Below are 115,027 nucleotides of genomic sequence, written 5' to 3'. Positions count from 1 at the left end.
GCTGGCGCCGCGGCCGCTGAGGTTCGCGGGCGGCGGGCTGTCCGCCGTCGCGGTGGTCGGCACGCCGGCTTGCGCGCAAGCGCCGAGCCCGCCCAGCACAGCGGCCGCACCCAGGGCCCCCGCCGCACCGAGCCCGCCGAGCAGCCGCCGCCGGGGCAGCGTGGCCGGGTCTGCGGCCACGTCCGCTGGTGCCGGTGCCGGCGCCGGCGCCGTGGCGCAAGGTGCCGGCCGTCGTGCGGCCGCGGCGGGGCGCGCACGCACGGCCGCGCCCTCAGCGGCCGGACTCGACCTGCTGCTTGAGCGCAGCCAGGCCGGACTTGTAGACGCCGGTGATGGCGGCCACCGCGGCCTCGTCGTTCTGGTCCGGCGGCGGGTCGTTGTTCGGGAAGCCGCGGTAGAAGGCGCCGCGCCACTCGACGATGGCCCGAGCGTCGCCGTCGGGCTTGACCGTCATCGTGCTGGTGTAGTTGGTCACCGGCAGCGCGCCGCCGTTCTTTGCCCGGTAGCTCAGACGCATGCGGGCCTCGTCCCAGGCCTCCAACGTCTCCTCCAGCGCGCCACCCCCCTTGAGCTGGATCGAGCGCACCGAGCCCACGGTGTTGCCGGCCGATGCCGGGCTGTCGGCCACGGCCGGGTGCCAGGTCTTCAGCCCGTCGAAGTCCTTGATGCGGGCCCAGACCTGGGCGGCCGGGGCGTTGATCGTGATCTCCTCGGTCACCTTCTGGCGGGTCGGGCCGTGGGCGGCGGCCGGGCCGGCGAGCAGGCCGGCGCCGGCGGCTGCCAGCAGCAGGCCCAGCCAGGTGCGGCGCCGCGGTGGCACGCCAGCTGAACGGGGCGGGTGGGCCGGCTGGACCGGGTGGGCGCCATGGTCAGGGTCGTGGCAAGCCCGGTCGGTGCGGTCGGCCAGATCGTCAGGAGCGCTGCAGGGGGGGCGTCGTGTCGTCATCGTCATCAGCAGGTAGCCGCCGCGGCCGGGCAGGCCGCAGCGGTCGGTGGGTCGGCCCGCGGCGGGCGGGCCTCGGGAACCAGGGGAGCGTCCGGTCGCGCGGCGATGAAGGCGCCGAAGCCGCGGCTGTTGCGGCCGGTGGCCACCCGCTGGCGCGGCGCGCCGCTGCGGGCGTCCAGCACGCTGACGCGCTCGTCCATCCATTCGACGACGTGCACCGCATCGCCCCAGGCGGCGATGCCCTCCGGATAGCCGAAGCCGTCCAGCCGCCGCAGCGGCTGCAGGCGCTGCACGTCGAACACGCTGACGCTGTCGTCGTGCTGGTTGGTCACGTAGAGCAGGCGGCCGTCATCGGCCAGCGCGGCACCGTAGGGCGCGCGGCCGGTGGGCAGGGTGGCGATGACCTCGCGCCGCGTGGTGTCGATGACGCTCAGGTCGTCGCTCTCGACATTCAGCACGTACAGGCGCGGGCGCTGCGGATCGCGCAGCAGCGCGAACGGGTGGCGGCCGACGGCCACGCGCGCCAGCACCCGGCCCTGGGCGGCATCGATCAGGGCGACGCGGTCGTCGTCGCGCTCGCTGACCCAGGCGGTGGCGCCCGCGTCGGCGGCGACACCGGCCGGCGCGCGGCCCAGCGGGGTCAGGTGCGGCGGCTCGGCGGGGCGGTCCAGGTCATGGCTGCGCAGCTGGCGGCCGTACCAGTCGACCACGTGCAGCCAGCGGCCGTCGGCGCTGGCATCCAGGCCCAGCGGGCCCTGGCCGCCCGGCCACAGCGCCAGGCGCTGGCGGCTGCGCATGTCGATCTCGGCCAGCCGGCCGTCGTCCGGGCAGCTGACCCAGACCCGCTCGCGGGCGGCCACCGCCACCACGCCGGCCGGCGCGCGGCAGGCCGGCACGCGGGCGATCTCGCGCACCGGCTCGCCCGGCGTCAGCGCCAGCACCGAGACGTCGTCACTGCCCTGGTTGGTGACCCAGGCGAGGGCGGGGGGCGCCGGCTGGGCGGCGGCCGGGCCCGTTGGCATCAGGGCCAGGACCCAGGCCAGGGCCATCAGCGGGGTCATCGCCGGGGCCGGCACCAGGGTCCGCATCAGGGCCCGTACCAGGGCCTGCACCCGGGCGAGGAAGGCGACCGCCGCGTCCAGGCGTCGTGCGAGCGTTCCGCGCGGCGCACGGCCGGCCCTGCCACACGCCGGAGGGCTGCCAGACGTGTCGCTGTGCCCGCTGGGCGCGGGGTGGGCGGGTAGGCAGGCCGAGGCTCGGTCAGACCCTCGTCTTGGCCCCGCCACGTCGCAGCGCCCTGGCCGGAGCCACGCGGGCCACGGTCCGCGGCATGGCCATGGCCATGCGGCGGTCACTGGGCGGTACGGCTCGGGCATCCGGATCAGGATCGGATGAAGCAGCCCTGCTTGGCGCGGGCGATGCGATCGCGCAGCTGGCGGGCGTGCGGGCCGACGGCCTCGTTGTCGCGCAGCACCGAGCCACGCTCGCCGCCGATGGTCAGTGCGTTGGCCTCGGTGCTCAGCGTCGTGTAGTCCTCGAAGCTCAGCTCGCGCGCGATGGTGTCGATCGCGCACGAGCACTTGTTGACCATCTCGAAGTACGGCCCGCGATGGTCCTGCATGCACTGCTGGACGAAGACCACGCGGTCGGCGGTCGGGTAGGGCGTGGCGGTGGCGGTCTCGGCCCGCGTGGCCGATTCAGCCGGTGCGCCCGGTGCGCCCGCGCAGGCCGACAGCACCAGCGTGGCGACCATGGCGGCCACCCGCAGCGCGAGGCCCTGCGGCCATCGCGCGGACTTCATGCGGATGCGGGTGGATCGGCGGGCGAGGGTGGGGGCGATGGACGGCTTCACGGCTGTTCGGGCTTCCGGGCGGACGGGGGCGGACGGGCGATGGACGACGGGAGGACGGCCGGACTTCGGTGCCGGGTGGATGGGCCGGACACAGGCTCAGGGCGTGGTCGCCGGCAGCTCCAGGCCCTGCAGCCACAGCTCGGTCGTCGCCAGCGGTGTGGTCGTGCCGGCTTCGATCACCTGGGTGCGCACGCCGGCCAGGCGGCCCGGCAGGCCGGCCGCGCGCCAGAAGGTGTAGCGCTTGTCGGCCAGCTTGCCGTAGCGTGCGCGCAGCGGGTCGTCGGCATAGGGCGTGATCGTCACCGCCACGCCGGCCAGCGGGCGGCCCTGCCAGCGCAGCGTCACCGGCTGCAGCGCCGGGCCTTCGGCCAGCGCCATGCGGATGCGCTTGCGGAAGTAGTTGGCCTTGCCGCCGGTGGCCCGTTCCATCTCGCGGATGTCGTACTCGAGAAAGCCCAGCAGCACGGGGTTGGCCTCGGGCAGGTCGATGTCGGGCAGCTTGACCGTGCGCTCACCGCTGAGAAAGCGCACCTGGGCCGCACAGCAGGCCTGGTCGGCGCGGGGGCTCAGCGTCAGCCGCGCGTCGTCGTCGAAGGGGCTGTCGAGCGTGCCGCTGCGCCGCATCCGGTAGTCCAGCGCAGTGCCGGCCTTCAGCCCACCCAGCGAGGGTTCGAGGAACAGCGCCCGCTCGGCCGGCGTGATCTCCTGCGACGGGGCGGCCTGCGCGCAGGCCGGCGACAGGCCTGCGGCCACGATCAGCCAGCCGGCGGTCAGCAGGGCCCGCAGTGGATGGCTCAGTGGTCGGGGGGGCTGCACGGGGTGAGGCACGGGGCGTGGAGCGGGGTGTGGCGGCCGGGACGACGCGGTCTGGCCGTGGGTGAGGTCTCGGCCGTGCGCGTCGGCCCGTCCATCGACGAGGACGCTCATGGCCGGGCCTGGGCCAGCGGTGCCGACAGTGGCAGCAGCGGCACCTGGTAGTCGCGCAGCACGGCCTCGATCTCGCCGCGCCGGCTGTCGATCAGGCCCTCGATCTGCTGCTTCCAGTCACGCTCGCCGTGACGCACGCCCATGGCCATCTCGAAGTCGAGCTTGACCCCCGGCTCGGAGGCCATCGGCAGCACGCGCAGCTGCGGCTCCTTCACGCGATGGGCGAAGTAGCCGCCGATCGGACCCCAGACGATGGCCAGGTCGATCCGGCCGGCCACCAGATCGCGCTCGATGATCTCGCCCGGGTACTGCTGCGGGTCGGGGCTGAGCATGTTGTAGGGCACGCCGTTGTCGACCAGGCCGTGGCGCACCAGCCACTGCGAGGCCGGTGAGCGGTCATAGACGCCGATGCGCAGCGCCTTGAGCGTGGCCGGTGGCAGGGCCAGCAGGTCCTCGGGCGTGCGCACGCCGTCGAGTCCGGCGCGCCCGGGCGCGAACACCATCGCGTGCGTCGAGCGGTAGTAGGGCCGGGTGACGGCGACCTGGTCGAAGCCCACCGGCACGCCCAGCACCACGTCGCAGGGATAGTCCGCACCCGGCAGCTTGTAGCGCAGGGTGTTGCGGATGAAGGCCATCCGGTTGGGGAAGGTGTAGTAGGTGACCGGCAGGCCGAGCGCGCGGCCGAAGATCTCGGCGATGCGGTTCTCGATGCCCTGGCCGTCGACCGAGGAGAACGGCAGGTTGTTCGGATCCATGCACACGCGCAGCGCACTGCGCGCCTCGGCCGGCGCGGCCGCCGGCTGCGCGCCGGCCGCCGTCACCAGGCCCGCACCGAGCATCAGCCCGAGTGCCGCGGCGAGGACGGTGTGGATGCGGTGGCGCGGGCCACCGGCGCTGCGCGGTGTGGTCATCGGATCGGTTCGACCTTGGAGCGGGTGATCGCGCCGTCGGAGCGACCCTTGAGGTAGGCGTAGAGGCTGTCGATGTTGTCCATCACCTGCTTGCTGGTGCCGAAGCTCTGCATGCCCTTGTCGAGGCGGCCATCGCGCACGGTCTTGACGAACTCGTCCTTGCTCATCGCCTTCAGGCTGCTGATCAGGCTGGGGCCGACCATGCCCTCCTGGTTCGCGCCGTGGCAGCGGTCGCAGGCGGCGGCGCGCCAGGTGCGGAAGCCGGTCATCGTGTCGGCATCGACCTTGTAGCCGTCGACGACGGTGTACAGCGGCTTGTCCTGGGCCTGCACCGCCGTCGGCAGCAGCGACAGCAACGTGCATCCTGAGGAGACGAGGGCGAGGGCCGCGAGACGGCCAGGGTTCAACCAACGGACATGCATGATGGGACCTGGAAATGCCGCGTGATGCGGATGGGGAGTCGGATGGACGCGGTGCGCGGCGCACCGCGTCCCCGGTTCAGGCGGCGGGACCGCTGCTGCAGTCACCGCCGCGGGACGTCGAGGACGTCAGTTGGGCAGGGCGAACACCGTCAGCGAGCCACCGAGTTCGGTGTACTTGCTCAGCTCACGGTAGCCACCGACGGCGCCCAGGCCGTCCTGGTCCTTCTCCAGACCGGCGGCCATGCCGATGCCGGCCCAGCCACCGATGCCCGAGAACACGCCCAGGTACTGCTTGCCCTTGTGCTCGTAGGTGAAGACGTTGCCGATGATCCCGGACGGCGTCTTGAACTTGAACAGCTCCTTCTTGATGTCGTTCTTGTCGACGCACTTCAGGTAGCCCTCGAGCGTGCCGTAGCAGCTGATGCCGCCCGCGGTGTTGAGCGCGCCGGACCAGACCGAGAACTTCTCGGACTTGCTCTGCACGATCTTGCCGCTGCCTGCGTCCCAGGTGATGTAGTTGCCCATGCCGCCGTGGCTGTTGGGCGCCGGGTACATCGACAGCGTCGCGCCCACGTACGGCTGGCCGGCCGTGTACTCGACCTTGAACGGCTCGTAGTCCATGCAGACGTGGTTGGTCGGCACGTAGAACAGCTTGGTCTCGGGGTCGAACGAGGCCGGCTGCTGGTCCTTCGAGCCCAGCGCCGCCGGGCAGATGCCCTTGGTGTTGACGTCGGCGCCGTTCTGCGCGGTCGAGTACTTGGAGACCACCTGCGGGCGGCCGCTCTTCATGTCGACGTGCGTGGCCCAGTTGACGGCCGGGTCGTACTTCTCGGCCACCAGCAGCGCGCCGTTGGTGCGGTCCAGCGTGTAGGCGAAGCCGTTGCGGTCGAAGTGCACCAGGGCCTTGGTCGGCTTGCCCTTGACCGGGATGTCGGCCAGGATCATCTCGTTGATGCCGTCGAAGTCCCACTCGTCGAACGGCGTCATCTGGTAGACCCAGTTGACCTTGCCGCTGTCGACGTCACGCGACCAGATCGACATCGTCCACTTGTTGTCGCCCGGGCGCTGCGACGGGTTCCAGGTGCTGGGATTGCCGGTGCCGTAGAACACCGCGTTCAGCGCCTTGTCGTAGCTGTACCAGCCCCAGGTGGTGCCGCCGCCGATCTTCCACTGGTCGCCCTGCCAGGTCTTGAGCGACGAGTCCGGGCCCACCGGGGTGACCTTGCCGTCGGCCCAGGTGGTGGTCTTCTGCGGGTCGATCAGGATCTCGCTGTCGGGGCCGACCGAGTAGCCCTTCCAGGCCTGCTTGCCGGTGTTGATGTCGTAGGCGGCCAGGAAGCCGCGCACGCCCCACTCGCCGCCGGAGATGCCGGTGATGACCTTGTCCTTGAAGACGTGCGGCGCGTTGGTGTTGACCGCGCCCAGCTTCGGGTCGCCGTTCTTGACGTCCCACAGCTTGTTGCCGGTCTTCGCGTCGAGCGCGACCAGCATCGAGTCGGCCTGCTGCAGGAAGATCTTGCCCTCGGCATAGGCCAGGCCGCGGTTGACCGTGTCGCAGCACATCTGCGGGATCACCTGCGGATCCTGCTTGGGCTCGTATTTCCACTTGATGGTCTGCGTCTCGAGGTCGATCGCGAACACCTTGTTCGGGAACGGCGAGTGCAGGTACATCGTGCCGTCGATGACCAGCGGCGAGCCCTCGTGGCCGCGCAGCACGCCGGTGGAGAAGGTCCACGCGACCTGCATCTTGCCGACGTTGGACTTGTTGATCTGCTTGAGCGTGCTGTAGCGCTGGTTGTACATGTCACCCGCCTGGGAGGCCCAGTTCTTCGGGTTCGACATGAGCTTCTCGAGGTCGGCATTGGCCAGGGCCAGACCGGGCAGCGCCACCAGGGTGGCGGCCACGAGCGTGGACATGCGTCCGTTCCTACGGCTCTTCAATGTCATGGTGTCTCCTTGCTCCACGAGCGGGTCAAAACCGTCATGGCGGGGAACCGCCCCCGCCATCCGCCTGACGCGACCTAAACCGCAAACTCCATGCCCAGGTCCGGCGTGCGAGATGGCCCTTGGATGTCCCTGCCGGCCATGTCGCGGTGCCAGTGTGACGGCAGTCCGAGGAGACCTGACGAACGATCAGGGTAAGCCCCGTGTCCTCGGCGCCTAGGGAAACTCCGGAAGATCCGAGCCTCGGCACCGGGCCGTGCCGCAAGCGCGTGAGGGGCCTGTACCAGCCTCGTTCTGCCACTTTTGGCGCAAAGTGTGCCAAGCCCCACACAGCCCGCGCGGCGGGTGCCGCAGGCCTGCGCCGGCCGCTGACGCGGGACTGACGCCCGTCGCGTGGCAGCCATCACGGTCGCCGGAAGAGACCCGGGCTGCAGGTCGGTGCCCGGCGGCCGAAAACCGCCTGGATGGGTCCTGTGCGCAGCGGCCTGTCCGCGGCGGCGGACCTTCGGATCCGCTGCCGCTCGCAGCGGCCGGCCCAGCCGGCGTGGACGCCGCGCTCGGCGCAAGGGCGGCATGGCGGTTTTTTCGGAGCAGACGGACATGGTCGATTTCCTGCGGCGCTTCAGCCAGTGCAACCGGGTGATGAGCGGCTTCGCGCTGATGTCGGCGGCCCTGGCCGCCTGTGCGGTCTGGGCCTGGTGGTGTCTGTCGGCGGTGCCGGGCAGCGAGGGCGCGGCGCGCTGGACGCTCGGCCTCGGCCTGGTCGGGGCGGCGCTGGGTCTGGCGGGCGGTTGGGCCGTGCGCGCGTCGATCAAGGCCCCGGTCGAGGACACCGTGCATGCCGTGATCCGCATCGCGGGCGGCGATCTGGCCACCCGGGTCGATTCGGGCGGGCGTGACGAACTGTCCTGGTTGCGGGCCGAGGTCAACGGCATGCGCAAGAAGCTGCGCGATCTGGTGGCGCAGGCCCGTGAGAGCGTGGACAGCGTCAACGCCGCTTCCAGCGAGATCGCGCGGGGCAACCAGGACCTGTCGGCCCGCACCGAGGACCAGGCGAGCGCCCTGGCCCAGACCAGCAGCTCGATGAATCAGCTGGCCGACACCGTGCGCCGCAACGCCCTGGCCGCCGAACAGGCACGCACCGAGATCGCCCAGACGCGCGAGGTCGCCGGGCGCGGCGGCCAGATCATGGGCTCGGTGGTGCAGCGCATGGCCGACATCCATGCCAGCGCGCGCCGCATCAGCGAGATCATCGGCGTGATCGACGGCATCGCCTTCCAGACCAACATCCTGGCGTTGAACGCGGCGGTCGAGGCGGCACGGGCGGGCGAGCACGGGCGTGGCTTCGCCGTCGTCGCCAGCGAGGTGCGGGCGCTGGCCCAGCGCAGTGCGACAGCGGCGCGCGAGATCAAGGGCCTGATCAGCGAGTCCGGCAGCACGGTGGACGACGGCTCGCGTCTGGTCGGCGAGGCCGGGCAGACGATGGACGAGATCCTGGAGCGGATCGCCCGCGCGTCGACCCTGGTCAGCGAGATGGCCGATGCCGGCACCGAGCAGCGCGACGGCATCGAGCAGTCCCACCGCGCGATCGACCAGATCGATTCGGCCACGCAGCGCAATGCCGCGCTGGTCGAGCAGGTGGCGGCGGCGGCGGCCCAGCTTCACGAGCAGTCGCAGCGGCTGCATGGCGCGATGGCCCGGTTCCAGGTCTGAGGGCGGGTGAACGCGACCGTCGTGGACGTCGTGTACCGCGCCGTGCACCCGGTCGTGCACCCGGCCGTGTGCCTTGGCGCGCGCGCACGTCGCGGCCGGTGCTCGCCGGATCCCGGGCGGCGGCGCCGGCCCTGACCTCGGCGGCGCTGAGCGCGCATCGCTCAGCGCTCACGGCTCACCGTTCACCGTTCACCGTTCACCGTTCACCGTTCAGAAGAGGATCACCTCGCTGCGCACGTCCCGGCCGTTGAGCCAGATGCGCATGCGCTCGGCGTCGGCCAGTGAGCTGAACGGCCACCAGGTGGCGCGCCAGCGGCCGTCGGGCTGGGCGATGACCTCGACGTGATCGGGCCGCGGGGGCGGCATGCGGGCTGCGGCACGGCGCAGCGCGTCGGCGTCGCGCTCGGCCATCAGGCGTTCGTCCACCGGGGCGGTGATGACGGCGAACACCTGCTGTTCCTCGGCCGGCGGCGGCGGTTCGCCGCGCAGGCGTGCGGCCAGTTCGCGTGCCTGCTGTTTGTCCTCGGCGCTCAGGCGCGGGCGGATCTCGGGCCGGATGTCCCGTTCGCGGGCCAGCACGCGGCTGCGGGCGGCACGCGCATCCTCCATCGCGGCCGAGGCCGGCGGCGCCAGCACGGTGGTGGGCACGTCGGCCGCGGCCGATGGCGGCGCTGCAGGCCTCGACGGGCCGGCCTCGGCGGTTCTGCTCCCCGTGCCGGCCTCGGCGGCTTCTGCCGGCACGGGCGGGGCCGTGTGGGCGGGGGCCGCGGCTCCGGTCCGGGGGGCGGATGCCGGCCGGCTGGCGGCTGCGGCAGGGCTGCCGGACGCGGCATGGGCTTCGGCCTCGGCCGGTGCCTCCGCTGCAGGATCCGCCGTGGCGTGGGCCGCCGCATCCGCTCCGGCGTCGGAGGCCGGGGCCGATGCCGGGGCCGAGGCCCGGGCGGCCGGGACCGCAGCCGGTGCCGAGGCGGACGCCGGGGCGTGCAGATCCGCGACGGCCTGCGTGTGGGCCCGGTGCTGCCACCAGCGCCATCCGGCCCAGGCACTGCCGCTGGCCAGGGTCAGGCCCAGCGCCAGGGCGAGCGCGACGCGGCGCGGGTGCAGTGCACGCGGGCCCAGAATCTGGCCGTCAGCGCCGATGAAGACCCGCAGCCGACGGTCGCCGACGCCGATGCCGGCCGTCATCAGGTGCAGGTTCTGCGGGTGGACGGCGCCTGTGTGCCGTGCGCCGGCGCTCAGCGCCGCTTCGGGTTCGAGCTGGCGGCGCGGCCAGGTCGATGGCGCCAGCGGGCCGTCGCTGCCGTGCAAGGCCGCCCAGCGGGCGATGGCCGCGGGCGTCAGCGGCCAGGCGAAGTCCTCGCGGAAGGCCGGCTTCAGGCCGGCCGCGCGACGGCGCCGGGCCCAGGCCCGGGCCCAGCGGGCCTTCAGCCGCGCCAGCCAGGCCTGCAGGCCGCGGCCGTGCGGGCCGGCTCCGGGCGCCGTGGCCGCCGCCGTGCCCCGGCGGGCCGCGGCGGAGGGATGGAAGAAATCGCTGTCGGGCGCATCGGCCGCATCGAGCTGGTCAGGCCCGTCGGCCGCCGGCATGGCCTGTGGGGCGGCCGTCGTCCGCGCAGCGGCCGCGGCCTGCGCGTCGTCCGCCAGGGGATCGACGGGCGTGCCGTCCGGCGCCACGCCATCCAGTCGGGCCCGCCAGCCGCCATGGGCCGGGCCGTCGCCGAGCGCGGCGGCCAGACGCCCGGGCGCGGCAGCGGATGCGGGGGTGTCGTCGGGCGCATGGCCGTCGCCCTGCGGTCGTCCCGGGCCGGTCTGGCTTGCCGCGCGTTGGTCGAGCGCGGCCGCCAGGGACGGGGTGCTCGTGGCCTGCGCGGTGTCGGGTGAGGCCGCGTCCTGTGCCGCGGCGGTGTCCGCCGCGGTGACCGCCGCGGTCGACGGGCCGGCGGTCGCGCGCTCGGCCAGACCGCCGGACGGCCGTGCGCCGTCGGGGCCGCTGGCCGGGTCGAGGGCCGGACGGGGCGTGGGATCGGTGGTGGGGTTGGCGGCGAGGTCGGGGTCGAGGCCGAGGTCGGAGGAGGCCTCGTTCGCGGGATCGCCCGGGGGGGTGCGGGCCGGCGGGATCTGCGCGTTCGGCGCTGCCGTGGCCGCATCGTCGGCCGTGGCGGGCGCGGCGTCGGGGGGCGCGGCGTCGGGGGGCGGATCGGTGGCTGCGGTGGTCGCGGTGGCTGCGGTGGCGGTGTCAGCTTCCGCCGGGGAGATGTCAGGGGCCGCGGCTGCTGGCTCGTCGGGATCCGGGGTCGTGGGGGCCGCTGGCGTGGCGCTGGCGGCGGCCTGTTCGGCGAGGGCTGCCGCCCAGGGGTCTTCCTCGGCGGGTGGCTGCTCTGCGGTGGTGGGGGCGTCGGTGGACGGAACGGTGGCGGGGTCGGTGGTCGCGTCGGCGGTGGGTGGCTCGGCGGAGGAGGGAGCGTCCGCAGCCGCAGCCGCGCTCGCATCCGTACCCGCATCCGCAGCCGCGCTCGTATCCGCAGCACCCGCCGCATCCGCTGGCCCGATGCTGGCGGCGGCCTGCTCGGCGAGGGCGGCGGCCCAGGGGTCATCGTCGTCGGCGGCCTCGGTGGCGGCCGCCGTGTCAGCCTCCACGGCGGCTTCCGTGGCCGTGTCCGCCGCCGAGTCCGCGCCGGCCTCGGCAGCGCCCTCCGCCGCGGCCGGAGGGGGATCGTCGGCCGGGCCTGCGCCGGTGGCCGGGGCGTCGGCCAGGTCGATGTCGTCGGCCCCGGGCGGGCGCCAGGCGGCCGTGTCCGAGCCCGAGCCCGAGCCCGAGCCCGTGTCCGTGTCCGTGTCCGTGTCCGTGTCCGTGTCCGCGCCGGCGGCCCCGGGCGGCGCACCGGGCGTGCCCGACACGTCGTCCGGTGTCCGGTCCTCCGGCGCCCGGTCGGCCGGTGTGGCGTCATCCCGGTCCAGGTCGGGCCTGGGCCCCGCCGGGTCGATCCCGTCGCGTGAGGGGGAGGCGAAGGCCGAGCCGAAGGCGGCGGCCATCTGGCGGCTCAGTTCGTCGTCGGGCAGTTCCGGAATGTCGTGCGCCGAGCGTGGAATCGGCGGCGGACCGTCGGCGTGGGGGTCGTCGGCCAGCTGCTCGTTGGCGGCCACCGTGACGGCGCCGGCCGGCGATCCGGCGGCGGGCCCGGCCACGGAGGCGGGGGCGGCGGTATCGGCCGCGGCCGGGGCCGGGGCCGGGGCCGGTTGCCGGCCCATGAAGGGCAGCACCACCTCACCCAGGCTGTGCACCTGCTCGCGCGAGACGCGCAGGGCCAGGGGGTGGCTGTTGTGCCAAGCCACCACCCGGTCGATCAGCGAGTCGCGATCCGGCGCATCCATATGGCCACCGATTCTCGGCAACCGGCCCGCGCGCCAAGGGCGGATCAGCGGGGCGGTGACCGCTCAATCCTGTGCGGAGCGCTCGACGGCGGCCGTGCACGCCGGCGGCCCGGCACACGACCCGATACACGATCCGGTACGGCCAGGCCTTGCCCGATACGGCCCGTACGGCCGGCCACGGCGGGCCCTCACATGCCCGAATAGGTGGGCCCACCACCGCCTTCAGGACTGACCCAGGTGATGTTCTGGGAGGGGTCCTTGATGTCGCAGGTCTTGCAGTGGACGCAGTTCTGGGCGTTGATCTGCAGGCGCTGTGCGCCGGGGGTGGGCGCGGCGGTGTCGGGCACGAACTCGTAGACGCCGGCCGGGCAGTAACGGGCCTCGGGTCCGGCGTAGGTGGCGAGGTTGACGCGCACGGGCACCGAGGGGTCGGTCAGCAGCAGGTGGGCCGGCTGGTGCTCGGAGTGGTTGGTGCCCGACAGGAAGACCGAGGACAGCTTGTCGAAGGTGAGCACGCCGTCGGGCTTCGGATAGTCGATCCGGCGGCACTGGGCGGCGGGCTTGAGGGCCTCGTGGTCGCGGGTGGTGCGTGGCAGGGTCCACGGGGGCGTGTCGATGCCGAGTCTGGGCAGCAGCACCTGCTCGATGCCGAAGCCGATCTTGCCGATCAGCGGGCCCTTCTTGAACCACTGCTTGAAGTTGTTGTCGCGCTTGAGCTCGGCGTGCAGCGTGCTGGCGGCGAAGGCCTCGGGGTAGGCGCTGAGTTCGTCATGGGCGCGGCCGGCGGCCAGGGCGTCGACGAGGGCGTCGGCGCAGAGCATGCCGCTCTGGATGGCGGCATGGCTGCCCTTGATGCGGGCGGCGTTGAGGAAGCCGGCATCGCAGCCGAGCAGGGCGCCGCCGGGGAAGACGAGCTTGGGCAGGCTGTGGAGGCCGCCGTTGTTGATGGCGCGAGCGCCATAACTCAGGCGTTTGCCGCCCTGGATGTGCTGACGCACGGCATGATGGGTCTTCCAGCGCTGCATCTCGTCGAAGGGACTGAGCCAGGGGTTCTGGTAGTCGAGGCCGATGACGAAGCCGAGGGTGACGAGGTTGCCGTCGAGGTGGTAGAGGAAGCCGCCGCCGAAGGTCTGGTCGTCCATCGGCCAGCCGGCGGTATGCACGACGAGGCCGGGCCGGGCCTGCGCGGCGGGCACCTCCCAGAGCTCCTTGATGCCGATGGCGAAGCTCTGCGGCTCGCGGCCTTCGTCGAGCCTGTAGCGGGCGATGAGCTCCTTGCCGAGGTGGCCACGGGCGCCCTCGGCGAAGAGGGTGTACTTGCCGCGCAGCTCCATGCCGAGCTGGAAGTCGGGGCCGGGCTGGCCGTCCTTGCCCAGGCCCATGTGGCCGGTGGCCACGCCGGTGACGCGGCCCTGGTCGTCGTACAGCACGTCCGCGGCGGCGAAGCCGGGGAAGACCTCGACGCCGAGGCCTTCAGCTTGCTCGGCGAGCCACTTGACGAGGTGGCCGAGGCGCACGACGAAGTTGCCGTGGTTGTCGAAGCAGCGGGGCATGGCCCAGGCCGGGGTGGCGGCGGTGCCGTCGCCTTCGGCGAGGAAGAGGACCTGGTCGGCGGTGACGGGTTGGTGGAGCGGTGCGCCGCGCTCTTTCCAGTCGGGGAAGAGCTCGGTGAGGGGGCCCGGGTCCATGACGGCGCCGGAGAGGGTGTGGGCGCCGGGCTCGGCGGCCTTCTCGAGGACGACGACGGAGAGCTCGGCGCCGGACTCGGCGGCACGCTGCTTGAGGCGGATGGCGGCGGCGAGGCCGGCGGGGCCACCGCCGACGATGACCACGTCGTAGTCCATGGCCTCGCGCGGGCCGTGTTGTTCGAGCAGCGTCTCGGGCGTGCGCATGGGGTCGGTCTCCTGATGTTCGATGTGAGGAAAAAGGGGGCGGCGGCGGGGCCGTGGCATGAGGCCCGTCGGACGGCGGCCCGGTGTGGCCGTCCCGGCATCACCGGCCGCACTGTCAGCGGCCGTGCCCGGCACTCATTGCCAGCTGACGTGCGGCGTGAACAGATAACCGGCGCCGTAGACGGTCTTGATCACCGTCGGCCGCGTCGCGTCGGGCTCCAGCCGGCGGCGCAGGCGCGAGATGCGCACGTCGATGCTGCGGTCCTGCGGCGGCAGATCACGGCTGCCGACCAGCTGCTCGCGGGTCAGGATCTGGTGCGGGCGCTCGACGAAGACGCGCAGCACCTGCGATTCGGCCGTGCCCAGCAGCTGCTCCTCGCCGTCCGGGCTGCGCAGCAGATTGGCCGCCAGGTCGAACTGCCAGCCGAGAAAGCCGGCCACGCGGCGCTGGCCCGGATCGCTGCCCGGCGCGCTGCGCCGGCGCAGGATGCTGCGCACGCGGGCCACCAGCTCGCGCGGCTCGAAGGGCTTGGCCATGTAGTCGTCGCTGCCCAGCTCCAGGCCCATCACGCGGTCGGCCATGTGGCTGCGCACCGACAGGATCAGCAGCCCGGTGTTGCTGATCGCGCGGATCTGGCGCACCAGCTCCAGCCCCTCGATGTCGGGCAGGCCGAGGTCGACGATGCACAGGTCCGGCCGCTCATGGGCCAGGCGCCGCAGCATCACCGTGCCCTGGGTCCAGGCGCGGGTCGCATAACCGTATTCCTGCAGCGTCAGCTCCAGCAGGCGGGTGATCTCGGCATCGTCGTCGACGATGAAGACCAGCGGGGCGCCGTCGGCGGCGGAAGGTGGGCTGGCGGGGGCGGCAGGGTACGTCATCGCGATGCTTCGTCGACCGCGGCCGGCGGGCCGGCGGCGGCCAGCGCGCGGGCGAGCTGGGCCTGGGTGAAGGGCTTGAGCAGCAGCGGGGCGGGGGGCTCGCTGCCGTGGCTGCTGTGGCTGCCATGGGCGCTGTCGGCATGGCCACGCGTGGCCGGGGGGGCGTCCTCCGGGCGTTCAGGCCGCTCCGGGACATGGCCGCTCATCAGCAGCACGCGGGGCACCTGGTGCAGCGTGCGGGCCTCGCGCGCCAGCGTGCGGCCGTCGATGCCGCCGGGCATCACCACATCGCTCAGCAGCAGGCCGATGCCGGGGGTGTGGCAGAGGATGGCCCGCGCCTCGGCGCCGTCGGCGGCCTCCAGCACGGCCCAGCCCAGGTCCAGCAGGTGGCGGCGCACGACCTCGCGCACGCTGTCCTCGTCCTCGACCAGCAGGGCCAGGCCGCAGCCGCCATCGGCGCCGGCCGGGGTGCCGGGCCCAGGCCGGCCGCCGGTGCTCATCGCCTCATCGCCCGGCGGGGCCGGATCATCGAAGGCGGCTTCGGGCGGTGGTGCGTCGCAGGCCGGCAGCCACAGGTGGACGGCGGTGCCCAGCCCGGGCTGGCTGTCGATCTCGATCGCGCCGCGCGACTGCCGCACGAAGCCGTAGACCATGGCCAGACCGAGACCGCTGCCACGCCCCGGCGGCTTGGTGGTGAAGAAGGGCTCGTAGACTCGGCGCAGCGTGGCCGCGTCCATGCCGCAGCCGTCGTCGCGCACGGTCAGGCGCACGCAGCGCACCGGCTGGCCCTCGGCCGGCGGGCTCAGGCCGAGCGCACCGGCCGCCGCGGCGTCCAGCCGGCGCGCCTCGGTGCGCACCTGCACCCGGCCCGTGCCCAGGACGGCCACCGCGTCGCGCGCGTTCAGCAGCAGGTTCAGCAGCGCGTTCTCCAGCTCGCTGGCGTCCAGCCAGGCCCACAGCGGCTGGCGGCCGACCTGCAGATCCAGCTCCAGCGTCTCGGGCAGCGTGCGGGTGACGATGCGGGTCACGCTGGCCACCACCTGGGCGACGTCGACCGCGCCGGGCTTGAGCGGCTGGCGGCGGGCGAAGCTCAGCAGCCGGCGCAGCAGGTCCACCCCGCGGCCGGCGGCCTGCAGCGCGGGCTCGGCGTACTCGCGCACCTCGGGGATGTCGCCGCGTTCGCGCAGCAGCCGCCCCAGGTTGCCGACGACCACCGTCAGCAGGTTGTTGAAGTCGTGCGCCAGGCCGCCGGTCAGCTGGCCGAGCGCCTCCATCTGCTGCGCCTTGAGCAGCAGCTCCTGGGCGCGCAGCTGCTCGGTGATGTCGAAGGTCAGCTCGAAGCAGCCGGCGATCTGGCCGTCGTCGGCCACGTCGGGCACGAGCGAGGTGCGCACCCGCACCACGCTGCCGTCGAGGCGGGTGATGTCGTACTCGAAGGTGACGGCCTCGCCGGCGAAGGCGCGCGAGACCTGCGGCCGGATGGCGGCGAAGGTTTCCTCGCCGAGGAAGCCGCGTGCGCTGATGGCCGCCGGCCGGTCCAGATCCAGCCCGAACCAGTCGCGGTAGCCGCGGTTGGCGTAGCGGTAGCGGCGCTGGTGGTCGACATAGGCGACCAGGGCGGGGATCGAGTCGGTGATCAGGCGCAGCTGTTCCTCGCGCCGGCGCAGCTCGGCGGTGCGCTCGGCGACGCGGCGTTCGAGCTCGGCCGCGTGCGCCTGCAGCAGGGCATCGGCGGCGCTGGCGCTGGCTGTGTGGGGTGCGGTGGCCGGCGCGGACGTGGTCGTGGGGGTGGGCGGAGGCACGGCCGGGCCGGCCGCCGGATCGCCGGTCGGGCGGGCGTTCACGGGGGCGTGCAGGGGCGAAGGCAGGGGCGGAGCGGGGGCGGGCCGGTTCACGCGGCGGATTCTAGGGAGGGGCCCCGGTGCGCCGAGGAGACGCAAACATTCGTCACATTGGCTGGCGTGTGGTGCAAAGGTCCTCGCCGAAGCTTCGCCCCGATCGAGGATCACGGCATCCGACGCTCGGGGTTTGCCCTGGGTCGTGGCCGGATCCTCACCCGATGACAGACGATGGGCATGCGCCCCGGGGCCGGTCGTCGCTGCACGGCCGGCCGGCTCTGGCGGCCGCGTGCCGTGGCCGTCAGGATGCACGTCGACGGCTCCCGCCCCTCGTCGCCCGGATCACAGGAGACCGCAGATGACCCGCACCAGCCCCTACGACATCGGCCTCGACCGCAACGCGGCCAACCACGTGGCCCTGTCGCCGCTGAGCTTTCTCGAACGTGCCGCCGCGGTGTATCCGCAGCGCGTGGCGCTCGTGCACGGCGCGCTGCGCCAGACCTGGGCCCAGACCTTCGCGCGCTGCCGCCGGCTGGCCTCGGCGCTGAAGGCGCGCGGCATCGGCCGCGGCGACACGGTGGCGGCCATGCTGCCCAACGTGCCGGCCATGTTCGAGGCGCATTTCGGCGTGCCGGCCACCGGCGCCGTGCTCAACACGCTGAACACGCGGCTGGACTTCGAGGCCATCGCCTTCATGCTGCAGCACGGCGAGGCCAAGGTGCTGCTGACCGACCGCGAGTTCGCCGCCACCGTGGCCAAGGCCCTGGCCCACATCGACGCGAAGCACCGGCCGCTGGTCATCGAGGTCGAGGACGAACTGGCGCCGGCCGGCCAGCGCCTGGGCGAGATCAGCTACGAGGACTTCCTGGCCGCAGGCGATCCGGCCGCGCCCTGGACGCTGCCGACCGACGAGTGGGACGCGATCGCGCTGAACTACACCTCGGGCACCACCGGCAATCCGAAGGGAGTGGTCACCCACCACCGCGGCGCCTACCTGAACGCGGCCTCCAACGCGATCGGCTGGCAGCTGCCGCACCACCCGGTCTATCTGTGGACGCTGCCGATGTTCCACTGCAACGGCTGGTGCTTCCCGTGGACGCTGGCGCTGGTGGCCGGCACCAGCGTGTGCCTGCGCCGCGTCGATCCGGCGCTGATCTTCGGCCTGATGCGCGAGCACCGCGTCACCCATCTGTGCGGCGCGCCCATCGTCTACAGCCTGCTGATCCACGCGCCGCAGAGCGTGCGCGAGGGCATCGACTGGCCGCTGCAGGGCCTGATCGCCGGCGCCGCGCCGCCGGCCGCCGTCATCGAGGGCTGTGAATCCATCGGCATCGACATCACCCATGTCTACGGCCTGACCGAGGTCTACGGCCCGGCATCGGTGTGTGCCAAACAGCCGGAATGGGCGTCCCTGCCGCTGGCCGAGCGGGCCACGCTCAACGGCCGCCAGGGCGTCACCGGGCCGCTGCAGCAGGCGGTCACCGTGCTGGACCAGGACACCGGCGCGCCGGTGCCGGCCGACGGCATGACGATGGGCGAGATCTGCTTCCGCGGCAACATCGTGATGAAGGGCTACCTCAAGAACATCACGGCCACCGAGGAGGCCTTCGCCGACGGCTGGTTCCACACCGGCGACCTGGCGGTGATGCAGCCCGACGGCTACATCAAGATCCGCGACCGTAGCAAGGACATCATCATCTCCGGCGGCGAGAACATCTCCTCGATCGAGGTCGAGGACGTGCTGCACCGCCATCCGGCCGTGATGTGCGCGGCCGTGGTCGCCATGCCCGACGAGAAGTGGGGCGAGGTGCCGTGCGCCTTCGTCGAGCTCAAGCCCGGTGCGACGCTGGAGGCGCAGGTCCTGATCGATTTCTGTCGCGATCAGCTGGCCCGCTTCAAGGTGCCCAAGGCGGTGGTCTTCGGCGAGCTGCCCAAGACCTCGACCGGCAAGATCCAGAAATACGTGCTGCGCCAGCAGGTGCACTCGACCGACGCGCTGCGCTGAGCGCCGGCCCCGCGGCATCTCCTCACTTTCGACGACTTCTTCCAGGACCTCTGACGATGAGCGACTACCAGGCCCCCCGCCGCGAGATGCTGTTCGCGCTGCGTGCGATCGGCGGACTCGAGGCCGTGCTGGCCGCCCACGGCGACGACGCCTACGACATGGAGACGGCCGAGGCCGTGCTCGACGAGGCCGCGCGTTTTGCCGGTGAGGTGCTGTCACCGCTCAACCGCATCGGTGACCGCCAGGGCGCGCGCTGGTCGGACGGCGGCGTGGTGCGGGCGGCCGACGGCTTCGCCCAGGCCCATGCGGCCTTCCGCGAGGCTGGCTGGCACGGCATGCCCGCGCGCACCGAGTTCGGCGGCCAGGGCGCACCGGTGCTGCTGTCGACCGCGGTGCTGGAGATGTGGAAGTCGGCCAACATGGCCTTCAGCCTGTGCCAGATGCTGACCCTCGGCGCGGTCGAGGCGATCGCCCGCCATGCCGATGCGGCGCTGTGCGCGACGCTGCTGCCGCCGATGGTCGAGGGCCGCTGGACCGGCACGATGAACCTGACAGAGCCGCAGGCCGGCTCGGACCTGGCCGCCATCCGCAGCCGCGCCGTGCCCACCGGTGACGGCCGCTACCGCATCACCGGCACCAAGATCTTCATCACCTGGGGCGAGCACGACGTGGCCGAGAACATCGTCCACCTGGTGCTGGCCCGGTTGCCGGACGCCCCGCCCGGGGTCAAGGGCATCTCGCTGTTCGCGGTGCCCAAGTTCCTGCCGCGCGACGATGGCAGCCCGGGCGAGCGCAACGATCTGGTCTGCGCGTCGATCGAGCACAAGCTGGGCATCCACGGCAGCCCGACGGCGGTGATGTCCTTCGGCGAGGGCGGCGGTGCGCTGGGCTGGCTGGTCGGCCAGCCGCACCAGGGCCTGGCCTGCATGTTCACGATGATGAACCACGCGCGGCTGAACGTCGGCCTGGAGGGCGTGGCCATCGGCGAGCGGGCCTACCAGGCGGCGCGCGAGTACGCGCTGATGCGGGTGCAGGGCCGTGGCATCGGCCTGGGCGAGGGCGACAGCGCCACCATCATCGGCCACCCGGACGTGCGCCGCATGTTGATGGACATGCGCGCCCGCAACGAGGCCGGCCGTGCGCTGGCCTACTACACGGCCGCCCGCATGGACGAGGCCCACGGCCACGGCGCCGGTGCCGCCGCCGCCCAGGCCCTGGTCGATCTGCTGACCCCTGTGGTCAAGGGTTGGTGCACCGAGAGCGCGCAGCGCGTGACCGCCGATGGCGTGCAGGTGCACGGCGGCATGGGCTACATCGAGGAGACCGGCGCCGCCCAGCACCTGCGCGATGCCCGCATCACCACCATCTACGAGGGCACGACGGCCATCCAGGCCAACGACCTGCTCAACCGCAAGCTGGCGCGCGATGGCGGGGCCGTCGCCACGGCGCTGCTGCAGCGCATCGCCGCCGAGGCCGAGACCTGGGCCGCCGGCCACGTGCCGGCCTTGGCCGCGCTCGGCCGGGCCCTGAGCCCGGCCGTGGCCGAACTGGCCGCCACCTGCGCGCTGCAGGTGGCCCGCCACGGCCCGCAGGCGCGCGAGGCCGCGGCGGCCACCGTGCCCCACCTGATGCAGTTCGGCACCGTCGTCGGCTGCTGGTTGCTGGCCCGCGGCGCGGCCGCGGCGCAGGCGCAGCTCGACGCCGATGCGGCGGCCGACGCCGGCTTTCTGCAGACCCGCATCGCCGTCGCCCGCCATGCGGCCACCCATCTGCTGCCCGAGGCCGCGGCCGCCGCGGCCGTGGTGCGCGAGGGCAGCGCCAGCACGCTGGCGCTCGATGATGCGCAGTTCTGAGGCCAGGGGCGCCGCCGGTGCGGCCGTGCCGGGCGGTGGCCAGCCGGGAGCGTGGCGATGCGGGTGGTGATCGCGAGCGCCGAACGGGCGCTGGTGCGTGGGCTGTCGATGCAGCTGCGCGAGGCCGGCCACGCGGTCGACCAGCTGGAGCGCGCCGATGAGGTGCCGGCCCTGGTCGACGAGCCGGCGCTCGATCTGCTGGTGCTGGATCTGCGGCTGTGCGAGCCGCCGGCCGCGGCCGCCGCCTTGCTGCGCCGGCTGCGCCAGGGCGGCATGGCCGCCCATCTGATCGCGCTGGCCGGCGATGGCGGGCCGGCCGCGCGCATCGCGGCACTGGACCTGGGCGCCGACGACTGCCTGTCAGCCCCCTTGAGCGTGGACGAGATCGGCGCCCGTGTGCGCGCCCATCTGCGGCGCCGGCTCGGTGGCGGCGAGCCGCTGGTCAAGCACGGGCCGCTGAGCTTCGACCCGCTGCACCGCACCGCCTGGTTCGACGGTGAGCTGCTGCCGCTGTCCCGCCGCGAGGCCTCGCTGCTGGAGGTGCTGCTGCAGCGCGCCGGCCGCTACGTCAGCAAGGAGGCGATGATCGACCGGCTCTTCGAATGGGGCAGCGACGTCAACTACAACTGCGTCGAGGTCTATGTGCACCGCCTGCGCAAGAAGGTCGAGCGCGGCCCGGTGCGCATCCTGACGGCGCGCGGCGTCGGCTACCAGCTCGCGCGCATCCACGATTGAGGGCGCGGGCGCTGGCCGCGCCACCTCACCTCACATACCCGAATAGGTGGGCCCACCGCCGCCTTCAGGACTGACCCAGGTGATGTTCTGGGAGGGGTCCTTGATGTCGCAGGTCTTGCAGTGGACGCAGTTCTGGGCGTTGATCTGCAGGCGCTGTGCGCCGGGGGTGGGGGCGGCGGTGTCGGGCACGAACTCGTAGACGCCGGCCGGGCAGTAACGGGCCTCGGGGCCGGCGTAGGTGGCGAGGTTGACGCGCACGGGCACCGAGGGGTCGGTCAGCAGCAGATGGGCCGGCTGGTGCTCGGAGTGGTTCGTGCCCGACAGGAAGACCGAGGACAGCTTGTCGAAGGTGAGCACGCCGTCGGGCTTCGGATAGTCGATCCGGCGGCACTGGGCGGCGGGCTTGAGGGCCTCGTGGTCGCGGGTGGTGCGCGGCAGGGTCCACGGGGGCGTGTCGATGCCGAGCCTGGGCAGCAGCACCTGCTCGATGCCGAAGCCGATCTTGCCGATCAGCGGGCCCTTCTTGAACCACTGCTTGAAGTTGTTGTCGCGCTTGAGCTCGGCGTGCAGCGTGCTGGCGGCGAAGGCCTCGGGGTAGGCGGCGAGTTCGTCATGGGCGCGGCCGGCGGCCAGGGCGTCGACGAGGGCATCGGCGCAGAGCATGCCGCTCTGGATGGCGGCATGGCTGCCCTTGATGCGTGCGGCGTTGAGGAAGCCGGCATCGCAGCCGAGCAGGGCGCCGCCGGGGAAGACGAGCTTGGGCAGGCTGTGGAGGCCGCCGTTGTTGATGGCGCGTGCGCCGTAACTCAGGCGTTTGCCGCCCTGGATGTGCTGACGCACGGCATGATGGGTCTTCCAGCGCTGCATCTCGTCGAAGGGACTGAGCCAGGGGTTCTGGTAGTCGAGGCCGATGACGAAGCCGAGCGTGACGAGGTTGCCGTCGAGGTGGTAGAGGAAGCCGCCGCCGAAGGTCTGGTCGTCCATCGGCCAGCCGGCGGTATGCACGACGAGGCCGGGCTGTGCCTGCGCGGCGGGCACCTCCCAGAGCTCCTTGATGCCGATGGCGAAGCTCTGCGGCTCGCGGCCTTCGTCGAGCCTGTAGCGGGCGATGAGCTCCTTGCCGAGGTGGCCGCGGGCGCCCTCGGCGAAGAGGGTGTACTTGCCGCGCAGCTCCATGCCGAGCTGGAAGTCGGGGCCGGGCTGGCCGTCCTTGCCCAGGCCCATGTGGCCGGTGGCCACGCCGGTGACGCGGCCCTGGTCGTCGTACAGCACCTCCGCGGCGGCGAAGCCGGGGAAGACCTCGACGCCGAGCGCTTCGGCTTGCTCGGCCAGCCACTTGACGAGGTGGCCGAGGCGCACGACGAAGTTTCCGTGGTTGTCGAAGCAGCGGGGCATGGCCCACGGCGGGGTGGCGGCGGTGCCGTCGCCCTCGGCGAGGAAGAGGACCTGGTCGGCGGTGACGGGTTGGTGCAGCGGTGCGCCGCGCTCTTTCCAGTCGGGGAAGAGCTCGGTGAGGGGGCCCGGGTCCATGACGGCGCCGGAGAGGGTGTGGGCGCCGGGCTCGGCGGCCTTCTCGAGGACGACGACGGAGAGCTCGGCGCCGGATTCGGCGGCGCGCTGCTTGAGGCGGATGGCGGCGGCCAGGCCGGCGGGGCCACCGCCGACGATGACCACGTCGTAGTCCATGGCCTCGCGCGGGCCGTGTTGTTCGAGCAGCGCTGCGGGGGTCTTCACGTCCTGGATCTCTCGGGTGCCGGTGGGTGCCGGGGGTAGGGCGCCGGGCGGCCGCAGGCCGCGGGCAGGACCCGGGATTCTAGTCAGCCCGGCCGCCGCTGGCCGGGCCCGCGGACGATGACGGACCCCGCGTGCCGGCCCGTCGTGCCCTTGTCCATCCCCATGATCAGGGCGCCCCCGAAGGGGGATCTTGATCCCGTGTCGCGGAGTCCGCCACTGGTGGCACTGCCGGCCATGGGTTAGGCTGACCGCACGATGTCTCTGCCCGCCAGCCTGCCCGATGATCGCGATGTCCGCCCCTGGGCCGGTGCACCGGCCGAGCCGGCGCTCGCCGGTCTGCCCGAGCGCCTGCCGCTCGCGTTGTGGGCCAGCGGCGACCGCGTCTGGGAGTGGGACGGCAGCGGCTTTCTGCTCTGGCGTTGCAGCGGCCCGCAGCGGCGGGCCCAGGTCGAACGGCTCGACGTGGCGCAATTCCTCGACCGTGCCCATCCCCAGGATCACGAAGGCCTGCGCCAGGCCTGGGCCGCGTTGCAGAACGGCCCGGGTGAGGAGCTGGACCTGAACTTCCGCGGCCGCACCGTCCATGCCCCGGCGCGCTGGTGGCGGGTGCGCGGCCGTGCGCTGCAGCGGGGCGACGGCGGCCAGCTGCTGCGGGCCATCGGCACGCTGCGCGATGTCACCGGCCCGCAGCGGGCGCGCCAGCAGCTGCGCCGGCTGGCCCATGCCTTCGACAGCTCGCGCGAGGCGCTGGTGCTGACCGACGCGCACTGGCAGCTGGTGGCGGCCAACCGCTCGGCCCGCGCGCTGCTCGACGCGGCCGTGCTGGCCCCCGGCGCCAGCCTGCAGCCCTGGCTGACCGCGCGCGGCTGGCCGCCGCAGCTGGTGCAGCGCCAGGTGCGGCTGCACGGCCTGTGGCAGGCCGAGTGTCCGGTCAGCGGCCCGCAGGGCGAGGTGCCGGTCGAGTGCTCGGTGACGGCCGTGCAGCCGGACGCCGATGACGCCGTCGTCGGCGATGGACAGGGGCCGGGTACCCGTGAGGCTCACGGTTATGTGCTGGCGCTGCACGATCTGCGGGAGCGTCTGGCGGCCCAGGCGCGGCTGCAGCGCCAGGCCACGCTGGACGAGGCCACCGGCCTGCCCAACCGCCTGGCCGCGCAATGGCATCTCGAGCCTTTGCTGGGCCGCAGCCAGCCCCGTGCGGCGCTGCTGCGCGTGCTGGTCGATGGGGTGCGCCACGTCAACGCCAGCTGGGGGCCGCAGGCCGCCGAGGCCCTGGTGGTGCAGGTCGCGCAGCGTCTGCGTCAGGCCTTGGACGACGGCTGCTGGCTCGCCCGCTGGGGCGACGACGAGTTCCTGCTGGTGCTGTCCGACGACGCCGACGACACGGCCTTGCGCAGCGTCGCCCAGCTGGTGCTGGCGGCGCTGGCGCGGCCCTTCGACGTCGAGGGCCGCTCCTTGACCGTCAGCGTCGTGCTGGGCGCCGTGCGCGCGCCGCAGGACGGCGCGGCTTTCGGGGTGTTGATGCGCAAGGCCGAGCTCGCGCTGCAGGCCGCCCGGCAGTCGACCACCGTGCCGCTGGCCTTCTACGACCGCCGGCTCGACGACGAGCGCCAGCGCCGCCTGATGCTGGGCAGCCTGCTGCGCCAGGACACCGAGCGCAACGCCTTCACCTGGCAGTTCCAGCCCAAGGTCGATGCGGCCGGCCGCTGCACCGGGGGCGAGCTGCTGATGCGCTGGCACACCGAGGCCTACGGCGAGGTGCCGCCGGCGGAGTTCATCGCGCTGGCCGAGGAGCTCGGTCTGATCGGCCTGATGGGCCGCCATGCCGTGCATGCGGCGGCCCAGCTGGCGGCGGCCGGTGCGGCCGCCGGCCTGAGCCTGCCGGTGGCCGTCAACCTGTCGCCGCGCCAGCTGGCCACGCCGGGCATCGAGGCCATGCTGCTGCACGCCTGCCGCCGCCAGGGCCTGCAGCCGGCCCAGCTCGAACTGGAGCTGACCGAATCGGCGCTGGCCGGCTCGATCGACGAGGTCGCGCCGGTGCTGCAGCGGCTGCGTCAGGCTGGCTTCGTGATGGCGCTCGACGACTTCGGCACCGGCTACTCCTCGCTCGCCCATCTGGGCACGCTGCCGATGGACAAGGTCAAGATCGACCGCAGCTTCGTGCTCGGCCTGGGCCGCGACGTGAGGGCCCAGCGCCTGCTCGAAGGCATCGTGCAGCTGTGCCGGGCGCTCGGCCTGCGCACCGTGGCCGAAGGGGTGGAGACGCCGGCCCAGCACGCCGCCCTGGCCGCCCTCGGTGTCGACGAGTTCCAGGGCTATCTGTTCGCCCGTCCCTTGCCGCTCGCGCGCTGGCTGGACCTGCTGGCCGCCGCCGATGGCCAGGCCCCGCAGCTGCCCGGGGCGCTGGCGGCGCTGCCGGCATCCCTGCCGGCCGCGGAGGGCGATGCGCCCGTGCCGCGGGTCCGTGTCCTGCCCTGATCGCACCGCGGGCCGGCGCCGGACGGGCCCTGGCGGTGTGACCGACGGCAAGCCTTGATCTCCCGCGCAAGCCCTGGCTTGAAGGCGCGATCGGGGCCCCCGTGGCGTCGTACCATGTAGGCCGTGTTCCCCTGAAGATGCGGGTCGCCACGGCCGTCGGCCGTCGTCCCGCCCGACTGCCATGAGCTACCAGATCGATCTGTCCGGCCGCGTCGCCTTCGTCACCCAGGCTGCCGGCAGCCTGGGCACGCAGTTCGCGCGCACGCTGAGCGCCGCGGGCGCTGCCGTGGTGCTCGCCGCCCCCGACCGCGAATCGCTGAAGACGCTGCGCGCCGAGCTGGAGGCGGCCGGCGGCGATGCCCACGTCGTCGCGCTCGACGTCACCGATCCGGACAGCGTCAAGGCCGCCATCGCCCACGCCGAGACCGAGATGGGCACCATCGACATCCTGGTCAACAACGGTGGCGTCAGTGCCACCCACAAGCTGGTGGACGTCGGCATCGACGAGTTCGACGCGATGATGACGACCAATGTCCGCGGCGCCTTCCTCGTCGCACAGGAGGTCGGTCGGCGCATGATCGCGCGCGCCCGTGGCGCCGCCCCGGGCACCTTCACCGGCGGGCGCATCGTCAACGTGGCCTCGCTGGCCGGCCTGCGTGTGACCCCGCAACTGGGCGTCTATGCGATGAGCAAGGCCGCCGTCATCCACATGACCCGTGCGATGGCGCTGGAGTGGGGCAAGTACGGCATCAACGTCAACGTGCTGTGCCCGGGTTTCATGGAGACCCCGGGCAATGCTGCCGAATGGCGCAGCGACGCTGGCCAGAACCTGCTGCAGATGCTGCCGCGCAAGCGCACCGGCAAGCCGCAGGACCTGGATGCCGCGCTGATGATGCTGTGCGCCAACGAGAGCCACTTCATCAACGGTGCCGTGCTGAGCGCCGACGACGGCTTCGGCGCCTGAGTCCACCGTCCACCGCCCGCACGCCGCCAACGACACGAGCCGTACCCCGATGCGAGATCTGACCCCCCTGGAAGCCCGCGTGCTGGGCGTGCTGGTCGAGAAGGCCGCCACCGTCCCCGACACCTACCCGCTGAGCCTGAACGCGCTGGTGGCCGGCTGCAACCAGAAGACCGCGCGCGAGCCGGTCATCAATGCCACCGATGCCGAGGTGCTGACCGCCATCGACGGCCTCAAGCGCTCCAGCCTGGTGTTCGATGCGTCGAGCACCCGGGTCACCCGTTATGAGCACAACGCCGCGCGCGGCCTGAACGTCGACGGTGCCAGTGCCGCGCTGCTGGCCGTGCTGATGCTGCGCGGCCCGCAGACCGCCGCCGAGCTGCGGGCCAATGTCGAGCGCCTGCACCGTTTCACCGACATCGCCGCCGTCGAGGCCTGCCTGCAGGCGCTGTCCGACCGTTATCCGCCGCGCGCGGTGCGGCTGGAGCGTGCGCCGGGCGCCCGCGAATCGCGCTGGGCCCATCTGCTCAGTGGTGAGGCGGCGCTGCCGGCGGCCATCGCCACCGGTCCGGCCGAGGGCGGCGGTGGCAGCGGCGGCAGCCTGGGCGCCGACGCGGTCAGCGCCGGTGAACTGGCCGCGCTCAAGGGCCAGATCGAACGCCAGGGCGAGGAACTGGCCCGGCTGCGCGCGCTGGTGCTGCGCATGGCCGCCGAACTCGGCATCGATCCGGCGGACGAGCCGTCGGACGAGCCGCCGGCCCCTGCGGCCGACTGACGACCACAGGCGGATGGACACAGCCTGACGGCCCTGCGCCGCGGGCGCCCGGGCGGCGTGCGGTCGCCGGCCGGCCGCGCGGCCTGCTAGGCTGGGGGCCTCTTCCGCCACCGGAGCCCGGACCGCCATGCGCCTGGACCTGCCCGCCGACCTGCGTTGCGTGCACGAGATGCACATCCCCGTGCGCTGGGGTGACATGGACGCCCTCGGCCATGTCAACAACACCGTCTACTTCCGCTTCATGGAGAGCCTGCGCATCGATTGGCTGCATGCCTCGGGCGCCTGGAGCGGGGCCGGCGAACAGGATGCGCAGCAGGGCCCGGTGATCGTCAACGCCTTCTGCAACTTCCTGCAGCAGGTGGACTTCCCGGCCACGCTGATCGGTCGTCACTACCTGGGCGCGATCGGTCGCAGCAGTGTCGACACCTATGCCCGCTTCGTGCGCGCCGATGCGCCGGACGTGGTGGTGGCCGAGGGCGGGGCCACCGTCGTCTGGTCCGACTACCGGGCCCGCCGTGCGATCGGCCTGCCCGACGATCTGCGGGCACGGCTGCTGCAGGTGGCCGCGGGCTGAGGCCGGCGCCGCACCAGCGGCACGCGGCCTGGCCGTCCGTCGTCTTCCGTCACCCTCGGTCACCCTCAGTCGCCGGACAGCAGCTTGTGCACCAGGTCCGGCGTCGTCGCGGCGCCGAACTTGCGCATCAGGCGCGCGCGGTAGACATCGACGGTGCGCGGGCTGATGTCCAGCCGGCGACCGATCAACTTGCTCGTCAGGCCGTCGACCAGCAGGGCGGCGATCTCCCGTTCGCGCGGCGTCAGATCGACCTTGAGCCGGCGGCGTGCCGACAGGTCCTCGAAGCTCCAGATGCCGGCCGCATGCGGGTCGGCCGGGTCCAGCGCGCGGCCGGTCACGTGACACCAGAACAGCGCCGCGTCATCGGTGCCGTCCCGCCCGGGCGCGCCGTCGACCGGGCCCAGGCGCTTCATCACCCGTTCGTCGGCATAGCGGCCGTGGGCGTCGAGCTGGGCGACGATGCGCACGCCGGTGCGCTCGAACTCCTCGGCGCTCGGGTACAGCACGGCGAAGCTCTGGCCGATCAGTTGCTCGCGCCGCGCGCCGAACATGGCCAGCAGCTGGCCGTTGCAGTCGACGATGGTGCGCTGGCGGCTGATGACCAGGCCGATCGGGGCCAGGGCGAAGGCGGTGCGGTAGTCGGGCTCGGTCATCGGGCGAGGGGCTGCGGGCTGCGGGCGGAATGCGGCCGGGCGGAACGAGGCCGGGCGGAACGAGGCCGGGCGGCCGCGGATCCGGGCCCGGCTTTAGGCGATCTTACGTAACGACTACGTAATGCCGTACGTAGTACGCTGCGGACCTCACGCGTTCCACGCCACCACCGGGAGCATCCCCCTCATGAACAAGATCTACCCCAGCGCCGCGGCGGCCCTGGACGGCATCGTCCGCGACGGACAGCTGCTGGCCGTCGGCGGTTTCGGCCTGTGCGGCATCCCCGAGGCGCTGATCGACGCGCTCAAGGATTCCGGTGTCAAGGACCTGAGCGTCGTCTCCAACAACGCGGGCGTCGACGGCTTCGGCCTGGGCAAGCTGCTGCAGACGCGCCAGATCCGCAAGATGATCTCCAGCTACGTCGGCGAGAACAAGGAGTTCGAGCGCCAGTACCTGGCCGGCGAGCTGGAGCTGGAGTTCACGCCCCAGGGCACGCTGGCCGAGCGCCTGCGCGCCGGTGGTGCCGGCATCCCCGCCTTCTACACCCGCACCGGCGTGGGCACGCTGGTGGCCGAGGGCAAGGAAACGCGCGAGTTCGACGGCCACACCTACGTGATGGAGCGCGCGCTGGTGCCCGACGTGGCCCTCGGCAAGGCCTGGAAGGCGGACAAGAGCGGCAACCTGATCTTCCGCCGCACCGCCCGCAACTTCAATCCGGCGGCCATCATGGCCGGCAAGGTCGCGGTGGTCGAGGTCGAGGAGATCGTCGAGACCGGCACCTTCGATCCCGACAGCATCCACCTGCCCGGCATCTACGTGCACCGCCTGGTGCTCAATGCCACGCCCGAGAAGCGCATCGAGAAGCGCACCACCCGGCAGAACCCCAAGGGAGCCTGACCATGATGGCCCCACGTTCATTTCATTCACTGCCCCCCGAGGGGGCGCAAGCCTCCCTTGAGGCGGCTCGACAGGAGGCTTGACATGCCCTGGACCCACGACGAGATGGCCGCCCGCGCGGCCAAGGAACTGCAGGACGGCTTCTACGTCAACCTCGGCATCGGGCTGCCCACGCTGGTGGCCAACTTCGTCGATCCGTCGATCGAGGTCTGGCTGCAGAGCGAGAACGGCATGCTGGGCATCGGCCCCTTCCCGGATGACGCCGACGTCGACGCCGACCTGATCAACGCCGGCAAGCAGACGGTGACCACGCTGCCGGGCTCCAGCATCTTCGGCAGCCACGAGAGCTTCGCGATGATCCGCGGCGGCAAGATCAACCTGTCCATCCTGGGTGCGATGCAGGTCAGTGCCCAGGGCGATCTTGCCAACTGGATGATCCCGGGCAAGATGGTCAAGGGCATGGGCGGTGCCATGGACCTGGTGGCCGGCGTCAAGCACGTCGTCGTGCTGATGGAGCACGTGGCACGCAAGAAGGACGGCTCGGGCTTCGAGCTGAAGATCCTGCCCGAGTGCACGCTGCCGCTGACCGGCGTCGGCGTGGTCGACCGCATCATCACCGACCTGGCGGTGCTCGATGTCACCGCGGAGGGCTTGAAGGTGGTCGAGATGGCGCCGGGCGTGACGCGCGAGGAACTCCAGGCCAAGACGGGCGCACCGCTGCACTGAGCATCTCGGGCCCTGCCGCCGGCACCCGCCGCGGCGGGCCGCTCAGGCGATGCGCCAGGTGTGGCCGCCGGCCGCGGTCAGCACGCTCAGGCGTGAGGCATCGAGGGCCAGTCCGGCCAGGCGGCGACCGGCCACCGCACGGGCCAGCGCGTCCTGCGCGGCCGCGCGCAGCGCGCTCAGGCGGGGGCGATCGCCGCGGCACTGATGGCGCGGGATCACCAGGCCCAGGGGCGCGAGTGCGGCGCGCGGGCCGCCGATCTCCGGCACCGCACTGACGTGGGCATGGACGACCAGCGTCTGCGGCGTGCGCAGCGCGATGTCCAGATCGAGCCCCACGTGGTGGTCGGCGTCACAGGGCAGTTCGTGCGGAGGCGGCAGGCCATGGGCCTGCGGGCCTCGGGTCGGGGCGGAAGGGCCGTCTCGTGTCATGGCCCCGTATCGTGCGCGGGACGGCGGCCCGGGTCTGTCGGTCGCGCCGGTGTCGTCTCGTAGGACGATGCCGCGTCGTGCGGATCCGGCGGTGCCGTCGGCGGCACGTCCGGCAGGCTCCGCTGCGCGGCCTGCGGCACGGTCAGCGATGTTTTCCCACAGGGGGCGAAGCCCGCGGCCGACAGGCGGCGGATCACCGTGACGGGAGCATCGGACGGTGTCCCACCATGCCGCCTCCTGCGGCGCAGGAGTCCCCGATGCCGTCCGATGTCCCCGGGGGTGCCCCCACACCAGCCCACCCCTCCCGGCGTCCGTTCGACGTCGCCACGGGCGCCGGTGGCGAGACCCACCAGCACGTCGATCCCCGTCAGCCGGGCCAGGCCCGGGCGCTGACCAGTGCCCAGGGCCTGCCGGTCGCCGACGGCCAGAACAGCCTGCGCCACGGCGCCCGTGGCCCCGGCCTGCTGGAGGATCTGCTGCTGCGCGAGAAGATCACCCACTTCGACCACGAGCGCATTCCCGAGCGCGTCGTCCATGCCCGCGGCTCGGCCGCGCACGGCAGCTTCGAATGCCTGCAGGACTGCTCGGACATCACCCGCGCGCACTTCCTCGGCCAGAAGGGCCGCAAGACCCCGGTGTTCGCCCGTTTCTCCACCGTGGCCGGCGGGGCGGGCTCGGTCGACACCCCGCGCGACGTGCGCGGCTTCGCGGTCAAGTTCTACACCGAGCAGGGCAACTTCGACCTCGTCGGCAACAACGTGCCGGTGTTCTTCGTGCAGGACGCGATCAAGTTTCCTGACCTGATCCATGCGGTGAAGATGGAGCCTGACCGCGGCTTTCCGCAGGCCGCCTCGGCCCACGACACCTTCTGGGATTTCATCTCGCTGATGCCCGAGAGCCTGCACATGGTGATGTGGGCGATGAGCGACCGGGCGCTGCCGCGCAGCCTGCGCATGATGGACGGCTTCGGCGTGCACACCTTCAAGGTGGTCGATGCCGAGGGCCGCTGGCAGTTCGTCAAGTTCCACTGGCGGGCCGATCTGGGCGTGCAGAGCACGACCTGGCACGAGGCCGTGACGCTGGCCGGGGCCGATCCCGATTTCCACCGCCGTGACCTGTGGGAGGCCATCGACCGCGGCGACTGTCCGTCCTGGACGCTGGGCCTGCAGGTCTTCGACCAGGCCACGGCCGACGACCTGCCCTTCGACGTGCTGGACCCCACCAAGCTGGTGCCGGAGGAGCGGGTGCCGATCCGGACCGTGGGGCGCATGGTGCTGGACCGCAACCCCGACAACTTCTTCGCCGAGACCGAGCAGGTCGCCTTCTGTCCGAGCCATCTGGTGCCCGGCTTCGACTTCAGCAACGACCCGCTGCTGCAGGGGCGGCTGTTCAGCTACCTGGACACGCAGTTGAGCCGTCTGGGCGGTCCCAACTTCCACCAGCGGCTGATCAACGCGCCCCGGTGCCCGTTCCACCATCACCAGCGCGATGCGCAGGGCCAGATGCAGGTGCCGCGCGGCCGGGTCGCCTACGAGCCCAACACGCTCGACCCGACCGGTCCGCGGGAGACGCCGCAGGGCTTCGCCAGCCTGGCGGCCACCGACGAGGGGCCCAAGGCGCGCCTGCGCGCCGAATCGTTCGCGGACCATCACACCCAGGCGCGGCAGTTCCACCGGTCGCTGACGCCGCCGGAGCAGCGGCATCTGGCCGCGGCCATCGCCTTCGAGCTGGGTCAGGTGCGGACGCCGGCCGTGCGCCAGCGCGTGCTGGGCCATCTGGCCCTCATCGACGACGCGTTGCTGGCCGAGGTGTGCCGGCGCCTGGGCGTGGAGGCGGGCCGTGTGGCACCGGCCACGCCGGTCCGGGCGCCGCGCGATGCCGACCCGTCACCGGCCCTGAGCCAGCTGGCCAGCCGTCAGGCCGGGCCCAAGGGCCGCGATGTGGCGCTGCTGCTGGTGGACGGTGCGTCGGCCGCAGTGGTGCAGGCCGTGGCCGAGACCGCCGCCGCCGAGGGCGTGAAGCTGACGCGGATCGCGCCGACGCTCGCCGGGGTGACGGCGGACGACGGCATCCTGCTGCCGGCGGACCATGCGCTCGACAGCGCGCCGTCCGTGCTGTTCGATGCCGTCGCGGTGCTGGGTGCGCCGGCCGACGTGCAGGCCCTGGCCGCCCGGCCCGCGGCCACCGACTGGCTGCGCATGGCCTGGCGCCACCTGAAGACCATCGGCCATGACGCTGGCGGTGCCGAGCTGCTGCAGGCCGCCGGCATCGGCCAGGACGACGCCGTGTTCGCGCTGGACGATGCCGCGGCGATCCGCCGCTTCATCGCCGGGGCATCCCTGCGCCGGCATGAGCGCGAGGGCCTGCCGGGCACGGACGCCTGAGTCCGGACGTCAGCGCGCGCCGCGGGCCATCGCGCGGGCGCAGTCGCTGACCAGGGCCGGGCCCTGGTAGATCAGGCCGGTGTAGACCTGCACCAGATCGGCACCGGCGGCCAGCTTGGCCCGTGCGTCCTCGCCGCCCATCACGCCGCCCACGCCGATGATCGGGTACTGGCTGCCGAGGGCCGCGCGCAGCAGGCGGATCACCCGGTTGCTGGCCTCGAACACCGGCCGGCCGGACAGGCCTCCGGCCTCGTCGGCATGCGGCAGGCCCTGCACCGCCTCGCGGCTGATCGTGGTGTTGGTGGCGATCACGCCGTCGATGCCGTTGGCCTGCAGCGTGGCGGCGATGACCGACACCTGGTCCTCGTCCAGATCGGGCGCGATCTTGACGAACATCGGCACCTGACGGCCGAGTTGAGCCGACAGCTGCACCCGGCGCGCCTGCAGCGCGCCCAGCAGCGCGTCGAGCGCGGCATCGCTCTGCAGTGCCCGCAGATTCTTGGTGTTGGGGCTGGAGATGTTGACGGTGACGTAGTCGGCGTGCGGGTAGACGCCGTCGAGCGCCTTCAGGTAGTCGCTGGTGGCGTCCTCGATCGGCGTGGCGGCGTTCTTGCCGATGTTCAGGCCCAGGATGCCGCCGGCCGCGCGGAAGCTGCGCGCGCGCTGCACGTTGGCGATGAAGGCGGCCAGGCCCTCGTTGTTGAAGCCCAGGCGGTTGATCAGCGCCTGGCGCTCGGGCAGGCGGAACATGCGCGGGCGCGGGTTGCCCGGCTGGCCCAGCGGCGTGACGGTGCCGACCTCGATGAAGCCGAAGCCCATCGCGCCGAGCCCGTCGATGCAGCGCCCGTTCTTGTCCAGGCCGGCGGCCAGGCCGATGCGGTTCGGGAAGCGCAGGCCGGCCACCGTGACCGGATCATCGACGCGGGTCTGCGCCCACAGGCACTGCAGCGGCGTGTTCTGGCCCCGTGCGATGGCATCGAGCGTCAGCTCGTGGGCGCGTTCAGGGTCCAGACCGAACAGGAAGGAGCGGGCGAGGGCGTAGGGGACAATCGACATGATGGCGCGATTGTCCCGCAGGCGGCTGCCCGCGCGCTCGCGCCCCGACTTGTTCCACTGTTCCGCGACCGTCCGTCGCGCCCGGAGACCGCCATGTCCGCCCCGCTGACCCAGGATCAACTCAAGGCCCTCGTGGGCCGTGCCGCCCTCGACCACGTGGTGCCCGGCAGCATCGTCGGTGTGGGCACCGGCTCGACCGTCAACTGCTTCATCGATGCGCTGGCCGAGATCAAGGACCGCATCGCCGGTGCCGTCTCCTCGTCGGTGGCCTCGACCCAGCGGCTGCAGGCGCACGGCATCCCGGTGCTCGACAGCAACACCGTCGAGCGCATTCCGGTCTACATCGACGGCGCCGACGAGATCGACGGCCGTGGCTGCATGATCAAGGGCGGTGGCGCCGCGCTGACGCGCGAGAAGATCGTCGCCGACCTGGCCGAGCGCTTCATCTGCATCGCCGACGAGAGCAAGCGCGTCGCGGTGCTGGGCCGCTTCCCGCTGCCGGTCGAGGTGCTGCCGATGGCCGCTGCCCAGGTCGCGCGCCGCTTCCAGGCCGCCTACGGCGGTGAGGCCACGGTGCGCGCCGGCTGCACCACCGACAACGGCAACCTGATCCTCGACGTGCGGGGCCTGCAGATCACCGACCCGTTCGCGATGGAGGCCGAGGCCACGCTGTGGCCGGGCGTGGTGACGGTGGGCATCTTCGCCCGCCACCGCGCCCGCGTGTGCCTGCTGGGCACGGCCAGCGGCGTGCAGACGCTGACCTTCGACTGAAGCGCGGCGGGCCGGCCGCCGCGGCTTCAGAGCCGTTCGGCCACCGCCCGGCCCAGCTCGCTCGTCGAGGCCCGGCCGCCGAGGTCCGGCGTGCGCGGGCCCTCGCGCAGCACGCCCTCGATCGCCCGCACGATGTCGTCGTGCGCGGCGCGGCCGGCGCCGGTGCCGTCGGTCAGGAAGTCCAGCATCATCGCGCCCGACCAGATCATCGCGATCGGGTTGGCGATGCCCTTGCCGTGGATGTCCGGCGCCGAGCCGTGCACCGGCTCGAACAGGCTGGGGAAGCTGCGCTCGGGGTTCAGGTTGGCGCTCGGCGCGATGCCGATGGTGCCCACGCTGGCCGGGCCCAGGTCCGACAGGATGTCGCCGAACAGGTTGCTGGCCACCACCACGTCGAAGCGGTCGGGCTGCAGCACGAAGCGCGCGCTGAGGATGTCGATGTGCTGCTTGTCGACGGCGATCTGCGGGTAGTCGGCCGCCATCGCGTCGGCGCGGCTGTCCCACCAGGGCATGCTGACGGCCATGCCGTTGCTCTTGGTGGCGACGGTCAGCTTGTGGCGCGGCCGGCTGGCGGCCAGTTCGAACGCGTACTTCAGCACCCGGTCGGTGCCGCGGCGGCTGAACACCGACTGCTGCAGCACCACCTCGCGCTCGGTGCCCGGCCACATCGTGCCGCCGATGTTGGTGTACTCGCCCTCGGTGTTCTCGCGCACGATCAGGTAGTCGATGTCGCCCGGCTGGCGGCCGGCCAGCGGGCAGGGCACGCCGTCGAACAGGCGCACCGGGCGCAGGTTCACGTACTGGTCGAACTCGCGGCGGAACTGCAGCAGGCTGCCCCACAGCGAGACGTGGTCGGGCACGTCGGCCGGCCAGCCGACGGCGCCGAAGAACAGTGCGTCCATGCCCTGCAGCTGCGCCTTCCAGTCGGCCGGCATCATGGTGCCGTGCGCGCGCCAGTGGTCGCAACTGGCCCAGCCGATCTCGGTGAAGCGCAGGTGGATGCCGTGGCGGCGCGCGGCGGCCTCGACCACGCGCACGCCCTCGGGCGCGACTTCCTTGCCGATGCCGTCACCGGGAATCAGCGCGATCTGGAACGGGCGTTCGGCGCTGCCATCGGCGCGCGGGAGGGAGGCGGTCATCGTCGGGAGGTCCTGGGGTCGGGTCAGTCGGTGGCCGGTGGGCGTCGGCCACGCCGGCGGCTGGGACGGACTGTCCGTCATCCACGTCCCATGCACAATGCCGTGATGCGTACAGCCTGTGTGCACGGATCATGAACAATGCGAGCGCTCCGGCGCCCGAGGACCTGCGCGTGTTCGACGAGGTGGCGCGGCGCAGCAGCTTCATCGCGGCGGCGCAGGCGCTCGGGGCCTCGCCGGCCTATGTCAGCAAGCGCATCAAGCTGCTGGAGCAGCAGCTGGGCACGCAGCTGCTGCACCGCAGCACGCGCCGGGTCGCGCTGACCGAGGACGGCGAGCGGGTGCACCGCTGGGCGCTGCGCATCCTCGACGACTTCGAGCAGCTGCGCCAGGCGCTCGGCGGCACGCCGCAGCAGGCGGTCGGCCATCTGCGGGTGGTCAGCAGCTTCGGCTTCGGGCGCCGGCAGGTGGCACCGGCACTGGCCGCGCTCAGCCGTGCGCAGCCCCAGCTGCAGCTGCGCCTGGAGCTGTATGACCGGCTGGTCGACGTCGCCGGCGAGGGCCACGATCTGGACCTGCGCGTCGGCGACGAGATCGCGCCGCAGCTGATCGCGCGCCGGCTGGCGCGCAACCACCGGGTGCTGTGCGCGGCGCCGTCCTGGGTCGCGGCCCATGGCCGGCCGGCCACGCCGCAGGCACTGCAGGCGCTGGACTGCCTGGTCATCAAGGAGCGCGACCATCCGGTCGGCCTGTGGCGGCTGCAGCAGGGCGCTCGCGCGTGGACGGTCAAGGTGGCCGGCCCGCTGTCGAGCAACCACGGCGAGGTGGCGCTGCAGTGGGCGCTGGACGGTCACGGCATCGTGCTGCGCTCGCTGTGGGAGGTGGCGCCGCTGCTGGCCGACGGCCGCCTGGTGCAGCTGCTGCCCGACTGCATCCAGCCGGCCGACATCTGGGCCGTCTACCCGACGCGGCTGGAGCGCTCGGCCAAGCTGCGGGTGGCGGTGGACTTTCTTGCCGACTGGTTCGCCGCCCGCGGCGCGGATCAGGGGCGCTGGGACTGAGCCTCAGGGGCTGGTTGGGCCGGTTGGCTCGGTTTAGGCGGTTGAGCCGGTTGGGTTGGCTGGGTTGGCTGGGTTGCTGGCTGGGCCGGGCGGCCCGCACGCCGCAGGGCGCGGATCCGGAATCGCGCTGGGTCCAGGGCCTCGGCCAGCGACAGCGGCACCGGCCAGGGCGCGCCGGTCAGCTGGGCGGCCAGCAGCTCGCCGGCGAGTGCGGCCTGGGTCAGGCCTCGCGAGCCGAGGGCGATGAACAACCACAGACCGGGTTCGCGCTCGACCTGCCGGACCTGGGTCAGCGCTCGTGCCGGGCGGTCGGCCGGCGCTGGCGAAGCCGCCGCCGAAGTCGCCGAAGCCGCAGCAGCTGCAGCCGCAGTCGCATCCGCATCCGCATCCGCATCCGCATCCGCCGCCGCATCCGCCGCCGCCGCCGCATCCGCCGCCGCCGCCGCCGCTGCCGCCGCCGCCGCCGCAGCCGCAGCCGCAGCCGCAGCAGCCGGCCGCAGGCGCGGTACCGGCCCCAGCAGCGGCAGCCGGTCCTCGGCCACCAGCCGCCAGCCGACGCGGCCGGTCAGCCCGGTGATGCGGGTGACCTCGGGGATGCCCGTGATGCCTGTGGTATCCGGGGTGCCCGTGGTGCCAGCGGCGCCCTCCGGCCGAGTCTCGTCAGCGGAATTGACACGCCCACGCCCGGACCAGCCGGTCAGCCGCTGCAGCGTGCGCAGATGGCTCGCGTGATCGGCGGCGCGCAGGGCCGTCTCCTCGTCGCCGGGCTGGGCGACGGCGCCGCACAGCACGCGGCCGTCGGCCAGGCGCAGCGCATAGCCGCCGTCGGCCAGCGGGCGCTGCAGCGGCAGATCGGCGAGGCCGGGCGCATCCGCCGGCAGCACCGTGGTCTGGCCGCGCACGCGCGTCAGCGGCCAGTGCGTGGCGGCGTCGTCGCACAGCCGGGCGGCGTCGTCGGCATTGCACAGCACGACGGCGTCGACCTCGGCCACGCAGCGGCCGTCCGCGGCCCACAGACGCCAGCGGCGGGCGGCTGTGTGGGCCTTGGCGTGCGGGTCCGGGCGGCTGGAGGCCGCGGTCTGGCCGGCCGTTGCGGGTGTGTCCGCGCTGGAGGCGGACGGGGTCGTCGGCGTTCCCGGGGCCGCTCTTCGTGCGTCCGGGGCCGAGGTCTGCGCGCGGGGACCCGTTTCGGCGCCGCGGTGCGTGCCGGCCTTCACGGGGGGATCCACCGCCTCCAGCCGGTCGACCGTCACCCCGGTGTGCAGCGTGATGCCGGGCGCGGCCAGCCAGTGGCGCACCAGATCGGCCGGGCTGACCCAGCCGCCGTCCGGATAGAACCAGGCCGGCGCGCCGTCGGGCATGCCGCCGTCCAGCGCCTGCACATGGCCGGCCGGCTGGCCCTGGGCGTCGAGCCGGGCCTGCATGGCGGCCACATCCTGCTGCCGCTCGCCGCGCAGCAGGCCGTCGACGGCGCCCGGCACGCGGCCGTCGGCCACCAGCGGCCGCAACTCGCGCGCGGTGTGCAGGGCGCTGGCGCGCAGCCAGCGGGCGTGCGGGCCGTCGTCCGGGTGCAGCACGCTGTGGAACAGGCCGCCGGCATTGCCCGAGGTGGCGCCGGCGGGGACGTCCAGGCGTTCCAGCACCGTCACCTGCAGGCCCTGGCGCGCCAGCGCGCGGGCCACCGCCGCGCCGGCCAGACCGGCGCCGACCACGGCCACGTGGCGCGCCGCGGGCTGCGACGGCCGCCCGGGCGGCGCCGGCGGCACATGGCGCGGTGCATGGCGGGCGACCGTCATCCCGCGCTTGCCGCCGAAGCCCGGCTGCTGGCGCACCTCGAAGCCCAGGGCAGCCAGGCTCTGGCGCAGCGCACCGGCCACGCACCAGGTGGCCAGCGTGGCGCCAGGCGCACACAGCCGCGGCAGCTGGCGCAGCACGTCCGGCGACCACAGCTCGGCATTGACGCGCGGCGCGAAGCCGTCGAGGAAGACCGCGTCGGCCTGCAGCTGCAACTCGGGCAGCACCGTGCGCGCATCGCCGAAGGCCAGCAGCAGGCGCACGGCGCCGCCGTCGAAGCTCAGCAGGTGCAGATCGGGCGTGGCCGGTGGCCAGGCGGCCTGCAGCTCGGCGGCGAGAGCCGCCAGCGGGGTGCCGTCCGGGGGGGTGTCCGGGGTGCCGCCCGCAGCGGGGCCTGATGGGGCGTCCGGTGTGGTGGCCGATGTGGCGTCCGGCGTGGCGTCATCGCCCCCGGCCGCCTCGCCATGGGCCAGCGCGTGAGCGCGCCGCAGGTCCGCGTGCGTCGGCGGGTGCTTCTCGACCGAGACGAAGACCAGCTCGGCCGAGCGCTGCGGGTCGTCGCGCCAGGCCTGCCAGGTGGCCAGGAAGGTGTTGCCCAGGCCGAAGCCGGTCTCCAGCACGGTGCAGCGGCGGCGCCCCTGCCAGCGCGCCGGCAGGTCGTTGCCGGCGAGGAAGACCGCGCGGGCCTGGGCGATGGCGCCGGCACGCGCGTGGTAGACGTCGCCGTAGTCCGGCGCGCTCGGCGCCGCCGGGTCGGAGAAGTCGATCTGCGCCGGGCGCAGCGGGCCCCAGCCGGCCATGCGGGTCCTTTCGGCCGGGCCTGCAGGCCCGGCATGGCGATGCCTGGCCGGACCTGCGGCCCGGCATCGCGTGTTCCACCGGGCCTGTCGCCCGGCATCGCGTCCCGGTGGACGTCGGCACCGCATGTCGTGCCGCGGCGTCGCCACCATGACGAAGGGGCACCGAAGTGCCCCTGGGGTCGTCACCGTCCGGCCCGCGGGCCGTGGTGCTGCGCGGCCGGTGCGGCGGTCGCCGTGGTCACACGGCCCGTCGCGCCGGCGATGTGCGTGGACCGCCGATCAGACGCGCTTGCGGTACTCGTGCGTGCGGGTGTCGATTTCGATCATGTCGTCCTGCGCGACGAAGATCGGCACCATGATCTCGAAGCCGGTGGCCAGCTTGGCCGGCTTCAGCACCTTGCCCGAGGTGTCGCCCTTGACGGCCGGCTCGGTCCAGGTGATCTGGCGCACCAGCGAGGTCGGCAGTTCGACCGAGATCGCCTTGCCGTCGTAGAAGACGACTTCGACCTGCATGCCGTCTTCCAGGTAGCTGATCGCGTCACCCATGTTCTCGGCCTCGACCTCGAACTGGTTGTACTCGGTGTCCATGAAGACGTACATCGGGTCGGCGAAGTAGGAGTAGGTGCACTCCTTCTTCTCCAGCACGATCTGGTCCATCTTGTCGTCGGCCTTGAAGACGGTCTCGGTCGCCTGGTTGTTCAGCAGCGACTTCAGCTTCATGCGCACGGTCGCGGCGTTGCGGCCGCCCCGCGAGTACTCGGTCTTGAGCACGACCCACGGGTCCTTGCCCTGCATGATCACGTTGCCGGCGCGAATTTCTTGAGCGATTTTCATGGGGGAGTTCCGCGGTGGGATGCCGCTGTGGTGGTCCGCCTCGCGGGAGGCGGAGGGTCGACGTGCCGTCCGGGCCCGGCGGCCACGCGGTGTGGCGCAGCGCGGTCCACCGGGATCCGTCGCTGCCCGCCACCGGGCCGCGGACACCGGCCGGCACGGCAAGACCGGGTGTCCTTGGAGCAAAGCCGGGCATTCTAGCGTGGCCGCGCCGAGATCGGCCGGGGTCGCTGTCCGGCCGTGGGCCGGGGCGCGGTCGGCTCAGCCGGGCGCCCGGGCGCGGCGTTCGGCGACGAAGGCGGTCAGCCGGGTGACGAGACAGTCGTCCGCGCGCAGGCGGCGGTGATGTCCGGCCGCGGCCTCGGCCCAGGCGGCCCAGTCCGTCGCGGTGGGGGTCCGTGGCTCCTGCGTCTGCACCCCTTGCGTCTGCGGCTCCTGCGGCTCCTGCGGCAGCGGCCCCAGGCCGTTCCAGGCGCGTTGCCAGGCGGTGGCGGCCGGCGGCAGGCCGGCGCAGCGCATCCAGGCGTCCAGCTTGGCCGCGTGTGCGCCGTCGTCCTGCACATAGATCTGCCACAGCAGCGGTGCCGCGCTGACCAGTTGCGCGCGGGCGAAGGAGTCCTCGCCGCGCACCAGGTTCAGGTCGCTGGCCGCCAGCAGCAGGTCGAAGTCGGTCTGGGCCACGGGCGGCAGCCGCAGCACCCGCAGGCCCGGCGCGCTCCGCGCCCGGCCGATCCGCTCACCCGGCGCGCGCACGACGTCCAGCAGGCGGTCGACGTCGTCCTGCAGCGTGCCGCTGGCGGCCACCCGCAGCAGCAGGCGTGGGCCGAGGCCGCCGCGCATCAGGCTGGCCAGCAGCGCCGGCACGGGCCGTGCGTCGTAGGCGAACAGCAGCGCGCTGCGCTCGCCGGCCTGCGCCTGCCAGCCGTGGGCGCTCAGCCGGTCGTCGGCCTGCTGCCGCAGGTCGGGGGCGATGTCGCCCTGGACCAGGCCGCCGGTGCGCGCGGTGAAGCCCGGGTAGAAGAACCACTTGGTCAGCCCGGCGCCCGGGCCGTGCCACTGCGGTGACGCCAGGCCGTGCGAGCGTTCGACATAGGGCTCGGCGCTCAGGTACTCGAGGTTGATCCAGACCGGCGCGCGGCGGCTGTCGGCTCCTGTCCTGGTCTGTGCAGCCATCGCGGCCATCGCGCTGACGAAGCCGGCCGGCGGATCGCAGCCGAAGGCCTCGACGACGACGTCACCCGGCTCGGGCCAGACCGGCTCGGCCGCCCCGTCCGCCGGCCAGGGACGGACCTCCACCCCCGGCGCGCCGGCCGGCGCCAGCCAGGGCAGGGCGCGGTCATCGTCCAGCCACAGGCGCACCGTGTGGCCCGCCGCACCCAGGCGCGCGGCCAGCCGCCAGCACACGCCGATGTCGCCCCAGTTGTCGATCACCCGGCAGAACAGATCCCAACGCATCGGCCGATTATCCCGGGCACCTCCGGGGGACCTCCGGGGCGCCTCCTGCCCGACCTTCGGCCCAAGCTGCCGCGGCATCTTCCCGGGCGCCGTCCCGGACCGTCCATCGCGCCCGGCGCCGGCCCCCGGATAATCCGCCGCCGATGACCGCCGCCGCCGTTCCCGATCCGCCCTCGTCCCCGCACCCGTCCCCGCAGGCCCTGCCGTCGTCCGACGGCGCCGCCGAGCCGGCCACCCCGCGCGCGGCCGACCTCGCCGCCCAGGCCGCAGCCGTGCGCGACCGCGTGCTGGCCGAGGTCGCCGCACTGCCCAGCCTGCCCGGCGTCTACCGCTACTTCGATGCGGCCGGCGGCGTGCTCTACGTCGGCAAGGCGCGCAACCTCAAGCGGCGCGTCAGCAGCTATTTCCAGAAGGACCACGGCGGCACGCGCATCGGCCACATGATCAGCCGCATCGCGCGGCTGGAGACCACGGTGGTGCGCACCGAGGCCGAGGCGCTGCTGCTCGAGAACAACCTGATCAAGACGTTGAACCCGCGGTTCAACATCCTGTTCCGCGACGACAAGAGCTATCCGTATCTCAAGATCGCCGCCCATCCGTTCCCGCGCATCGCCTACTACCGCGGCACGGTCGACCGCAAGCACACCTACTTCGGGCCCTACCCGGGCGCCTGGGCGGTCAAGGAGACCATCCTGCTGCTGCAGAAGGCCTTCCGCCTGCGCACCTGCGAGGACACGGTCTACGCCAACCGCAGCCGGCCCTGCCTGCTCTACCAGATCCGCCGCTGCTCCGGCCCCTGCGTGGGCCTGATCACCCCGGCCGACTACGCGCGCGACGTGGCCGATGCCGGCGCCTTCCTGCGCGGCGATGCCGACGGCGTGATCGCCCAGCTGCAGACGCAGATGATGGCCCATGCCGAGGTGCTGGAGTTCGAGCGGGCGGCCGAGGTCCGCAACCGCATCGCCGCCCTCAGCCGTGTGCTGCACCAGCAGAGCATGGAGGAGAACAGCCTGTCGGCGCGCGACCGCGATGTCGACATCCTGGCCGTGCGGGTGCAGGGCGGCCGCGCCTGCGTGAACCTGGCGATGGTGCGCGGCGGCCGCCACCTGGGCGACCGCGCCCACTTCCCCGCCCATGTCGAGGACGCCGCCGCGCTCAGCGAATCCGATCTGGCCGCGCTCGAAGCCCAGGCCGATGCGCAGGCCGCCGCCGGTGACGCGGCGGCCGCCCTCGCGCCGGTGCGCGCCCCGGTCGAGCAGCAGGTGCTGGAGGCCTTCATCGCCCAGCACTACCTCGGCGTGGCGCCGCCGCCCTCGCTCGTCGTCAGCCATGCCGTCGACACCGGCCTGCTGGCCGCGCTGACCGAGCAGACCGGCGTGAAGATCAATGCCCAGAGCGCCCCGCGCGAGCAGCGCCGCATCTGGCTGGAGATGGCCGACAAGGGCGCGCAGATCGCGCTGGCCCGGCTGCTGTCGGAGGAGGGCAGCCAGCGCGAGCGCACGCGTGCGCTGGTCGAGGCGCTGGACCTGGCGGTCGAGGACCAGGCCGCGCTGCGCATCGAGTGCTTCGACATCAGCCACACCGCCGGCGAGGCGACGCAGGCCAGTTGCGTCGTCTACGAGGCCCACGCGATGAAGAGCGCCGACTACCGCCGCTACAACATCGACGGCATCACCGGTGGCGACGACTACGCGGCCATGCGCCAGGTGCTGCAACGCCGCTACGGCAAGATCGCCGAGGCCCGCGCCGCCGCCCAGGCCGACGGCAGCCTGGCGGCGGACGCCACCGGCGCCCAGGTGCCCAAGGCCCTGCGCCTGCCGGACCTGGTGCTGGTCGACGGCGGCCGCGGCCAGGTGTCGATGGCGCGCGAGGTGTTCGAGCAGCTGGGCCTGGATCTGTCGCTGATCGTCGGCGTCGAGAAAGGCGAGGGCCGTAAAGTCGGCCTGGAAGAGCTGGTGTTCGCCGATGGCCGCGAGAAGGTCTACCTGGGCCATGACTCGGCCGCGCTGATGCTCGTCGCGCAGATCCGCGACGAGGCCCACCGCTTCGCCATCACCGGCATGCGCGCCAAGCGCGCCAGCGTGCGCACCGGCGGCAGCAAGCTGGAGGACATCCCCGGCGTCGGCCCGAAGAAGCGCGCGCGGCTGCTGCAGCGCTTCGGTGGCCTGCGTGGCGTGGCCGCCGCCGGTGTCGATGATCTGTGTACCGTGGAAGGCATCTCCCGTGATCTGGCCGACACCATCTACCGTGCGCTGCACTGAGCCGCGCGACGACCTGCCCCCGGCGCACCCGCTGACGGGCGTGGCCCGTGGCACCGCGCGGGCCACGATGCCACTGCTGACGCTGCTGCTGTCGGGCTGCCTCGGCGGCGGCCTGCCGCGCGCTGACGCGCCCGCCTCGCCCGCGGGCACCGCGGCGGCCGCCGACGGGCGACCCGCGGCCGGCCGTGTCCCGGCGGCCGAGCCGGCGCGGGTGCCGGCGCCGGTGGTCGGCGGCGCGCCGCCGGCACCCCGCCTGACCGTCGTCCGCCCGCCGATGCCCGCCCGCCCGGCGCGCAACGCCGCCGAGTACCAGCGCCAGATGGCCCAGCACCTGACCGCCGCGCTGCCGGGCCTGAGCTACGCCAGCCGCACGCCCGACGTGCTGCTCGCCATCCCGGTGCTGTCGGTCGAGCTCAACGCCGACGGCAGCGTGCGCGCGGTCGACGTGCTGCGCCGCCCCGGCCAGGCGCTGGACACGCTGCAGATGGCGATCGACGCCGTGCGCGCGGCCGCCCCCTATCCGCCCGTCGGCCATCTGCCGCGGCCCTGGAAGTTCAACCAGGTCTTCCTCTACAACGACCAGCGGCTGTTCAAGCTGCAGGTGCTGGACGTGCGCTGACGCGCCTCGCCCGTCGTCCGCCGCCCGTTGCCCGCCACGTCGCCCGCCACGTCGTGCGCGTCTGCCCATCGGCCGTCACGGGCCTCCTGCACAATCGCCCCCATGTTCCTGACCCTGCCCACCCTGCTGACCTGGGCACGCATCGTCGCGATCCCGCTGATCGTCGGCGTGTTCTACCTGCCGCTCGAAGCCCCGACGCGCAACCTGATCGCGACGGTGATGTTCGTCGTCTTCGCGCTGACCGACTGGCTGGACGGCTGGCTGGCGCGCAAGCTCAACCAGACCTCGTCCTTCGGCGCCTTCCTCGATCCGGTGGCCGACAAGTTCCTGGTCTGCGCCAGCCTGCTGGTGCTGGTCAAGCTCGACCGGGTGGACGTGCTGGTGGCGCTCGTCATCATCGGCCGCGAGATCGCCATCTCGTCGCTGCGCGAATGGATGGCCCAGATCGGCGCCTCGCGCAGCGTGGCCGTGCACATGCTGGGCAAGCTCAAGACCGCCACCCAGATGACGGCCATTCCCTTCCTGCTCTATGACGGCGCGCTGTTCGGCGTCATCGACACCCGCATGTGGGGCACCGGCCTGGTCTGGATCGCCACCGTGCTGACGGTCTGGTCGATGGTCTACTACCTGCAGCGCGCGCTGCCGGAGATCCGGGCCAAGGCGCGCTGAGCGGGATCCGCGCCGACGCGCATGGAGCGGCACCGGCCGCGCTTGCGTCTAGAATGCGCGGCTCGCGTCCCGGCCATGGCCCGGGGCGCGGTCATGAAGGGCTGCGATGCGGCGCCTTCGCGGACACCGCCCGGTGTCCTGAAGTCACACACGGCGGGTGCTTAGCTCAGTTGGTAGAGCGGCGCCCTTACAAGGCGTAGGTCGGGGGTTCGAGCCCCTCAGCACCCACCACCGCCCGCGTGCTTCATCCCGGCGTCATCCTGGCGCCGCGGGACCCTCGTCAAGGGTGCTAGGCTCGGCCCCCTCACAGGTCAACCTGGCGGGCGTCGCAGGGTCGCGCTCCGCCCCAAGCCCCTCATGAACTGGGATCAGGAAGTCGTTGCCAGCCTGTCATGGCTGGTCAAGGCCTGGGCCATCACGCTGGTCGTCTTCTTCGGCGCCTTCGCGCTCGCGCTGCGCGGCACCCGCTGGGGGCGCCAGTTCCGTGCGATCACCGGAGACTACTTCGATCCGCGGCGCAGCTGGCGGCCGCTGCTGGGCGTGGCGCTGATGCTGCTGCTGGTGCTGTCCGGCGTGCGCATGAACGTGCTGTTCTCGAACTGGTACAACGGCTTCTACTCCGGCATGCAGGCGCTGGACGCGGCCTCGTTCTGGTTCCACATGCGGCTGTTCGGCATCCTGGCGGCGGTGCACGTGGTGCGGGCGCTGGTCAATGCCTGGGTGCGCGGGGCCTTCTCCATCCACTGGCGCGAGTGGCTGAACGAGCGTCTGGTCTCGGGCTGGCTGGGCGGCCAGGGCTACTACCTCGGCCGCTTCGCGCAGCCCGCGGTCGACAACCCGGACCAGCGCATCCAGCAGGATGCGCCCGCCCTGGTGAGCAACACGCTGGCGCTGGCGCTCGGCCTGGTCTCGGCGGTGGTCTCGATGATCGAGTTCACCGCCATCCTGTGGAAGCTGTCGGCGCCGCTGGAGATCGCCGGGCTGGAGCTGCCGCGGGCCATGGTGTTTCTCGTCTATGCCTACGTGCTGGTGGCCACCGTGTTCGCCGTGGCCATCGGCCGGCCGCTGGTGCGGCTGAACTTCCTGCAGGAGCAGTTCGGTGCGAGTTACCGCTATCTGCTGGTGCGCCTGCGCGAGTACGGCGAGAGCATCGCGCTGTACCGCGGCGAGGCCGTCGAGCAGCGCAGCCTGCGCCAGGGCTTCGCCCAGGTGATCGCCAATGCCTGGGCGCTGCTGACGCGGTCGCTGAAGTTCGACGGCTACAACCTGGGCATCAGCCAGCTGGCGGTGGTCTTTCCCTTCCTGATCCAGGCCCCGCGCATGTTCGCCGGCCAGATCAAGCTCGGCGACGTGATGCAGACCGGCGAGGCCTTCGGCCAGGTGCAGGATGCGCTGTCCTTCTTCCGCACCTCCTATGACAGCTTCGCCGGCTACCAGGCGGTGCTGGACCGCCTGAGCGGCTTCGACGACAACCTGCAGGCCGTCGCCGCACTGGCCCTGCCGCAGCTCAAGGCCAACCCGGCCGCCCTGGTGGTGCGCGGGCTGACCGTCAGCCGGCCCGATGGCCCGGTGCTCACCCGCGGGCTGGACCTCACCGTGCCGGCCGGCTCGGCGCTGCTGATCCGCGGCCCGTCGGGCTCGGGCAAGACCACGCTGCTGCGGGCGCTGGCCGGCCTGTGGCCGCATGCCCAGGGCGAGGCCGAGCGGCCGCAGGGCAGCGCCTGCCTGTTCCTGTCGCAGAAGCCGTACCTGCCGGTGGGCAGCCTGCGCACGGCGCTGGCCTATCCGGCGGCCACGGTCGAGACCGCGCGGGCGGGCGAGATCCTGCAGCAGGTGCAGCTCGGCCATCTGGTCGGCCAGCTCGAGGTCGAGCAGGACTGGTCGCAGGTGCTGTCGCCGGGTGAGCAGCAGCGCCTGGCCTTCGGCCGCGTGCTGGCCGCCGCGCCGGCCATCGTCTTCCTGGACGAGGCCACCTCGGCCACCGACAGCGGGCTGGAGCACGGCCTGTACGCGCTGCTGCGCCGCGAGCTGCCGCAGGCCATCGTCGTCAGCATCGGCCACCGCGAGACGCTGCTGGCCTTCCACGACCACACGCTGACGCTGCAGCGCGACGGCGGCTGGGCGCTGGCCCCGGTGGACGTCCCGGCCGCCGGCCGTCCGGTCGGCGCATAGAATCCGCCGCCACGAGTTGGCGCAAGCGGGCGGATCTGTTCCGCCCGTTTTCGCATCCGTGCCCGGAGTGGCCGGCGCCTGAGGGCCCGGCCGTCCGTGGCCTTGACGCCCGTTCCACGTCCGCCGGTCCCCGCATGTTCGATTTCGTCCGCTCCCACAGTCGCTGGCTGCAACTCGGCCTGCTGGCGCTGATCCTGCCCAGCTTCGTCGTCTTCGGTGTCCAGGGCTACTCCAGCATGACCGATGGCGCGAATGCCAGCGTCGCCGAGGTCGACGGCCACAAGATCACCCAGGCCGAATGGGATGCCCGGGTGCAGCAGCAGGCCGAGCGCCTGCGCGCCCAGATGCCCGATCTGGACCCGAAGCTGCTCGATGGCCCGCAGGCCCGCGAGGAGGCGCTGAAGGCACTGGTCGACGCCCGCGTGCTGCAGACCGCGACCGACACGCTGCGCCTGACCGCGCTGGGCGACGAGCGCCTGCAGCGCCTGTTCACCCAGGACCCGCAGATGGCCGCCTTCCGCAATGCCGACGGCAGCCTCAACAAGGATCTGCTGGCGGCCCAGGGCATGAGCTCGGCCGCGCTGGCCGGCCAGCTGCGCCGCGATTACCTGCTGCGCCAGGTGCAGGGCGGCATCGCCGGCACGGCCCTGGTGCCGGCGGCGGTCGCCGACCGCGGGCTGGACGCCGTGCTGCAGCGCCGTGCCGTGCAGTTCACGCGTCTGGCGGTGCAGGATCAGGCCGGCCGCGTGAATCCCACCGATGCCGAACTGACCGCGTACTTCGACGCCCACCGCAACGATTTCCGCACGCCCGAGCAGGCTGAAGTCCAGTACGTCGTGCTGCAGCTCGATGCGCTCAAGCAGGGCCTGAGCGTGTCGGAAGACGAGCTGCGCAAGTACTACGACGAGAACGCGGCCCGCTACACCGCGGCCGAGGAGCGTCGCGCCCGCCACATCCTGATCACCGCCGACAAGGATGCGGCCGCCGACGTCAAGGCCAAGGCCAAGGCGCGTGCCGAGGAACTGCTGGCCGAGGCCCGCAAGAACCCGGCCGGTTTCGCCGACCTGGCGAAGAAGCACTCGCAGGATCCGGGCTCGGCCGCCAACGGCGGCGACCTCGACTTCTTCGGCCGTGGCGCGATGGTCAAGCCCTTCGAGGACGCGGCCTTCGCGCTCAAGCCGGGCGAGATCAGCCCCGTCATCCAGTCCGACTTCGGCTTCCACATCATCCAGCTCGAAGCCGTGCGCGGCGGGCAGAAGCAGGCCTTCGAGGCCGTGCGTGCCCAGATCGAGGACGAGGTGCGCAAGCAGCTGGCCACGCGCCGCTGGGCCGAGGCCGCCGAGCAGTTCAGCAACACCGTCTACGAGCAGAGCGACAGCCTGCAGCCGGTGGCCGACAAGCTGAAGCTGACGGTGCAGACCGCCACCGTCGGTCGTCAGGCCGCTGCGGGTGCACAGGGTGCGCTGGCCTCGGCCAAGCTGCTGGCCGCCATCTACGGCGACGAGGCGCTGAAGAACAAGCGCAACACCGATGCCATCGAGATCGGCCCGAACCAGCTGGCCGCCGCCCGTGTCGTCCGCCACCAGCCGGCCGCCCAGCGGCCGCTGGAGCAGGTGCGTGATGTCGTGCGCCAGGCCGTGGCCCTGCAGCAGGCCAAGGACGTGACCGCCAAGGCGGCGGCCGCCCTGCTGGCCCAGGTCAAGGCCCAGCCGACGCTGGCGCTGGCCAGCGGCGCGACGATCGCGCGCAACCAGCCGGGCGATCTGCCCCGTGAGGCCGTTCTGGCCATCCTGGCCGCGGATGCGCGCCAGCTGCCGGCAGCCACCGCGGTGGCTCTGGCCGACGGCAGCTGGCTCGTGGCCCGCATCACCGAGGTGCTGCCGCGTGCCGTCCCGGCCGAGCAGGCGCAGGCGCTGCAGGCCCAGGTGCGCGCGGCCTGGGGCCGCGCCGAGGCCGACGCCTACCTGGAGGCGCTGAAGACCCGCTTCCATGTCAGCCTGAGCGACAAGGCCAAGGCCGTCGCCCAGGCTGCTGCGGCCTCCGCCGCGGCCGCACGCTGAACGCAGGATGCGCAGGTCCTGAAAAAATAATTCAGGACCTGCTTGTCAAAGCCCGCTGAATGTATCTATACTAGCAGGCTTGAGACGCACAGCGGTGGCTGTAGCTCAGTTGGTAGAGTCCCAGATTGTGATTCTGGTCGTCGAGGGTTCGAGTCCCTTCAGCCACCCCAAGAAAACAGAACGCCGACAAGCACTTCGCTTCGTCGGCGTTTTTGTTTTCGGGTCACGATAGCGGTGCCGATTTCCCACCGTGGGAAATCCGGTGCCCACGCCTCACGCCCCGTGCAGCCCGCCCGCCCGCCGCGCCAGTGTCTGCCGCGTCGGCGGGCGTTGCGGCAGCCTCAGCAGCCGCCGTAGTTCTTCTGGCCGCTGGCGGTCAGCGTGTAGGTGCCGCCGCGTGGGCCGACGTGGCACACCGGGGCGCTCGTGACGCTGCCCGCCGTGCTGCCGCCGCCGTTCGTGGTGCCGGAGCTGCTGCTGCCGGCCGCCACCCCGGCGGCTCGGGCGGCGTCGACCGCCCAGAGCGCCAGATCGCTGCTGCAGGTGGGCACGTTCGGCTCCTTGCCGTTGCGGTACAGCCAGGGGGCTTCAGGGGCGTCCTGGGCCCACAGGCCCCGCGTGTCGGTCGATGCGGCGGCCTGCGCGCTCAGGAACAGCTCGCGCGCGGCGCGGCTGATCTCGCACTGGTAGGCCCGGTAGTACCAGGCCAGGCCGGCGGCCACCAGATCGCGGTTGACGTAGTGGCAGTCGGCATCGAAGACGGCGCCCACGGTGCGGCCGTACACGTCGGTCTTCGCATAGGTGACGCTCACCGTGCGGCCCAGCACGCGGGCGGCCAGCGCGTCGCGGGCCTGGGTGCCCCAGGGCTGGGCCAGCTCGGGTGCGTCGATGCTGTCGAGCCGGACCGACACGGCGCCGCGGCCGCTGACCTGCAGCGTCAGGGTGTCGCCGTCGTGCACCGAGCTGACGGTGCCGTTGAGGGTCCGGGGGCCGACGTCGATGCCGCAGTGCACCGGTACGCTGAAGCCCGCCGTCGGGCTGGCCGGACTGCCGGTGGTGGTGGTCGTGGCAGTCGTGGCAGTCGTGGCAGTCGTGGTGGTGGCGGCCGCCTCGGCCGGATCACTGCCGCCGCCGCAGGCGGCCAGGCACAGTGCGCCGGTGAAGGTGGCGATCATGGACAAGCGCAAATGCATCCTCCCAATGCTGATGTTGTGGCGACACTTTACAAGCGCCACACACGTCGGCCGGGGTCAGCGGCGCTGGACGCGGCGGTCTGCGGCGCCAGGCCTTAACCTGGGGGGCATGAAGGCCCCATCCGCGATGTCCAGCGCCGAACGGGATCCGCCCGACGGCCGACCCGACGGCGCCGGCCCGGGCGCGCCGGCTGCCGCTGCCGCTGCCATTCCGGCCGCCATGCCGACCGCCGTCCCGATCGCCGCACCGTCCTCCACCCCCGCCACCCCCGCCACCCCCGCCGATCCTCCCGGCGCCGTGCCACACCCTCGGCCACACCCTCGGCCGCACCACCACCTGCACCACCGTCTGCTGTGGCTGCCGCTCGCGCGGCTGCTGCGGCCCGTGGGCCTGCGGGTGCGGCCCCGGCTGCTGCTGGCGCTGCTGGTGGGCGCGGCGGTCTGGTGGGTGGTGCCGGAAGCGGCCGCCCTGTGGGCCGGCGTCGGTGCGGCCAGCGCCGTGGCGATCGAGGAGCCGGTCACCCGCTGCCTGCTGGCCTGGAACGCCGGTGCCGGCGCCCATCTGCTGATGGTGTTGCCGATGATGTGGCGCTCGACACCGGAGGCGATGCGCCGGCGTGCGTTGACGCAGGACGAGGGCCGGCTGGTGATCCTGGCCGCGGTGGTGCTGGCCGCGGCCGTGGTGCTGCTGGCGGTGGCCTCGCAGCTGACGGTGGCCCGCGCGCTGCACGGGCCGGCGCGCCAGGCCCATGTCGCGCTGGCGGTCGTCACCGTGCTCGGTTCCTGGGCCTTCACCCAGGTCATGTTCGCGCTGCACTATGCGCACGATTTCTATCTGGCCCGTGCGGCCGGGCGGCCGGATCCGCTGGTGTTCCCGGGCACGCGGGATCCGGACTATGTCGACTTCCTGTACTTCGCCGGTGTGCTGGGCACCGCGGCGCAGACGGCCGACGTCACCTTCCACGGCCGGGCGTTGCGCCCGACCGGGCTGCTGCACGGCGTGCTGGCCTTCTTCTGGAACACCGGTGTGCTGGCGCTGACGGTCAACGTCGCGGCCAGCCTGTTCTAGGCCCCGGACCTCACGGGATTCCCCGGGCCCAGGCCGAGGCCGAGGCCCAGGTCCCGGGCGACGTCGCGCTTCAGCCGGCCGCGCCGTCCTGCGCCGCCGCGGCCTGCGCCCGCCGCCACTCGCCGAGGGCGGCCAGCCGCATCGGCGCGTTGGTGCTGCCGTACAGCGCATAGCCGCCGCGGCGTTCGACGAACTCGATCTCGAAGCGGTCGTCGAACGGGGCGCTGTAGACGTGCAGGTACTCGCCGCCCTGGGCGTCGCGCTCGTAGAGCACGCCGGCCTCGCGCAGTGCGCTGGAGAAGGCCGGATCGAGGCCGAAGCGCGCGTCCAGGTCGTCGTGGTAGTTCTCGGTCACCGGCAGCAGCGGGGCGCCGGCACGCCTCAGGCTGCGGGCCAGGGACAGCACGTCGGGCACGGCGATGGCGATCTGCTGCACGCCGGCGCCGTTGTAGCGCGAGACGGTGCGGGTGACCGCCGTCGGATGGCGCTCGGAGACCACCAGCGAGGTGCGGATGCGGCCGTCGTCGGACTCGATCTCGCGGCTGCGCGAGACGCCGTAGGGGTCGTTGAGCACGGTGTTGCGGCGCGGCGTCAGGCCCAGCACCGCGCGCTCGAACAGCAGCCAGGGTTCGAGCTGGCCGCCGGGCAGGGCGCGCACCAGATGGTCGACCTGCGCGCCCTGGGCCGGCCGGGTGGCGCGGGCCAGGGCCTCGGCGTCGATCAGGAAATCGTGCTCGAAGGCCGGGCGCTGGCCGGCCGCCGGGGCCTCGCAGAAGTACAGCAGCGAGGCGTCGGGGGTCTGCACCGCGGGCAAGGGCAGCTCGTCGGCGGCGGCCTGGGCCGGCACCCACTGGCAGCCGAGGGCGCGGGCGCGGGCCAGCGAATCGGCGGCCTCGGTGCTGGCCAGCGCCAGCGCGCACACCGACACGCCGTGGCGCTCGAAGTGGCGCCGGGCGTGGGATTCGGGTTCGAGGTTGATGACGATGCGGGTCTCGCCGAGGGCCCACAGCGCGACGTCCTTGCTGCGGTGGCGGCCGACGGCCTCGAAGCCGAGCGCGCCCAGCCAGGTGGCCAGGCGGTCGGCGGTCGGGCGGTCGGCGGCGAACTCGACGAAGGACCAGCCGTCCAGCGCGGGGGCCGGCGGCAGCAGCTCCAGATGCCAGGCGGCGGCGCGGGCGGCGACCTCGTTCGCGGCCCGGGGTGCGGTCGGGGTCGGGGCCGCGTCCGCGCGCCGCGCGATCTGCTCTTCCAGCCAGCGCAGCGAGCGCATCGCGTCGACCGCGTTGGCATGCGCCGGGGCGGCGCGGAACTCGTCGTTGAAGACCTCCAGCGACAGCGGTCCGGTGTAGCCGCAGGCCAGCACCTGCGCCATGAAGCCGGTGACGTCCATCTCGCCCTGGCCGGGGAAGCAGCGGTGGTGGCGGCTGTGGGTCAGCACGTCGGCCGGCACCCAGGGCGCGTCGGCCAGCTGCACGAAGAAGATCTTGTCGCCCGGGATGGCGGCGAAGCTGGCCGGGTCGTCCTTCAGCACCAGGGTGTGGAAGCTGTCGAGCGCCATGCCGAGGGCCGGATGGTCGACGCGCCGCACCACGTCCCAGGCCTGGCGGGCCAGCTTGACGTGGGTGCCCCAGGCCAGGGCCTCGTGGGCCAGGCGCAGGCCGCGCCGTCCGGCACGCTCGGCCAGCAGCGCGAACTGCTCGGCCAGCTGCGCCGGATCGGATGGCGCATCCGGCTGCACGTTGCTGCACACCAGCAGCAGGTCGGTGCCCAGCGTCTGCATCAGGTCGAACTTGCGCTCGGCCCGGTCCAGGTTGCGCTGCAGCTGGGCCGGGCTGGCCGCGTCGAAGTCGCGGAAGGGCTGGAACAGGTCGATGGCCAGGCCGAGATCGGCACACATCTGGCGCACCGCCGCGGGCTTCAGGCTGCACTGCAGCAGGTCGTTCTCGAAGATCTCGACCGCATCGAAGCCGGCGGCGGCGATGGCCGGCAGCTTGTCGGTCAGCAGGCCGGACAGACAGACGGTGGCGATGGCTCGGCGCATGGACCTGGCTCCTGATCTCAGGTGAAGGACTTGAAGGACTGCGACTGCTGGACCGAGACGCCGCGCAGGCGGCGGTACTCGGCCTCGGGCACGGGCCTGGCCCGCGGGTTGCCCAGGTCTTCCATGCGCACGCGGTAGGTCTCGCGCGAGGTCCAGCAGGCGAAGGCCGCGAGCGTGCAGGCGCCGAGCGCGATGCTGCCGACGATCCACGGGATGTTGGCCGCGCCCGGGGGCGCCACCGCGGTGAAGACGGCCGGCATCATGGCCGTGGCGGCGGTGCCCAGGTTCTGCGAGATGGCCATCGCCGAGACGCGGGTGCGGGTCGGGAACAGCTCCGGATAGAAGCTCGGGAACACCGCGTTGTAGCACTGGTAGACGGCGCCCCACATCAGCAGCGACATCAGCACCGCCAGCAGCACGTTGTGCTGGCTGATCGCGTACAGATAGCCGTAGCTCAGCAGGCCCGAGCCCAGGCAGCCGACGATGATCAGCGGCCGGCGGCCCAGCTTGTCCGACAGGTTGCCGACCCAGGGGATCAGGCAGACGGCCAGGATGTTGCCCAGCACCGGGATCCACAGGTAGACGTCCTTGGAGAAGCCGATGCCGTAGCCCGGCTGCACCGCGTAGGCCGCGCCGAAGATGGTGGTGACCACCGGGATCACGTTCATCAGCGACATCGCGACCACGCGCAGCATGTCGCGCCAGCTCTCGCGGATGGCCTGCACCACGGGGGCCTTGGGCGTCTCGTGGCTGGCGCCTTCCTGCACGAAGGCCGGCGTCTCGTGCACCTGGCGGCGGATCACCCAGCCGGCGACGATGACGAGGAAACTGAGGATGAACGGGATGCGCCAGCCCCAACTGTTGAACTGCTCGGTCGGCATGTAGTGGGCCAGCGGCAGGAAGACCGCGGCGGCCAGGATCTGGCCGGCCTGCACGCCCTGCAGCGTGAAGCTGGCGAAGAAGCCGCGGCGGCCGAAGGGCGCGTGCTCCAGGATCATCGAGCTGGCGCCCGAGATCTCGCCGGCCACGGCGAAGCCCTGGATCAGGCGCATCAGCACCAGCAGCGCCGGGGCCAGCAGGCCGACCTGGTCATAGGTCGGCAGCAGGCCCACGGCCACGGTCGAGAAGCCCATCAGGAACATGCACAGCACCAGCACGTTCTTGCGGCCGTGGGTGTCGCCCCAGTGGCCGAGCACGAAGGCGCCGATCGGCCGCGCGACGTAGCCCACGCCGTAGGTCGCCAGCGAGGCGATGATGGCCACCGTCGGATCGCCCTTGGGGAAGAAGATGCCGGGGAAGATCAGCGACGCGGCCGTCGCGTAGATGAAGAAGTCGTAGTACTCGAGGGCCGAGCCGATCCAGCCGCTGGCGGTGGCCTTGCGGGTCTGCTGGTCGGAATCGGGCGCGTCGGCGAGGGATGAGGACATCGGGGCTCCGGCGATGGGAAAAGGCGTGTGCCCGCCGGTCCGGCGTCGGACGGCGAATCGTGGGGCGCAATGTAGGCAGCGCGTCCGGACCTGCCCAGCGTCAAGCGCGTTCAGCCGTGCGATGATCGACCGCTAGCGATCGATCATCGATCGAAATTGGTGTTATCCCTAGATCTGGCCGACCATGTCCGTTCCGTTGCATCCGGGTTCTCCCGTATCCCTGAGCGCTGGCGCGGTGGCGGCGCCGGAACGCCCGGCGATCGACCGCAGCCTGCTGATCGAGGGCCTGGGCAAGGGCCTGCGGCTGATCCAGTGCTTCAACGCCGACCATCCGCGGCTGACCGCCACCGAGGCCGGCCGCCTGACCGGCATGACCCGCACCGCCGCCCGGCGCTACCTGCTGAGCCTGGTGCACTACGGCTATGCCGACACCGACGGCAAGCACTACTGGCTGCTGCCGACCGTGCTCGGCCTGGGCCAGAGCTATCTGGAGGCGGCCCGCCTGCCGCGCCTGGTGCAGCCGGCGCTGCAGCGGCTGTCGGCGCAGACGGGCGAGGCGGCCAACCTCAGCGTGCTCGATGGCCACCAGGTGCTGTATCTGGTACGCAGCAATTCGGCACGGCTGCTGGCCGTGGGTTTCCAGCCGGGGGCGCGGGCGCCGGCCCATGTGGTCTCGCCCGGTCCGGTGCTGCTGGCCGCCTGGAGCGAGCCGGCGCTGGAGGCCTGGCTGGCCGAGCATGATTTCGGCCGCTACACGCCGGCCACCGTCACCGATCCGGCCCAGTTCCGTGACGCGGTGTCCCGTGCCCGGGACGAAGGCCATGCCCGCATCGAGCAGCATGCCGAGCTGGGCCTGGCCGGTCTGGCCGTGCCGCTGCACGATCACCGGGGCCATCCGGTGGGGGCGCTGAGCATCACCTACCCGACGCCGACCTGGCCGGAGGACAGCGCACTGCTGCGCCTGCTGCCGCCGCTGCGCGAGACGGCGCTGGCGCTGCGCAGCGTGTTGTGAGCCGGCATGACGGCTGCTTCAGGCGGTGCCTGTCGTTTCCCTTGAGTCCGCTGTCGATGTCCACTCCGCCTGCCGTTCCTGCTGTCGCCTCCGTCAGCCTTGCATCTCCGGGGCGGTCCGCGGATGGCGGTCCGGGGCCGGGGCCGGGGGTGGGCCTGGGCCCGGGCGCCTTGCTGGCGGCGGCCATCGGGGTGCTGGTCGCGCAGCTGGGCATGGTCACGCTGGCCCAGGGCGTGGGGCTGGGCGGCTGGGCCTTCGTGCTGGCGCTGCCGCTGGCCTGGCTGCTGGCCGCCGGCAACGCGGCGGCCTGGACCGAGCTGGTGCTGATGCAGCAGGCGCTCACGTCGGCCGCGACCGGTGCCGGCGAGGCCCCCCGGCCCGGCGTGCCGGATGCGGCCGCGGCCGGCGGCCTGGCCGGCTGCATCGGTCTGGCGCTGGGGCCGCTGGCGGCCCAGTTGCTGGTGTTCGCCGGTTATGTGACGCCGGCGCTGTTCGGCCTGCCGGTCGAACTGGCCCTGGTCGATCCGCTGCTGCTGGCCTGGCTGCCGGCGGGCTGGCCGGCGGGCAGTGGCGCGGTGCTGCTGATCGCCCTGATGCTGGCGCTGAACCTGGCCGGCACCGATGTCTTCGCCCGCGTGCAGACCGCGCTGGCCCTGGCGGTGGTGGCCGCGCTGGCGCTGACGGGGCTGCTGGCGCTGCTGTTGCCGGCCGGCGCTGCCGTCGGCGCCGGGTGGGGGTGGCCGGGCGCGGCGGTCACGGCCGTGGCGGCCGCGCCGCGCTGGGCCGCACTCGGCCCCTTCGACCCCGGCGCGGTGCTGCTGGCCGCCTGGCCGCTGGTGGCGCTGGCCAGCTGGGCCTGCGCAGGGCTGGAGTACGTCGCGCCGATGGCGGCCGAGGCGCGGCAGCCGGCGCGCGATCTGCCGCGGGCGATGTTCGGCGGGCTGGCCGTGATCGCCGTCGTGCAGGCGCTGTTCGCGCTCGGGGCGGCCTGCCGGCTGCCGGCCGAGCTGCTGCGCAGCGCGCCCTTGCCGCATCTGGTGCTGATGGAATCGGTCTGGGGGCCGGCCGCGCGGCCGCTGCTCGGCCTGCTGCTGCTGCTGGCCTCGGCCAGTCTGCTGAACGCGGTGCTGGCCGCGGTCTCGCGCATGCTGGCCGATCTGGCGGCCGCGGGGCTGGCCTTCGGCTGGCTGGGCTGGCGTCCGGGGCGGCGGCGCACGCCGGTGGCCGCGCTGCTGTTCGTCGCCGCGCTGCCGCTGGCCGGGCTGTGGTGGGCCGGCGGCGATCCGTCGGCCATCCTGGTGCTGACGGTGGCGGCCTCGGTGGCCTGGCTGCTGGCCTACGCGCTGGCGCAGGCGGCGGTGCTGGTGCTGCGCCGTCGTGCGCCGCGGCTGGCCCGGCCCTGGCGCATGCCGGGTGCGCCGATCACGCCGCTGCTGACGCTGGCCGGCATCGCGGCGGTGGTCGCCCACGCCGCGCCCGAGCCGGCGCTGGCCGCGCCGATCGCGCGCGCGGTGGCCGGCGTGCTGGCCGTGTGGACGCTGGTCGGCATGGCCTGGCTGGCCTGGCGGCGACCGCAGCGCCGCTGAAGCCGGCGGCACGGGCGCCGTTGGCGCGCACTGTCATCGTCCGGCCATGCGGGCGTCACCGTGCTGCCAAGGTCGCGGCCGACCATGCACGGCATGGACACCTCAGCCCGACTGTCAGGCCACCCCGCCGTGCTGGCCTCCTGTTCCCCGATTTCCACTTCCGCGCCGCGTCTGCAGGTGGGCTGGGCCCGCCATGCCGAGGACGTGCAGGCCGCCCAGGTCCTGCGTTGGCGCGTGTTCGCCGAGGAGATGGGCGCGCAGCTGAGCCCGCCGCCGGGCACGCCGGCCGGACTCGATGTCGACCGCTGGGACGCCCACTGCGAGCACCTGATGGTGTGGACGCTGGACGAGGCCGGCGGCCGCCAGGATGTGGTCGGCACCTACCGTGTGCTGACGCCCGATGGCGCGCGCCGTGCCGGTGGCTGGTACAGCGATGCCGAATTCGACCTGGCCCCGCTGGACGGCTGGCGCTCCTCGCTGGCCGAGGTCGGCCGCTCCTGCACCGCACCGGGCTGGCGCCAGGGCGGGGTGGTGATGATGCTGTGGGGCGGCCTGACCCAGTTCATGCAGCGCAACGGCCTGCGCGGCGTGCTGGGCTGCGCCAGCGTGCCGATGCGCGATGGCGGCCATGCCGCGGCCAGCCTGTGGGCCCGCCTGCGCCAGACCCATCTGGTCGAGCCCGAGCTGCGCGTGCAGCCGCGCCTGGCCCTGCCGGTGCACGAGCTCGACGACACGCTGGATGTCGAGCCGCCACCGTTGATCAAGGGTTATCTGCGCTGCGGCGCGCGGCTGCTGGGCGCGCCGGCCTGGGATCCGGACTTCGGCGTCGCCGATCTGCCGGTGCTGCAGGAGCTCGAGCGCATGCCGGCGGCCTACCGCGCCCGCCTGCTGCGCGGCTGACGCTACCGGGGTGAAGCCACCACGGCCCGCGCGCAGGTCACAGCCGCGTCATGCCGGCCCCGCACGATGACGGGCCATGATGCAGGCTGAACCGCACCCTCTCGTCACCCCGCTGCAGCGCGCACCCGGACCGGCCGACGAGCCACGGCACGGCCGCCCCGGCCTGCCGGGCCGTGATGGCGGCCGTGGCTCGCGGGCCCGCACCGAGGCCACGCTGATGGCCGAGGTGGCGCGTGCCGCACGCGATCCGGCCAGCGCGTCCGCCGGCGGCGGGCCACGGCCCCGCGACGAGGAGGACGACGGCGACGAGGCTGCGGCCCATGCCGGCCGCCTGCGCGTGCGCACCGTCTTCATCTCCGACACCCATCTGGGCACGCCCGGCTGCCAGGCCCGTGCGCTGCTGGAGTTCCTGCGCGACGTCGAGTGCGAGACGCTGTACCTGGTCGGCGACATCATCGACGGCTGGCAGCTCAAGCGCAGCTGGTACTGGCCGCAGGCCCACAACGACGTGCTGCAGAAGCTGCTGCGCAAGGCGCGCAAGGGCACGCGCGTGATCTTCGTGCCGGGCAACCACGACGAGTTCGCCCGCCGCTACGTGGCCCACACCTTCGGCGGCGTCGAGGTGATGGACGAGGCCATCCACCTGACGGCCGACGGCCGCCGCCTGTGGGTGACCCACGGCGACCACTTCGACGGCGTCATCCAGTGCGCCAAGTGGCTGGCCTATCTGGGCGACATGGCCTACGAGGCGGTGCTCAAGATCAACCACCGCTTCAACAGCATCCGCGCCCGCATGGGCCTGCCGTACTGGAGCCTGTCGCGCTACCTGAAGGGCAAGGTCAAGCGCGCGGTCAACTACATCAGCGACTTCGAGGGTGCGGTGGCGGCCGAGGCGCGCAAGCGCGGGGCCGACGGCGTGGTCTGCGGCCACATCCACCATGCCGAGATCCGCGACATCGACGGCGTGCTGTACTGCAACGACGGCGACTGGGTCGAGAGCCTGACCGCGCTCGTCGAGCATGCCGACGGCCGGCTGGAGATCATCGACCGCTCGGCCCGCATGAGCCTGTCGCCCGGCGCCACGGCGGAGGCCGGTACGGTGCCCGTGCCCGTACCGGATGCCGCCGCCGCCACCCGCACCGCGCCGGCCGAGACCACGGCCTCGGCCTGACGCGCCACCTCAGGTGCGGGCCGGCAGCCGCAGCAGCGGCTCGCCCATGCGGATGCGGGCCCCCGGCTCGATGCCGCGGGCCCGCGTGAAGCCCTTGGGCACGAAGACCAGGATGGTCGAGCCGTGCTCGAACCAGCCCAGCTCCTCACCCTTGCGGCTGGCGGCATCGCAGGGCAGCTCGGTCGGCCCGCCCCAGCCCTGGGACAGCGTCAGGTCCAGCGCGTGCAGCCGCAGGCTGGCCACCAGGATGGCGGCCACCGGCACCAGTGCGATCGGGTGTCCGCCCAGTCCGGGCGCCAGGCGGGCGCGCAGCACCGCGCGCTCGTTGCGGCAGAACAGGCGCTCGACGCGCCGCACGGCGATCGGGTTGACGTTCCAGGTGTCGCCGCTGTGGAAGGTCACGTGCTCCAGCCGCAGGTCGGCCGGGGCGTGGAAGCGGTGGTACATGGCCGAGGTCAGGCGCAGCGTGATGAACTCGCCGTCGTGGAAGGGCGTGCTGTCCTGCGTCGGGCCGAACAGCTCGTTCAGGCTGTACGGATAGCCCTTGGCCTGGAAGGCGGTCGTGCCCTGCACCGCACCGCAGGCGCCGACGATCGCGTCACACGGGCTGCACAGCACGGCGGTGTCGGCGGCGATCGGCCGCAGCCCGGGCTTGAGCGCGCGGGTGAAGACCTGGCGCACCGAGCGCCAGCGGCCGTCGGGCGGGGCCTGGGCCTCGCTCAGGTCCAGATCGGTGAAGCAGCGCCAGACCGCCAGCGACAGCCGCGTCAGCCACGGGCTGTCGATGCGCGCGTACCGGCCCATGGCGCGCGTCAGCGCCAGGCGCGGCACGCGGTTGGTCAGCAGGAAGTTCAGGTCCTCCTTCAGCAGCGTGGTCAGTGAGGGACGGGCCGTGGATGGCGGGCTGGAGGGCGGATTCAGGGGCGGGTTCATCGGTGCGGGATCGGGGGTCTTCATGGTGGTGTCACGGCGGTCCGGTATCTCTCACGGACCATGGAAGAAACTCTTGCTCTGACTCTGTTGGCCGGCGCGGGCGCGCTGGCCGTCCTGCCCAAGGCCTGGCGGCGGCTGCAGCTCTCGCGGGCCAAGCACCGCTCGCTGGCCGGGCATTCGAAGATGGCCAAGCGGCTGGCCCGGCTGCTGCCCGGCTATGCCTATGACGAGGCCGCCTTCTTCGCCAGCGACGGGGCCTCGGCCGATCTGGCGGCGCGCCGCCGTGCCGCCTTCGAGCGCCTGGCGGCCGAACTCGAGGCCCGCAGCCCGCGCACGCTGGAGGCCACGCGCCAGGCCCGCGTGAGCCTGCCGGACCTGCAGTTCACCGGCGCCTACCGCGTGCCCTTCCAGTACAGCCCGTGGCTGCGCCAGCATCTGGCCGTCGGCGCCTTCTGGCAGGCCAGCGAGGGCGTGCTGCTGGAGGATCTGGACGGCCAGCGCTACTTCGATCTGGCCGGCAGCTACGGCGTCAACGTGCTCGGCTACGACGCCTACAAGGACTGCATGGCCGAGGCGGCGCTGATCGCCGGTGGCCTGGGTCCGGTGCTGGGCGGCTACCACCCGGTGGTGCTGGACAACCTGGCGCGGCTCAAGGCCGTCTCGGGCCACGAACAGTTCAGCTTCCACATGAGCGGCACCGAGGCGGTGATGCAGGCCGTCCGTCTGGCCCGTTATCACACGAAGAAGCGGCATCTGGTGCGCTTCTGCGGCGCCTACCACGGCTGGTGGGAGGACGTGCAGCCCGGCCCCGGCAACCCGCTGCCCCCGCGCGAGACCTACACGCTGGCCGACATGAGCGAGCAGGCGCTGCGCGTGCTCGACACCCGCAAGGACATCGCCTGCGTGCTGGTCAACCCGCTGCAGGCCCTGCACCCGAATGCCAACGCGCCGGGTGACGGCCAGCTGCTGGGGGCGCGCCGCACCGGCGGCTTCGACCGCGCGGCCTACACCGCCTGGCTGCAGCGCCTGCGCGAGGTCTGCACCCGGCGCGGCATCGTGCTGATCTTCGACGAGGTGTTCCTGGGCTTCCGGCTGGCCATCGGCGGGGCGCAGCAGTATTTCGGCGTGCAGGCCGATCTGGTGACCTACGGCAAGACGCTGGGCGGGGGCTATCCGGTGGGCGTGGTCTGCGGGCCGGCGCGGCTGATGCAGCGCTGGCGTGCCGAGCGGCCGGCCGACATCTGCTTCGCGCGGGGCACCTTCAACGCCCACCCGATGGTGATGGCGGCGATGAACGCCTTCCTGCGCCGGCTCGACGAGCCGCAGGTGCAGGCCCTCTATGACGGACAGGATGCCCGCTGGGATGCCCATGCTGCGCGCTTCAACGCAGCGCTGCAGGCCGAGGACCTGCCGCTGCGGGTGGCCCATATGGGCTCGGTGTGGACCGTGCAGTACACGCAGGCTTCGCGTTACCACTGGATGCTGCAGTTCTATCTGCGCCGCCAGGGGCTGGCGCTGAGCTGGGTGGGGACGGGCCGCTTCATCTTCAGCCTGAACTACGGCCAGGCCGAGTTGGACGCGGTGCTGGAGCGGCTGCTGGCCGGTGCCCGCCAGATGCGCGAGGACGGCTGGTGGTGGCCGGGCGAGGGCGCGGACGAGCAGGCCATCCGGCGCCGCCTGCGGGGCGAGTTCCTGCGCCAGTGGTGGCGCGGCGATCACGCCGAGGGCTGATGCGCAAGGCCGGCAGCGCCGGCCTGGATCGGGTGCCGCGTCGGCGGGCTCAGCCCGGATGGCCGGCCCGCACGTGCGGCATCGGATCGTGCAGCTCGCCGCGCAGCAGCGCCAGCGGGCTGCGCCAGTACAGCGCGATGTCGTGGAAGGGGTCGGTCAGGATCTTGGTCATCCAGACGATGCCGGTGAACGGGCTCTTGACCACGCACAGCTGCAGCACGCGGAACAGCAGGCCGCCCACGCCGAGCGCCAGCCAGGCGATGCCGGTGTCGTGCAGCCAGCCGGCGGTGTCGGTGGCCGGCGCGATCAGGCCGAAGACCGCGGGCTGCACCTTCAGCAGCAGCGGGATGCCGGCCCACACGCCGATCAGGATGGTCTTGCGCATCATGTTGTAGCCGACCTTGATCTCCTCCTTGTAGGCGTCGGAGACGTTGTTGACGTGGTCGAAGCCGCGCGGCTCGAAGAAGAAGTGGCCGCTCTGGCGCGTGCCCATCGAGATCACCCAGCCGATGACGGCCGCCAGCGCCGGGTCGATGAACAGCATCACGTAGGCGACCAGGAAGCTGATCGCGCTGATGAAGTGCAGCGACTGGTTGATGCGGCTCTGGTGGTAGTAGCGGTGGTCGTCCCAGCGCTGGGTGCGCAGCTCCTGCAGGAAGGCCTTGAGGTTCACGGTGGGGTGGCTCCGTCGGGTGTCGGTCGGTCGGAAAGGGCGAGGACGTCCGGCGCGCGTGGCCTGGGCCACGGGTCGAGAGGCCGGACGCGCGGATGGTGGGACGGCACGGTGAACAGGCCGTGACAGATGCGTGGCAGGGACATGGCGGCGCGGCGACGGGGCGGGCTGTCACGCCGGCGTCGCGCAGGCCGCGCACGATGCCGGGCATGAGCGCCGCCCAGCCTGCCGACGACTTCATCGTCGAACACCATCCGGCGGCCACCCGCAGCCTGCGCGTGGCCTTCGTCACCGAGACCTGGCCGCCCGAGGTCAACGGCGTGGCGCTGACCGTCGCCCGCTTCGTCGAGGGTCTGCAGCAGCGCGGCCACGAGGTGCAGCTGGTGCGGCCGCGGCAGAAGACCGAGGAGACCACGCGCCGCGAGGCGCTGCGCGGCGAGGAGGCCGCGCCGCTGCACGAGGTGCTGATGCGCGGCCTGCCGATCCCGCGCTACCCGAACCTGCGCATGGGCGTGCCGTCGAAGAAGGCGCTGGTGGCCCTGTGGTCGAGGCGGCGGCCTGATCTGGTGCATGTGGCCACCGAGGGCCCGCTGGGCTGGTCCGCCCTGCAGGCCGCGGCGCACCTGAAGTTGCCCGTCACGTCCGACTTCCGGACCAATTTCCACGCCTACAGCCGCTATTACGGCGTGGGCTGGCTGCGCAAGCCGGTGATGGCCTGGCTGCGCAAGTTCCACAACCGCTGCGCGGCCACGCTGGTGCCCACCGAGGCGCTGCGCCAGGAGCTGCAGGCGGCCGGCTTCCGCCATCTGGCGGTGGTCTCGCGCGGGGTCGATGCCCAGCGCTTCGATCCGGGCCAGCGCAGCGCGGCCCTGCGCCTGTCCTGGGGCGCTGCGGCCGACGATCTGGTGGTGGTCTGCGTCGGCCGCCTGGCCGCGGAGAAGAACCTCGGCCTGCTGCTGCAGGCCTGGGCCGGCATCCGCCGCGCCCAGCCTCGCGCGAAGCTGGTGCTGGTCGGCGACGGCCCGCTGCGCGCCGAGATCGCCCAGCGGGCGCCCGAGGCCATCCTGGCCGGCCAGCGCCGCGGCGAGGACCTGGCCGCCCACTATGCCAGCGCCGATCTGTTCCTGTTCCCCAGCCTGACCGAGACCTTCGGCAACGTCACCGCCGAGGCCCTGGCCAGCGGCCTGCCGATCGTGGCTTTCCAGTACGCGGCGGCTGCCCAGCTGATCGAGTCCGGCCGTGACGGCGTGCTGGTGCCCTGCGGTGACGCGGCGGGCTTCGAGCGTGCGGCGCTCGAACTGGCCGCGGATGGGCCGCGCCGCGCGCGCCTGGCCGCCGAGGCCCGGGCCTGCGCGCTGCGCCACGACTGGGACAGCGTGGTGCTGCGCTTCGAGGCCCAGTTGATGGCCGCGGCCGATGCCCCGGCCGCCACGCCGGGCTGGGCGCCGCGCTGGCCGCGCGTGGCGACCTGAGCTGCGGCACCTGATGCCTGGCGTTTGACGCCTGGCACCTGGCGCCTGACGCGGCCCGCCCGCGTGGCGTCTTCAGCGCCGCCGGGTGCGCCGCGTGTACCGCATCTGCCAGCCGATCAACGCCGGCATCGCCACGGCCACCAGCAACCCGAGACCGAGGCCGACGTACTGCAGCGGCAGGCCGCTGGCCGTCAGCGCCGCGTACAGGCCCAGCAGCAGCAGGATGCCGGCGTTCTCCGCGCAGCCCTGGACGGCGATCGAGCGGCCGGCCTGGGTCAGCTGCAGGCCGCGGTGCTGCAGCAGCGCGTTCAGCGGCACCACCATGAAGCCGGCGATGGCCCCGGCGGCCACCAGCAGCGCCACGCCCTGCGTCAGGTCATGGCAGCGCAGCAGCAGCGGCATGGCCAGGCCCAGGGGCACGCCCAGCCACAGCAGATGGCGGGCCGCGTGCAACGGCACCCAGCGCCCGGCCAGGCTGGCACCGGCCACCACGCCGATGGCCACCACCCCCTGCAGCGCCGCCGCACGGTCCAGCGGCAGGCCCAGGCCCTCGTGGGCCCAGCGCAGGACGATGAACTGCAGCGTCGCGCCGACGCCCCAGAACAGCGTGGTGGCCGCCAGCGACAGCGCACCGCCCTGGCGGTCCGTCCACAGCCGGCGGTGGTCGTCCAGATGGTCGCGCCAGAGCGTGCGCGGATCGCGGCTGCAGGGGCTGAGGGCCGCGCCGCTGTCCGGAATGCGGCGGTTGAGCGCGGCGGCCAGCGCGTAGAGCGCCAGCAGCGCCGCGAGCGAGGCTCCGAGCGGGCCCGCCCAGGGGGCACCGTCATGCGGGCCGGCGCCATCCGCGCGCCTGTCGTGGTGGATCGCCGGGTGCATCCCGGCCGCCGGATCCCCTGCGGCCAGCGATGCGCCCGCATCCGCCACCAGCGCCAGCCAGGCCGGCGAGACCAGCAGCCCGCCGAGCACCGCGCCCAGCAGCACGGCGCCGACCACGCTCACCTCGATCCAGGCGTTGGCCCGCACCAGACGCCCGGCGGGCACCAGCTCGGTGATCAGGCCGTACTTGGCCGGCGCGTAGGCCGCCGCGCCCACGCCCACCAGCGCGAAGGCCGCCAGCGGCGGGCAGCCCAGGGCCAGCGCCAGCACGCCGACGGCCTTCAGCGCATGGGTCCAGGCCATCACCCGGGCCTTGGGCCAGGCGTCGGCCAGCGGACCGACCAGCGGCGCCAGCCCGACATAGGCCAGCGTGAACGCGAACTTCAGCAGCGGTGGCCACCAGGCGGCCGCGCCGGCGCGCTGCAGCAGCGCGATGGTGACGATCAGCAGCGCATGGTCGGCCAGCGCCGAGCAGAACTGCGCGCCGATCAGGGTGCGGAAGCCGGCGGGCAGGCCGGTGCTCGCGGCCGCACCGTGGGCCGCACCGTGGGCCGGCCCGCGGGGTGCGGGCCGGCCCACGGCGGGCGACAGGCGCTCGTGATCCCCCGGCGCCGACGCGGTGCCGGCAGCGGCATCCGCCGCGCGGATCGACACCGCGTCGCCCGGCACCCGGCGCTCAGGTGCCGATCACGCCGCCGTCCGCCTTGCGGATGACGACGGTGGCCGAGCGCGGACGGCCGTCCGCGCGCTGGTCCGGCCAGTTCGAGATGCGGCGCGGGTTGGCCGGGTCGCTCAGCTCGCTCGGGCTCTCGCCCGGGTGCTGGATGTTGATGAACATCGTGCGGCCGTCCGGCGTGCCGGTGGCGCCGGTGATCTCGCAGCCGGCCGGGCCGACCAGGAAGCGGCGGATCTCGCCGGTGCGCACGTCGGCGGCCAGCATCTGGTTGTGGCCCAGGCGCGCCAGATCGCCCTTGCCCATGGCCGAGGTCGACATGTCGGTCTGGATCCACAGCACGCCGCGGGCGTCGGTCCACAGGCCGTCCGGGCAGCCGAAGGCATCCCCCTTGACGTTGCCTTGCGCCTCAGGCCGCGTGTTGGCCGGGTCGCCGGCCAGCACGAAGTGGTTCCAGGCCAGGCTCAGGCCGTCGTGGTCGCCGTCATCCTTCCAGCGGATGATCGCGCCCATCGTGTTGTTGGCGCGCGGGTTGGCCGCGTCCAGGCCCGGCTGGTCCTTGCCGCCGCGGTTGCTGTTGTTGGTCAGCGTGCAGTAGACCCAGCCCTGGGCATCGACGTCGATCCATTCCGGGCGGTCCATCTTGGTGGCGCCCAGCAGATCGGAGGCCTGGCGCGACTTGATCAGCACCTCACCCTGGTCGGCGAAGCCGTTGGCCGCGGTCAGCGGGCCCTGGCCGTGCACCAGCGGCAGCCAGCGGCCCTTGCCGTCGGCGTCGAAGCGCGCGACGTGGAGCGTGCCGTGGTCCAGCAGCGTGGCATTGGCCGCGGCACCGCCGGGCTTGACCGCATCACGGCTGACGAACTTGTAGATGTACTCGAAGCGCGAGTCCTCGCCCATGTAGACCACGGCGCGGCCGCTCTTGGTCAGCGCCACGGTCGCACCCTCGTGCGCGGCGCGGCCCAGCGCCGTGCGCTTGACCGGCGTGCTGCTCGGGTTGGACGGATCGATCTCGACCACCCAGCCGAAGCGGTTGAGCTCGTTCGGGTGCCTGGCCGCATCGAAGCGCTCGTCGTGCTCGGCCCAGCGGTAGCCGCCGTCGCCCTTCTTCAGACCCCAGCGCTTCTGGTGCGCGTCCGGCGCATCCGGGCCGCTGAAGTAGTTGACGAAGTTCTCCTCGCAGGTGAGGTAGGTGCCCCAGGGCGTGCGGCCGCTGCCGCAGTTGTTGAGGGTCCCCAGCACCTTGCGGCCGGCCGGATCGGCCGCGGTCTTCATCAGCGCGTGACCGGCGGCCGGGCCGCCGATGGCCATCGGCGTGCGGGCGGTGATGCGGCGGGCCCAGGGCGAGGGCGTGACCACTGACCAGCGGCCGTCCTTCTGCTCGACCTCGATCACCGAGACGCCGTGGGCCGCCTGGGCCTTGCGCACCTTGTCGGCCGACCAGGTGGCGCTGCCGTCCTTGAACAGCAGGCCGTAGTCCACGTACTCGTGGTTCATCACCAGCAGGCCGCTGGCCGAGCCGTCCTGGGCGTAGAAATGGATGCCGTCGTGGTGCATGCCCATCTGCGCCTCCTGCTCGGCGGCGCTGTTGCTGCCGTCGAACTTGAAGGCCGGGTTCTCGCCGGACAGGCCGACCGGATCACCCCAGGGCGCGATGACCTGGGCGACATAGCCCTCGGGCACGGTGATGGCATCGGCCGTGCCCACCGGCACCGACTTGAAGCCCAGCAGCGGTGCGCCACCGACCAGGCTGGCGCAACCACCCAGGCCGGCCAGCGGGGCCAGGAAGGCCGTGGCCGCGGCGCCACGCAGCAGCGTGCGGCGCGCCGGGTTCGAGACCTCGTGGATGCTGGGGTTGGAGGAGCGATTGCTGTCCTCCATGCGGGAGAAATCCTTGGCCATGAGCTGAACGGATCAGGGTTGAGTCAATCCGGCAGGATGGCGCAGGCCCGTGACGGCGGTGTGACGACGCCCGATCGAGCCGCCAGGGCGCGGCTCGATCGGGCTTCACTCGACGATGCCCGACAGGAAGAACTTGATCAATCCCTTGGCCGCGAAGCCCAGCAGGCCGAAGCCCAGGCCCAACAGCAGGATGAAGGTGCCCAGACGGCCCGCGCGGGACTCGCGCGCGAGCTGCAGGATGATGAACACCATGTAGAGCATGAACGCGCCGACGCCGAAGGTCAGCCCGAACCAGGCGATCTGCTCCTCGCTGTAACCGAACATTGGATGGATCTTTGTGCTGGCCGGACGCGGCGGGGCCGCGTCGGTGGCGGGAATCTTCAGGGCATCTCTTCGAGGCCGCGGGTGCTGACCAGATCGCGGTAGGCGTGCCAGCTGGCGTGGCCCAGCCAGGGCACGACGACGATCAGGCCGAGCATCAGCGTGGCCATGCCGAGGCCGGTGAGCACCGTCAGCAGCAGGGCCCACAGCGCCATCGGCAGCGGATGGGTCTGCACCACGCGCCAGCTCGTCAGCACCGCGGCCATCACGCCGACCTTGCGGTCGAGCAGCAGCGGGATGGCGATCACGCTGGAGGCGAAGACGGGCGCGGCCAGCAGGCCGCCCAGGCCGAGCCAGATCTCGAACAGCCAGGGCTGGCCGCCGAGCACGACCACGCGCAGGAAATCCTGGGGCGTGAGGATCGGCACCCGGGCCAGGCCCAGCAGCAGCGAGGCCGAGGTCAGCATCCAGCCCACGCCGGCGAAGGCCAGCAGCAGGCCGAAGACCATCAGCCGGCCATCCGGCTGCCAGGCCGCCAGGGCGGTGCCGACATCGGCCGGCCGGTCGCGTTCGAGTGCGCGGCTGATCGCGTACAGGCCGGTGGCCAGCAGCGGGGCCACCAGCAGGAAGGCACTGAAGGCGCCGGCCAGCAGCCAGACGTGGTGGCGGCCGGCCATCATCACCACGGCGCCGAAGACCGCCGCGGCCAGACCGTGCATCAGGCCCGGAGCCGGGCAGCGCATCAGGTCGCGCCAGCCGCGGGCCAGCCATCCCAGCGGCCGCAGCGACGGAATGTGGCGCACGCCGAATTGGCGCGATTCGACCAGGGCAGGGCTGTCAGGCATCGGCGCAGTCTCTCATCAGCGGACGGGGATGGGACACAGTGTCGCTTGATGGAACGCAAGCCCGCGTGCGTGCAAGCCCGATGCCAGGCCGTCGCGGCCCGGCCCGGCTCAGGTGCGGCTCAGCGCGGCGCGGCCGCGTCCAGCAGCTCGCTCTCGATCTGCAGCTGGGTGCGGGTGTGCTGCAGCGCCGGGCCGTTGACGAGGAAGGTGTCTTCCACCCGCTCGCCCAGCGTCGAGATCTTGGCCAGCTGCAGGTTGACGCCGTGGCGGGCCAGCACGCGGGCCAGTGCATACAGCAGACCTGAGCGGTCGCTGGTGCTGACCGACAGCAGCCAGCGCTGGCCCCGCTCGTCGGGCCGCAGCGAGACCCGTGGCGTGACCGGAAAGGACTTGACCCGGCGCGAGACGCGGCCGCGCCCGGGCTCGGGCAGGGGCGCCTCGCTGGCCAGCGCGACGGCCAGCTGGTGCTCGGCCAGCGTGATCAGGTCGCGGTAGCAGCTCTGGTCACGGTCCTCGCAGTGCGGGTGCACCACCTGGAAGGTGTCGAGCGCCCAGCCGCTGCGGCTGGTGTGGATCTTGGCGTCCTGGATGCTGTAGCCGGCGCTGTCGAACCAGCCGCAGATGCGCACGAAGAGATCCGGCCGGTCGGGCGAGTAGACCAGCACCTGCAGGCCGTCACCGATCGGCGAGGGCCGCACGCGCACCACCGTCTCCGGGCGGTCGACATGGCGCCACAGCATGCGTGCATGCCAGGCGATGTCGGCGGCCTCGTGGCGGGCGAAGTAGCTGATGTCCAGCGTCTTCCACAGCGGCTCCTCGGTGCCGGGCAGCGCGCTGTGCAGGGCCAGGGTCTGCCGCGCTTCCTGCTTGCGCGCGTCGAGCTCGGCGTCCTGGTTCGGCCGGGCGCCGCCGAGCGCGCGCAGCGTCAGCCGGTACAGGTCCTCCAGCAGCTTGCCCTTCCACGCATTCCAGACCTTGGGGCTGGTGCCGCGGATGTCGGCCACCGTCAGCAGGTACAGCGCCGTCAGGTGCCGCTCGTCGCCGACCTTGTCGGCGAAGGCGCGGATGACGTCCGGGTCCGACAGGTCCTCCTTCTGCGCGACGGTGGACATCGTCAGGTGGTGGCGCACCAGGAACTCCACCAGCGCGGTGTCCTCACGATCGAGGGCATGGTCGCGGGCGAAGCGGCGCACCTCGCGCGCGCCGAGCTCGCTGTGGTCGCCGCCGCGGCCCTTGGCCACGTCGTGGAACAGCGCGGCCACGTACAGCGGCCAGGGCTCGCCCCAGTTGGCCGCCAGCTGGCTGCAGAAGGTGTACTCGTGGGCGTGCTCGGGGATGAAGAAGCGCCGCACGTTGCGCAGCACCATCAGGATGTGCTGGTCCACGGTGTAGACGTGGAACAGGTCGTGCTGCATGCGCCCGACGATGCGCCGGAAGACCCACAGATAACGGCCCAGCACCGAGGTCTGGTTCATCAGCCGGAAGGCGTGCGTGATGCCCTGGGGCTGGCGCAGGATGTCGAGGAACAGCTCGCGGTTGATCGGATCGTGCCGGAAGGCCGCGTCCATCAGGTCGCGTGCGTTGTACAGCGCACGCAGCGTGCGGGCCGACAGGCCCTCGATGCCCGGCGTCTGCTCGAAGACGAGGAAGGTCTCGAGGATGGCGTGCGGGTTCTCGCGGTAGAGGTCGTCGTGGGCGACCTCCAGCATGCCGGCGCGGTCGAAGAAGCGCGCGTTGATCTGGCGCAGCGGGGTCACGCAGTCGCCGGCCAGGTGCTCCTCGATGTTGAGCATCAGGATCTGGTTGAGCTGCGTGACCGCCTTGGCCGCCCAGTAGTAGCGGTGCATCAGCACCTCGCTGGCGCGCTGGGCCTTGGTGTGGCGGTAGCCGAAGCTCTCGGCCACGGCGGTCTGCAGGTCGAACACCAGCCGGTCCTCGCGCCGGCGGGCCACCGCGTGCAGACGGGCGCGGATCAGCGTCAGCGTGCCCTCGTGGCGCTGCAGCTGGCGCACCTCGAACGGGGTCAGCAGGCCGTGGGCGGCCATCTCGGCCCAGCTGCGGCCCAGGCCGGCGGCGCCGGCCACCCAACGCAGCACCTGAAGGTCCCGCAGGCCGCCGGGGCTTTCCTTGCAGTTGGGCTCCAGCGCGTAGGGCGTGTCCTCGTACTTGGTGTGGCGCTGCTGCATCTCCAGCAGCTTGGCGCGGTAGAAGGCGCGCGGATCGACCACCGCCGTGGTGGCCTGCTGGAAGGCAGCCACCAGCGGCCGCTCGCCACACAGCCAGCGGCTTTCCAGCAGCGCGGTCTGCACGGTGACGTCGGCGCGCGCCTCGGCCACGCAGTCGGCCACCGTGCGCACCGAACTGCCGATCTCCAGCCCGGTGTCCCAGCAGGCGGTGATGAAGCGCTCGAGCGCATCCTTGAGCGCCGCATCGGTCTCGGGCGAGGCGCCGTCGGGCAGCAGCACCAGCACGTCGATGTCGCTGTAGGGCAGCAGCTCGCCGCGGCCGTAGCCACCGACGGCCGCCAGCGCGGCGTCGGCCGGCAGGCCGCAGCCGCTCCACAGCCGCGTCAGCGTGGCATCGGCCAGCCGCGTCATCTCGCGGATCAGGCGCTGCGCCTGCTGCGGCACCGGCCGTGCGGCCATGAACTGCGCCAGCAGCGCCTGCTTGGCCTCGCGGTACTGCGTGCGCAGCGCGGCGATGTCCAGCGGCACGGCCGCCGGTGCCTCGGCGCTCCCCGGGGACGGCTGCGGGCTCACCATGGGCGCGCCCCGGCTCAGGCGGCGGGGGCGGCGGCGGTGATGAACTCCGGCGGCGGCGGGCTGCCGGCCGACAGCGTCAGCACCTCGTGGCCGCTGTCGGTCACCACCACCGTGTGCTCCCACTGCGCCGACAGCGAGCGGTCCTTGGTGACGATGGTCCAGCCGTCGTACTTGCCGCCCTTGCGGTCTTCCTTGATCTCGCGCTTGCCGAGGTTGATCATCGGTTCGATCGTGAAGCACATGCCGGGCACCAGCTCGTCGAGCGTGCCGGGGCGGCCGTAATGCAGCACCTGAGGCTCCTCGTGGAACTTCAGGCCGATGCCGTGGCCGCAGAACTCGCGCACGATCGAGAAGCCCTGGCGCTCGGCGAAGGTCTGGATCGCGTGGCCGATGTCGCCCAGGCGGGCGCCCGGGCGCACCTTGGCGATGCCGCGCCACATCGCCTCGTAGGTGATCGAGCACAGGCGCTTCGCGGCGATCGAGCCCTCGCCGACGACGAACATGCGGCTGGTGTCGCCGTGCCAGCCGTCCTTGATGACGGTGATGTCGAGGTTGACGATGTCGCCGTTCTTCAGCGGCTCGTCGTTCGGCACGCCGTGGCAGACCACGTGGTTGACCGAGGTGCAGATCGACTTCGGGTAGGGCATGTAGCCCGGCGGCTGGTAGTTCAGCGGCGCCGGGATCGCGCCCTGCACGCCCACGATGTGGTCGTGGGCCAGCTGGTCGAGCTGGTTGGTGGTGACGCCGGGGCGCACGTGCGGGGTCAGCATGTCCAGCACCTCGGAGGCGAGGCGGCAGGCGACGCGCATGCCCTCGATGTCGGCAGCGGACTTGATCGTGATGGCCATGGGGCGGGATTATCCCACCTCAAAGCTAGAATCCCGGGTTTCCCGTAGACCCTGCGGCCGGCGTTGTGTCCGGCTCCGGGGTCTGCTGCCCGGCTGCGCCAGCAGCCGCCGGCGTGCGCTGTGCACCGCCGCGTCGTCGCGACGCGTGCCGCGGCGCTCCCGCCCCACCTGCCCGCTGCCCCGAAGCCCCCATGTCGGCCACCCACCACCATCTGATGCACTTCGAGGGCGGCAACGCCCTGTCGCCGTTCCGCGCCCAGGCGCTGCTGCCGCAGCTGCAGGCCGTGTGCCCGCGCGTTGTCGGCGTGGTCGCGCGCCACGTGCACTGGGTCAGCGCGGCGGCGGCCGACGGCACGCCGCCGGCGCGCGAGGCGGTGGACAAGCTGGCCGCGCTGCTGGCCTACGGTGACCCCTACGCCGGTGGCGACGAGGGCGCGCTGATCGTCGTCATGCCGCGCCTGGGCACGCTGTCGCCCTGGGCCTCGAAGGCGACCGACATCGCCCGCAACTGCGGTCTCGATCTGCACCGCGTCGAGCGCGTGACCGAGTTCCGGCTGCAGCTGAAGTCGCCGCTGCTGGGCTCGGCCAAGCCGCTGTCGACCGAGGAATGGGCCGGCTGCGCCGCGCTGCTGCACGACCGCATGACCGAATCGGCCGCCGCCGCCCGCGATGACGCGCGTCGCCTGTTCGCCGAACGCCAGGGCGAGGCGCTGGCCCATGTCGATGTGCTGGGCGCCGACCGTGGGGCGCTGGAGCAGGCCAACCGCGACTGGGGCCTGGCGCTGTCCGACGACGAGATCGACTACCTCGTCACCCACTTCCGCCAGCTCGGCCGCAACCCCAGCGACGTCGAGCTGATGATGTTCGCGCAGGCCAATTCCGAGCACTGCCGCCACAAGATCTTCAACGCCGACTTCAGCATCGACGGCGAGCGCCAGCCGCTGTCGATGTTCGGCATGATCCGCAACACCGAGAAGCTGCTGGACGCGGCGGCCCAGGCCAGCGGCCAGCCGGCCCACAGCATCGTCGCCTACAGCGACAACGCCGCCGTGATGCGCGGCGGCCCGGTCGAGCGCTGGCTGCCCGAGGGCTACACCAACGCGCCGAAGTACGGCACCCGCGCCGAGACCGCGCACGTGCTGATGAAGGTGGAGACCCACAACCACCCGACGGCCATCAGCCCCTTCCCCGGCGCGTCCACCGGCGCCGGCGGCGAGATCCGCGACGAGGGCGCGACCGGCCGTGGCGCCAAGCCCAAGGCCGGCCTGACCGGCTTCAGCGTCAGCGCGCTGCAGCTGCCCGGCCTGGCCGAGCCCTGGGAGCGCGGCCTGTCCGGCAAGCCCGAGCACATCGCCAGCCCGCTGCAGATCATGATCGACGGCCCGCTGGGCGGCGCCGCGTTCAACAACGAGTTCGGCCGGCCCAATCTGGGCGGCTACTTCCGTGCCTTCGAGCAGCCGGTGGCCGGCGTGGTGCGCGGCTACCACAAGCCCATCATGATCGCCGGCGGTCTGGGCACCATCAGCGACAACCAGACCCACAAGCTGCCCTTCGGCGCCGGCACGCTGCTGGTGCAGCTGGGCGGCCCGGGCATGCGCATCGGCATGGGCGGCGGCGCCGCCAGCTCGATGGCCGCGGGCACCAACACCGCCGCGCTCGACTTCGACAGCGTGCAGCGCGGCAACCCCGAGATCGAGCGCCGCGCCCAGGAGGTGATCAACCACTGCTGGGCCCTGGGGCAGAACAACCCCATCGTCGCCATCCACGACGTGGGCGCCGGCGGCATCTCCAACGCCTTCCCCGAGCTGGTCGACGGCGCGGGCAAGGGCGCGCGCTTCGACCTGCGCCAGGTGCCGCTGGAGGAAAGCGGCCTCGCCCCGAAGGAGATCTGGTGCAACGAGAGCCAGGAGCGCTACGTCCTGGCGATCAACCCGGATCTGATGCCGATGTTCGAGCAGATGGCCGCGCGTGAGCGCTGCCCGTACGCGGTGGTCGGCGTCACCACCGACGAGCGCCAGCTGATCCTGGAGGACGGCCCCGGCGGTGAGCGCGCCATCGACATGCCGATGGACGTGCTGCTGGGCAAGCCGCCCAAGATGCACCGCGACGTCACCCGCGTGGCCCGCACCGAGGCGCCGCTGGCGCTGACCGGCGTGCGCCTGGAGCAGGTCGGCCTCGACGTGCTGCGCCACCCGACGGTGGCCAGCAAGCGCTTCCTGATCACCATCGGCGACCGCACCGTCGGCGGCATGAGCCACCGCGACCAGATGGTCGGCCCCTGGCAGGTGCCGGTGGCCGACTGCGCCGTCACGCTGGCCGACTACGCCGGCCTGCGCGGCGAGGCGATGAGCATGGGCGAGCGCACGCCGCTGGCCGCGCTGGACGCGCCGGCCTCCGGCCGCATGGCCGTGGCCGAGGCGATCCTGAACCTGCTGGCCGCGCCGCTGGACCTGGCCCAGGTCAAGCTCAGCGCCAACTGGATGGCCGCCTGCGGTGAGGCCGGCGAGGACGCCGCGCTGTACGACACCGTCAAGGCCGTCGGCATGGAGCTGTGCCCGGCGCTCGGCATCGGCATCCCCGTCGGCAAGGACAGCCTGTCGATGCGCACCAAGTGGAGCGATGCCGAGGGCGGCAAGCAGGTGACCGCGCCGGTCAGCCTGATCGTCACCGCCTTCGCCACGCTGGACGACGTGCGCGGCACGCTGACGCCGCAGCTGCAGGCCGTCGATTCGGCCCTGATCCTGGTCGACCTGGGCAATGGCCGCAACCGCATGGGCGGCAGCATGCTGGCCCAGGTGCTGGGCCAGTTCGGCGACCGCGTGCCCGACCTGGACGACGCCGCCCAGCTCAAGGCCCTGGTGGCCGCCGTCAACGAGGCGCGGGCCGCCGGCCTGCTGCTGGCCTACCACGACCGCAGCGACGGTGGCTTGTGGGCCGCCGCCGCCGAGATGGCCTTCGCCGGCCAGACCGGCGTCAGCCTGAACGTCGATCTGCTGTGCACCGAGGGTGACGGCATCACCGACAGCCGCGCCGATTCCGGCGACTCGAAGAACTGGGCCGCCCAGGTCGGCGAGCGCCGCAACGAGCTGATGCTCAAGGCCCTGTTCAACGAGGAGCCGGGCGTCGTGCTGCAGGTGCCGCGCGCGCGCCGCGACGAGCTGCTGGGCCTGCTGCGCCGCCACGGCCTGAGCGCCGTCAGCCACGTGGTGGGCATGCCCAACACCCGCCGCGTGGTCGAGGTGCAGCTCGACACCCGCACCGTCTTCAGCCAGCCGCTGCGCACGCTGCAGCAGGCCTGGGACGAGGTCAGCTGGCGCATCGCCCGCCTGCGCGACAACCCGGCCTGCGCCGATGCCGAGCATGCGGCCGTCGGTGCCGACGGCGATCCGGGCCTGCAGGTGCGCCCGAGCTTCGATCCGGCGCAGGACGTGGCCGCGCCCTTCCTGAACCTGGCGCGTCCGGCGGTGGCCATCCTGCGCGAGCAGGGCGTCAACTCGCACATGGAGATGGCCTACGCCATGGCCCGTGCGGGCTTCGACACCTTCGACGTGCACATGAGCGACCTGCAGTCGGGCCGCGCGCAGCTCGGCCAGTTCCAGGGCCTGGTGGCCTGCGGCGGCTTCAGCTACGGCGACACGCTGGGCGCCGGCGAGGGCTGGGCCCGCTCGGTGCTGTTCAACCCGGTGCTGGCCGAGGCCTTCGCCACCTTCTTCAACCGCGCCGACACCTTCGCGCTCGGCGTGTGCAACGGCTGCCAGATGATGGCCGCGCTGTCGCCGATCATCCCGGGCGCGCAGTTCTGGCCGAAGTTCACCCGCAACAAGAGCGAGCAGTTCGAGGCCCGTTACGCCCAGGTCGAGGTGCTGGACAGCCCGTCCATCTTCTTCCAGGGCATGGCCGGCAGCCGGCTGCCGATCGCGGTCGCCCATGGTGAGGGCTATGCCGACTTCAGCCAGCGCGGCGATGCGGCCCAGGTCCAGCGCGCGATGCGCTATGTCGACCACCACGGCCAGCCGACCGAGGTCTATCCGCTCAACCCGAACGGCAGCCCGGACGGCCTGACCTCGGTGACCACCGCCGATGGCCGCTTCACCGTGCTGATGCCGCACCCCGAGCGCGTGTTCCGCAATGCGCAGATGAGCTGGACGACCGGCGACATCGCCGCCGCCAGCCCGTGGCAGCGCATGTTCGGCAACGCCCGCAAGTGGGTCGGCTGACCCCCCGCCGATGAGCTTCGCGATCGAGGACCGGGACACCGGCCTGGCCGTCATCGCGCACCTGCAGCGCCAGGCCGCGCAGCGCGGCATCACGCTGCGCGAGCCGCCGCCCGAGCCCCTCGGCTGCTGCGGCAAGGGCTGCAGCGGCTGCGTCTGGCTGGGCTGGTTCGAGGCCGTCGCCTACTGGCGCGACGAGGCCTCGTTCGAGCTCGAAGGCTGAGGGCGGCCGGTGACGCTGGCCTCCGGCGCACCGGACGTGCTGACCGGTGCGCCGACGGACGCGCCCCTGCTGCACGTGGTGCTGGTGCGCTTCCACGATGGCGTGCCGCAGGCGCAGCGCGAGGCGACCCGCCAGCGCATGGCCGCGCTCGGTGCGGCCTGTGGCGGCGCGGCCGCCGGCATCCTGGCCTGGCGCGCCGACTGGAATGCCGACACCCGCAAGGGCTGGCAGCTGATGGAGGCCGGCGTGTTCGCCGATGCCGCTGCGCTGCAGCGCTTCCAGCGGCACCCGGCCCACGCCGCCTTCGGTGCCGAGCTGCGCGCGATCGCCGACTGGGTGGTCGGCGATCTGCCGGACTGGCGGCTGCCGCCTTGACGCCGCCCTGACCCGCGCCTGCATCGCCTCGTCCCGCCGTCCGGCACGGCCTTGGCGGCGCAGGCCGGAGACTGTATGAAAATACAGTCATGCCCGACGTCCTGCACAAGCTGGCCATCCTGGCCGATGCCGCCAAATACGACGCCTCCTGCTCGTCGAGCGCGGCGCCCCGGCGCGATTCACGCGACCAGCAGGGCCTGGGCTCGACCACCGGCATGGGCATCTGCCACAGCTACACGCCGGACGGCCGCTGCGTGTCGCTGCTGAAGATCCTGCTGACCAACTGGTGCCAGTACGACTGCCTGTACTGCGTCAACCGCGTCAGCTCCGACGTGCCGCGCGCCCGCTTCACCGTCGACGAGGTGGTCGCGCTGACGCTGGACTTCTACCGCCGCAACCTGATCGAGGGCCTGTTCCTCAGCTCGGGCATCGTGCGTTCGCCCGACCACACGATGGAGCAGCTGGTCGAGGTGGCCCGCCGCCTGCGCGAGGAGCATCACTTCCGCGGTTACATCCACCTCAAGACCATCCCGGACGCCGCGCCCGAGCTGCTGGAGCGCGCCGGCCGCCACGCCGACCGGCTGAGCATCAACATCGAGCTGCCCGACCAGCAGGCGCTGCAGGCCCTGGCGCCCGAGAAGGATGCCGCCGGCATCGAGCGCTCGATGGCCCGCATCCGCCACCGGCTCGACGAGCGCACGGCCGAGGCCGGCACCCAGCCGGCCATCCGCGCGCTGCCCGGCGCGCGGCCGCGCATCGCCCGGCCGCCGCGCTTCGCGCCGGCCGGCCAGAGCACGCAGATGGTGATCGGCGCCGATGCCAGCGATGACCGCGCCATCCTGCGCACCAGCGTCGGCCTGTACCGCCGGCACCGGCTCAAGCGCGTCTACTACTCGGCCTTCAGCCCGATCCCGCATGCCAGCGCGCGGCTGCCCGCCCATGCCGCGCCGCTGATGCGCGAGCACCGGCTCTACCAGGCCGACTGGCTGATGCGCTTCTACGGCTTCGACGAGCAGGAGCTGGTGACCGAGGGCGGCATGCTGTCGCTGGCCGTCGATCCGAAGATGGGCTGGGCGCTGGCCCATCCCGAGCAGTTCCCGGTCGACGTCAACCGCGCGCCGCGCGAGCTGCTGCTGCGCGTGCCCGGCTTCGGCCAGCAGTCGGTCGAGCGCCTGCTGGCCGCCCGCCGCACCCGCAGCCTGCGCCGCGCCGACATCGAGCGCCTGGGCAGCGCGGCACGCCGCGCGCTGGGCTTCGTCGCGCTGCCCGACCACCGGCCGGACGAGGACGCCCGCCGGCGCTGGCTGGCGCGGGCGCTGGGCGAGGGGGCGGGGGGTGAGGGTGGCGGTGGCGGTGGTGGTGGTGGTGGTGGTGGTGGTGAACACGAGGGCAGGGCCGCGGCGCCGGCACCGCAGCCGGTGCAGCAGGACCTGTTCGAGTCGCTGACGTGAGGCCTGAGGAGCCGGCGTGCGGCCGTGATGGCGGTCCCGTCCGGGTGCGCCTGCAGGGGCCCGATGACGTGGACGGCCTGCGCGCCGCGCTGCTGCGCCTGGTCGCCGCCGGTGTCGACCCCGAGACCGTCGACTGGGACGACGGCCGGCCGCGGCAGGGCGGTCTGTTCGAGGCGGCGGATGAGGACGGGACGGCCCCCGCCCAGGCGGCGGATGGCCCGCGGCCCGAGGACGGGCCGGCTCCGGCGGCGGCCGCCCGCCGCACGTCGATGCCCGCACGCTGGCCCGCCGGCTTCGACGCGCTGCTGCGCCACGCCGCGCTGCACGACGCACCCGACACGCGGGCGCGTCTGCATCGCCTGGCGCTGCAGCTGCACGCCGACCCGAGGGTCTGGGACGACACGCTGCACCCCGAGCGCCTGCTGCTGGAGCGCCGCGCGCGCGAGATCCGCGGCGAGATCCACCGCATGCATGCCTTCGTGCGCTTCCGCCCGCTGCGGGAGGCGGTCGAGCCCCCGGCTTCGGCTTCGGCCATCGCCACGGCCAACACCGCGACCGACCCCCCGGCCACCGACCGCTGGATCGCCTGGTACGAGCCCGCCCACCCGATCGTGCGGGCCGCCGCGCCGTTCTTCCAGCAGCGCTTCGCCGCCATGCACTGGGCGATCCTGACCCCGCAGGGCAGCGTCGCCTGGGACCGCGAGCGCCTGCACCACGGCCCGCCCGCCCGGCGCGAGGACGCCCCGCCGGCCGACGCCGGCGAGGCGCTGTGGCTGGCCTACTACCGCGCCACCTTCAACCCGGCCCGCGCCAATCCGCGGCTGATGCAGCGCCACATCCCCACGCGCTACCACGCCGCGCTGCCCGAGATGGCGGTGGCCGCGCCGCTGCTGCGCGAGTCCGCCCGGCGCACCTGGCAGATGACGGCCCATGCGGCCGACACCACGCGCCGGCTGCCGCGGCCGCGCCCGGTAGTCACGCTGGCATCGGCCTCGGCTGATATCGAACTAACGCCAGAGCTTGCCGGAAGCGCGACCGCCGATGCGGCGATGGCGCCGCCGGCTGACCCGGTCACCCTCGCCGCCGACAAGGCCGCGGCCCGCGCCCGCCTGAAGGACCTGGCCGCTCAGGCCGCCCGTTGTGATCGCTGCCCGGTCGCGTCCTGCGCGACGCAGACCGTCTTCGGCCGCGGCCACCCGCGGGCCGAGGTGATGCTGGTCGGCGAGCAGCCCGGCGACCACGAGGACCGTGCCGGCCGGCCCTTCGTCGGCCCGGCCGGCCAGCTGCTGCAGCAGGCGATCGCCGCGCTCGGCTGGCCGCGCGAGGCGCTGTACGTGACCAATGCCGTCAAGCACTTCCACCACACCCTGCGCGGCAGCCGCCGCATCCACAAGACGCCGGAGCAGGCCGCGCTGGCCGCCTGCCTGGACTGGCTGGAGGCCGAGGTCGACGCCGTCGATCCGCCGCTGATCGTGGCCCTCGGGCAGACGGCGGCGCGGGCCCTGCTGGGCGCGGCCGATGCCGATGGCGCCGTGCCACGCGCCGGCGGGCTCCATCGGCGGGCGGACGGCCGGGCGGTGCTCGTCGCCTGGCACCCGTCGGCGCTGCTGCGCGCGGGCGTCGGGCAGGGCGGGGCGCCGGTCGAGGACCATCCGCGCTGGGCGGCCTGGCTGGCGCAGCTGGCGCCGGCCGCGGCCGCCTTCACGGACGACGCCACCACCGGCGGCGCCAGCCCCACGTCGCCGCACACCGGGCCGAAGACGGGAGAATCGGCCGACGATGAATGCCCGACCTGACCCGTCCGCTGAAGCCGCCCGTCCGGCGGGCGCCAGCCCCGCGCCTGACCGCGGGCCGCCGCCGGCCGTCACCGCCGCAGCGCCGTCCGGCCTCAGCCCCGTCCACGCGCTGTACTACGGCCGTCACCGGATGAGCCTGCGTGCCGGCACCTATCTGGCGCTGATCCGCATGATGGGCGTCTCTCATCTGGTGCCGCTGCTCTACGGCCACACCCAGCTGGCCGACCAGACGCGCGACCGCCTGGCCCGCACCCGCCAGACGCTGCGCACCCTGATCGACCACGGCCTGGACACGCCTGAAGGCCAGGCCGCCGTGCAGCGCCTGCGCCGTGCCCACGACGGCCTGCCGGCCGCTGCCGCCGACTACCGCTATGTGCTGGGCGAGTTCTTCCTGGAGCCGCTGCGCTGGAACGCCGCCCATGCCCGCCACCGTCTGTCGGCCGCCGAGCAGGCGCTGCTGCTGGACTTCTGGCTGGGCGTGGGCCGGGCGATGGGCGTGCCCGATCTGCCCCTCGACCTTGATGCCTGGTGGGCGGCCCGCAGCGACTACGAGGCGCACCACCTCGGCCATACCCCGCAGGGCGAACATCTGGCCCGTCTGTGCCTGCGCGACGTGGTGACGCTGACCGTGCCCTGGGGCCTGCAGGGCGCCTTCCGCCAGCTGATGCTGGCGACGATGGATCCGCCTGTGCGGCGTACGCTGGCCTTGCCGCCGGCCCGGCCGCTGGCCGGTGCGGTGCTGCGTTGGCTGGCGCGTTGAAGGGCGTTGAAAGGCCTGCCGCCACACCGCCCCGCACCGCGTCCCTCAGGCCCCGAATTCGGCGTCCAGCCGCTGGTGCGCGGCCAGATCGACCACGCGGCTGAAGTCGGCATAGCTGATGCCGGGCACGGCGCGCGGCGTGCCGTCGGCCGCCAGCGTGGCCATCGCCTGCTGCACGGCGCGGGTGGCGCTGAACAGCGCCGTCACCGCGTGGAACACGACGGCGAAGCCCATGGCCTGCAGATCGGCCGTGCTCAGCGCCGTGGTCTCGTTGCCGTCGACGATGGACACCACCTTGGGCCCCGGCAGCCGGCGCGCGACGGCCTCGACCTCGGCCACGGTCTTGATGCCGTCGACGAAGACGAGGTCCACGCCGGCATCCTGGTAGCGGCGCGCGCGGTCCAGGGCCTCGTCGATGCCGACGGCCGGCAGCGCATCGGTGCGGCCGATGAGCAGCAGGTCGCGGCTGCCGCGGGCGGCGACGGCGCAGCGCAGGCGGCGGGCGTTCTCGGCCGCGTCGATCAGGCGGATGCCGGCCATCTGGCCGCAGCGCTTGGGCGCCACCTGGTCCTCCAGGTGGATGGCGGCCACGCCGGCCTGCAGGTACTCGTCGACGGTGCGCGCGATGTTGCTGGGGCCGCCGTAGCCGGTGTCGGCATCGGCGATCACCGGCACGCCCAGCGGGGCGACGGCGCGCACCATGTCGCGCGCATGGGTGCACATCTCGGTCTGCGTCAGCAGGCCGATGTCGGGCTGGCCCAGGCGGGCGGCGGTGGCGCCGAAGCCGGTCATGTAGACCGCCTCGAAGCCGGCCTGGGCGACGATGCGCGCGGTCAGCGCGTCATAGGCGCCCGGGGCGCGGACGATCGTGCCCTGGTCCAGCAGGGCGCGCAGGGCGTGGGCGGCGGAGGGGGCGGTCATCGATGATCCTTCGGGGCGTCGGGCGTCGGGCGTCGGGCGTCGGGCGTCGGGCGTCGGGCGTCGGGCGTCGGGCGTCCTCAGCTCATCATCAGCCCGCCGTCGATGTTGATCGACTGGCCGGTCATGTAGTCGGCGGCCGGTGAGGCCAGGTACAGCGCCAGGTCGGCCACGTCCTGTGGGCGTTGGGCGCGGCCCATCGGGATGGCGGCCACGCGGCTGTTGAAGGCCTCGCCGCGGGCCTGGCCGGTCATCGCCGTCCAGTCGCGGTCCATGCGGGCCCACATGTCGGTGTCGACGATGCCGGGGCACAGCGCGTTGACGGTCACGTCTGGCGCCAGCGTGTAGGCCGCGCTCTGCGTCAGGCTGATCACCGCGGCCTTGCTGGCGCGGTAGGGCGCGATCACGCTGGCGATCGGCCCGGCCCCGGGCCGCCCGGCGATGCTGGCCAGCGTCAGGATCTTGCCGCGTGGGCGGCCCTCGACCAGGGCGGGCTGCTCGCGCATCTGGCGGGCGGCGGCCTGCAGCGTCAGGAAGGTGCCGGTGACGTTGATGTCCAGCATGCGCTGCCAGTCGGCCGCTTCCAGCGCCATGAAGGGCTTGATCTGGCTGATGCCGGCATTGCAGATGGCCAGGTCCAGCCGGCCCCAGGTGCGCACCGCGCAGGCCACCAGGGCCGCGTTGTCGGCGGCCTGGGTGATGTCGCAGCGCAGCGCCTCGGCCGCCTGGCCGGCCGCGCGCAGCGCATCGCGCACTGCCTGCACGCCGGCCTCGTCGCGGTCGCCCAGCACCAGGCGCGCGCCCTGTGCGGCGAAGGCCTCGGCCAGGCCGCGCCCGATGCCCTGGGCCGCGCCGGTGATCAGCACCACCGGCGCGTCGGGCCTCTGTGGCACCTCAGGATGACGGTCATTCACCGCGCACTCCTCGCAGGATGGGGGGCGCCAGACGGGCCGGCGCCGCCGTGGTTTCGACGGGCCCGGCTCACTGCCCGCGGATGCGCTTGAGCTCGCCCATCACCAGGCCGAGGGACTCGCTGCCGATGGCCTTGGCCTGGTGCTCGTAGACGACCTTGACCTTGTCGCGGATGCGGGCCATCTCGGCCGGCGCGATGTCGTTGACCTGCATGCCCTTGGACTTCAGGCCCTCCAGCGTGCTGCCGGCCTTGGCGCGGCTGACCTTGCGCTGCTCGTCGCGGCCCTCGGCGGCGCAGGTCTTCATCGTCTCCTGCTCCTGCGGGCTCAGGCCGTCCCAGGTCTTCTTGCTCATCAGCATGGCCAGCGCGGCATACGAGTGGCGCGTCAGGCTGAGGTACTTCTGCACCTCGTAGAACTTCATGTTGTCGATCAGCGCGAAGGGGTTCTCCTGGCCATCGACGGTGCGCGTCTCCAGCGCCGAGTACACCTCGCTGAAGGCCATCGGAACCGCGTTGGCACCCAGCTCCTTGAAGGTGTCGATGTAGACCGGGTTCTGCATCACGCGCATCTTCAGGCCACTGAAGTCCTCGATGCGCTGGATCGGCCGCTTGCTGTTGGTGGCGTTGCGGAAGCCGTTCTCCCAGTAGGCCAGGTTGACCAGGCCGACGGCCGGCAGCTTGGCGTTGAACCAGGCCCCGGCCTTGCCGTCGAGCACCTGGTCGGCCTCGGTCTCGCTGGCGAACAGGAAGGGCAGGTCCAGCACGCCGAGCTCCGGCACCATGCTGACCAGCGGCGCGGTCGACGGCACCACCATGTCGATCGAGCCCGAGCGCACGCTCTGCGTGGCGGTGTTGTCGTTGCCCAGCTGGTTGTCCCAGTAGGGCGTGATCCTGAGCTTGCCGCCGGACTTCGCCAGCGCGCAGGCGGCCATCTTCACGATGCCGTTGCCGGTCGGATGGTCCTTGCCCGAGCCGCTGGACAGGCGCAGGTTGCGCTCCTGGAACTGGGCCTGGGCGGTGCCCGCGGCGAGCGTGGCGGCGGCGGCGGTCAGCACGAGGCCGGCGGTGCGCAGGAGGGTCCTGTGGGTCATGTCGTCTCCTTGGATGGATCGTTGTGGGTCGAGGTCAGGGCCGGCTCAGCGCAGCCAGCCCAGCGGCACCATCACCAGCGAGGGGAACAGCACCAGCAGCGCCAGCACGGCCAGCTCGGCCCAGAGGAAGGGCCACAGGCCGCGCATCAGGCTGCCCAGCGGAATGCGGGCCACGCCGCACATCACGTTGAGCACGATGCCCACCGGCGGCGTGATCAGGCCGATGGCGTTGTTCATGATGAACAGCACGCCGAAGTACACCGGGTCGATGCCGGCCTGCTTGACCACCGGCATCAGCACCGGCGTCAGGATCATCAGCGTCGGCGCGAAGTCGAGCGCGGTGCCGACGATGACCACGATCACCATGATCACCGCCATCAGCAGGATGGGCGAGCCGGTGAACGGCGCCAGCAGATCGGCCACCTGCTGCGGCACCTCGGACAGCGTGATGATCCAGGCGCTGACCAGCGCGCAGGCGATCAGGAACACCACCACCGCCGTGCTCTTGGCCGCGCTGACCAGGATCGGGTAGAGCCGGCGCAGCGGCAGCTCGCGGTAGACGAAGGCGCCGATGACGAAGGCGTAGACGCAGGCGGCCACGCCGGCCTCGGTCGGCGTGAAGATGCCGAACTTCAGGCCGCCGATGATGCCCGCGGGCATCAACAGCGCCCAGATGCCGTCGAGCGCGGCCTTCAGCCGGGCGCGGCCGTCCTGGCGCGGCAGCACCTGCACGCGGTCGCGCCGTGCCACCCACAGCCAGGTCAGCACCAGGGCCAGGCCCATGTAGAGGCCCGGGAAGATGCCGGCCAGGAACAGCTTGCCGATCGACACGTTGGCGATCACGCCGAAGACGATCAGCCCGATCGACGGCGGGATCACCGGCGCGATCACGCCCCCGGCGGCGATCAGGCCGGCGGCGCGCGGCACGTCGTAGCCGGCGCTGCGCATCATCGGGATCAGCAGCGTGCCGAGGGCCGCCGCATCGGCCGCCGCGCTGCCCGAGATGGCCGCCATCACCACCGCGGCGAAGATGGCCACCAGGCCCAGACCGCCGCGGATGTGGCCGACCCAGGCCAGCGCCACGTCGACGATGCGCTTGCTGATGCCGCCCGCGTTCATCAGCTCGCCGGCCAGCATGAAGAAGGGGATGGCCAGCAGCGGGAAGCTGTCGGCGCCCTCGATCACCTTCTGCGAGATGACGGTGGTGTCGACCTGGCCGGTGGCCAGCATCAGCACCACCGCGCAGACCAGCAGCGCGAAGGCGATCGGCACGCCGAGCGCCATCGCGCCCAGCAGCGACAGGGTGAACAGGCTCAGCGTCATGCGCGCAGCTCCTGGGCGGGGCGGGGGGCGGCGGGCAGCGTCTCCTCGGTCTCGCGGATGGCGACCAGCTCGGCATCGGGCATGCGGCCGCTGATCACCCGCCACAGCTGGTGCGCCGCCAGCAGGCCGATGCCCAGGCTGGTGACGTAGGCGATGCCGAAGACCCAGATCATCGACAGGCCGGTCACCGGCGCGCTGTTGGTGGCGTTGACCTCGTGCTGGCGCACCGTGCCCCAGAAGAACATCGCGCAGCAGGCGATCACCAGCAGCTCGTTGGCGATGCGGCACAGGCGCTGGCCGCGCGGCGCCAGGCGGGCCACCAGCGTGTCCATGCCCAGGTGGGCGCCCTCGCGCATGGCCACCACCGCGCCGATGAACACCAGCCAGACGAAGCAGAAGCGCGACAGCTCCTCGCTGACCGTGATGCCGCCGTTGAAGGCGTAGCGCAGCACCACGTTGCCGAAGACCATCAGCACCATGGCCAGCAGCAGGGCGGCCAGCACTGCCTCGGCCGCCTTGAACAGGCCGTCGACCACCCGGCCCATGCTCAGATCACCTTGCCCGGGTTCAGCAGCCCCTGCGGGTCCAGCGCGCTCTTGAGCGTGCGCATCAGCGCGATCTCGGCCTCGCTGCGGCTGTGGCCCAGCCACTTGCGCTTCTGCGTGCCGATGCCGTGCTCGGCCGAGACGCTGCCGCCGTACTTCTGCACCAGGCCGTAGATCACCGCGTCCATCCGCGCCTTGGGCTGCTCGGGCAGGCTCAGGCCGTCGCTCCAGGCCACCAGGTGCAGGTTGCTGTCGCCGATGTGGCCGTAGTAGATGCTCTCGATGCCGGCGCCGGCCGGGCGGCCGGCGATGCCTTCGGCCAGCAGCGCGGCCTTGCACTCGCGCGCGTAGTCGGAGATGGCGCCGATGGGCAGCGACACGTCATAACTGATGTGCGGGCCGATGACCTGGAAGAACTCGGCACAGGCATCGCGCAGCGCCCAGAAGCCCTGCACGTCGGACAGGCTCTGGGCCACGGCGGCATCCTTCAGCAGGCCTTGCTCCATCAGCGCCTCCAGCCAGGCCTGGAAGCGCGGGGCGTCCACCGATTCATCGGTGCCCTGGGCCTCGACCAGCACGTAACGGCCATGTCCAGGGGCGACGGCGGCCTGCACCTTGGCGCGCTCGGTCACCACCTGCCAGTAATCCGGCCACATCACCTCGAACGCCGACAGCAGCGGCCCCAGGCCCGAGCGCGCCGCGTTCAGCAGGGCCAGCACGCCGTCGTGGTCATCGACCGCGCACAGCGCGGCCATCGTGCACCTGGGTTTGCCGTGCAGGCGCAGCACGATGCGGGTGATGACGCCCAGCGTGCCCTCGCTGCCGATGAACAGCTGCTTCAGGTCGAAGCCGGCGTTGTTCTTCAGCATCTTGTTCAGGCTGGTGATGACGGTGCCGTCGGGCAGCACCACCTCCAGGCCCAGCACCAGCTCACGCGCCATGCCGTAGCGGATCACGCGGTTGCCGCCCGCATTGGTCGACAGGTTGCCGCCGATCGCGCACGAGCCGCGCGCGCCCAGATCCAGCGCGAAGTACAGGCCGGCCGCGTCGGCGGCGCGCTGCACCGCCTCCAGCGGCGTGCCGGCCCACACCGTCATCGTGCTGCTGGCGGTGTCCACCTCCTGCACGCCGACCATGCGCTCCAGGCTCAGCGCCACCCAGCCGTCCTCCGGCCGGGCGCCGCCGCACAGGCCGGTCAGCCCGCCTTGCGGCACCACCTTCAGCCTGGCCGCGGCACAGGCCCGCAGCGCGGCGCTGACGCCCTGCGCATCGGCCGGCCGCACCACCGCCAAGGGGCGCACCGGCAGCTGCGAGCTGTTGTCGTTGCGGTTGCGCTCGGGCACCGCATCGCCGATCAGCACGGCGGCCTCGCCGAGGGCGGCGCGCAGTGCCAGCAGGTGGTCGAGGGCGGCGGCGCCGCCATCGGTGGCTGCGAGGCCGGATGTGAGGGTGGGGGCGAGGTGGGAGGCCGCGGCGGCGCCAGCGGCAGGCAGATCGGAGCGGGACATGGCGGATCCGTGGGCGTCAGGACGGATTCATTCTGTCTTGTATGCAAGGTACTAGGGCACTGGTGCAAGCCCCGATGCGCCCGCAACGCCGCCGCGGGGACCATCGCGACGCGGGCGGTGCGGCCGTGCGCCAGGCGGCACCGCCCGCGTCGCCCGGCATCGGCCCGCACCGGCCTGTGACAGACTGCGGCGCCCGCCGCCCACGCCGCGCCCCCGGATCCACCCAGCCCGAGCCTGCCCCTTGCCCGCCGACGCCCGCTTCAAGATCGAGACGTCCAAGTCCCTGGCCACCCGCGTGGCCGAGCGCCTGCGCGAAGCCATCGTCGATGGCGAGTTCGCACTCGGCGCGATGATTCCCGAGGAGCAGCTGGCCACGCAGTTCGGCGTCAGCCGCACCCCCGTGCGCGAGGCGCTGAACCAGCTGCAGATGCAGGGCCTGGTGATCGTGCGCCCACAACGCGGCAGTTATGTCTTCGAGCCCACCGAGGCCGACATCGCCGCCCTGTGCCAGTTCCGCTGCGCCGTCGAGCCCGCCGCCGCCGAACTGGCCTGGGCCCACGACCCCGCCGGCACCCGCGCCAGCCTGCAGGCCGCCATCGCCGAGATGGACACCGCCCGCAGCGCCCGCGACCCCGTGCGCTACAGCCGCGCCGACACCCGCCTGCACGAGGCCTTCTTCGCCCACTGCGGCAACGCCTACATGCAGGCCGCCTACGCCACCGCCGCCGCCCGCATCGCCACGCTGCGCACCCACCTGTCCGCCCCCGGCGACGTGGCCGACAGCCGCGGCCACGAACAGCACATCGCGCTGCTGGCGCAGTTCGACGCCGGCGACTTCGCCGGCTTCAGGGCCCTGATGGCCGCGCATGTGGACGGCACACGGGCGCGGTATGTGCAGCGGCTGGCGGTGCGCAGGGCGGAGGGGTGAGGGGCCGTCCGGGCTGAGGCGCGGGCGGGCAGGGCCGCCGCAGCGCGAGGGGCCGCGAGGGCCTTCAGCGGCCGAACATCTGGTCGGCCAGGGCCTTGGCCCGAGCCAGACCTTCCGGCGTCAGGTGCACCGATTCGGCCCGGCCGCGGGGATCGGTGATCAGCCCCTGCTCGGCCAGCGCATCCATCACGCCGAAGTCGTAGCGTTTCCACACACGGCCGTTGTCGAATTCGAACGCGCCCAGCAGGGCGAGGACGGCGGATTCGATTTTCTTGGGGTCGTGCATGGTGGGGATCCTTTGCTTGAGGGGTAGTCGAAGCTTAAATTCTGAGCAAGGGGTTAGGCGTCATTCAACTACCGCTGCCGTGCATTCATACTGCGGGTGGCGCGTATAGATCGAGTGACGCCTTGCCAACAATTCGGTGTGAGAAGTGTTCTGACATTACCTCAGAAAACGCTCGTACAAGGTTCTTCGAGTCGTACTCCGGGGAATGCTGCACCAGTGCCGCGTCATGCATTGGTATTTTCAACTCTAGCGCACTGTCATCACTAAGTCGAAGTAGTGCCTTCTTGAAAATGAGAGAAGCCGTTCCCTGAACCACTTGACTTACGGCAGATCGCTTCTCAGACGGAGACAAATCCCCGTCTCTAACTCTATTCAGATAATTGCCGAAGCTGGTTCCGATCCTGCCCTCGTCTTTAAACTTCTGGCATACCTGAAGCTTCCAGTTCTCAAAGATCGAGAAGCTACGGAAGAACGCCCTTGCAGCTGAACGTTGAGCGCCAAACGCAACGGCCGCATCGATCAGACTCTTAAAGTTCATGCCGTATGCGTACGAAAGGAAGAGTCGCTTTGCTTGTTTCCGCATTGTCGCGCTACAGAACAGACTTTCGGAGACCTTCTGATATAGATCACCCTCGGAGTAGAGTGCTAATAGGACGGGATCCTCCGAGAGCGCGGCCATTATTCCAACTTCGTACTGATCGTAGTCGACATAGGATAGAACCTTTCCCGCATCGGCGCACACGATGTCTCGATGCCGTTTGGCGAGATTTTGCAGGGACGGATCCTTGAAGTAAATCCGCGAAGTTACGGAACCGAAGCAGTCGACAATTGGATGAATCCGCTGCTGACTAAAGGGTATAGCCGACAAGAGTTGTCGTGAGTTCGCCAGCTTCTTGAGAGATTTCAGATCGGCACCAAACTCGCTAGGAACGAATTCAATCACGTAGTCGACATTCACGTCAGTGAAGTCAAACCCAAGCGGCGTAAGGTATTCGATTACATCCTCGTCGCTGGGTACCTCAATTGGGAGTGAGTATTTGGTGGAGAATTGCTTAAGTGCCATATAGTACTCGTGCTCGATGTTTTTCTTATGTTGTCGCAGGCGTACTTGATCTATGGCGATTCCCTCCACGGCTGACTCGATCAAATACTTGCTGACTGGTTGTTCCAGCTTGGAGTATCGAGCTGCCTCGCCTGTCCGAATGGCCGCAGCTTCTAGTGTCTGCCAGTGTGCGAGCATCGCCGAGCCCACTTCCTCATAGACTGCAAGATCGAGAGGTTCAGTGCGATTGAATATAGCGACGTACCTCTTCAGTACATCCTGTCGCGGTCCTATGCCGGCAAGTGACCGAGATATATCTACCTGTTCTCTTCTTCTTCTCTCGTCTCTGAATCCGCAAGTGGAGACCCGATAGTCTTCAAGGTCAAGCACACTTTGAGGCAGGGCGCCGGCACTACGAAAGAGACTTCTGGCAATCAGCCAGTAGTCGTGGCAAATGAAGTGCGCGTCGTCCTTGGCCAACTCCGTCGGGTGCGTCTCCCGCAGCGTGCCGTCCGCCAAGATAAAGTACCGATCAAACAGGCGGTCGGTATAGTCTTTCTGGAACAAGAGTACCTTGACCATGGGCTCAGTCGTAAGGGCTAATGTCGTCGTAGAGGTTAATGACGCTTGACCTCTCTGGCTCTGCGATAGGTTTCCCGGCCTTGAAGTACGGAAGTGCCCGATGGACTGTGTTTCGGACTTTGGGGCCTAGCTTCTCAACAAGTGGCTTGAGGTCTGCTCGGTCCAAATCGCTGGTGGCGAGAAGAAAGCAGCGCTGGTGATAGTAAGGCCAGCTTGTGCTGAATCTCTCAACCAGCGGCGCCAGTCTTGCTGACTCTCCGACGCATGATAAGTAGACAAAGATTGCTGGAACTTCCGGCGCCAACAGTTGGTTGGTAATTCTAAGATTGGCTAGTTCGACGAGTTCTTCTGTCTTGTGTCTGCGTTTGGCAATGACAAACCATAGATGGTAGTTCTGCCAGGAATGAATCGATCTGCTGTGGTCTCGCAGATACCGCTCAATCCGGTCCAGTGCATCAGTCGGTGGATTCAGCATGGACAGGAGGCGGCAGTATTGGTCTGTTGAGGCTGGGTGGTCCTCTAGTGATTCGAGAATTAGTTCCACCAGTTGGGCTGCAATCGGTGACTGAATATCAAATAGCTTTGCGTCGGCAAGCCGGCATAGTCGATTCACGGCAAATCGGAACTGTCTGCTTTGAGTCTCCTTCTTGGCAATGCACTCCTCAAGCAGTTGGAAGATGTAAGTGGCCGACCTGGCGATTGTGCGGCGGCTGCGTGATCGCCACATGTTGTCGATCGTCACGCTGCGATCGTCGCTGTTCGGAAAGAAGTCCGCGATCTCAGATTCGCTGCTTGTGGAAGTGAGGATCTTTGTCTTTGCGGAGTTTATGTTCATCCCAACCGTTCGCAATTCGGCAATAAGATCGATCAGAGCTCTCTTTGCTTCGGGCGCGCTCTTGCAAATTATGCGGATGTCATCGACGTACCGAAAGTAGTCGTAGTTCATCGAGCACATCTTGTGATCCACAGAGTTTAGAACGACGTTTGCGATGAATGATGAGGCGTCTCTGTTTTGTGGTAACCCGTGACGACTGCTGTATCCCCAGCGGGTCAAGAGTTCACACAGTGTCTGTATCGCGTTTCGGATTTTTAGCTTTTCCGGCCCTGTAGCTTCCAGCGTTGAAAGTGCGGTCTCGAAGCACCGTTGGATTAGCTCAACAGAGATGTTTTCGAAATAGTTGATTAGATCGGTGGCAAGGAGGGCTTGATCGTTTCGCAGGGCCGTGTAAGTGACGCCTTCAAAGGTTCTCCAGAGTTCGATCCGATTCTTGAAGAGGTACTTCTCTTCCTTGCGTCGCTTGTTGTATCGATGGCCGAGCACTCTGGGTGAGAGTATTGGGTCAAAGAATGGAATCAAGTAGGAGCAAACTGCTTGATATACAAATCTGTCGTAGAAGTCGGTCTCCAGGGAATAGCGTATTCCGAGGCCCTTCTTCGGAATATCATAAACCTGCCGAATTGAGCCAAGATATCTGCCATTGCCTTCGAGCAACAACTCAGTGACAACCTCTTTGAGGCTCTTCTGATTCGCAAACAGATCCTGGTGCTGGATGGGGTCGAAGAACCAGTCGTCGCGCATGTCTTGATGCATGTGTGCCAAGACGGCGCTGATATCGATTGGGAACGCCAGGACTCCGCTGTTGCCCCAAGCCGCTTCGATGTCGTGCATTTGACTGTTTGGTTTACTGATGGAGTCAGTCTATACAGGTACACCCTTGTGCGCCGGCGCGAAGCTCGCGGCTCTGTCTTTCCGGGCGTTGGGAGGTCGGTATGATGCCTAACGCCCACGGTAAGCTGCGCCGCAAGGAGCGAAGCGAGTGGAGGGCACCGAAAGCGAAGCTTTTGGCGTCAGCTTGACCAACCAGTTAGGCCAGCGGCGTGTGCGAATGGGGTTTTGCATGTGTTGACCGTTAGGTTGGAGTGTCCAGAATACTCGGGCAATGGCCATTTGCGCCACCGCTGCGCAACCTTAAGTTACGGCCCATTCCTTTGGGTATGGCGTGTAGTCCCAAGGCTCTTCGGAGGTGTATTCACCATAGTCGAAAAACTGGTAATACTTGTTCATCGCCTCGAAATGGCAAGAGGCCTCAAATGTTGCGACAAGTCGAGCTCCTGGCTCTAGAAGTGAGCGAAAGTCATTTCCATGCGGCCCGGCTAGACATAGCCCAGGAAGCATTTGACCGTTTTTGTCTGGCTCTTCCCAGACTTCATGAAGCAGTGTCGTCACAGCGAAAGGCCTAACGCCCAAGGTAAGCGGCGCCGGAAGGAGCGAAGCGAGTGGAGGGCACCAACAAGGCCCATGAAAATGGCGAAGCCATGGGCCTTGTTGGCGTCCGCTTGACCGCCCAGTTAGGCCTCTGCGACTGCTGCATAAAAAGCGGCAAAAGCGCTGTCAGAGTTACGAAGCTGTTGGATGTCAATTCCCTCTGCTGCGTTCAAATACACAGTTCTCATATTTCCAGCCCCAGAGGGTTTCAGTGTTCGTCTATCTAGGCCTATCCAGTCTTCAATTTCGCCTTCTGGAATGGCTGCATCCCAGTTCTCGAAATCCACACCTCGCTTGAGCATATCACGGGACATCTGAACATCGCCATCTCCATCAATTACGAAGAGTACTTTCGTCCTTTCCGAGCCGAGTGCCCGGACAGCATTGGCGACTCTAGGTGCTGAGACCTTGCCTTTTGCTGCGACAATTCTGATTGATTTAAGTGATCCCTCTCTGGCTAATATCTTTCCTGCAAAGAAGGTCAGCAGTTCACGATCCAACTCGCCCTCGCATACAACGATGAGGTCAGTGGCATGTGCTGATGGGGGGTGCTGAGAGAAAACACTTCCTGTTGCTGAATCGAAAGAAAGACGTTCAATATCCACCTGACTTGCAGCGCTTCCTGTGACAACTTCGACATCTGTGGGGAAATACACTACGCCCTCTTCGGCTGCTTGGCGGAGTTTTCGTTTGAGTACGAATTTGAAGCCTAGGTCGCGGTTTATCGCGGCGTCAATGTCGTGTTGATCGAACAGGATTAGATTAAGGCTTTTTCCAAGTGTGAGGGCATCGACAGCGTCTTTTGAGTAGCCTGACATCGACAAAAAAATACCGATGGTTCCGACTAGCTTCCCATCAACTTTGCCCTTAAATTGATAAAGGGTCGAGGCTGGTACGGGGTCTTTGTGCCACTTGGCTTCCAAAAGAAAGACGGTTCCATCTAGAAAGAATGATCCATCAATTTGCTCTCCAGGAGCCTTGTAACTGGTGCGTGGGTCGAGCGAGTCTGCGTGAAGCAAATTAACAAGCAATCTTTCAAAGCGATATCCACGGTTTCTGTACCAGGTCGCCTCAGCCCCAGCTGGAGGTGCACTTAACTCGGTGTATTCGGATTTGATCGATTCTGAAACAGGCATGGTGGCTTGCGTGTTGGATGGAGCCTAAATGACGGAGGCCTAACGCCCAAGGTAAGCGGCGCCGGAAGGAGCGAAGCGAGTGGAGGGAACCGACAAGGGCCATGAGAATGCCGAAGGCATGGCCCTTGTTGGCGTCAGCTTGACCACCCTGTTAGGCCACGAATTTGAATTTTGGTGTTGCAGTTGTATCGTGAAAGGGCGCTTCCTTGGTGATGGCTCTTGCACGAACCAGGATGAGGATTGGCAGGCCAAAAATTGTTAGTATTACGCTACTTGGTTCCGGAATAGCAAGCACGCGATAGCCACGAAGAGTTGCGGTGCCATCGAGGTCGAACCCAGTTGCAGCGCCAGAGACGAACTGAATATAGGCATCCTGACTAACGCTAAAGGTGGTGCCCTCATTAAGGGCTCGATCAAGTAGGTTGGTGACCTCTTGGGCCGTGAAGTAGTACAAGGCACCTGGCGCATAGTCGTAGTTGGTTCTGTTCCAGTGCATGTTGAACTTATAGTGATACGAGCTGCTGCCATCAGGCGAGGGTGTCTGATACTGGCTGAATTGCCTAGTTACCCACAAGTCCTCATACCAGATATTTGCCAGTGGGCCGCTGCCCCTCTCATTTGCGGTAATGCCCTCGGCTGAGTAGTCGGTTGGAATTGGGACAGCGAACGGGCTCGTTGGCACAAAGGCCTCATAAGGGGACACCACTTGAACCGGTCCCGCGAGAAAGCTGTGGAGTCGTGCGGTACCCGAGCCCCAGGGGTTGACTTCGCTCCAGTTTGCGATGACTGAACTGTCAAAGGAAATGCTCATGGACCGAACGTCGCCGACCGACAGCCCGGAGAATGGCGCGCCATCGTAGGAGTAGACCCTGTCCAGCCTAACGTCGAAGTTCAATTCAAGGGGCACTGCGTTTGCGGACAGTGCGACCGATGCGATAGCGAGCGCGGTTAGTGTTTTCATCGTATGTTGTGACGCAGAGTGGAAGAGTAGGAGGCCTAACGCCAAAGGTAAGCGGCGCCGGAAGGAGCGAAGCGAGTGCAGGGTACCGACATGGGCCATAAAAATGCCGAAGGCATGGCCCATGTTGGCGTCCGCTTGACCGACCTGTTAGGCAGAGGCCGCGTTGGACGCGCCGCTGTGCTGAGGTACTCGCTTGCGAGGTTGAACTGGATGTTCAAACCGTGCCCTTCCTGAATGTTTGTTGTGCGCTTGAAAGCGATGCTTCAACTGTAGCGGCCAACCGATGCGCCGCCAAGCGGTGGCGGCGTAGACGCGACCGTGGGCTGTGTGTGCGGTGGCTTGCCACGGCACAAACCTGACGCTGGCCGCCGCAGGACGGGCAGCTCGCAAGGCGAGGGCGCATGGCACTTTGGCGCTGCGCGATGGTGAGCGGGCTGCCGAAGGACAGACGGCCGGAATGAGCCGTGAACATGCGCCCCTTGGCAGAGCTAGGTGAGCCTTAGCGCTGTGCCTGTGCAGACGCCTGGCCGGCGATGGACTTGGAGGGGTTTGGGAATGAAAAGCTGTTCCCGCGAGCGCTGCTTAAATAGAAGCAAACCAGTTTCCAAACTCGCTTGGTATTTGGTGTTGCCTAACGCCAAAGGTAAGCGGCGCCGGAAGGAGCGGAGCGAGTGCAGGGCACCAACACTGGCCATGAAAATGGCGAAGCCATGGCCAGTGTTGGCGTCCGCTTGACCGACCTGTTAGGCAGAGGCCGCGTTGGACGCGCGACTGTGCTGAGGTACTCGCTTGCGAGGTTGAACTGGATGTTCAAGCCGTGCCCTTCCTGAGTGTTTGTTGTGCGCTTGAAAGCGATGCTTCAACTGTAGCGGCCAACGGTGAAAGCGCCAAGCGGTGGCGGCGAAGCCGCGACCGTGGGCTGTGTGTGCGATGACTTGCCACGGCACATAACCTGACGCTGACCGCCGCAGGACGGGCAGCCCGCAAGGCGTGGGCGCATGGCACTTTGGCGTAGCTCGGTGGTGAGCAGGCTGCCGAAGGACAGACGGCCAGATTGAGCCGTGAACATGCGCCACGCGGCACCGCAGTGAGCAACTTAGCGCTGGGCCTGCGCAGACGCCAGGCTGATGATGAGCTTGGCGCGGCTTGAGAATGAAAAACTGCTCTCGCGAGCAGTGCCTAAATAGATGAAAACCTATTGCCAACTTCGCCTGGAATTTGGTGTTGCCTAACGCAAAAGGTAAGCGGCGCCGGAAGGAGCGAAGCGAGTGCAGGGCACCAACAAGGCCCGTAAAAATGGCGAAGCCATGGGCCTTGTTGGCGTCCGCTTGACCGGACGGTTAGGCAGAGGCCGTGTTTGACGCGGCGCTGTGCTGAGGTACTGACCTACGAGCTTGAACTGGATGTTCAAAGGCATGTGCCAACCTGAGTGTTTGTTGTGACGCTTGAAGCGATGCGACCACTGTAACCGGCGATGGCGAAGACGCCAAGCAGCGACGGCGCCAGCCGTGGCTGCGGGATGCTTGCGCGGTGGCTTGCCACGGCGCAAAACCCGACGCTGACCGCCGAAGGACTGACAGCCAACCAAGTCGATGGCGTGTGGCACTTTGGCGCTGCTGGAGTGAGCGTCGGCTGCCGTAGGACAGACGGCCAGATTGAGCCGTAAATATGCGCCCGGAGGCCAAGCCGAGTGCAACTTAGCGCTGGGCCTGCGCAGACGCCAGGCCGATGATGAACTTGGAGCGGTTTGGGAATGAAAAACTGCTCTCGCGAGCGGTGGCTAAATAGAAGAAAAACTATTGCCAGTTGCGCCAGGAATTTGGTGTTGCCTAACGCCCAAGGTAAGCGGCGCCGCAAGGAGCGCAGCGAGTGGAGGGCACCAACATGGGGCAATAAAATGCCGAAGGCATGGCCCATGTTGGCGTCCGCTTGACCGCCCAGTTAGGCGCATTGGATTAATGACTTTAGTGCTACGAAATGGCTTGTCTTGGGGCATGTAATGTAGCCCGCATGCCGAGGCATGTGTGAGTTTGGCCCCAAGAGACTGGTTGTTTCAAGAGTTGCAGTCGGTTGGGTGAATTACGGTGGACCAGTTATCGGTCGCGAGCTTGTCGCTAAGTGTCTTCATGCCCGTGGCTCTGAAGGCATAGGCCACGTTTACCTTGGCATTTTTGAATTCCTTTCTGCCGCAGTAGAAGGACTTTAGCTTGCCCTGTGCATTGGATTTGAATTCTGGGCTCAACTCTTGTCCGTTCAGCATTGCTCCATGGACGGTTAGTGTGCGGTCTGAGTAAGTCACTTCCTCGATTTGCATTACTTCATTCGTCTGAGGTAGCTTCTGGTTCATCTCTTCGGCAATCTTGATCATATGCTTGTCGGTGTTTGCCGTTGCGAGATTGTCGGTGATTTGATCGGAAGCTACTTTTCCGATAACAAGCAAAGCGCAGATGATAAGAAACTTCTTCATATGATGGATTCCCTGGGGCGGATTTGTGGTTCGAGTTGCTGGATGGTTATTTGCGCTGGCCTAACGTGTTGTCGGGAGACTGCACGGCGCCGGATAACAATGGACCACGCCGCATAACAAAGCGCAGTCTGCCTGTCGCAAGTCGTTGTGGCGCGAAGGATTTCCGGCTTTGGACGATCCCGCCGATGCCACTAAAAATTCGAGAAAAGGCGCAAGTCCCGCAAAAACGGATCTGATGTCCGCCGGATAACACCGGAGCATGCCGGATAACACCCGAGCACGCCGGATAACACCGGCGTGTCCTGTCCACGCAAGTCCTTGTCGCTGCACGCCTTCTCCCTGTCCGTGCGGTACTTGCGTCCACCTATCACGGCCGCAAGCCCAGCATTTGTGGCGCCGATTCTGGCCGCAGGTTCCGCTATTGCCAAGGGCAAGCGTCCACGCATCTGGGCACGCCAGATGCCCGCACCGCCCCAGCCGGCCCGGGCCCAGCCTCAGCCCACCCGCCCCACCTCCATCCCCACCACCCCCGCCAGCACCTCATAACTCCTCAACCGCGCCCCATGCCCGTGCACGTTGCACGTGGCGATCCACTCGTCCGCCCCGGTGCGCTCCTGCAGCCGTGCCAGTTGCGCCCGCGCGCTGTCCGGCCCGCCCACCACGCTGACGGACAACATGCGGCGCACCTGGGCGGCCTCGCCGGGGTTCCAGTGGGTCTCCAGTTCGGCCGGGGCGATGGGGCGGGGCAGGGGGCCGCGCACGCCGCGCACCATGCCCAGGAAGCGCTGCTGCAGCGTGGTGAAGTGGAAGGCGGCTTCGTCGTCGGTGTCGGCCAGCACGGCGTTGAAGGCCACCATCACGTGGGGCTTGGGCCAGCGCTCGGACGGGCGGTAGGTGCTGCGGTACAGGGCGATGGCGTCGTCGAGCTGGTCGGGCGCGAAGTGCGAGGCGAAGGCGTAGGGCCGGCCCAGCCAGGCGGCGGCCTGGGCGCTGTACAGGCTGGAGCCCAGCAGCCATACGGGCACGCGGGTGCCGGCGCCGGGGATGGCGCGCACGCGCTGGTGGGGCTCGGCCGGCGCCAGGTAGGACTCCAGCTCCTGCACGTCGCGCAGGTAGGCGTCGTCGTCGCCGACGGCGTGCAGGTGGCGGCGCAGCGCGCGGGCGGTGGCCATGTCGGTGCCGGGGGCGCGGCCCAGGCCCAGGTCGATGCGCTCGGGGTAGAGGGTGGCCAGGGTGCCGAAGGCCTCGGCCACGGTCAGCGGGGCGTGGTTGGGCAGCATCACGCCGCCGGAGCCGACGCGGATGCGCGTGGTGGCGCTGGCGATGTGGCCCACCAGCACCGCGGTGGCCGAGCAGGCCAGGCCGTCCATGTTGTGGTGCTCGGCCAGCCAGTAGCGGTGGTAGCCCAGCGCCTCGGCATGGCGGGCGAGGGCGGTGCTGCGGGCCAGGGCGTCGGCGGCGTCGCCGCCTTCGATGATGGGGGCCAGGTCCAGCACCGACAGCGGGCCGCGCAGCGGGGATGGGGCGCGGGGCGGGGTGTGGGCGTGCGGGGTGGTCGGGTCAGGCATCGGACGATGATGCCGCCATGGGGGCGGGCTTGTCTGGACCTGGGGCAACAGGCCCTGTGGGTCTGGGTGCTTGGGCGGTGGGGCCGGCGCGGGCATGGCCCGCCTGCCTACCCGTCTGCCTACCCGTTTGCCAAGCCCATCTGCCAAGCCTGTCACGCCGCTCGGCTCTACGTGCGGCAGGGCTGCCGTGCTTCCCCCGGAATGCGCGGCGTGTGTCGCGTGTCGGGGGCCGGCCCACCACCCAGAATCCGCCGCCATCCGTGAGGGCCCGGGGGGGCCGTTGGATCACGGGGTCGCAGTGAAGGATGCAGGATGGGATGGGGCGTGAAGGCCGCCGGGCGGCTCGTCAGCGGGGCGCTGGTGCTGCTGGTCGGGTGTGGCGGCGGTGGCGGTGGTGGCGGTGGTACGGCATCCGGCAGTGATGGAAGCGCAAGCGGCAGCGCGCCGGCCACCGGCTGGGCCAACCCGCAGGTTCAGGTGCCGGTGGACAGCCGGCTGCGGGTGGCCTCCAGCACCGGCAGTGTGGCGCTGGCCTATGACGAGGGCAGCGCCGCCGCGCCGGCGGGCGCGCTGCAGGCCGTGGCCACGGGCGATGCCCGGGGCGGGCTGTATGTCGGCGCCACCACGCCCAGCGGCCAAGCCGATCCGAACATCGACCGGGTGGCGGTGCAGGTCACGTCGGCCAGCGCCAGTGGCGGCACCGCGGCTGTCCAGATCCAGCCGCGCCTGGGGCTGGCCGCGGGCCGCTACACCGGCACGGTGCTGTTGCTGGCCTGCCCGGACAGTGCCTGCAGCCGGCAGTACGCCGGCTCGCCCCTGGCGGTGGCCTACACGCTGACGGTGGCGCCGCGCCCGGCCGATGCGCTGGTGGCCAGCCCCACCAGCCTCACGCTCAGCGGCTATGTGGGCGAGGCGGCCACCGCGCCGCTGCAGGTGCAGGGCGGGCCCGCCGGCGAGACCACCGCGGTGAGCGCCGGCGCCAGCTGGCTGACCGCCACGCCGCTGGTGGACGGGCGCAGCACCATCAGCGCCACGGCCACGGTGGCCGGCACCTACAGCAGCCAGCTGGTGCTGACGGCGGGCGCGCGGCGCACGCAGGTGCCCGTGGTCTACACCGCGCTGCCACGCCATCTGGCGCTGGGCACGGCGCAGGCCAGCCTGTCGGCCACCAGCGGGCAGGGCGCCAGTGCCACGGTGGCCATCGCGCGCCTGGCTGGAGGCGCCACCAGCTACAGCGTCCAGACGCAGGACAGCGCCTGGCTCACGGTGGCGGCCCAGCGCGCGGACAGCTTCGATCTGCAGGTCGCCTCCTTGCCCGCGGGGGTCTACACCGGCAGCGTGTCGGTGCGCAGCGGCGACGATCTGGTGCTGCTGCCGGTGCGCTACACCGTGGCCGCGCCGCCTGGTGGCGAGCGCCAGCCGGCGGTGGCCGTCACCAGCCCCACCTTGACCGCGGCCGAAGGCGGCCGCAGCGCCAGCCTGCCGCTGGGCCTGACCCGCGCCAGCTGGAACCCGGAGGTGCGCAGCGCCATCGCCTACGCCACCGGCGGCCCGGTCGGCTGGCTGAGCCTGGGCACGTCGGCCGCGGGCGATCTGCTGCTGCAGGCCGATGCCCGGGCCCTGGCGGCGGGCCGCTTCAGCGCCACCGTCACCCTGACGCCGGCCTGGCCGGCCCAGCCCCTGACCTTGCCCGTCAGCCTGACGGTCGGCCCCGGCCTGAGCCTGCCGGCCGCCCAGACGGCCACGCTGGACAGCGAGACCACCGCCGAGCGCCTGACGGGCAGCCTCACCCCGGCCACCCTCGGCGCCACCGCGCTGCGCTGGTCGGCCAGCAGCGACGCCGCCTGGCTGCAGTTGACGCGCGACAGCGGCACCCTGGGCGACAGCGTGGCCTGGCGCATCGCGCCCGATCTGGCCCAGGCCCGGGGCGGCGACGGCGATCTGACGGCCACCATCACGGTGCGCGCCAACGCCGCCGAGTCCAACCTCGCGCTGACGCCGGTCACCACCCGCGTGACGCTGCAGCGCGCGCTGGGAGAGGTGCACGGCATCGGACCCGGCACGCTGGTGGCCGGGCAGGCGGCCAGCGTGATCGTGCGCGGCCGGGGGATGGCCGGTCTGGCCGATCCGGCGGCACGGCTGAGCATCGGCACGGCCGGCGCGTCGATCACCCCCACCCGCATCACGCGGCTGGGTGACGCGGCCCTGCGCGTGGATCTGCCGGCCTTGCCGGCCGGCAACTCGCCGGTGTGCGTGGGCAATGCGCTGGGCCTCTCCACCCCGTGTGCCACGCTGACGGTGCTGGCACCGCAGACGCTGCCCGCGGCCGGTCTGGTGACGGGCGGCAGCCTGCCGTCGGGCAACAGCCTGGGCGGCCTCGTGCACGATGCGCGCCGCGGCATCCTGTACCTGGCCAACCGGGGCACCGGTGCCATCCAGCGCTGGGCCGATGGCCGCGGCCTGAGTGCGTCCCCCAACACCGCAGCCGAGGTGCTGGCGCTGCCCGAGCTGGATGACATCGCCCTCAGCCCGGATGGGCAGTGGCTGGTCGCCACCGAGCGCAACGGCCGCCTGCACCTGATCGATCCGGCCGGCTTCACCCTCAGCGCCAGCTACACCGCGCCCGGTCCGTTCTTCCCCGTGCCCGCGGGCGGGCATGGACTGGCGATCACCAACGACGGACGGGTCTGGCTGACGGTGGGCGGTGGCTGGAACGCCGTCTACAGCTTCAACCTGCGGACACGCCAGTTCACCCGGGAGACCCTGGGCGTCGGTGGAGATGCGTACTACGGTGGACCGTGGTTCGAGGTCTCGCGCAACGGTGAGCGCCTGGTGGCCGTGCAGAGCGCCAGCCAGAGCCCCGCACCACCGCTGCTGGTGCTGGACAACAGCCAGAGCGGTGGCTGGCGCGCCAACCCGGTCGATCTGAGCTTCTTCTACTGGAGCATGAACGGCCTGGATGACCAGGGCACCGTGCTGCAGGTGATGGGCGGCGTGTGGGACGCCCAGTTCAACGCCCTGGGCCGCGTGGCGCTGCCCGACGCCGGCTGGACGCACGCCGCCAGCGTGCTGTCTCCTGACGGCCAGCGCCTGTACGTGCACGCGCTGCCGCCCGACTGGACCGACGCCAGCAGCACGGTGATGCCGCGCGTCTACGTCTTCGACACCACGGTGCGCGGCGGCCCCTACGCCGCACTGCCGCTGCTGGCCCGCTGGGACCTGCCCGCCTACGCCACCTGCCACACCGACGGCTACGGCAGCGCCTGCCTGCGCCCCCAGATGAGCACCAGCGCCGACGGCCGCAGCCTGTTCATCGCCGGCACCGTGCGCCTGCTGGTGGTGCCGGTGCCGCAGCCCCTGCCCGGCACCGTTGACGCCACCCCCACGTCGGCCGCCGCCACCCTGCTGCGCCGCACCGCCATGCCCCGGCTGCCGCTGCCCGGCACGATGCCGGGCACGCGCCGCGGCGCCTCGCTGCCGCGACGCTGATGTGCGCGAGGGGCGGTGGAGATCGCGTCGGTCCACCCGGTCCGCCGCGGCGGCGGCGTCGGCGGCACGGGGCCGTGCCGGGGCAACAGGCGCTTGACGCGCCGGGTGCATGATGGCCCGTCCGTCGACTGATCCGGGATCCGTGATGCACCTGAATCTTGCCGTTCTGCTGGCTGCGGCCGGCCTGCTGTCGGGGCTGCTGCCCGGGCCGGGGGCGGGGCCGGCGCGGGCCGATGGGCCTGCCGCCGCGGTGGTGGCGGCGAGCCAGGCGGCATCACGCCCGGCGGCGCAACCGGCATCCAGCCCCGCATCACGCCCAGCATCACGCCCGGCGGTGCGGGCCTTGCCGCGGGTGGTGTTGCCGGAAGGCGCCGCCTCGGCCCCCGCGGCCAAGCCGGTGCCCACCCCCACCCAGGCGGCCGAGCGCCTGCGCCAGCGCATCACCGCCGAGATCGGTGAGGCCCGTTGCAGCGCTGACAGCCAGTGCCGCGTGCTGCCGATCGGCGCCAAGGCCTGCGGCGGGCCGGCGGGCTGGCAGGCCTATTCGACGGTCGAGGGGCGCGCTGACCGGCTGACGGTGTGGGCCGCGCAACTCGACCGTCAGGAGCGCACGCGACAGGCGGCCGAGGGGCTGATGTCGAACTGCGCGGTCGAGCTGCCGCCGGCGGCGGCCTGCGTGGCGCAGCGCTGCACGCTGGTGGCTGCGGGCACCGGCGCAGGCACCAGTGCGGGAGGCGGGGCGGTGAAGCCGCCAGCCGTGCGCTGAGTCCGGACCTGACGCCCGACCTCAGGCGCACGCCTTCCCGTCAGGCGTGTGCCGGCTTCGGCCGCTGGCGGTAGAACTGGATCGGCTGTGCGGCCTCGGCGCGGGTGGCCTCGCGCAGCACGTGCTTCTGCATGCGGCCGACGACGTGCATCTCGCAGGGCTTGCAGTCGAAGCGCAGCTCCAGCAGGTCGTCGCCGTGCTTGAGCACCAGCGGCTCGGCGCGGATCGTGCCCTGCACGCCGGTCACGCCCTTGGCCTGTTTGGGGCACAGGCTCAGCGAGAAGCGCACGCAGTGCTTGGTCACCATCAGGCTGGCCTCGCCCAGCTGCTCGTGGCTCTCGTAGGCGCTCGCGATCACCTCGACGCCGTGGCGGGCGTAGAAGTCGCGCGCGGCGTGGTTGTAGACGTTGGCCAGGAAGCTCAGCGTGCGTTCGGGGTAGGGCACCGGCGGCTCGACGGCGGCGGCGCGCGTCAGGCGCGGCCGGGCCTCGGCGCGGGCGGCCTCCAGCGCGGCGATGGCCTCGCGGCGCAGCTGGTTCATCGCCGAGGCCGGCGCGAACCAGGGCTGGCGCACGGCCAGCGTCAGGTCGCGCAGGCGGAACAGCGTGGTGCCCAGCTTGCCCAGCGCGTCCGTCCACTGCGCCTCGGCGCGGGCGGCGTCGCGTGCGGGCTGCAGCGCGATGTCCAGGCTGGCCTGGCCGCAGTGGCCTTCGGCATCGGTGGCCCACAGCGTCAGGCGGTCGTCGCTGTCGGACAGCAGCAGATCGGCATCGATGCGGCGCTCGGCCGAGGGCTTGTCCAGCACGCGGTCCCAGGCCATGTCGCGGTTGCGGAACAGCGGCACGCCCTTGCGCAGGTCCTTGAGCTCGGCCATCGCCTGGTTGGGCAGGCCGCGCCACAGGCGCTTGCGCTCGTCGATCAGGCGCACGCTGTTCAGCGGCACGCCCTGCAGCTCGCCCTGCAGGTCCCACCAGGTGATGCCGTCGCCGTTGTTCATCGGCGTGGCGTCGTGCTGGATGGTGAAGTCCAGGTGCTCGGGGCCGGTGGCCACCACCTCGCCCAGCGGGATGCCGGCGAACTTCGGCGTGTCGAAGGCGCCGATGTCGATCTGGCGGCCGTTGACGAAGTAGTCGGTGCCGCTGCGGTTGAAGTTGCGCTCGGGCTCGGGCGTGAAGGTGTAGCTGCAGGTGCCCGACGAGCCGCGCGCCAGCTCGGGCTGCGCCTCCAGGATCTGGTCGAGGTGCTGGCGGTAGTGGGCGGTGGCGTTCTTCACGTACGCCAGGTCCTTGTAGCGGCCCTCGATCTTGAAGCTGCGGATGCCGGCGTCGACCAGGGCCCTCAGGTTGTCCGTCTGGTTGTTGTCCTTCAGGCTCAGCACGTGCTTGTCGTGCGCGATGATGTGGCCGGCCTGGTCCGTCACCGTGTAGGGCTGGCGGCACTCCTGGCTGCAGCTGCCGCGGTTGGCGCTGCGCCCGGTGTAGGCGTGGCTGATGTTGCACAGGCCCGAATAGGCCACGCACAGCGCGCCGTGGATGAAGAACTCCAGCGTGGCGTCCTGCACCTGGGCGGCGATGGCCTGGATCTGCGGCAGCGTCAGCTCGCGCGCCAGCACCATCTGGCTGAAGCCCACGTCCTGCAGGAAGCGCGCCTTCTCGGGTGTGCGGATGTCGGTCTGGGTGCTGGCGTGCAGCTGGATCGGCGGGATGTCGAGCTGCAGCAGGGCCATGTCCTGCACGATCAGCGCATCGACGCCGGCATCGTGCAGCTGGTGCACCATGCGGCGCGCGGGCTCCAGCTCGTCGTCGCGCAGGATGGTGTTGAGCGTGACGAAGATGCGCGCGTGGTAGCGGTGGGCATGGGCCACCAGCCGCGCGATCTCGGAGACCGGATTGCCGGCGTTGACCCGCGCGCCGAAGTCCGGGCCGCCGATGTAGACGGCGTCGGCACCATGGTCGATGGCGGCGATGCCGATGTCGGCGTCGCGCGCGGGGGCCAGGAGTTCGATGTGGGGATGGCGGCGGCTCATGGCGCCGATTGTCCCGCAAGCGCCCGGATCAGGCCTGGGCCTGCGCCTTCAGCCGCACCGAGGCGGCGTCGATGTGGGCCTTCAGCTCGGCGTAACTGTGGTTCACCGGGTACTGCGGGAACTGCTTCGTGATGCTCTCGGGCGGGTGGATGAAGAAGCCCGCGTCGGCGGCACCCAGCATGCCGGTGTCGTTGTAGCTGTCGCCGGCGGCGATGACCTGGAAGTTCAGGCCCTTGAGCGCGTTGACGGCATGGAACTTCTGGTTCGGCTGGCGCAGCTTGTAGGCCGACACATAACCCTCGGCATCGGTCTCCAGCTTGTGGCAGAACAGCGTCGGGCGGCCCAGCTGGCGCATCAGCGGATCGGCGAACTCGTAGAAGGTGTCCGACAGGATGATGACCTGGAAGCGGCTGCGCAGGTCGTCGAGGAAGTCCTTGGCGCCGTCCATCGGCGACATGCCGCCGATCACGTCCTGGATGTCCTGCAGCTTCAGGCCGTGCTGGCGCAGCAGGCCCAGGCGGAAGGTCATCAGCTTGTCGTAGTCCGGCTCCTCGCGCGTGGTGCGGCGGAACTCGGCGATGCCGGTACGTTCGGCGAACGCGATCCAGATCTCGGGGATCAGCACGCCTTCGAGGTCGAGGCAGACGACTTGCATGGTGGGAGCGGACGGTGGGTGGGATGAAGGCCGGGATGCTAGCGCATGGGGCGCGTGCTTCGCGGGCGCGGCTTACCTCATGCGTTGCCGGGCAGACGCTTGCGCAGGGCGTATTTCAGCGCGTCGGTCCAGGGCGTCAGGACGATCACCAGCGTGAAGGTGGCTGCCGTGATGAACAGCGCATGCGGCAGGGTGTCTATCCTCCAGGGGCTGATCGCGGTGAAGAACGCCAGAGCGGGAAAGTGAATCAGGTAGAGCGGAAAGGTCAGCGAGCCCAGCCATCGGACCATGCGCTCGGCGGCGTGCGGCGATCGCTGCTGAGGGGCGTCCCCCAGCAGTGATCTGGCGCAGACGAGGTGGATCGCGATGAAGATCGCGGACAGGTAGTCGGCCAGCAGATTGCGGTTGAACGGACCTCGACCGACCGGAAACTGGAAGCCGAAGTTGTCGGTCGGAAGGCGGCCGGTGATGCTCGGGGCTGCCACCAGCAGCACGATCGACAGCGTGAACAGCCCCTTCATCCAGGCCTTGTGCTGCGGCCCGATGCGCACGAAGTACAGCAGGTAGCCCATCACCCAGATCGGGAAGAGCGCCGCGATGGTCTTTCCTCCAGCCAGCAGCAGGCCGGCCGCGACGGGCCAGGCGATCGTCCGGGGCGCGAAGAGGCACAGGCCCGCGATCGCGTAGTAGGTGACTTCGAAACTCAGCGACCAGTAGGGGCCATTGCTGCCGGGAACGATGCCGTTGAAGTTGAAGATCTGGTACTCGTTGATGAACAGCAGCGATGCCGCGTAGCCTTCGAGGCTCTGTGGCTTCCACATGATTCTCTGCATCGCGTAGAGGTCCGGGTTCAACGCCATGCCGAGGTTGTCCAGCATCCAGGTGGCGGCCAGCGCGACCAGCACCACCGAGTACATGCGTGCGATGCGCGCACCGGCGTATCGGGCCAGCGTTCTTTCGCGTGTCGCGGTGACATGGGCGATCACATGTCCGGACAGCGCGAAGAAGATCGTCACCGCGATCGAGCCGTACGCGCCGAGCCGATGCCAGATCAGATCCTTCGTGATCGGATGGATGCTGAGGTGGTCCAGAAAGACCGCCAGTGCCGCCAGAAAGCGCAGTACGTCGAGGTAGAGCGAGTAGCGGTAGGGCATGTCCTGGGTCTCGGCGTCCGGGGTGCGATGCATGTCGGGTCTGCCGCCCGTGCGGCGGATTCTGTCAGCGCGGCCTTGGCGCCGACGGCGGGCGATGGTCGGGCATTCCCGACGAAACGGGTGTGGGCACTTGGATTCGGGGGGGGATGACAGGGCGCCCGGTGTCGGGTCCACAATTCCCGGAGGACAACACCTGACGTCATGGCCCGTGCCGTTCATCCAAGGGCGACGCTGTGCTGTGCCAGCCCGATGAACGCCCCTGCCGCTGCGCCCGTGCGCCTGCCCTGGATCGATGGCCTGCGCGCCGTGTGCGCGCTCTACATCGTCGGCTTCTGGCACCTGATGGACTACGTGCCGGGCTGGCCGGGCTACCACAACGCGGTCACGCAGCGGCTGACGGTGGGGGTGCTGGGGCTGTTCGTGCTGCTGTCGGGCTTTCTGCTGGGGCAGGGGGCGGTGGCGCCGGGCTGGGCCGGGCTGCGGCGCTTCTGGGTCCGGCGGCTGTGGCGCATCCATCCGCTGTACCTGCTGGCGCTGCTGGCCTTCTGGGCCATCGGGCTGATCGGGCTCAAGGGCGTGGCCAAGGCGGCGCTGGGGCTGTCGATGCTCTGGGGGCCGCCGCCGCCCACGCTGTGGTTCGTCACCGCGCTGCTGGTGTACTACGCGGTGGCGCCGTGGCTGATGCGGGCGCTGGATCTGGGGCGTGTGGCCGGTCTGGCGGCAGTGGCGTTGGCTGGCGTGGTGCTGGCCGGGCTGGTGTTCGGTGGTGGGCACGGGGATCGGCGGCTGCTGCTGTATTTCCCGGCGTTCGCTGCCGGGCTGGCGCTGGCGCGCGGCGGCCTGTCGCGGCCCGCTGGGCTGGTGGGTGCTGCTGCGGTGGGTGCCGCGGTGGGTGCCGTGGGCGGCGCGTCGCGCGGGTCGGCCACGGTGACGCGGGTCGCGGTCGCTGCGGCCTGCGCGGCGGCGCTGGGCCTGAGCCTGGCGGACGCCGCGCTGCCCGAGACCAGCCTGTGGAGCCTGCCGCTGGCCACCGCGTGGCCCGTAGCGCTGGTGCTGGCGGTGCGCTGGGCGGCGGCCGCGACGGGGACGGGTGGGGTGACGGATCGACCGCCCGGCGCCGCGGGCTGGTCCGGAGCGGCCGGAGCGGGCCGTGCACGGCCGCTGCAGGCGCGCCATCGCCTGCGCCGCGCCGTCGGCGCCTTCTGGTCGGCGCCGGTCTGGGCGCCGCTGGCCCGGGCCAGCTTCGCGATGTACCTGTTCCACCGCCCGGTCTACGAGCTGCTGTCGCGGTACCTGTCGGCCGCTGCGGTGCCGGACGGCTGGATCGGCAGCCCGCACGGACGGCTGCTGCTGCTGGCGGGTCTCGGTCTGCCGCTGGTCACGGCCCTGGCCTGGGCCCTGCAGCGGGGCTATGACGGCTGGCTGGACGGGCGCCGGCCGCCACCGGCCGGGCGGCGCTGACGGCGCTGACGGCGCTGACGCCCCGCCCGTCCACCGTCCACCGTCCGCCAACCCCGACCGCGTGAGGGCCTGCTGTCCCGGCACGCCGATCCGGCGGCCGCCTGCACCGGGCCCTGCCGGCCGGTGCCACACTGCGCGCCAGCGCGGCCATCGCATCCCGCCCCTCCCGTTCATCCGGCCGCCAGGAGTCGCCCATGCGCATCACCGTCGAGACCCTCGTCCACGCCTCCTTGTCGGCCGTCTGGCAGGCCTGGACCACGCCCGCCGACATCCTGCAGTGGAACGCCGCCTCGGCCGACTGGCACACCACGCAGGCCGAGGTCGATCTGCGCGAGGGCGGCACCTTCCGCTCGCGCATGGAGGCCAGGGACGGCAGCATGGGCTTCGACTTCGAGGGCGTCTACACCGAGGTGCTGCCGCTGCAGCGGCTGGCCGCGCGCTTCGGCGAGCGGGCGCTGGAGGTCGACTTCACGCCGCTGGCCGAGGGCGTGCGGGTGGTCGAGACCTTCGAGGCCGAGACCACCTTCAGCCCCGAGCAGCAGCGCCAGGGCTGGCAGGCCATCCTCGACAACTTCGCGCGCCACGTGCAGGCCCGGCCGGGCGCGGTCGAGGATCTGGCGGCGGCCACGCTGCGCACCTCGCGTGTGCTGGCGGCCGGGCCGCAGGCGGTGTGGGCGGCGATCGCCGATGGCGAGCGGCTGGCGCGCTGGTGGGGGCCGGCGGGTTTCAGCAATGTCTTCGAGACCTTCGACTTCCGCCCCGGTGGCGCCTGGCGCTTCGACATGATCGGCCCCGACGGCCAGCGCTACGCCAACGCCTGCCGCTTCGGCGCGCTGCGCCCGGCCGAGCGGCTGACGGTGCACCACGTGGTCGAGCCGGTCTTCACGCTGGCCGTCACGCTGGCCCCGGCCGAGGCCGGCCACACCCGCCTGGACTGGGCCCAGACCTTCGCCGACGGCCGCACCGCCGGCCAGCTGCAGGCCCTGTGCGGCCCCGCCAACGAGCAGAACCTGGACCGGCTGGCGGCGGAGCTGGCGCGGGTGGGGTGAGTCGCCCGTCAGCTTTCTTTTTCTGGGTGGACAATAATTGCCGTGGACATCGAGTTCGATCCGGCCAGGCGTGATGCCACCTGGGCGGCGCGCGGACTGGATTTCGCGCGGGCCGGCGAGGTGTTCCAGGGGCGCCACTACACGGCGGCTGACCTGCGCCAGGACTGTGCGGAGGATCGTCGTATCACCGTCGGCCAGCTGGACGGACGCATGGTGGTGATGGTCTGGACGCCCCGCGGTGAGGCCCGTCGCATCATCAGCATGAGGAAAGCCAATGACCGTGAGCAAGCGCGTTTCGCCCATCGTTTCGACGGATCCTGACGACGCTCCCGAGCTGACGGAGGCCTTCTTCCAGCGGGCCGACGAGTTCCAAGGGACGGTGCTCGTCAAGCGCGGGCGACCGAAGGCGGCCGTGACCAAACAGCCGGTCAAGCTGCGTTTCGATCCCGATGTGCTGGAGGCGCTGCGGGCCACCGGCGACGGCTGGCAGACGCGTGTCAACGACATGGTGCGCGCCTCGCTGAAGCTGGCCGGTCAACTGAAGAACTGAGGCGCCGAGGCGCGTCGCACGACGGAGCCCGCCGTGCGCCGCTGACGCCCCTCTGCCCACGCGTGCGAAATCCTCGACGAAGGCCGTCAGGTCCGGGAAGTCCCGGCGGGCGGGGTGGTACACGACCTGCTTGGGCGCTGTCACACTGCCCTCACCCGAACGCTCCGGAGCATCGTCATGCAGATCACCGTCGAGTCTTTCGCGCAGGCCCCGCTGGAGGCCGTCTGGCAGGCGTGGACCACGCCTGAGGAGATCATGAAGTGGAATGCCGCCTCACCGGACTGGCGCACCACGCAGGCCGAGGTGGACCTGCGCGTGGGCGGTGCCTTCCGCTGGCGGATGGAGGCGCGCGACGGCAGCGTCGGCTACGACGTCGAGGGCGTCTACACCGAGCTGCGGCCGCTGCGCCGGCTGGCCGCCTGCAGCGGTGACCACATGCTGCGCGTGTCCTTCCTGCCCGAGGACGGCGGCGTGCGCGTGGTCGAGACCTTCGATGTCGACGATCCGCATGGCGCGGCCGAGCAGTGCCAGGGCCACCAGGCGGTGCTGGACCGCTTCTGCCGCCATGTGGCGATGCGGGCCACGCCGCTGGAGTGCCCGGTCTGAGTGACGGGCGCGGGCCGATCGGCGCTGACTGACCCGCGCTGACCGCCCAGCGCTGACCGATCAACGCTGACCGATCAACGCGGGGCGGCCGGTTCAGCCGGCGTAGCGCTGGTAGAGCCGGCGCAGCATCGCGATCTCCTCGTCGGCCGGCACGTCCCAGGCCGACAGGCCCAGGTCCTGCAGCGCCTGGCGGCCCTTGTCGTGGCCGGACAGGCCGGTCAGCGCCGCGCGCAGCGGAGCGGCCAGGGCGGCGCAGTCCGGGCGCAGCAGCAGCAGGTGGCTGGCGACGCCGGTCTCGCTCTGGTCGAGCACGCGCACCCCGGCGCGGGCCAGTGCCGACAGCCGCGCATGGCCGCGGCGCGACATCAGCAGCAGATCGGCCTGACCGGCCAGCAGCGCCTTCAGCGCACCGATCTCGCTGCCGGCCTCGGCCATCTGCAGGCTGGCCGAGTCGAGCCCGCTCTCGTCGCAGAAGAAGCGGCCCAGCACCTGCACGAAGCTGCGCGTGTGCGCGGTGATGGTGCGTGCGCCGGCGAAGTCGGCCAGTGCGGTGCGCGGTTCGTCCTGGCGCACGATCAGGCTGACCTCGTCGCTGACCTCGTCGCTGTTGCCGGCCGGGCGGGCCACCGGCAGGTAGCCGTGGGCGTCCATCAGCGCGCAGGCGTCGAAGGGTCGGGCGAAGGCCAGGACGGGGGGCGCACCGGAGGGGCGGGCGCCGGGGGCGTCCAGATCGTCGACGGTCAGGGCGATGGCGCGGCCGAGCGCGCGTTGCAGCAGCGTGTTCAGGTAGTACCAGCCGATCAGCTGCTGGCTGTTCTGCTGGCTGACATGGAAGTCCAGGCGCAGGGCGGCGGGCTTGAGGGCGAGCGTGGGTGGACGGACGGCGGCGGGCGCCGTCAGGCGGGGGGCGTCGGCGGGGGGCGCGGTGCTGCCGCCGAAGTAGCGCATCAGCCCGGTCATCTTGAACAGCATGGCCAGCGTGCGGTTCAGACCCTGGACCTCGGGCTGCAGGCCGGCGGTGCGCCAGTGCTCCAGCAGGCGCAGCAGCTGGGCCAGGCCCATCGAGTTGCAGCGCGACACACCGCTGAAGTCCAGCGTCAGGCGCCCGCCGGGGGGCGTGCAGCCCTGCAGGCCGGCCAGCACGGGCGTGGCGTGCACGTCGATCTCGCCGTGCAGCCGCAGGCACAGCCGGGCGCCGCCGGGGCCGTCCTCGTGCCCGGTCTGCACCTGCAGCGCGCCGGTGGCCGGCGGGGTGGATGGTGCGGGCTGGGCGGGAGAGGCTGGAGAGGACGGAGCCATCGGAACAACGGGTGACATCAGGCGATCGCTCATGCGCTGGCGCTGTCCGGCAGCTCGCCCAGCTCGTGGTGGTAGAGGAACTGGAAGCCGCTGTCGCGCTCGGGGTCGGGCGCCTGCTGCAGCGACCACAGCAGCGTGATCTGGCTGCGGCGCTGGGGCTGCACGCGGATCTGCAGGTAGTCGCTCATGCGCCACATCAGGTAGAGGCCGGCGCCGCCGATGCCGGCCTCCAGCCCCTGTTGTCCGGCGTTGAGCGCCAGCCGGCGCAGGAACACGGCCGGGGTGAAGGTGCCCCAGTGGTCGCTCATGCTCAGGCCCAGGCGCTGGCCATCGTGGCGGATCTGCAGGCGCAGGCCTTCGTGGGCGGCCACCTCGCGCACCGTGCCCTTGGCATGCCGTTTCTGGCCGGTGGCATCGAGCGGGGCGCCGTACAGGCCGTTCTCGATCAGCTCGTCGGCCATCAGGCGCACGATGTCGGCCAGGCCCTCGGGCAGCGGCCGGCCGGCCGCCTCGGCCGTCAGTGCCAGGCCGGCCAGCCAGTCGCCGAGCGCGGTCAGCGTGGTGGCCTTGTCGTCGCTGTGGCCCAGGGGCCAGTCGCCGCTCTGGCGCGGGGCCGGGATCCAGCGCGCCAGGTCGTCGCCGTCGTCCAGCGTGTGCTGGGCCAGCAGGGCCTGCCAGCCGAGTGCACGCAGAAAGGGCTGGTCATCGGGCAGCACGCGGCGGATGCCGGCCGCGCACAGCGCCGGCAGCAGCGGCAGCAAGGTGCCCGAGGCATGGGTGGCCACCACGCGCTGGCGGGCCACCGGCGCGGGCAGGCCGCCGGCCTCGGCCACGGCGGCGGCCTCCACCTGCAGCAGATCGCGTGCGCTGGCCAGGCGGCCGGGCAGCACCGGCGCGCCCTCGACGCGGCCGGTGTGGGCCAGGCACAGCGCGGTCACGTCGTCGTCGAAGTGCGGGCGGCCCGCATGCCGCTGCACGGCGCTGAACACCTGTTCGACCAGCGTGGCCGGATCGGCGCTGGCCTGGCGGTAGAGCAGCGCCTCCAGCCCTTCGCTGCCGAAGGGCTGGCGCTGCCGGTCTTCCTGCTCGATCACGCCGTCGGTGTAGAGGAACAGGCGGTCGCCCGGCGCGATGTCGAAGGCGATGGCCGCGTAGGCGGGCTGCTGCACGCGGCCCAGCGGCAGGCCCTCGGCCTCGACCATGCCCCAGCCCTGGTCGGCCTCGATCCAGACATAGGGAAAGACATGGCCGGCATTGGCCACCCGCAGGCGGCCGGTGCGCGCATCCAGGCTGCAGGCCAGCAGCGTCATGAACATGCTGTCGTGGCTGGCGGTCAGCAGCGCCTCGTTCAGGTGTTCGAGGATGGCGGCCGGATCGGTCTCGCCCTGGTTGGCCAGCTGGTGCACGGCCATCTTGGCCGCGCTGACCAGCGTGCCCGAGGCCACGCCGTGGCCGCTGACGTCGCCGATGAGGAACACGGCGTGGCGGCCGTCGACCGCATAGTGGTCGTAGTAGTCACCGCCGACCTCGGTCGAGGTGGTCAGCCGGGCCAGGCCCTGCAGGCCGGGCAGCGTGATCTCGGGCGGCGGCAGCATCGCGCGCTGCAGCTGGGCGGCATGGGCCACTTCCTGGCGCAGCCGCGCGCCCAGGGCCTCGGTGCGCTGCAGGGCCTGCTGCAGCGCCTGCTGGGCCTGCTTGCGCGCGGTGATGTCGACGCCGGTGGCCAGGTGCAGCAGCGTGCGGCCGCTCAGCGGATCGCGCAGCTCGGTGTTCGACCACTCGATGGTCAGGTGGCGGCCGTCATGGGTCAGCAGCGGCGTCTCGGTGCGTGGGGCCTGTGCGCCGGGCTCGACGCGGCCGAGGAACTGGCGGCGCACCACCGCGTCGGCGGCGAGCTGCGGCGGCAGGAAGGTGCTGAAGAAGTCCTGCCCGCGCACCTCGGCCTCGCTGCGGCCGCTGACCTGCTGGCTGTGCTGGTTGAACAGCGCGATGCGGCCCGATGGCTCCAGGCCGATGATCAGCGCCTGCGAGGTGTCGATCACCTGGTCGCTGAACTGCTGCTGGCGCAGCAGGCGTTCGGTGGCGCGCCGCACGCGGGCCACCAGCGGGCGGTAGATCAGCGCGGCCTCCAGCAGCAGGGCCAGCAGGGTGCCGCCGTAGACGATCTGCTCGTAGCGGATGGCGCGCGCGACCTCGGCCGCGCTCTCCTGCTCGTACTGCACGACGGCGTCGTCGAGGGTCTTGAGCAGCACGCCGGAGGCCGCGGCGGTGATCGCCTGCAGCTGCGGCGGCAGGGTGCCGGGCTGCTGGTCGACGTGTCGCATCAGGCCGTGCAGGTGGTCCAGATAGTCGCGTACCTGGCGGTCCAGCTGGGCGGGCGATCCGAAGTACAGCGCCTGCAGGGCCGGCGACAGCGTGGCCGGCAGGCCGAGTGCGGCGCTGCCGCGGGTCAGGCCCTCGTGCGAGCTCTGCATCAGGCGGGTCACCCGGTCGAGCTCGCGGCGCAGGGCGGCACGCTCCTCGGCGTCGCGCGCGACCACCAGCCGGGTGGCGAACAGCGCCGCGCGCTGCGACAGCATGCGCTGGCGGCCGCTGATGTTGACC

The 115,027-nt window shown here is 71.3% G+C and carries 88 protein-coding genes and 2 tRNA genes (2 of these 90 cut by a window edge); 41 read left to right on the top strand and 49 right to left on the bottom strand.

Annotation, left to right across the window (positions count from 1 at the left end):
- From AACH11_RS04295 to AACH11_RS04260, 8 genes are all read right to left on the bottom strand, one after another.
- Positions 1-180 carry the start of an MBL fold metallo-hydrolase gene (locus AACH11_RS04295; RefSeq protein WP_341372958.1) on the bottom strand. The gene continues 1,065 nt to the left of window position 1, outside the view, so 180 of the gene's 1,245 nt are visible here — the first part of the coding sequence; its start codon is at positions 178-180; the stop codon falls past the left edge of the window.
- A gap of 91 nt (positions 181-271) precedes the next feature.
- Positions 272-946, bottom strand: a complete 675-nt coding sequence (locus AACH11_RS04290) for an SRPBCC family protein (protein ID WP_341372957.1) — start codon at positions 944-946, stop codon at positions 272-274.
- A 5-nt stretch (positions 947-951) separates the two neighbouring features.
- The gene (locus AACH11_RS04285) at positions 952-2,007 is read right to left on the bottom strand and encodes a YncE family protein (RefSeq protein WP_341372956.1); all 1,056 of its coding nucleotides are present in this window, start codon (positions 2,005-2,007) and stop codon (positions 952-954) included.
- A 320-nt stretch (positions 2,008-2,327) separates the two neighbouring features.
- A complete protein-coding gene (locus tag AACH11_RS04280; RefSeq protein WP_341372955.1) occupies positions 2,328-2,747 on the bottom strand; it encodes a hypothetical protein in 420 nt (139 codons plus the stop codon).
- A 147-nt stretch (positions 2,748-2,894) separates the two neighbouring features.
- Complete coding sequence (locus AACH11_RS04275; protein WP_341372954.1) at positions 2,895-3,626, bottom strand: hypothetical protein; 732 nt, start codon at positions 3,624-3,626, stop codon at positions 2,895-2,897.
- Positions 3,627-3,721: 95 nt separating this feature from the next.
- Positions 3,722-4,636 carry a quinoprotein dehydrogenase-associated putative ABC transporter substrate-binding protein gene (locus AACH11_RS04270; RefSeq protein ID WP_341372953.1) on the bottom strand — a complete coding sequence of 305 codons (915 nt, stop codon included), beginning with the start codon at positions 4,634-4,636 and terminating at the stop codon, positions 3,722-3,724.
- On the bottom strand, positions 4,633-5,058 hold the full coding sequence (locus tag AACH11_RS04265) for a c-type cytochrome (protein ID WP_423228688.1): 426 nt from the start codon (positions 5,056-5,058) through the stop codon (positions 4,633-4,635). Before AACH11_RS04265 ends, AACH11_RS04270 begins: the two co-directional genes overlap by 4 nt.
- Before the next feature lie 126 nt (positions 5,059-5,184).
- A complete protein-coding gene (locus AACH11_RS04260) occupies positions 5,185-6,975 on the bottom strand; it encodes a methanol/ethanol family PQQ-dependent dehydrogenase (protein WP_341372951.1) in 1,791 nt (596 codons plus the stop codon).
- A gap of 627 nt (positions 6,976-7,602) precedes the next feature.
- Here AACH11_RS04260 and AACH11_RS04255 point away from each other — a divergent pair.
- Entirely contained in the window at positions 7,603-8,715 is a 1,113-nt protein-coding gene (locus AACH11_RS04255; RefSeq protein ID WP_341372950.1) for a methyl-accepting chemotaxis protein, read from the top strand.
- Between the two features lie 210 nt (positions 8,716-8,925).
- On the opposite strand, the gene AACH11_RS04250 is transcribed toward AACH11_RS04255, so the two are convergent.
- The 4 genes from AACH11_RS04250 to AACH11_RS04235 form a co-directional block, all read right to left on the bottom strand.
- On the bottom strand, positions 8,926-12,084 hold the full coding sequence (locus tag AACH11_RS04250) for a hypothetical protein (protein ID WP_341372949.1): 3,159 nt from the start codon (positions 12,082-12,084) through the stop codon (positions 8,926-8,928).
- A 188-nt stretch (positions 12,085-12,272) separates the two neighbouring features.
- On the bottom strand, positions 12,273-13,976 hold the full coding sequence (locus AACH11_RS04245) for an electron transfer flavoprotein-ubiquinone oxidoreductase (protein ID WP_341372948.1): 1,704 nt from the start codon (positions 13,974-13,976) through the stop codon (positions 12,273-12,275).
- A 135-nt stretch (positions 13,977-14,111) separates the two neighbouring features.
- Complete coding sequence (locus AACH11_RS04240; protein WP_341372947.1) at positions 14,112-14,855, bottom strand: response regulator; 744 nt, start codon at positions 14,853-14,855, stop codon at positions 14,112-14,114.
- Positions 14,852-16,699 (bottom strand): ATP-binding protein, encoded by a 1,848-nt coding sequence (locus AACH11_RS04235; protein ID WP_341372946.1) that lies wholly within the window; start codon positions 16,697-16,699, stop codon positions 14,852-14,854. The genes AACH11_RS04240 and AACH11_RS04235 overlap by 4 nt, the downstream gene beginning before the upstream one ends.
- A gap of 352 nt (positions 16,700-17,051) precedes the next feature.
- On the opposite strand from AACH11_RS04235, the gene AACH11_RS04230 reads away from it, so the two are divergent.
- The 3 genes from AACH11_RS04230 to AACH11_RS04220 are packed head-to-tail and all read left to right on the top strand — an operon-like array spanning position 17,052 to position 21,286.
- Positions 17,052-18,698 carry an acyl-CoA synthetase gene (locus AACH11_RS04230; protein WP_341372945.1) on the top strand — a complete coding sequence of 549 codons (1,647 nt, stop codon included), beginning with the start codon at positions 17,052-17,054 and terminating at the stop codon, positions 18,696-18,698.
- A gap of 56 nt (positions 18,699-18,754) precedes the next feature.
- Positions 18,755-20,551 carry an acyl-CoA dehydrogenase family protein gene (locus tag AACH11_RS04225; RefSeq protein WP_341372944.1) on the top strand — a complete coding sequence of 599 codons (1,797 nt, stop codon included), beginning with the start codon at positions 18,755-18,757 and terminating at the stop codon, positions 20,549-20,551.
- A gap of 57 nt (positions 20,552-20,608) precedes the next feature.
- Entirely contained in the window at positions 20,609-21,286 is a 678-nt protein-coding gene (locus AACH11_RS04220; protein ID WP_341372943.1) for a winged helix-turn-helix domain-containing protein, read from the top strand.
- A 30-nt stretch (positions 21,287-21,316) separates the two neighbouring features.
- Here the strand turns inward: AACH11_RS04220 and AACH11_RS04215 are convergent, their stop codons facing one another.
- The gene (locus AACH11_RS04215) at positions 21,317-22,972 is read right to left on the bottom strand and encodes an electron transfer flavoprotein-ubiquinone oxidoreductase (RefSeq protein ID WP_341372996.1); all 1,656 of its coding nucleotides are present in this window, start codon (positions 22,970-22,972) and stop codon (positions 21,317-21,319) included.
- 303 nt (positions 22,973-23,275) lie between these two features.
- On the opposite strand from AACH11_RS04215, the gene AACH11_RS04210 reads away from it, so the two are divergent.
- From AACH11_RS04210 to AACH11_RS04195, 4 genes are all read left to right on the top strand, one after another.
- Positions 23,276-25,498, top strand: a complete 2,223-nt coding sequence (locus tag AACH11_RS04210; RefSeq protein ID WP_341372942.1) for a putative bifunctional diguanylate cyclase/phosphodiesterase — start codon at positions 23,276-23,278, stop codon at positions 25,496-25,498.
- Positions 25,499-25,679: 181 nt separating this feature from the next.
- The gene (locus AACH11_RS04205; protein WP_341372941.1) at positions 25,680-26,462 is read left to right on the top strand and encodes an SDR family oxidoreductase; all 783 of its coding nucleotides are present in this window, start codon (positions 25,680-25,682) and stop codon (positions 26,460-26,462) included.
- Positions 26,463-26,511: 49 nt separating this feature from the next.
- Positions 26,512-27,234: a YceH family protein gene (locus AACH11_RS04200; RefSeq protein ID WP_341372940.1), complete on the top strand. Its 723-nt coding sequence runs from the start codon at positions 26,512-26,514 to the stop codon at positions 27,232-27,234.
- Positions 27,235-27,361: 127 nt separating this feature from the next.
- On the top strand, positions 27,362-27,808 hold the full coding sequence (locus tag AACH11_RS04195) for an acyl-CoA thioesterase (RefSeq protein ID WP_341372939.1): 447 nt from the start codon (positions 27,362-27,364) through the stop codon (positions 27,806-27,808).
- 65 nt (positions 27,809-27,873) lie between these two features.
- Here AACH11_RS04195 and AACH11_RS04190 read toward each other — a convergent pair whose 3' ends face one another.
- Positions 27,874-28,461, bottom strand: a complete 588-nt coding sequence (locus tag AACH11_RS04190; RefSeq protein WP_341372938.1) for a LuxR C-terminal-related transcriptional regulator — start codon at positions 28,459-28,461, stop codon at positions 27,874-27,876.
- Positions 28,462-28,645: 184 nt separating this feature from the next.
- Between AACH11_RS04190 and AACH11_RS04185 the strand changes: the two genes are divergently transcribed.
- Positions 28,646-29,356, top strand: a complete 711-nt coding sequence (locus AACH11_RS04185) for a CoA transferase subunit A (RefSeq protein ID WP_341372937.1) — start codon at positions 28,646-28,648, stop codon at positions 29,354-29,356.
- A gap of 84 nt (positions 29,357-29,440) precedes the next feature.
- Positions 29,441-30,082: a 3-oxoacid CoA-transferase subunit B gene (locus tag AACH11_RS04180; RefSeq protein ID WP_341372936.1), complete on the top strand. Its 642-nt coding sequence runs from the start codon at positions 29,441-29,443 to the stop codon at positions 30,080-30,082.
- 42 nt (positions 30,083-30,124) lie between these two features.
- Here the strand turns inward: AACH11_RS04180 and AACH11_RS04175 are convergent, their stop codons facing one another.
- The gene (locus AACH11_RS04175; protein ID WP_341372935.1) at positions 30,125-30,511 is read right to left on the bottom strand and encodes a hypothetical protein; all 387 of its coding nucleotides are present in this window, start codon (positions 30,509-30,511) and stop codon (positions 30,125-30,127) included.
- A 257-nt stretch (positions 30,512-30,768) separates the two neighbouring features.
- Here AACH11_RS04175 and AACH11_RS04170 point away from each other — a divergent pair, with 257 nt between their 5' ends.
- Positions 30,769-32,895: a catalase gene (locus AACH11_RS04170; protein WP_341372934.1), complete on the top strand. Its 2,127-nt coding sequence runs from the start codon at positions 30,769-30,771 to the stop codon at positions 32,893-32,895.
- Between the two features lie 9 nt (positions 32,896-32,904).
- Here AACH11_RS04170 and AACH11_RS04165 read toward each other — a convergent pair whose 3' ends face one another.
- Positions 32,905-33,951 (bottom strand): quinone-dependent dihydroorotate dehydrogenase, encoded by a 1,047-nt coding sequence (locus AACH11_RS04165; protein WP_341372933.1) that lies wholly within the window; start codon positions 33,949-33,951, stop codon positions 32,905-32,907.
- A gap of 93 nt (positions 33,952-34,044) precedes the next feature.
- Between AACH11_RS04165 and rpiA the strand changes: the two genes are divergently transcribed.
- A complete protein-coding gene (rpiA, locus tag AACH11_RS04160; RefSeq protein WP_341372932.1) occupies positions 34,045-34,722 on the top strand; it encodes a ribose-5-phosphate isomerase RpiA in 678 nt (225 codons plus the stop codon).
- A gap of 26 nt (positions 34,723-34,748) precedes the next feature.
- On the opposite strand, the gene AACH11_RS04155 is transcribed toward rpiA, so the two are convergent.
- Complete coding sequence (locus AACH11_RS04155; protein WP_341372931.1) at positions 34,749-35,861, bottom strand: tartrate dehydrogenase; 1,113 nt, start codon at positions 35,859-35,861, stop codon at positions 34,749-34,751.
- Between the two features lie 131 nt (positions 35,862-35,992).
- On the opposite strand from AACH11_RS04155, the gene AACH11_RS04150 reads away from it, so the two are divergent.
- The gene (locus tag AACH11_RS04150) at positions 35,993-36,919 is read left to right on the top strand and encodes a LysR substrate-binding domain-containing protein (protein WP_341372930.1); all 927 of its coding nucleotides are present in this window, start codon (positions 35,993-35,995) and stop codon (positions 36,917-36,919) included.
- Here the strand turns inward: AACH11_RS04150 and AACH11_RS04145 are convergent.
- From AACH11_RS04145 to earP, 3 genes are all read right to left on the bottom strand, one after another.
- The gene (locus AACH11_RS04145) at positions 36,901-39,513 is read right to left on the bottom strand and encodes an FAD-dependent oxidoreductase (RefSeq protein ID WP_423228687.1); all 2,613 of its coding nucleotides are present in this window, start codon (positions 39,511-39,513) and stop codon (positions 36,901-36,903) included. The two genes, AACH11_RS04150 and AACH11_RS04145, sit on opposite strands and share 19 nt — an antisense overlap.
- Before the next feature lie 279 nt (positions 39,514-39,792).
- Positions 39,793-40,347 (bottom strand): elongation factor P, encoded by a 555-nt coding sequence (gene efp, locus AACH11_RS04135; protein ID WP_341372929.1) that lies wholly within the window; start codon positions 40,345-40,347, stop codon positions 39,793-39,795.
- A gap of 258 nt (positions 40,348-40,605) precedes the next feature.
- A complete protein-coding gene (gene earP, locus AACH11_RS04130) occupies positions 40,606-41,799 on the bottom strand; it encodes an elongation factor P maturation arginine rhamnosyltransferase EarP (protein WP_341372928.1) in 1,194 nt (397 codons plus the stop codon).
- Positions 41,800-41,942: 143 nt separating this feature from the next.
- Between earP and uvrC the strand changes: the two genes are divergently transcribed.
- The 7 genes from uvrC (at position 41,943) to AACH11_RS04095 (ending at position 49,750) form a co-directional block, all read left to right on the top strand.
- Complete coding sequence (uvrC, locus tag AACH11_RS04125; RefSeq protein WP_341372927.1) at positions 41,943-44,060, top strand: excinuclease ABC subunit UvrC; 2,118 nt, start codon at positions 41,943-41,945, stop codon at positions 44,058-44,060.
- Positions 44,047-44,679, top strand: coding sequence for an energy transducer TonB (locus tag AACH11_RS04120; protein WP_341372926.1), 633 nt, complete (start codon positions 44,047-44,049; stop codon positions 44,677-44,679). Before uvrC ends, AACH11_RS04120 begins: the two co-directional genes overlap by 14 nt.
- A gap of 102 nt (positions 44,680-44,781) precedes the next feature.
- Positions 44,782-45,348, top strand: a complete 567-nt coding sequence (gene pgsA, locus AACH11_RS04115) for a CDP-diacylglycerol--glycerol-3-phosphate 3-phosphatidyltransferase (protein WP_341372925.1) — start codon at positions 44,782-44,784, stop codon at positions 45,346-45,348.
- 155 nt (positions 45,349-45,503) lie between these two features.
- Positions 45,504-45,579 (top strand) — tRNA-Val (locus tag AACH11_RS04110).
- Between the two features lie 126 nt (positions 45,580-45,705).
- Entirely contained in the window at positions 45,706-47,520 is a 1,815-nt protein-coding gene (locus tag AACH11_RS04105) for an ABC transporter ATP-binding protein/permease (protein ID WP_341372924.1), read from the top strand.
- A gap of 134 nt (positions 47,521-47,654) precedes the next feature.
- Positions 47,655-49,580, top strand: a complete 1,926-nt coding sequence (locus AACH11_RS04100; protein ID WP_341372923.1) for a SurA N-terminal domain-containing protein — start codon at positions 47,655-47,657, stop codon at positions 49,578-49,580.
- A 94-nt stretch (positions 49,581-49,674) separates the two neighbouring features.
- Positions 49,675-49,750 (top strand) — tRNA-His (locus AACH11_RS04095).
- A gap of 171 nt (positions 49,751-49,921) precedes the next feature.
- Here the strand turns inward: AACH11_RS04095 and AACH11_RS04090 are convergent.
- Positions 49,922-50,755 carry a thermonuclease family protein gene (locus AACH11_RS04090; protein ID WP_341372994.1) on the bottom strand — a complete coding sequence of 278 codons (834 nt, stop codon included), beginning with the start codon at positions 50,753-50,755 and terminating at the stop codon, positions 49,922-49,924.
- Positions 50,756-50,993: 238 nt separating this feature from the next.
- On the opposite strand from AACH11_RS04090, the gene AACH11_RS04085 reads away from it, so the two are divergent.
- On the top strand, positions 50,994-51,842 hold the full coding sequence (locus AACH11_RS04085; RefSeq protein WP_341372922.1) for a DUF1345 domain-containing protein: 849 nt from the start codon (positions 50,994-50,996) through the stop codon (positions 51,840-51,842).
- 70 nt (positions 51,843-51,912) lie between these two features.
- Here AACH11_RS04085 and AACH11_RS04080 read toward each other — a convergent pair whose 3' ends face one another.
- A complete protein-coding gene (locus AACH11_RS04080) occupies positions 51,913-53,883 on the bottom strand; it encodes a bifunctional sugar phosphate isomerase/epimerase/4-hydroxyphenylpyruvate dioxygenase family protein (protein ID WP_341372921.1) in 1,971 nt (656 codons plus the stop codon).
- A gap of 17 nt (positions 53,884-53,900) precedes the next feature.
- Positions 53,901-55,310 carry an MFS transporter gene (locus AACH11_RS04075; RefSeq protein ID WP_341372920.1) on the bottom strand — a complete coding sequence of 470 codons (1,410 nt, stop codon included), beginning with the start codon at positions 55,308-55,310 and terminating at the stop codon, positions 53,901-53,903.
- 184 nt (positions 55,311-55,494) lie between these two features.
- Between AACH11_RS04075 and AACH11_RS04070 the strand changes: the two genes are divergently transcribed.
- From AACH11_RS04070 to AACH11_RS04055, 4 genes are all read left to right on the top strand, one after another.
- The gene (locus AACH11_RS04070; RefSeq protein WP_341372919.1) at positions 55,495-56,322 is read left to right on the top strand and encodes an IclR family transcriptional regulator domain-containing protein; all 828 of its coding nucleotides are present in this window, start codon (positions 55,495-55,497) and stop codon (positions 56,320-56,322) included.
- A 149-nt stretch (positions 56,323-56,471) separates the two neighbouring features.
- Complete coding sequence (locus tag AACH11_RS04065) at positions 56,472-57,908, top strand: amino acid permease (protein WP_341372918.1); 1,437 nt, start codon at positions 56,472-56,474, stop codon at positions 57,906-57,908.
- Between the two features lie 129 nt (positions 57,909-58,037).
- Positions 58,038-58,808: a GNAT family N-acetyltransferase gene (locus tag AACH11_RS04060; RefSeq protein WP_341372917.1), complete on the top strand. Its 771-nt coding sequence runs from the start codon at positions 58,038-58,040 to the stop codon at positions 58,806-58,808.
- Between the two features lie 217 nt (positions 58,809-59,025).
- Positions 59,026-59,979, top strand: a complete 954-nt coding sequence (locus AACH11_RS04055; RefSeq protein ID WP_341372993.1) for a UDP-2,3-diacylglucosamine diphosphatase — start codon at positions 59,026-59,028, stop codon at positions 59,977-59,979.
- A 9-nt stretch (positions 59,980-59,988) separates the two neighbouring features.
- On the opposite strand, the gene asd is transcribed toward AACH11_RS04055, so the two are convergent.
- On the bottom strand, positions 59,989-60,912 hold the full coding sequence (gene asd, locus AACH11_RS04050) for an archaetidylserine decarboxylase (protein ID WP_341372916.1): 924 nt from the start codon (positions 60,910-60,912) through the stop codon (positions 59,989-59,991).
- Between the two features lie 60 nt (positions 60,913-60,972).
- Between asd and AACH11_RS04045 the strand changes: the two genes are divergently transcribed.
- Positions 60,973-62,643, top strand: coding sequence for an aminotransferase class III-fold pyridoxal phosphate-dependent enzyme (locus AACH11_RS04045; protein ID WP_341372915.1), 1,671 nt, complete (start codon positions 60,973-60,975; stop codon positions 62,641-62,643).
- Between the two features lie 49 nt (positions 62,644-62,692).
- Here the strand turns inward: AACH11_RS04045 and AACH11_RS04040 are convergent, their stop codons facing one another.
- Positions 62,693-63,316 (bottom strand): hypothetical protein, encoded by a 624-nt coding sequence (locus AACH11_RS04040; RefSeq protein ID WP_341372914.1) that lies wholly within the window; start codon positions 63,314-63,316, stop codon positions 62,693-62,695.
- 209 nt (positions 63,317-63,525) lie between these two features.
- On the opposite strand from AACH11_RS04040, the gene AACH11_RS04035 reads away from it, so the two are divergent.
- Positions 63,526-64,788 (top strand): glycosyltransferase family 4 protein, encoded by a 1,263-nt coding sequence (locus AACH11_RS04035; RefSeq protein ID WP_341372913.1) that lies wholly within the window; start codon positions 63,526-63,528, stop codon positions 64,786-64,788.
- Positions 64,789-64,860: 72 nt separating this feature from the next.
- Here AACH11_RS04035 and lplT read toward each other — a convergent pair whose 3' ends face one another.
- The 6 genes from lplT to map form a co-directional block, all read right to left on the bottom strand.
- Positions 64,861-66,243, bottom strand: a complete 1,383-nt coding sequence (gene lplT, locus AACH11_RS04030; protein WP_341372912.1) for a lysophospholipid transporter LplT — start codon at positions 66,241-66,243, stop codon at positions 64,861-64,863.
- 97 nt (positions 66,244-66,340) lie between these two features.
- Entirely contained in the window at positions 66,341-68,239 is a 1,899-nt protein-coding gene (locus AACH11_RS04025; protein WP_341372911.1) for a PhoX family protein, read from the bottom strand.
- Between the two features lie 105 nt (positions 68,240-68,344).
- Positions 68,345-68,563: a DUF2788 domain-containing protein gene (locus AACH11_RS04020; RefSeq protein ID WP_341372910.1), complete on the bottom strand. Its 219-nt coding sequence runs from the start codon at positions 68,561-68,563 to the stop codon at positions 68,345-68,347.
- Between the two features lie 56 nt (positions 68,564-68,619).
- Entirely contained in the window at positions 68,620-69,405 is a 786-nt protein-coding gene (locus AACH11_RS04015; RefSeq protein WP_341372909.1) for a DUF2189 domain-containing protein, read from the bottom strand.
- Positions 69,406-69,524: 119 nt separating this feature from the next.
- Positions 69,525-72,167 carry a [protein-PII] uridylyltransferase gene (locus AACH11_RS04010; protein WP_341372908.1) on the bottom strand — a complete coding sequence of 881 codons (2,643 nt, stop codon included), beginning with the start codon at positions 72,165-72,167 and terminating at the stop codon, positions 69,525-69,527.
- Between the two features lie 14 nt (positions 72,168-72,181).
- Positions 72,182-73,015: a type I methionyl aminopeptidase gene (gene map, locus AACH11_RS04005; RefSeq protein WP_341372907.1), complete on the bottom strand. Its 834-nt coding sequence runs from the start codon at positions 73,013-73,015 to the stop codon at positions 72,182-72,184.
- Positions 73,016-73,206: 191 nt separating this feature from the next.
- Here map and purL point away from each other — a divergent pair, with 191 nt between their 5' ends.
- From purL to AACH11_RS03975, 6 genes are all read left to right on the top strand, one after another.
- The gene (purL, locus tag AACH11_RS04000) at positions 73,207-77,232 is read left to right on the top strand and encodes a phosphoribosylformylglycinamidine synthase (RefSeq protein WP_341372906.1); all 4,026 of its coding nucleotides are present in this window, start codon (positions 73,207-73,209) and stop codon (positions 77,230-77,232) included.
- A gap of 10 nt (positions 77,233-77,242) precedes the next feature.
- A complete protein-coding gene (locus AACH11_RS03995; protein ID WP_341372905.1) occupies positions 77,243-77,452 on the top strand; it encodes an oxidoreductase-like domain-containing protein in 210 nt (69 codons plus the stop codon).
- A 9-nt stretch (positions 77,453-77,461) separates the two neighbouring features.
- Positions 77,462-77,827 carry a Dabb family protein gene (locus AACH11_RS03990; RefSeq protein WP_341372904.1) on the top strand — a complete coding sequence of 122 codons (366 nt, stop codon included), beginning with the start codon at positions 77,462-77,464 and terminating at the stop codon, positions 77,825-77,827.
- A gap of 89 nt (positions 77,828-77,916) precedes the next feature.
- Positions 77,917-79,278 (top strand): putative DNA modification/repair radical SAM protein, encoded by a 1,362-nt coding sequence (locus AACH11_RS03985; protein ID WP_341372903.1) that lies wholly within the window; start codon positions 77,917-77,919, stop codon positions 79,276-79,278.
- A 68-nt stretch (positions 79,279-79,346) separates the two neighbouring features.
- Positions 79,347-81,074, top strand: a complete 1,728-nt coding sequence (locus tag AACH11_RS03980) for a UdgX family uracil-DNA binding protein (RefSeq protein ID WP_341372902.1) — start codon at positions 79,347-79,349, stop codon at positions 81,072-81,074.
- Positions 81,058-81,834 (top strand): oxygenase MpaB family protein, encoded by a 777-nt coding sequence (locus AACH11_RS03975; RefSeq protein ID WP_341372901.1) that lies wholly within the window; start codon positions 81,058-81,060, stop codon positions 81,832-81,834. The genes AACH11_RS03980 and AACH11_RS03975 overlap by 17 nt, the downstream gene beginning before the upstream one ends.
- A gap of 45 nt (positions 81,835-81,879) precedes the next feature.
- Here the strand turns inward: AACH11_RS03975 and AACH11_RS03970 are convergent, their stop codons facing one another.
- The 6 genes from AACH11_RS03970 to AACH11_RS03945 all read right to left on the bottom strand — a co-directional run bounded on the left by AACH11_RS03970 (position 81,880) and on the right by AACH11_RS03945 (position 88,132).
- On the bottom strand, positions 81,880-82,755 hold the full coding sequence (locus tag AACH11_RS03970) for an isocitrate lyase/PEP mutase family protein (RefSeq protein ID WP_341372900.1): 876 nt from the start codon (positions 82,753-82,755) through the stop codon (positions 81,880-81,882).
- 77 nt (positions 82,756-82,832) lie between these two features.
- Complete coding sequence (locus AACH11_RS03965; protein WP_341372899.1) at positions 82,833-83,666, bottom strand: SDR family NAD(P)-dependent oxidoreductase; 834 nt, start codon at positions 83,664-83,666, stop codon at positions 82,833-82,835.
- A 67-nt stretch (positions 83,667-83,733) separates the two neighbouring features.
- Positions 83,734-84,756, bottom strand: a complete 1,023-nt coding sequence (locus AACH11_RS03960; RefSeq protein WP_341372898.1) for a TRAP transporter substrate-binding protein — start codon at positions 84,754-84,756, stop codon at positions 83,734-83,736.
- A 45-nt stretch (positions 84,757-84,801) separates the two neighbouring features.
- Positions 84,802-86,079 carry a TRAP transporter large permease gene (locus tag AACH11_RS03955; protein WP_341372897.1) on the bottom strand — a complete coding sequence of 426 codons (1,278 nt, stop codon included), beginning with the start codon at positions 86,077-86,079 and terminating at the stop codon, positions 84,802-84,804.
- Positions 86,076-86,624 (bottom strand): TRAP transporter small permease, encoded by a 549-nt coding sequence (locus tag AACH11_RS03950; RefSeq protein WP_341372896.1) that lies wholly within the window; start codon positions 86,622-86,624, stop codon positions 86,076-86,078. The genes AACH11_RS03955 and AACH11_RS03950 overlap by 4 nt, the downstream gene beginning before the upstream one ends.
- Before the next feature lie 2 nt (positions 86,625-86,626).
- A complete protein-coding gene (locus AACH11_RS03945) occupies positions 86,627-88,132 on the bottom strand; it encodes an FAD-binding oxidoreductase (protein ID WP_341372895.1) in 1,506 nt (501 codons plus the stop codon).
- 241 nt (positions 88,133-88,373) lie between these two features.
- On the opposite strand from AACH11_RS03945, the gene AACH11_RS03940 reads away from it, so the two are divergent.
- Positions 88,374-89,060 (top strand): GntR family transcriptional regulator, encoded by a 687-nt coding sequence (locus AACH11_RS03940; RefSeq protein WP_341372894.1) that lies wholly within the window; start codon positions 88,374-88,376, stop codon positions 89,058-89,060.
- Positions 89,061-89,124: 64 nt separating this feature from the next.
- Here AACH11_RS03940 and AACH11_RS03935 read toward each other — a convergent pair whose 3' ends face one another.
- The 7 genes from AACH11_RS03935 to AACH11_RS03905 form a co-directional block, all read right to left on the bottom strand.
- Complete coding sequence (locus tag AACH11_RS03935) at positions 89,125-89,346, bottom strand: DUF6429 family protein (RefSeq protein WP_341372893.1); 222 nt, start codon at positions 89,344-89,346, stop codon at positions 89,125-89,127.
- An 85-nt stretch (positions 89,347-89,431) separates the two neighbouring features.
- Positions 89,432-90,970, bottom strand: a complete 1,539-nt coding sequence (locus AACH11_RS03930; protein ID WP_341372892.1) for a DNA polymerase — start codon at positions 90,968-90,970, stop codon at positions 89,432-89,434.
- Between the two features lie 4 nt (positions 90,971-90,974).
- On the bottom strand, positions 90,975-92,639 hold the full coding sequence (locus tag AACH11_RS03925; protein WP_341372891.1) for an RNA-directed DNA polymerase: 1,665 nt from the start codon (positions 92,637-92,639) through the stop codon (positions 90,975-90,977).
- Between the two features lie 680 nt (positions 92,640-93,319).
- Positions 93,320-94,372, bottom strand: a complete 1,053-nt coding sequence (locus AACH11_RS03920) for a restriction endonuclease (protein ID WP_341372890.1) — start codon at positions 94,370-94,372, stop codon at positions 93,320-93,322.
- Between the two features lie 151 nt (positions 94,373-94,523).
- Positions 94,524-95,456 (bottom strand): hypothetical protein, encoded by a 933-nt coding sequence (locus AACH11_RS03915; RefSeq protein ID WP_341372889.1) that lies wholly within the window; start codon positions 95,454-95,456, stop codon positions 94,524-94,526.
- 1,930 nt (positions 95,457-97,386) lie between these two features.
- On the bottom strand, positions 97,387-97,800 hold the full coding sequence (locus AACH11_RS03910) for a hypothetical protein (protein WP_341372888.1): 414 nt from the start codon (positions 97,798-97,800) through the stop codon (positions 97,387-97,389).
- 494 nt (positions 97,801-98,294) lie between these two features.
- Positions 98,295-99,368 (bottom strand): LLM class flavin-dependent oxidoreductase, encoded by a 1,074-nt coding sequence (locus tag AACH11_RS03905; RefSeq protein WP_341372887.1) that lies wholly within the window; start codon positions 99,366-99,368, stop codon positions 98,295-98,297.
- A gap of 312 nt (positions 99,369-99,680) precedes the next feature.
- Between AACH11_RS03905 and AACH11_RS03900 the strand changes: the two genes are divergently transcribed.
- On the top strand, positions 99,681-102,857 hold the full coding sequence (locus AACH11_RS03900) for a BACON domain-containing protein (protein ID WP_341372886.1): 3,177 nt from the start codon (positions 99,681-99,683) through the stop codon (positions 102,855-102,857).
- A gap of 145 nt (positions 102,858-103,002) precedes the next feature.
- Positions 103,003-103,623 (top strand): hypothetical protein, encoded by a 621-nt coding sequence (locus AACH11_RS03895; protein ID WP_341372885.1) that lies wholly within the window; start codon positions 103,003-103,005, stop codon positions 103,621-103,623.
- A 40-nt stretch (positions 103,624-103,663) separates the two neighbouring features.
- Here AACH11_RS03895 and AACH11_RS03890 read toward each other — a convergent pair whose 3' ends face one another.
- The 3 genes from AACH11_RS03890 to AACH11_RS03880 all read right to left on the bottom strand — a co-directional run bounded on the left by AACH11_RS03890 (position 103,664) and on the right by AACH11_RS03880 (position 107,491).
- The gene (locus tag AACH11_RS03890) at positions 103,664-105,649 is read right to left on the bottom strand and encodes a peptidase U32 family protein (RefSeq protein ID WP_341372884.1); all 1,986 of its coding nucleotides are present in this window, start codon (positions 105,647-105,649) and stop codon (positions 103,664-103,666) included.
- Between the two features lie 28 nt (positions 105,650-105,677).
- Positions 105,678-106,304, bottom strand: coding sequence for a bifunctional phosphoserine phosphatase/homoserine phosphotransferase ThrH (gene thrH, locus AACH11_RS03885; RefSeq protein WP_341372883.1), 627 nt, complete (start codon positions 106,302-106,304; stop codon positions 105,678-105,680).
- 77 nt (positions 106,305-106,381) lie between these two features.
- Positions 106,382-107,491, bottom strand: a complete 1,110-nt coding sequence (locus AACH11_RS03880; protein WP_341372882.1) for an acyltransferase family protein — start codon at positions 107,489-107,491, stop codon at positions 106,382-106,384.
- Between the two features lie 216 nt (positions 107,492-107,707).
- Here AACH11_RS03880 and AACH11_RS03875 point away from each other — a divergent pair, with 216 nt between their 5' ends.
- From AACH11_RS03875 to AACH11_RS03855, 5 genes are all read left to right on the top strand, one after another.
- Positions 107,708-108,919, top strand: a complete 1,212-nt coding sequence (locus AACH11_RS03875; RefSeq protein ID WP_341372881.1) for an acyltransferase family protein — start codon at positions 107,708-107,710, stop codon at positions 108,917-108,919.
- 194 nt (positions 108,920-109,113) lie between these two features.
- Entirely contained in the window at positions 109,114-109,968 is an 855-nt protein-coding gene (locus tag AACH11_RS03870; protein WP_341372880.1) for an SRPBCC domain-containing protein, read from the top strand.
- Positions 109,969-110,010: 42 nt separating this feature from the next.
- Positions 110,011-110,289: a BrnT family toxin gene (locus AACH11_RS03865; RefSeq protein WP_341372879.1), complete on the top strand. Its 279-nt coding sequence runs from the start codon at positions 110,011-110,013 to the stop codon at positions 110,287-110,289.
- The gene (locus AACH11_RS03860) at positions 110,243-110,518 is read left to right on the top strand and encodes a BrnA antitoxin family protein (RefSeq protein WP_341372878.1); all 276 of its coding nucleotides are present in this window, start codon (positions 110,243-110,245) and stop codon (positions 110,516-110,518) included. The genes AACH11_RS03865 and AACH11_RS03860 overlap by 47 nt, the downstream gene beginning before the upstream one ends.
- A 177-nt stretch (positions 110,519-110,695) precedes the next feature.
- Complete coding sequence (locus AACH11_RS03855; protein WP_341372877.1) at positions 110,696-111,124, top strand: SRPBCC domain-containing protein; 429 nt, start codon at positions 110,696-110,698, stop codon at positions 111,122-111,124.
- A 93-nt stretch (positions 111,125-111,217) separates the two neighbouring features.
- Here AACH11_RS03855 and AACH11_RS03850 read toward each other — a convergent pair whose 3' ends face one another.
- Both AACH11_RS03850 and AACH11_RS03845 read right to left on the bottom strand, forming a co-directional pair.
- Complete coding sequence (locus AACH11_RS03850) at positions 111,218-112,456, bottom strand: PhnD/SsuA/transferrin family substrate-binding protein (RefSeq protein WP_341372876.1); 1,239 nt, start codon at positions 112,454-112,456, stop codon at positions 111,218-111,220.
- Positions 112,453-115,027, bottom strand: the 3' portion of a protein-coding gene (locus tag AACH11_RS03845; protein WP_341372875.1) for a SpoIIE family protein phosphatase. The gene runs 257 nt beyond the window's last position; the window shows 2,575 of its 2,832 coding nt (coding positions 258-2,832); its start codon lies off the right edge, out of view; its stop codon occupies positions 112,453-112,455. The genes AACH11_RS03850 and AACH11_RS03845 overlap by 4 nt, the downstream gene beginning before the upstream one ends.

This window comes from Pseudaquabacterium rugosum (assembly GCF_038066575.1).
Taxonomy (GTDB): domain Bacteria; phylum Pseudomonadota; class Gammaproteobacteria; order Burkholderiales; family Burkholderiaceae_C; genus Pseudaquabacterium; species Pseudaquabacterium rugosum.
This window is presented reverse-complemented; position numbering and strand designations above follow the sequence as displayed.

What these genes read in the sequence shown, in the direction of transcription:
- AACH11_RS04230 (WP_341372945.1), top strand. Translation starts at nt 17,052, where the DNA reads ATGACCCGCACCAGCCCCTACGACATCGGCCTCGACCGCAACGCGGCC.
- AACH11_RS04240 (WP_341372947.1), bottom strand. Translation starts at nt 14,855, where the DNA reads ATGACGTACCCTGCCGCCCCCGCCAGCCCACCTTCCGCCGCCGACGGC.
- pgsA (WP_341372925.1), top strand. Translation starts at nt 44,782, where the DNA reads ATGTTCCTGACCCTGCCCACCCTGCTGACCTGGGCACGCATCGTCGCG.
- AACH11_RS04020 (WP_341372910.1), bottom strand. Translation starts at nt 68,563, where the DNA reads ATGTTCGGTTACAGCGAGGAGCAGATCGCCTGGTTCGGGCTGACCTTC.
- AACH11_RS04145 (WP_423228687.1), bottom strand. Translation starts at nt 39,513, where the DNA reads ATGGCCGGCTGGGGCCCGCTGCGCCCGGCGCAGATCGACTTCTCCGAC.
- AACH11_RS04180 (WP_341372936.1), top strand. Translation starts at nt 29,441, where the DNA reads ATGCCCTGGACCCACGACGAGATGGCCGCCCGCGCGGCCAAGGAACTG.
- AACH11_RS04045 (WP_341372915.1), top strand. Translation starts at nt 60,973, where the DNA reads ATGGAAGAAACTCTTGCTCTGACTCTGTTGGCCGGCGCGGGCGCGCTG.
- AACH11_RS04150 (WP_341372930.1), top strand. Translation starts at nt 35,993, where the DNA reads ATGAACAATGCGAGCGCTCCGGCGCCCGAGGACCTGCGCGTGTTCGAC.
- AACH11_RS03875 (WP_341372881.1), top strand. Translation starts at nt 107,708, where the DNA reads ATGAACGCCCCTGCCGCTGCGCCCGTGCGCCTGCCCTGGATCGATGGC.
- rpiA (WP_341372932.1), top strand. Translation starts at nt 34,045, where the DNA reads ATGTCCGCCCCGCTGACCCAGGATCAACTCAAGGCCCTCGTGGGCCGT.
- AACH11_RS03935 (WP_341372893.1), bottom strand. Translation starts at nt 89,346, where the DNA reads ATGCACGACCCCAAGAAAATCGAATCCGCCGTCCTCGCCCTGCTGGGC.
- AACH11_RS04255 (WP_341372950.1), top strand. Translation starts at nt 7,603, where the DNA reads ATGGTCGATTTCCTGCGGCGCTTCAGCCAGTGCAACCGGGTGATGAGC.
- AACH11_RS04205 (WP_341372941.1), top strand. Translation starts at nt 25,680, where the DNA reads ATGAGCTACCAGATCGATCTGTCCGGCCGCGTCGCCTTCGTCACCCAG.
- AACH11_RS04250 (WP_341372949.1), bottom strand. Translation starts at nt 12,084, where the DNA reads ATGGATGCGCCGGATCGCGACTCGCTGATCGACCGGGTGGTGGCTTGG.
- AACH11_RS04225 (WP_341372944.1), top strand. Translation starts at nt 18,755, where the DNA reads ATGAGCGACTACCAGGCCCCCCGCCGCGAGATGCTGTTCGCGCTGCGT.
- AACH11_RS03905 (WP_341372887.1), bottom strand. Translation starts at nt 99,368, where the DNA reads ATGCCTGACCCGACCACCCCGCACGCCCACACCCCGCCCCGCGCCCCA.
- AACH11_RS04260 (WP_341372951.1), bottom strand. Translation starts at nt 6,975, where the DNA reads ATGTCCACGCTCGTGGCCGCCACCCTGGTGGCGCTGCCCGGTCTGGCC.
- AACH11_RS03950 (WP_341372896.1), bottom strand. Translation starts at nt 86,624, where the DNA reads ATGGGCCGGGTGGTCGACGGCCTGTTCAAGGCGGCCGAGGCAGTGCTG.
- AACH11_RS03860 (WP_341372878.1), top strand. Translation starts at nt 110,243, where the DNA reads ATGACCGTGAGCAAGCGCGTTTCGCCCATCGTTTCGACGGATCCTGAC.
- AACH11_RS04015 (WP_341372909.1), bottom strand. Translation starts at nt 69,405, where the DNA reads ATGCCTGACAGCCCTGCCCTGGTCGAATCGCGCCAATTCGGCGTGCGC.
- AACH11_RS03880 (WP_341372882.1), bottom strand. Translation starts at nt 107,491, where the DNA reads ATGCATCGCACCCCGGACGCCGAGACCCAGGACATGCCCTACCGCTAC.
- map (WP_341372907.1), bottom strand. Translation starts at nt 73,015, where the DNA reads ATGGCCATCACGATCAAGTCCGCTGCCGACATCGAGGGCATGCGCGTC.
- asd (WP_341372916.1), bottom strand. Translation starts at nt 60,912, where the DNA reads ATGAACCCGCCCCTGAATCCGCCCTCCAGCCCGCCATCCACGGCCCGT.
- AACH11_RS04265 (WP_423228688.1), bottom strand. Translation starts at nt 5,058, where the DNA reads ATGCATGTCCGTTGGTTGAACCCTGGCCGTCTCGCGGCCCTCGCCCTC.
- AACH11_RS04245 (WP_341372948.1), bottom strand. Translation starts at nt 13,976, where the DNA reads ATGCGCACGCCCGAGACGCTGCTCGAACAACACGGCCCGCGCGAGGCC.
- AACH11_RS04210 (WP_341372942.1), top strand. Translation starts at nt 23,276, where the DNA reads ATGTCTCTGCCCGCCAGCCTGCCCGATGATCGCGATGTCCGCCCCTGG.
- uvrC (WP_341372927.1), top strand. Translation starts at nt 41,943, where the DNA reads ATGACCGCCGCCGCCGTTCCCGATCCGCCCTCGTCCCCGCACCCGTCC.
- AACH11_RS03920 (WP_341372890.1), bottom strand. Translation starts at nt 94,372, where the DNA reads ATGCCTGTTTCAGAATCGATCAAATCCGAATACACCGAGTTAAGTGCA.
- AACH11_RS04175 (WP_341372935.1), bottom strand. Translation starts at nt 30,511, where the DNA reads ATGACACGAGACGGCCCTTCCGCCCCGACCCGAGGCCCGCAGGCCCAT.
- AACH11_RS04075 (WP_341372920.1), bottom strand. Translation starts at nt 55,310, where the DNA reads ATGTCCTCATCCCTCGCCGACGCGCCCGATTCCGACCAGCAGACCCGC.
- AACH11_RS03945 (WP_341372895.1), bottom strand. Translation starts at nt 88,132, where the DNA reads ATGTCCCGCTCCGATCTGCCTGCCGCTGGCGCCGCCGCGGCCTCCCAC.
- AACH11_RS04280 (WP_341372955.1), bottom strand. Translation starts at nt 2,747, where the DNA reads ATGAAGTCCGCGCGATGGCCGCAGGGCCTCGCGCTGCGGGTGGCCGCC.
- AACH11_RS03925 (WP_341372891.1), bottom strand. Translation starts at nt 92,639, where the DNA reads ATGCACGACATCGAAGCGGCTTGGGGCAACAGCGGAGTCCTGGCGTTC.
- AACH11_RS03955 (WP_341372897.1), bottom strand. Translation starts at nt 86,079, where the DNA reads ATGACGCTGAGCCTGTTCACCCTGTCGCTGCTGGGCGCGATGGCGCTC.
- AACH11_RS04010 (WP_341372908.1), bottom strand. Translation starts at nt 72,167, where the DNA reads ATGGTGAGCCCGCAGCCGTCCCCGGGGAGCGCCGAGGCACCGGCGGCC.
- thrH (WP_341372883.1), bottom strand. Translation starts at nt 106,304, where the DNA reads ATGCAAGTCGTCTGCCTCGACCTCGAAGGCGTGCTGATCCCCGAGATC.
- AACH11_RS04055 (WP_341372993.1), top strand. Translation starts at nt 59,026, where the DNA reads ATGGCCGAGGTGGCGCGTGCCGCACGCGATCCGGCCAGCGCGTCCGCC.
- AACH11_RS03915 (WP_341372889.1), bottom strand. Translation starts at nt 95,456, where the DNA reads ATGGGCCATGCCTTCGGCATTTTTATGGCCCATGTCGGTACCCTGCAC.
- AACH11_RS04070 (WP_341372919.1), top strand. Translation starts at nt 55,495, where the DNA reads ATGTCCGTTCCGTTGCATCCGGGTTCTCCCGTATCCCTGAGCGCTGGC.
- AACH11_RS03910 (WP_341372888.1), bottom strand. Translation starts at nt 97,800, where the DNA reads ATGAAGAAGTTTCTTATCATCTGCGCTTTGCTTGTTATCGGAAAAGTA.
- AACH11_RS04195 (WP_341372939.1), top strand. Translation starts at nt 27,362, where the DNA reads ATGCGCCTGGACCTGCCCGCCGACCTGCGTTGCGTGCACGAGATGCAC.
- AACH11_RS03930 (WP_341372892.1), bottom strand. Translation starts at nt 90,970, where the DNA reads ATGGTCAAGGTACTCTTGTTCCAGAAAGACTATACCGACCGCCTGTTT.
- AACH11_RS04080 (WP_341372921.1), bottom strand. Translation starts at nt 53,883, where the DNA reads ATGCGCCGAGCCATCGCCACCGTCTGTCTGTCCGGCCTGCTGACCGAC.
- AACH11_RS04100 (WP_341372923.1), top strand. Translation starts at nt 47,655, where the DNA reads ATGTTCGATTTCGTCCGCTCCCACAGTCGCTGGCTGCAACTCGGCCTG.
- purL (WP_341372906.1), top strand. Translation starts at nt 73,207, where the DNA reads ATGTCGGCCACCCACCACCATCTGATGCACTTCGAGGGCGGCAACGCC.
- AACH11_RS04105 (WP_341372924.1), top strand. Translation starts at nt 45,706, where the DNA reads ATGAACTGGGATCAGGAAGTCGTTGCCAGCCTGTCATGGCTGGTCAAG.
- AACH11_RS04270 (WP_341372953.1), bottom strand. Translation starts at nt 4,636, where the DNA reads ATGACCACACCGCGCAGCGCCGGTGGCCCGCGCCACCGCATCCACACC.
- AACH11_RS04285 (WP_341372956.1), bottom strand. Translation starts at nt 2,007, where the DNA reads ATGACCCCGCTGATGGCCCTGGCCTGGGTCCTGGCCCTGATGCCAACG.
- AACH11_RS03960 (WP_341372898.1), bottom strand. Translation starts at nt 84,756, where the DNA reads ATGACCCACAGGACCCTCCTGCGCACCGCCGGCCTCGTGCTGACCGCC.
- AACH11_RS04190 (WP_341372938.1), bottom strand. Translation starts at nt 28,461, where the DNA reads ATGACCGAGCCCGACTACCGCACCGCCTTCGCCCTGGCCCCGATCGGC.
- AACH11_RS03970 (WP_341372900.1), bottom strand. Translation starts at nt 82,755, where the DNA reads ATGACCGCCCCCTCCGCCGCCCACGCCCTGCGCGCCCTGCTGGACCAG.
- AACH11_RS04185 (WP_341372937.1), top strand. Translation starts at nt 28,646, where the DNA reads ATGAACAAGATCTACCCCAGCGCCGCGGCGGCCCTGGACGGCATCGTC.
- AACH11_RS03900 (WP_341372886.1), top strand. Translation starts at nt 99,681, where the DNA reads ATGGGATGGGGCGTGAAGGCCGCCGGGCGGCTCGTCAGCGGGGCGCTG.
- AACH11_RS04090 (WP_341372994.1), bottom strand. Translation starts at nt 50,755, where the DNA reads ATGATCGCCACCTTCACCGGCGCACTGTGCCTGGCCGCCTGCGGCGGC.
- AACH11_RS03975 (WP_341372901.1), top strand. Translation starts at nt 81,058, where the DNA reads ATGAATGCCCGACCTGACCCGTCCGCTGAAGCCGCCCGTCCGGCGGGC.
- AACH11_RS04220 (WP_341372943.1), top strand. Translation starts at nt 20,609, where the DNA reads ATGCGGGTGGTGATCGCGAGCGCCGAACGGGCGCTGGTGCGTGGGCTG.
- AACH11_RS03855 (WP_341372877.1), top strand. Translation starts at nt 110,696, where the DNA reads ATGCAGATCACCGTCGAGTCTTTCGCGCAGGCCCCGCTGGAGGCCGTC.
- AACH11_RS04025 (WP_341372911.1), bottom strand. Translation starts at nt 68,239, where the DNA reads ATGGCCAAGGATTTCTCCCGCATGGAGGACAGCAATCGCTCCTCCAAC.
- AACH11_RS03870 (WP_341372880.1), top strand. Translation starts at nt 109,114, where the DNA reads ATGCGCATCACCGTCGAGACCCTCGTCCACGCCTCCTTGTCGGCCGTC.
- AACH11_RS03850 (WP_341372876.1), bottom strand. Translation starts at nt 112,456, where the DNA reads ATGAGCGATCGCCTGATGTCACCCGTTGTTCCGATGGCTCCGTCCTCT.
- AACH11_RS04165 (WP_341372933.1), bottom strand. Translation starts at nt 33,951, where the DNA reads ATGTCGATTGTCCCCTACGCCCTCGCCCGCTCCTTCCTGTTCGGTCTG.
- AACH11_RS04200 (WP_341372940.1), top strand. Translation starts at nt 26,512, where the DNA reads ATGCGAGATCTGACCCCCCTGGAAGCCCGCGTGCTGGGCGTGCTGGTC.
- earP (WP_341372928.1), bottom strand. Translation starts at nt 41,799, where the DNA reads ATGCGTTGGGATCTGTTCTGCCGGGTGATCGACAACTGGGGCGACATC.
- AACH11_RS04035 (WP_341372913.1), top strand. Translation starts at nt 63,526, where the DNA reads ATGAGCGCCGCCCAGCCTGCCGACGACTTCATCGTCGAACACCATCCG.
- AACH11_RS04155 (WP_341372931.1), bottom strand. Translation starts at nt 35,861, where the DNA reads ATGACCGCCTCCCTCCCGCGCGCCGATGGCAGCGCCGAACGCCCGTTC.
- AACH11_RS03890 (WP_341372884.1), bottom strand. Translation starts at nt 105,649, where the DNA reads ATGAGCCGCCGCCATCCCCACATCGAACTCCTGGCCCCCGCGCGCGAC.
- AACH11_RS03895 (WP_341372885.1), top strand. Translation starts at nt 103,003, where the DNA reads ATGCACCTGAATCTTGCCGTTCTGCTGGCTGCGGCCGGCCTGCTGTCG.
- AACH11_RS03985 (WP_341372903.1), top strand. Translation starts at nt 77,917, where the DNA reads ATGCCCGACGTCCTGCACAAGCTGGCCATCCTGGCCGATGCCGCCAAA.
- AACH11_RS04085 (WP_341372922.1), top strand. Translation starts at nt 50,994, where the DNA reads ATGCCGACCGCCGTCCCGATCGCCGCACCGTCCTCCACCCCCGCCACC.
- AACH11_RS03995 (WP_341372905.1), top strand. Translation starts at nt 77,243, where the DNA reads ATGAGCTTCGCGATCGAGGACCGGGACACCGGCCTGGCCGTCATCGCG.
- AACH11_RS04170 (WP_341372934.1), top strand. Translation starts at nt 30,769, where the DNA reads ATGCCGTCCGATGTCCCCGGGGGTGCCCCCACACCAGCCCACCCCTCC.
- AACH11_RS04215 (WP_341372996.1), bottom strand. Translation starts at nt 22,972, where the DNA reads ATGGACTACGACGTGGTCATCGTCGGCGGTGGCCCCGCCGGCCTGGCC.
- efp (WP_341372929.1), bottom strand. Translation starts at nt 40,347, where the DNA reads ATGAAAATCGCTCAAGAAATTCGCGCCGGCAACGTGATCATGCAGGGC.
- AACH11_RS04290 (WP_341372957.1), bottom strand. Translation starts at nt 946, where the DNA reads ATGACGACACGACGCCCCCCCTGCAGCGCTCCTGACGATCTGGCCGAC.